Origin of the sequence: Sorangium sp. So ce834, from assembly GCF_051521425.1 — a bacterium.
Lineage (GTDB): Bacteria > Myxococcota_A > Polyangia > Polyangiales > Polyangiaceae > Sorangium > Sorangium cellulosum_D.
Genome location: NZ_CP150351.1, coordinates 6,791,201 through 6,906,543, shown reverse-complemented (window position 1 = coordinate 6,906,543; position 115,343 = coordinate 6,791,201). Strand labels below are relative to the sequence as shown.

61 protein-coding genes, 1 tRNA gene and 2 pseudogenes (2 of these 64 running past the window's edge) are annotated in these 115,343 nt (G+C 71.2%); 38 read left to right on the top strand and 26 right to left on the bottom strand.

All coding sequences use genetic code 11. The features are described from left to right. Window positions 1-581, bottom strand: the 5' portion of a protein-coding gene (locus WMF20_RS24700; protein ID WP_437617054.1) for a right-handed parallel beta-helix repeat-containing protein. The gene continues 2,461 nt to the left of window position 1, outside the view; the window shows 581 of its 3,042 coding nt (coding positions 1-581); its start codon is at window positions 579-581; its stop codon lies beyond the left edge, outside the window. A 293-nt stretch (window positions 582-874) separates the two neighbouring features. On the opposite strand from WMF20_RS24700, the gene WMF20_RS24695 reads away from it, so the two are divergent. Further along, complete coding sequence (locus WMF20_RS24695) at window positions 875-1,039, top strand: hypothetical protein (RefSeq protein ID WP_437617053.1); 165 nt, start codon at window positions 875-877, stop codon at window positions 1,037-1,039. On the opposite strand, the pseudogene WMF20_RS24690 reads toward WMF20_RS24695, so the two are convergent. Beyond that, window positions 997-1,473: pseudogene (locus WMF20_RS24690) on the bottom strand (transposase); the annotation flags it as partial. The gene WMF20_RS24695 and the pseudogene WMF20_RS24690 sit on opposite strands and share 43 nt — an antisense overlap. 786 nt (window positions 1,474-2,259) lie before the next feature. Beyond that, window positions 2,260-2,637 (bottom strand): hypothetical protein, encoded by a 378-nt coding sequence (locus WMF20_RS24685; RefSeq protein ID WP_437617052.1) that lies wholly within the window; start codon window positions 2,635-2,637, stop codon window positions 2,260-2,262. A gap of 161 nt (window positions 2,638-2,798) precedes the next feature. On the opposite strand from WMF20_RS24685, the gene WMF20_RS24680 reads away from it, so the two are divergent. Further along, window positions 2,799-5,858, top strand: coding sequence for a hypothetical protein (locus WMF20_RS24680; protein ID WP_437617051.1), 3,060 nt, complete (start codon window positions 2,799-2,801; stop codon window positions 5,856-5,858). Window positions 5,859-6,054: 196 nt separating this feature from the next. Then, complete coding sequence (locus WMF20_RS24675; RefSeq protein WP_437617050.1) at window positions 6,055-6,264, top strand: hypothetical protein; 210 nt, start codon at window positions 6,055-6,057, stop codon at window positions 6,262-6,264. 9 nt (window positions 6,265-6,273) lie between these two features. On the opposite strand, the gene WMF20_RS24670 is transcribed toward WMF20_RS24675, so the two are convergent. The 7 genes from WMF20_RS24670 to WMF20_RS24640 all read right to left on the bottom strand — a co-directional run bounded on the left by WMF20_RS24670 (window position 6,274) and on the right by WMF20_RS24640 (window position 16,792). After that, a complete protein-coding gene (locus WMF20_RS24670; RefSeq protein WP_437617049.1) occupies window positions 6,274-7,524 on the bottom strand; it encodes a zinc-dependent alcohol dehydrogenase in 1,251 nt (416 codons plus the stop codon). Between the two features lie 543 nt (window positions 7,525-8,067). Further along, window positions 8,068-9,105 carry a hypothetical protein gene (locus WMF20_RS24665; RefSeq protein WP_437617048.1) on the bottom strand — a complete coding sequence of 346 codons (1,038 nt, stop codon included), beginning with the start codon at window positions 9,103-9,105 and terminating at the stop codon, window positions 8,068-8,070. A gap of 203 nt (window positions 9,106-9,308) precedes the next feature. Beyond that, window positions 9,309-10,994: a glycoside hydrolase family 43 protein gene (locus tag WMF20_RS24660; RefSeq protein ID WP_437617047.1), complete on the bottom strand. Its 1,686-nt coding sequence runs from the start codon at window positions 10,992-10,994 to the stop codon at window positions 9,309-9,311. A 578-nt stretch (window positions 10,995-11,572) separates the two neighbouring features. Beyond that, window positions 11,573-13,354 (bottom strand): hypothetical protein, encoded by a 1,782-nt coding sequence (locus WMF20_RS24655; RefSeq protein ID WP_437617046.1) that lies wholly within the window; start codon window positions 13,352-13,354, stop codon window positions 11,573-11,575. A 373-nt stretch (window positions 13,355-13,727) separates the two neighbouring features. Continuing rightward, window positions 13,728-15,425 (bottom strand): AAA family ATPase, encoded by a 1,698-nt coding sequence (locus WMF20_RS24650; RefSeq protein WP_437617045.1) that lies wholly within the window; start codon window positions 15,423-15,425, stop codon window positions 13,728-13,730. Between the two features lie 87 nt (window positions 15,426-15,512). After that, window positions 15,513-15,908 (bottom strand): hypothetical protein, encoded by a 396-nt coding sequence (locus WMF20_RS24645; protein ID WP_129576691.1) that lies wholly within the window; start codon window positions 15,906-15,908, stop codon window positions 15,513-15,515. 158 nt (window positions 15,909-16,066) lie between these two features. Beyond that, the gene (locus tag WMF20_RS24640; protein WP_437617044.1) at window positions 16,067-16,792 is read right to left on the bottom strand and encodes a tetratricopeptide repeat protein; all 726 of its coding nucleotides are present in this window, start codon (window positions 16,790-16,792) and stop codon (window positions 16,067-16,069) included. Between the two features lie 212 nt (window positions 16,793-17,004). Here WMF20_RS24640 and WMF20_RS24635 point away from each other — a divergent pair, with 212 nt between their 5' ends. The 9 genes from WMF20_RS24635 (at window position 17,005) to WMF20_RS24595 (ending at window position 29,199) form a co-directional block, all read left to right on the top strand. Then, complete coding sequence (locus WMF20_RS24635) at window positions 17,005-18,279, top strand: glycoside hydrolase family 1 protein (RefSeq protein ID WP_129576689.1); 1,275 nt, start codon at window positions 17,005-17,007, stop codon at window positions 18,277-18,279. Window positions 18,280-18,304: 25 nt separating this feature from the next. Continuing rightward, window positions 18,305-20,137: a radical SAM protein gene (locus WMF20_RS24630; protein ID WP_437617043.1), complete on the top strand. Its 1,833-nt coding sequence runs from the start codon at window positions 18,305-18,307 to the stop codon at window positions 20,135-20,137. A 923-nt stretch (window positions 20,138-21,060) separates the two neighbouring features. Further along, the gene (locus WMF20_RS24625) at window positions 21,061-21,465 is read left to right on the top strand and encodes a hypothetical protein (RefSeq protein WP_437617042.1); all 405 of its coding nucleotides are present in this window, start codon (window positions 21,061-21,063) and stop codon (window positions 21,463-21,465) included. Between the two features lie 986 nt (window positions 21,466-22,451). Continuing rightward, on the top strand, window positions 22,452-22,865 hold the full coding sequence (locus WMF20_RS24620; RefSeq protein ID WP_129575099.1) for a helix-turn-helix domain-containing protein: 414 nt from the start codon (window positions 22,452-22,454) through the stop codon (window positions 22,863-22,865). After that, window positions 22,862-23,206: an IS66 family insertion sequence element accessory protein TnpB gene (gene tnpB / locus WMF20_RS24615; RefSeq protein ID WP_165374362.1), complete on the top strand. Its 345-nt coding sequence runs from the start codon at window positions 22,862-22,864 to the stop codon at window positions 23,204-23,206. Before WMF20_RS24620 ends, tnpB begins: the two co-directional genes overlap by 4 nt. Before the next feature lie 257 nt (window positions 23,207-23,463). Then, entirely contained in the window at window positions 23,464-25,506 is a 2,043-nt protein-coding gene (tnpC, locus tag WMF20_RS24610; protein WP_437613353.1) for an IS66 family transposase, read from the top strand. 451 nt (window positions 25,507-25,957) lie between these two features. Next, window positions 25,958-26,911, top strand: coding sequence for an IS110 family transposase (locus tag WMF20_RS24605; RefSeq protein WP_437617163.1), 954 nt, complete (start codon window positions 25,958-25,960; stop codon window positions 26,909-26,911). A 176-nt stretch (window positions 26,912-27,087) separates the two neighbouring features. Beyond that, window positions 27,088-27,900 carry a HugZ family protein gene (locus tag WMF20_RS24600; RefSeq protein ID WP_437617041.1) on the top strand — a complete coding sequence of 271 codons (813 nt, stop codon included), beginning with the start codon at window positions 27,088-27,090 and terminating at the stop codon, window positions 27,898-27,900. Window positions 27,901-28,116: 216 nt separating this feature from the next. After that, the gene (locus WMF20_RS24595) at window positions 28,117-29,199 is read left to right on the top strand and encodes a hypothetical protein (RefSeq protein ID WP_437617040.1); all 1,083 of its coding nucleotides are present in this window, start codon (window positions 28,117-28,119) and stop codon (window positions 29,197-29,199) included. A 47-nt stretch (window positions 29,200-29,246) separates the two neighbouring features. On the opposite strand, the gene WMF20_RS24590 is transcribed toward WMF20_RS24595, so the two are convergent. Further along, window positions 29,247-30,533 carry a PAS domain S-box protein gene (locus WMF20_RS24590; protein ID WP_437617039.1) on the bottom strand — a complete coding sequence of 429 codons (1,287 nt, stop codon included), beginning with the start codon at window positions 30,531-30,533 and terminating at the stop codon, window positions 29,247-29,249. 499 nt (window positions 30,534-31,032) lie between these two features. On the opposite strand from WMF20_RS24590, the gene WMF20_RS24585 reads away from it, so the two are divergent. From WMF20_RS24585 to WMF20_RS24575, 3 genes are all read left to right on the top strand, one after another. After that, window positions 31,033-31,308, top strand: coding sequence for a hypothetical protein (locus WMF20_RS24585; protein WP_437617038.1), 276 nt, complete (start codon window positions 31,033-31,035; stop codon window positions 31,306-31,308). Between the two features lie 44 nt (window positions 31,309-31,352). Then, the gene (locus tag WMF20_RS24580) at window positions 31,353-32,252 is read left to right on the top strand and encodes a PAS domain-containing protein (RefSeq protein WP_437617037.1); all 900 of its coding nucleotides are present in this window, start codon (window positions 31,353-31,355) and stop codon (window positions 32,250-32,252) included. A 220-nt stretch (window positions 32,253-32,472) separates the two neighbouring features. Further along, window positions 32,473-33,561 carry a lysylphosphatidylglycerol synthase domain-containing protein gene (locus tag WMF20_RS24575; protein WP_437617035.1) on the top strand — a complete coding sequence of 363 codons (1,089 nt, stop codon included), beginning with the start codon at window positions 32,473-32,475 and terminating at the stop codon, window positions 33,559-33,561. A 262-nt stretch (window positions 33,562-33,823) separates the two neighbouring features. Here WMF20_RS24575 and WMF20_RS24570 read toward each other — a convergent pair whose 3' ends face one another. Beyond that, complete coding sequence (locus WMF20_RS24570; protein ID WP_437617034.1) at window positions 33,824-34,414, bottom strand: DUF1801 domain-containing protein; 591 nt, start codon at window positions 34,412-34,414, stop codon at window positions 33,824-33,826. A 391-nt stretch (window positions 34,415-34,805) separates the two neighbouring features. Here WMF20_RS24570 and WMF20_RS24565 point away from each other — a divergent pair, with 391 nt between their 5' ends. From WMF20_RS24565 to WMF20_RS24555, 3 genes are all read left to right on the top strand, one after another. Next, on the top strand, window positions 34,806-35,141 hold the full coding sequence (locus WMF20_RS24565; protein ID WP_437617033.1) for a hypothetical protein: 336 nt from the start codon (window positions 34,806-34,808) through the stop codon (window positions 35,139-35,141). Between the two features lie 23 nt (window positions 35,142-35,164). Beyond that, window positions 35,165-36,082: a DMT family transporter gene (locus WMF20_RS24560; RefSeq protein ID WP_437617032.1), complete on the top strand. Its 918-nt coding sequence runs from the start codon at window positions 35,165-35,167 to the stop codon at window positions 36,080-36,082. Window positions 36,083-36,528: 446 nt separating this feature from the next. Beyond that, on the top strand, window positions 36,529-39,786 hold the full coding sequence (locus tag WMF20_RS24555) for a protein kinase domain-containing protein (RefSeq protein ID WP_437617031.1): 3,258 nt from the start codon (window positions 36,529-36,531) through the stop codon (window positions 39,784-39,786). 21 nt (window positions 39,787-39,807) lie between these two features. Here WMF20_RS24555 and WMF20_RS24550 read toward each other — a convergent pair whose 3' ends face one another. Then, window positions 39,808-41,457: a hypothetical protein gene (locus WMF20_RS24550; protein WP_437617030.1), complete on the bottom strand. Its 1,650-nt coding sequence runs from the start codon at window positions 41,455-41,457 to the stop codon at window positions 39,808-39,810. Between the two features lie 157 nt (window positions 41,458-41,614). Between WMF20_RS24550 and WMF20_RS24545 the strand changes: the two genes are divergently transcribed. Then, window positions 41,615-43,000, top strand: a complete 1,386-nt coding sequence (locus WMF20_RS24545) for a sigma 54-interacting transcriptional regulator (protein ID WP_437617029.1) — start codon at window positions 41,615-41,617, stop codon at window positions 42,998-43,000. A 30-nt stretch (window positions 43,001-43,030) separates the two neighbouring features. Here WMF20_RS24545 and WMF20_RS24540 read toward each other — a convergent pair whose 3' ends face one another. The 4 genes from WMF20_RS24540 to WMF20_RS24525 form a co-directional block, all read right to left on the bottom strand. Continuing rightward, a complete protein-coding gene (locus WMF20_RS24540; RefSeq protein WP_437617028.1) occupies window positions 43,031-43,798 on the bottom strand; it encodes a hypothetical protein in 768 nt (255 codons plus the stop codon). 468 nt (window positions 43,799-44,266) lie between these two features. Beyond that, a complete protein-coding gene (locus WMF20_RS24535; protein ID WP_437617027.1) occupies window positions 44,267-46,054 on the bottom strand; it encodes a hypothetical protein in 1,788 nt (595 codons plus the stop codon). 183 nt (window positions 46,055-46,237) lie between these two features. Beyond that, complete coding sequence (locus WMF20_RS24530) at window positions 46,238-47,065, bottom strand: alpha/beta hydrolase (protein ID WP_437617026.1); 828 nt, start codon at window positions 47,063-47,065, stop codon at window positions 46,238-46,240. 26 nt (window positions 47,066-47,091) lie between these two features. After that, window positions 47,092-48,264 carry a S1C family serine protease gene (locus tag WMF20_RS24525; RefSeq protein ID WP_437617025.1) on the bottom strand — a complete coding sequence of 391 codons (1,173 nt, stop codon included), beginning with the start codon at window positions 48,262-48,264 and terminating at the stop codon, window positions 47,092-47,094. Between the two features lie 173 nt (window positions 48,265-48,437). Here WMF20_RS24525 and serA point away from each other — a divergent pair, with 173 nt between their 5' ends. Further along, window positions 48,438-49,697: a phosphoglycerate dehydrogenase gene (gene serA / locus WMF20_RS24520; RefSeq protein ID WP_437617023.1), complete on the top strand. Its 1,260-nt coding sequence runs from the start codon at window positions 48,438-48,440 to the stop codon at window positions 49,695-49,697. Window positions 49,698-49,784: 87 nt separating this feature from the next. Here serA and WMF20_RS24515 read toward each other — a convergent pair whose 3' ends face one another. The 5 genes from WMF20_RS24515 to WMF20_RS24495 form a co-directional block, all read right to left on the bottom strand. After that, on the bottom strand, window positions 49,785-51,008 hold the full coding sequence (locus WMF20_RS24515; RefSeq protein WP_437617022.1) for an MFS transporter: 1,224 nt from the start codon (window positions 51,006-51,008) through the stop codon (window positions 49,785-49,787). A gap of 134 nt (window positions 51,009-51,142) precedes the next feature. Next, window positions 51,143-52,039, bottom strand: a complete 897-nt coding sequence (locus tag WMF20_RS24510; protein WP_437617021.1) for an alpha/beta fold hydrolase — start codon at window positions 52,037-52,039, stop codon at window positions 51,143-51,145. 131 nt (window positions 52,040-52,170) lie between these two features. Beyond that, a complete protein-coding gene (locus WMF20_RS24505; RefSeq protein ID WP_437617020.1) occupies window positions 52,171-52,410 on the bottom strand; it encodes a hypothetical protein in 240 nt (79 codons plus the stop codon). Window positions 52,411-53,041: 631 nt separating this feature from the next. Then, window positions 53,042-54,448, bottom strand: a complete 1,407-nt coding sequence (locus tag WMF20_RS24500; protein ID WP_129576670.1) for an FAD-binding oxidoreductase — start codon at window positions 54,446-54,448, stop codon at window positions 53,042-53,044. Between the two features lie 50 nt (window positions 54,449-54,498). Then, window positions 54,499-55,323, bottom strand: coding sequence for an N-acetyltransferase family protein (locus tag WMF20_RS24495; RefSeq protein ID WP_437617019.1), 825 nt, complete (start codon window positions 55,321-55,323; stop codon window positions 54,499-54,501). Window positions 55,324-55,432: 109 nt separating this feature from the next. Here WMF20_RS24495 and WMF20_RS24490 point away from each other — a divergent pair, with 109 nt between their 5' ends. From WMF20_RS24490 to WMF20_RS24465, 6 genes are all read left to right on the top strand, one after another. Further along, complete coding sequence (locus WMF20_RS24490; RefSeq protein ID WP_437617018.1) at window positions 55,433-56,494, top strand: alpha/beta hydrolase; 1,062 nt, start codon at window positions 55,433-55,435, stop codon at window positions 56,492-56,494. Between the two features lie 614 nt (window positions 56,495-57,108). Further along, entirely contained in the window at window positions 57,109-57,519 is a 411-nt protein-coding gene (locus WMF20_RS24485; RefSeq protein WP_437617017.1) for a hypothetical protein, read from the top strand. Between the two features lie 531 nt (window positions 57,520-58,050). Further along, window positions 58,051-58,872 carry a CBS domain-containing protein gene (locus WMF20_RS24480; protein WP_437617016.1) on the top strand — a complete coding sequence of 274 codons (822 nt, stop codon included), beginning with the start codon at window positions 58,051-58,053 and terminating at the stop codon, window positions 58,870-58,872. A 271-nt stretch (window positions 58,873-59,143) separates the two neighbouring features. Next, window positions 59,144-60,361: a glycosyltransferase family 4 protein gene (locus WMF20_RS24475; protein ID WP_437617015.1), complete on the top strand. Its 1,218-nt coding sequence runs from the start codon at window positions 59,144-59,146 to the stop codon at window positions 60,359-60,361. Window positions 60,362-60,488: 127 nt separating this feature from the next. Beyond that, entirely contained in the window at window positions 60,489-61,505 is a 1,017-nt protein-coding gene (locus tag WMF20_RS24470; RefSeq protein WP_437617014.1) for an NAD-dependent epimerase/dehydratase family protein, read from the top strand. A gap of 3 nt (window positions 61,506-61,508) precedes the next feature. Further along, complete coding sequence (locus WMF20_RS24465) at window positions 61,509-62,633, top strand: glycosyltransferase family 4 protein (RefSeq protein WP_437617013.1); 1,125 nt, start codon at window positions 61,509-61,511, stop codon at window positions 62,631-62,633. 126 nt (window positions 62,634-62,759) lie between these two features. Here WMF20_RS24465 and WMF20_RS24460 read toward each other — a convergent pair whose 3' ends face one another. The 3 genes from WMF20_RS24460 to WMF20_RS24450 form a co-directional block, all read right to left on the bottom strand. Further along, window positions 62,760-64,544 (bottom strand): hypothetical protein, encoded by a 1,785-nt coding sequence (locus tag WMF20_RS24460; RefSeq protein ID WP_437617012.1) that lies wholly within the window; start codon window positions 64,542-64,544, stop codon window positions 62,760-62,762. A gap of 126 nt (window positions 64,545-64,670) precedes the next feature. Beyond that, window positions 64,671-65,750, bottom strand: a complete 1,080-nt coding sequence (locus WMF20_RS24455; protein WP_437617011.1) for an HmuY family protein — start codon at window positions 65,748-65,750, stop codon at window positions 64,671-64,673. After that, on the bottom strand, window positions 65,747-67,609 hold the full coding sequence (locus WMF20_RS24450) for a TonB-dependent receptor plug domain-containing protein (RefSeq protein WP_437617010.1): 1,863 nt from the start codon (window positions 67,607-67,609) through the stop codon (window positions 65,747-65,749). The genes WMF20_RS24455 and WMF20_RS24450 overlap by 4 nt, the downstream gene beginning before the upstream one ends. On the opposite strand from WMF20_RS24450, the gene WMF20_RS24445 reads away from it, so the two are divergent. The 3 genes from WMF20_RS24445 (at window position 67,602) to WMF20_RS24435 (ending at window position 68,840) form a co-directional block, all read left to right on the top strand. Next, window positions 67,602-67,811, top strand: coding sequence for a hypothetical protein (locus tag WMF20_RS24445; RefSeq protein WP_437617009.1), 210 nt, complete (start codon window positions 67,602-67,604; stop codon window positions 67,809-67,811). The two genes, WMF20_RS24450 and WMF20_RS24445, sit on opposite strands and share 8 nt — an antisense overlap. A gap of 525 nt (window positions 67,812-68,336) precedes the next feature. After that, a complete protein-coding gene (locus tag WMF20_RS24440) occupies window positions 68,337-68,576 on the top strand; it encodes a hypothetical protein (protein ID WP_437617008.1) in 240 nt (79 codons plus the stop codon). 186 nt (window positions 68,577-68,762) lie between these two features. After that, window positions 68,763-68,840, top strand: a tRNA-Glu gene (locus WMF20_RS24435). 18 nt (window positions 68,841-68,858) lie between these two features. Here WMF20_RS24435 and WMF20_RS24430 read toward each other — a convergent pair. Further along, a complete protein-coding gene (locus WMF20_RS24430) occupies window positions 68,859-69,602 on the bottom strand; it encodes a recombinase family protein (RefSeq protein ID WP_437617007.1) in 744 nt (247 codons plus the stop codon). A gap of 98 nt (window positions 69,603-69,700) precedes the next feature. Between WMF20_RS24430 and WMF20_RS24425 the strand changes: the two genes are divergently transcribed. The 9 genes and pseudogenes from WMF20_RS24425 to WMF20_RS24385 form a co-directional block, all read left to right on the top strand. Next, complete coding sequence (locus WMF20_RS24425; RefSeq protein WP_437617006.1) at window positions 69,701-70,477, top strand: hypothetical protein; 777 nt, start codon at window positions 69,701-69,703, stop codon at window positions 70,475-70,477. A gap of 373 nt (window positions 70,478-70,850) precedes the next feature. Beyond that, window positions 70,851-71,168: pseudogene (locus WMF20_RS24420) on the top strand (transposase); the annotation flags it as partial. A gap of 252 nt (window positions 71,169-71,420) precedes the next feature. Continuing rightward, window positions 71,421-72,761 (top strand): diaminobutyrate--2-oxoglutarate transaminase family protein, encoded by a 1,341-nt coding sequence (locus WMF20_RS24415; protein WP_437617162.1) that lies wholly within the window; start codon window positions 71,421-71,423, stop codon window positions 72,759-72,761. 10 nt (window positions 72,762-72,771) lie between these two features. After that, window positions 72,772-74,226: an MFS transporter gene (locus WMF20_RS24410; RefSeq protein WP_437617005.1), complete on the top strand. Its 1,455-nt coding sequence runs from the start codon at window positions 72,772-72,774 to the stop codon at window positions 74,224-74,226. Further along, window positions 74,159-83,878, top strand: coding sequence for an amino acid adenylation domain-containing protein (locus WMF20_RS24405; protein ID WP_437617004.1), 9,720 nt, complete (start codon window positions 74,159-74,161; stop codon window positions 83,876-83,878). The genes WMF20_RS24410 and WMF20_RS24405 overlap by 68 nt, the downstream gene beginning before the upstream one ends. Then, a complete protein-coding gene (locus WMF20_RS24400; RefSeq protein ID WP_437617003.1) occupies window positions 83,875-96,996 on the top strand; it encodes an amino acid adenylation domain-containing protein in 13,122 nt (4,373 codons plus the stop codon). Before WMF20_RS24405 ends, WMF20_RS24400 begins: the two co-directional genes overlap by 4 nt. Then, window positions 96,993-114,065 carry a non-ribosomal peptide synthase/polyketide synthase gene (locus WMF20_RS24395; RefSeq protein WP_437617002.1) on the top strand — a complete coding sequence of 5,691 codons (17,073 nt, stop codon included), beginning with the start codon at window positions 96,993-96,995 and terminating at the stop codon, window positions 114,063-114,065. Before WMF20_RS24400 ends, WMF20_RS24395 begins: the two co-directional genes overlap by 4 nt. Next, window positions 114,062-115,015 (top strand): fatty acid desaturase family protein, encoded by a 954-nt coding sequence (locus tag WMF20_RS24390; protein ID WP_437617001.1) that lies wholly within the window; start codon window positions 114,062-114,064, stop codon window positions 115,013-115,015. The genes WMF20_RS24395 and WMF20_RS24390 overlap by 4 nt, the downstream gene beginning before the upstream one ends. Then, window positions 115,012-115,343, top strand: partial view of a methyltransferase gene (locus WMF20_RS24385; RefSeq protein WP_437616999.1) — the start only. 823 nt of this gene lie beyond the right edge of the window; only the first 332 of its 1,155 coding nucleotides appear in the window; the start codon lies at window positions 115,012-115,014; its stop codon lies off the right edge, out of view. Before WMF20_RS24390 ends, WMF20_RS24385 begins: the two co-directional genes overlap by 4 nt.

Below are 115,343 nucleotides of genomic sequence, written 5' to 3'. Positions count from 1 at the left end.
ATGTAGAGCCCCCCGTCCGTGTTGTTCCGGACGGTCCAGCCCGTGAGCGTCGCGCTGCCATTGCGCGAGAACACGGCGCCGTACGCGTTCGTGTGCGCGACGACCCGGTCCAGCGTGAGCACGCCGTCGATCACGTGGAAGCCGGCGCTCGCGTTCTGCACCACGAGCTCGTTCGTCGTCAGCACGGCCGTGGGAGCGTCGACGACCACGCCGTACCACTCCCGCGCGCCGCCTCCGGCCTGGGATCTGAAGATCACGGGGCTCGCCGCGGTGCCCGCGACATCGAGGGTGCCCCGGATGGTCATCTCGACCTCGCCCGTATCCAATCCGGTGCCCAGGCCGTCGCTCGACGCGAACCGGACCTCGGTGCCCGCCTGGATCGTGAGCCTGGCGCCCGCCGGGACGATGATGTCGCCCTGCACGATGTACGGGCTCCCGGCCGGATCCCACGTCCTGTTGATGATGTTCCCGCCCGCGACGACGGTCTCGGCGCGCGCGGCGCGCGGCAGGGCGAGGAGGACCGCGAACGCCCACAGAAGGACGAGACATCTCACGGCGAGTGCAATGGGCCGCTTCGGCATGGTTTCTCCTGGTCGAGGAAGGTCGTTGTCGCAGAAGACGCGCGGGACACGACGCGCGGCGGGACGAGCCCGTCTCCCTGAGTAACCGAGCGGCGGGCGGCGAGCAATGGCCTGTACCCCTGCGGGGCCGGTCATCGTCCGTGAAGCTCAGCTCAGCGGATCGCCTTCCTCCGCGGCGCAGGCGCACCCCTCTGCAGCTCGTCGCGAATGTGCTCTGGTGTGCGGCCGCCGAGCCGCTCCGCGATAAGCTGCTCGGCTTCCCCGCCGAAGAGCACGCGTGGGAGCGTGAATTCGTGGCTGCCGAGCCCCAGGAAGCGGGCCATGACGTCCAGCACGCCGAGGGCGCCGGCCCCGGGTTCGACGAGGCCGGCGCCCTCGGCCCGGACGAGATCCCGGTGGATGAGCGGCGCGAGATCGATTCGACCGGCTCGTTGGTCAAGAAGACCTGCACCGTGTAGTCGAGCCCCTCCCAAAGGTCGATCTGCTTGCCATTCTCCCGGTCGCGTGTGCGTACGGCGATGACGCGGACCCCATCGGGCCAATCGCGGCGCCGGAAGGGGACCTCGGTCACCTGGCGTCGAGGACGACCATCGGCATCTCGGTCGACGGTCCGCCATCCGGTGGCGTACGCGACCCTGCCCACCAGATCGGGGCTCATCCGCGCCTTGGTCAGGAAAAAGCATCCCTTCGCAGCAACGGCGTGCATCAAAGCGCTGCAATCCCCAGCGCCATCGATCCGTACGTAGATGGCCGCGCTCGGAGCTGCGGCGCGTGCCCGGTCGACGCACTCCTCGACGAAGGGCACATCGGCTTCGCCGAAGCTCGTGTCGCCCGGTCGCAGCTTGGCCCCGACGATGGCGTCGGCCTCGGCGATACGCGCCAGGATCGGATTTTTAGGCGCGAAATCCACGCTACAAGCGCGCGGCGCGCAAAGTCGCTGAGCTCGGCTTGGGGGATTTCGCCCCTCTGGACGAGGCGATCCCCGAGCTGAACGGCAGGGGCGGCCGTTTAGGTGGAAGTGATCCCATGTCCGCGGGCCCGGAGGCGGGCTCGCCATCGCCGAGCAACGGCGCGTCCGTTGTCCGCGCGCTGCACCACCGAGCGCCGGGCGCGGTCGTTGACCACGCCGGCCAGCCCCCAGCGGGCGCCCCGGTGGCTGCAGGCAGCGCGTTGGGCCACGCCGGCGAGCGACCCGGCCGCAAATCAGACGGAACAGGTCGAAATTATTGACTTTTCGTCCGTCTCCGCCGCGTTGTCTCAGAAGTCCTGGCGGGACTGTTCCGCGGGGGCGAACCGTCGCGATCCGTCGCTTCACCGGGGATTTGGGGAGAGCGTGACGACGGGCCGCCCACCCTCGGAAGCCATGGACCCAACCCGGGCCCAACTGTCAAGCCCAGGGCCTGGGGCGCTTGCCGTAACCGAGCCGTCGCGTCGGGCTGAGGTGGTCGCCTCGCTCGCCAGCACCCTGAGCCGCGCCGTCGCCCTCGGAGATGAGGTGGCGGCCCGGATCGTTCACGAGGCGATCGGTCGGCTGCTCGGGCTGCCGGTGGCACCGGAAGGGTGAGCAAGCCCCTCCCGCAGTTCACGGCCCCTCCCGCAGTTTACGGCACCGGGCGCCCAGCCGTGGTTCTTCAAGGGCGGGTGACCGGCGCGCGACGCTCGTGATGACACGACGCGCTCACCGGTTCGCGCGCGCGAGGGCGATCACCTGCTCGAGCTCCCAGTGATCGGCGGCGTGAGCTCCGTAGTGCAGGTCGAGGAGCGCGCCGTCGGGGCCGACGAGGAAGTCGGCGAGCAGCCCGTCCTTGCCCCCTTCCCCGTGGAACGCGTTGGACCGCGCGCCCACGATCCCGCGGATCGCCGACCACACGACCTTCGGACGCGCCCCCGCCAGCGTCGAGCGCTCGACGCCCAATTGCCGGTACCAGCGGCGCTCCGGATCGGGGACGACGGGGGAACGGCAGATCGGCGTGGTCGGGCCGCATCGTCTCCGCGGAATCCGGAGCGGCCCGTGGCACAGCGAATGCGACTGGACGGCCACGGTCCGATACTCCACGCATCTCCATGAGCAGAATCGTGCTCAGAGGACACATGAGCAGCCGGATCTATCTATGATGCGGCGGCTGCCGGTCCCCCGGCTCTTCCGCCACAGCGTCCGGCTACGGCGGCGGGCCGCGATGAAGCTGTTCAAGCTTGAAATGGAGTTTCTCTGTGAGTATGCGCAAAACACACCTGTTCTCGTCGATTTGCATCGCATGGACTCTCCTCGCAGCCGGCTGCGTCGACATGGGCGAGAGCGTCGACACGACCGAGAGCGCCGACACGACCGAGAGCGCCGACACGACCGAGGGCGCGATAAGCGATGCGCCCTTTCTGTCGGGCGATCTCGTCCTCCAGCAGGTGGTCGCGCAGCTCGGGCAGGACCCCTCATCGACTGTCCGCCTCGCGCTCGATCGCGCGGTCAATCAGGTCGGCGGCTTCGGCGTCGAGCCGTACCCGTCAGACGACTGCCGCGGCGAGCCGGAGCGGTTGTACTGGAACGGTGAAGCCGCACACCTCGCGCGCCTCGGCGTGGTCGCCGTCGCCGACCTGCTCGCGCTCGAGGCGGTGACCGAGGGACCGCTCCAGACCGACCTGCTGCGAAACGCGCCCGTGCGCCCGGGCGATCTCGCGCGCGTCTTCCGCATCCTCGCGAGCACGGAGAGCCCGGCGCTCGTGTTCGAGGCGGCCGCGTCGCTCTCGAACAACCCCGGAACGACGGAGGACGAGCGTCGCGCGCTCGTCGCATTCGTCGCGGATCTCCTCCAGACCAAGCGCTTCCGCTGCGCGGCCGGAGCGCTGCGCACGCCGGACCTCGAGCATCCGCCGAGCGTCGACGAGCTGCTCGTGACGCTGCGGGAGTCGGCCTCGCGCTCGGTCCGCGAGTCGGCCGCTGCGTGGTACGGGAGCGCCGGCACCTTGAGCGCGGCGCAGGCCGACGCCATGCTCACCGATCCGAGCTATCGCGTACGTCGCGCGACGGGGCGGCTGTTCTGGAGAGGCTCGGACGTCGGCCCCGCGCGGCAGCGGGAGCTCACGCAATGGTTCGCCTCCGCCGCTGCGCTGAACGAGATGCGGGCGGACACGCTCCGCGAGGACTACGGCGTCCGCGAGGAGGACAGCGGAAACTGGTCGAGCCTGCCCAACGGGATCGCCGCGCGCCAGGCGGAGGCGCGCGGGCAGCTCCTCGGCGAGGCGCTCGCGTCCGCGCCTCCGGACGTGGACATTTCCGGGTTCCTCGCGGAGGTCGCGGAGACGACCGACGTGACGAACCTGATCGAGGACGCGATCACGGCCATCGGACGCTCCACAGTGCTCTCTGCGGCGGCGCGGCAGAGCGCGCTGCTGTCCTTGTACCAAGCCGCCGACACGGCGAGCTGGCGCGACCTCAATCCCCGTCCGCGCGGCGCGCTGTTCAAGGCGCTCGTGCCGCTCCTCGCCGACGGCGCGGCCTCGGACGCGGACGTCGCGGCGAAGCTCGACCAGGCCCTCGCATGGCAGCGCAGGCAAACCAACGACTGGCCGGCGCTCCGGGCCGTGCTCGTGAGCGGGTCGCGCGCCGAGCGCATCGACGCGTTGGTGACGCTCGCGGACAAGCCGCTCGACGACGTCAACTCGGGGCTCGCGGCGGGGCTCATCGGGCTCACCGACGTCAGCGCAGCGCAGAAGGCGCAGCTCCTGAACGACGTCACGCCGTCGATCGCCGGCTGGCTCGTCCCCTTGGCGGCGCTCGAGGCCGCGATGGATCCCCGCGCCGTGCTCGCGCGCATCGCAGCGCTCGCGCAGGCGCAGCGCATGCGCCTCGCCGCGGACATGCTGCGAGCGTATACGCGCGCCGCCGCGAGCCTCGACCTGAGCGGCGCGGAGGTGGCGCAGGCGGTGACGCGCTACGCCGGAGCGGTCGACGGGTACTGGGCGAGCCAGGTGCCGGCGGAGATCGCCGGGCTCCTCTCGCTGCTCGACGACGCGCGCGTGAGCGACGACGAGCGCGCGCAGGCATGGCAGGAGATCCTCGCGCCCGCGAGCACAGCGCCCCGCTGGTTCCTGCTCATCGACGCGCCGAGCGGCGGGCCGAGCATGGGGGCGATCGCCGCGATCGTGCGCCCACGCGTCGTCGTCAGCGCGAGCACGTGCTGGCAGGGCCACGCCGACCCGGCGACGACGCGCGACGCGCTCAGCTTCACACGTCTGGCCTACATCATCGAGCCGGCCACCCTGGAGATCGATCCGCACGTCGTCATCGCGCAGCGCGCGGCCGCGGTGCGCGCGGCCTCGCAGAACACGGAGGAGCTGCCGGACGGCGCCGACGCGGCGGCCATCTTCGCCCTGCGGCCCGCGTGGAGGAGCGCCTACATCGCCGCGACCGACCCCGATCGCGCGAAGTGGGAGAAGCCCGCTGCGGAGCTAGTGCAGGAGGTCCTCGGCATCACGGACAGCGAGGCGACGCTGTACGACGCCGCGCACCGCCTCGCGTTCGCGCGCGACCTGCGCAGCTTGCCGCGCGAGCAGCTCGACGCCGTTCACGCGCACCTCGTGCAGTACGGGACCACGGCGCGCGCGCGCGCTCAGTACGCCTTCGCGCTCGAGGCGATGTACGGCACGGCCTACGACGCGCTCGCCACCCGCTTCCGCGACGCGGTCGATCTGCGGTGGGATCTCGGCGATGCCGCGCGCGCGCGCGGCGAGGAGGCGGCGCTCGAGGCGATCCTCGGCGCGGCGGGGCACGACTTCGGGATGCTCGACTCGGCGCTCGCGCTGTCGTCGCAGGTCGTCGCCGGCGCTCGGGTGTCGAGCTCGTTCCGCCAAGGGATGCTCGAGTTCGGGCTCGAGGCCGAGCGTTTCTGGGAAACGCTCGGGCTGTGGTCCGCGGGGCCGATCATCGAGGCGCGCACCACCGAGCCCGATCTGTCGTTCATCGCGCGCGCGGATGCGGTCCATGTCTTCGGGCTCGGCAGCGCGAGCGGCAATCGCGCGTTTATCGCGAAGAGCTCGACCTTCGGCTCGATCACGCGCGATCCGCGCATGCCTCCCGCCACGGCGCTGCAGATCGCGTGGAATCGCCTCGCGCTCGGCCGCTTCAACCTGCGCCGCGGCCTCTCGTACATTGGCTCGGGAGGCGTATCGCCCGCGACGATCACGTCCACGGTCGACGCGGTGCTCGGCATCCGGGCGCGCGATGACGTCGATTCGGAGGAGAAGCAGGCGCTGGGGCGCGCGCTGCTGAGCGTCCTCGAGTAGGCTTTGGCGTTCGATCGTCGAGCCGGCCGGCGCCCGGCTCGCCTTCGGGGCGACGCGCCATCGGCCGGCGGCGAGCAGAACACGCCTACTTCGCAATGCGTTCCTCCCGCAGGCTGTGGCGTGAAGGCGGCCCTTTTAATACATGGATAAGTTATTGATAGAACGCTGCTTTTCCAGGAGGTCCGGATCGCATAGAGTGTTCTATGTCAACCAGCGCGTGCAGCGTGGCTGTACGGTGGGACCGGTGATGCCGCTGCCCTTAACCGCGGGCGACGCGGCGGCGGAGGGCGCCCCGTTGGGCCACACCGGAGCCGCCCTCGGCGGCGAAACAGGCGGAAGCTATGAAAATCGCTACTATTTCCGACGACCGCTCGTCATCGATCTTTTTTTCTGGCGGGATTTCTGACGCACGGAGCTACGCGACCGCGCGGTTCAGGTTGGCCGGCGTCCCGGCCGCCGACGGGCGCAGCTCGACCTTCACCCAGCCGGCCTCGCGCCGGTCGAACGCCTTGTACGCGTCGATCGCGGACGTGAGGGGCGCCTGCTTCGTGATGATCGTGGTGGGATCCACCTGGCCCGTCTGCACGAGGTCCACGAGCTTCGGGATGTACTTCCTGTGGTTGCAGTTGCCCATCTGCAGGGTGAGGTTCTTGTTCATCGCCTCGCCGATGGGGAACGTGCGCGAGGTCTGCGGGTAGACCCCGATGACCGAGATGGTCCCTGCCTTGGCCACGCAGCGGACGGCCCACTGCAGCACCTGCGACGGCCCGTCGCCGGCGCGGAAGGTGTCGCCCTTGGTCCGCGCGTCGGGGGAGATCTGTTTGACCTCCAGGTCGAACGCCTTGGCGTCGTGCTTTGCCTGCTTGTGGGTGGGGCCGTCGTGGGGGCGCTCGGCGTCGACGCCCACGGCGTCGATCGCCCGGTCCACGCCGATGCCGCCGGTGAGGCGCAGGATCGCGACGAGCGGATCCTCGGCGGAGAAGTCGACGGTCTCGGCGCCCTGGTCGCGGGCCATCTCGAGGCGGTCGGGCACCTGATCGACGGCGATGATGCGGCCTGCGCCCATGAGCTTGGCGCTGGCGATCGTGAACAGGCCGACGGGGCCGCACCCGAAGACCGCCACGGTGTCGCCGGGCCGGATCTCGGCGAGCTCGGCGCCGAAGTACGCGGTGGGGAAGATGTCCGAGAGGAGGATGGCCTGGTCGTCGCTGACGCCGTTCGGGAGCTTGACGAGGCCGACGTTGGCGAACGGGATGCGCGCGAGCTCGGCCTGGAGGCCGTCGAAGGGGCCGGACATCTTGGGGCCGCCGAAGAAGGCGGTGCCCGCGTGCTTGCCGTTCGGGTTCGCGTTGTCGCACTGCGCGTAGTACGCGGCGCGACAGTACGAGCAATAGCCGCAGGCGATGGTCGACGGCACGACGACGCGGTCGCCCTTCTTCAGGTTCCTGACGTCCTTGCCGAGCTCCTCGACGACGCCGACCGCCTCGTGGCCGAGCACGGTGCCCGGGACCATGCCCGGCATGGTGCCGCGGACGAAATGGAGGTCGGTGCCGCAGATGGCGCTGGCCGTGATGCGGAGGATGGCGTCGGTCGGCTCCTTGATCTTGGGCTCCTTGATGTCGTCCATCCGGATGTCGCCGATGCCGTGAAACACTACCGCCTTCATGAGATCTCGCTTTCTCCCTTCAGGGGTGGATGGCGCGCCGGGCTGCCACGGAAGGCGCGGACCGGTGCGCTGCTGAGATGGCTGAGGGGTCCGACGCGGGCTGTCTGTGCTGATCCCGTGCCAGTGCGAGGGGAGAGGGCGGGGGCGAGGCCGGAAGGAGGCGGGGAGCGACCGAGGAAGCGGGCGGGGCGCGGTGGTGGTGCGGGCGGGAGCGGGGGTGGTGCGCCGGGGGCGTGCTGCCGAGGTCGGTGCGGCGGGGTGCTCCTCCGGAGGGAGGGCCGTGGCGATTTGTCTCGGAGAGGGACAATGGGGCGCGGAACGTGCAGCGGAGCTGCTTCTGGAGGACCGTCGGCGGTGCGGGCGGCAAGCTCAGCTAGCCCGGAGGGAGCGCCGTCGGTGCGGGGAGGGAAGCTCGGCGAACCTGGAGCGACCGTCGGCGGTGCGGGGCGCTCCGGAACGCGCGCTCCCTGGATGAGCGATGAGGCGGGCGCGGGCGCTCGCTCCGCGCAGCAGCGCGAGAGCGAGCGCCGCAGGCGACCTGGTTCACTCGCCCAGGAGATCCAGCCTCGAGCCTGGCACCATCCTGTAGTCGCCGATCATCAACCCCTGCAGATCGCTCGTGAACTCGAACGGACCGAGCACGTGAATCACCTCGCCGCTCGTGCCGCCGGCGCCGCCGTCGCCGCTCGTGCCGCCGGCGCCGCCGGCGCCGCCGGCGCCGCTCGTGCCGCCGGTGCCGCCGTCGCCGCTCGTGCCGCCGGCGCCGCCGGTGCCGCTCGTGCCGCCTGTGCCGCCGTCGCCGCTCGTGCCGCCGGCGCCGCCGTCGCCGCTCGTGCCGCCGGCGCCGCCCGTGCCGCCGGCGCCGCCCGTGCGGCCGGGCGTCGTGACCGTGATGGAGTCGACATAGACCACGGTCGGGTTGGCCCAGGGTCCCGAGATACCTGCGTCGACCCTCAGGCCGATGCGCCTCACCTGGGTCTTGTCGAACGTCTTGGACTCATCCGCGTCGGCGGCGGCATCGACGTCGATGGTGAGCTCTGTCCATTGCTGCAGGCTGCTGAGGTCCGTCCACGCCCAGGGGATGCCTATCCAGGCCTGTGCACCTCCATTCTGTACGAACGTCTGCACGCCACCGCCGGTGCCGGCGTACACCTTCACACGGAACGTGACGGTGGCGCCGGTCAGGTCGATCAGCTCCGGAATGTCGAACTGGAACAGCGTCCCTGTGTCGGCCTCGGTGAGCGGCACGGCCAGCCGGGCGCAGCCCGAGCAGACCTCGGCCGGACCGGGACCGATGTCCACTTCTTCGACGCCGCCCGCGCCACCGTCGCCGCCCGTGCCGCCCGCGCCACCGTCGCCGCCCGCGCCGCCCGCGCCGCCCGCGCCGCCATCGCCGCCAGCGCCGCCGTCGCCGCCGTCGCCGCCCGCGCCGCCGTCGCCGCCCGTACCGCTCGTCGACGAGCTGCTCGAGCTGCTCGTCGTGGTGCCTCCACCGGCTCCGCCTTCGCCACCGGACCCGCCCTTGCCGTCGTCATCGCCGCAACCCATCGTGACGAACGAGCCAGCCAGCAAGCCGCACATTGTCAAAGCAAAAACTGATCTCATCGCATCCTCTCTACGCTCTATGCTTTTGTCCCACGCGACGGCGCGCGGTTCGGGCCGGCGTTCGCCGTGCCTGCTCCCCTTGGTCCCAGCGCTCTGCAAGCCAGCCGCGCCGGACCCCGGCATTCTCTACGCTTGCCGGCAGCGCGCCCGCTGCATCATCGCTCCGGGCACCGGCACCGTCAGTTCGCGGCGGCTCCGCTCCGCCCGGCTTTTCGCGCACGACGCCGCGCGACGATCGCGCCCAACGCGGTCAAGGCGGCGAGCACGCCCGCCGGGGAGCTGGGCCCCGACGTGACCCGGCACCCACACCCGCCCTCGTCCTCGCCAGCGCCGTCAGGTGGGGCGGCGCCAGCGCCGCCCGTGCCGCTGCCGGTCGCTGCTGCGCTGCTGACGCTCCCACCCCCATCCGAGCCGCCGCTGCCCGTCGCTCCCCCTTCACCCATGTCCGGACCGCCCCCGCCGCCTGTCGGATTGGATTCGTCGAGCGGAGTGAACTTCCACCAGTTGAAATTGAACAGGGGACCTTTCCCACCGGTGAACTTCAGATACAGATCGTGTATCCCTGTCGCGCCGTCGACCGCACAGGACTTGGTAACCCAGGTCTGGGCGCCGCCGGTGCCCTGAACCACACAGGTCCCCACCAGCGTGCCGGTCGCGCTGTCGAGGCGCAGCTCGATGCTGCCGCCATCGGTCGCCGAGGCCACCCTCGCATCGAAGGACGCCGCGCCGGGACCGAAATCGACGCCCTTCACCTTGATGTAGTCCCCGTCTTCAATCGACGTGACATTCATTCCCCCCTCGCTGCATGCCTCGGTCTCGACGCCGGAGCCCCAGGCGATGGTCTCAGCCTCCGTCATGACGTACGGATCGAGGGTGCCGATGCCAGGCGGGCCCTCCTCGGTCATCGTGATCGTCGGGATGGTACCATCGGCGTTGTAGGTGAATCGCTCGACGGCCACCGAGCGGTGATAGCCTCCTCCGCCCGGCAAAGCGCCGTTGTGATAGAAGAAGTACGAGTTGTCCTTGAAATCGATGATGCCCGGGTGATTGGTGAAGCTGCCGCCCTCTGTGGGCATGATGACCCCCCGGTACGTCCATGGGCCGGTGGGGCTGCTGCTCGTGGAGTAGGCGATGTACTCGGGGATGCCGCCCGCCGGGTACGCCAGGTAGTACATCCCATTGCGCTTGTAGAGCCACGGGCCTTCTTCGTACAGGGTCGGTCGCTCGGCGCTCCCGGTGCGCTGTCCAAAGCTCTCCGCCGTCATGGGCACGCGTACGACGTCCCCCTCGTAGGAGATCATATCCTCATTCAGCTTCACGTAGCATAGGTTGGGATTTCCCCAGTAGAGATAGGCCTGACCATCGTCGTCGATGAACACCGTCGGATCGATGTCGCCGCAGTTGGCGGTGATCAACGGCCGCTCCAGGGCGTCTTTGAACGGACCGACGGGGCTGTCCGACACGGCGACGCCGATGACCATCCTGCTGAGCGTCCTGCTCGTCGTGGGAACGTAGAAATAGAACTTCCCGTTTCTGTGGGCGACCTGACCTGCCCAGGCATCTGCCTTTGACCAGCTGAAATCCTTGTATTTTAGCGGTGATCCGCGATCCGTCCAGTTCACCATGTCCGTGGACGAATATACCCTCCATTCGTTCATCCCGAAGAACGTCGAGGCGCTGTCTTCGTCATGTCCGGTATAGAGGTATAGGGTCCCGTCGTGGACCATGGGGGCAGGGTCGGCGGTGTAAATGGTCTGTACGATGGGGTTGTCTGCCCTGGATTCGGACGGAAACGCGGTTGTGCTAAAAAGCAACGATGCCGCGATGAGGAGCTTATGCTGGAGGGATGTCGTGATCGTGGCCATTTCTGGTCCTCGCTGCTCTCCTGAAGAATCGTTAGGTGGTGCCGAATGTCGTAGCTCGCTCAGGCGATGACTCTCCGGCGCTCTCGTTGGGGCGCTTCGCCGCATTGACAGCCCAGCCCATCAAGAGCTCATCAGCGATCGCGTCCGAGACGAGCGGGCGAATGGAATCAGCGCCGGGGCCGAGATCGAGATCGATCGGATGACGAAGGTCTCGGTGCGCATGACCCATCCAGGGCTAAGCAAAAAGGTAACCGTTCGCGGGTCGGATCGCGTTCTTTAGCAATTTCAGGCACTTACGAACCCATCCATCCTTGGCATTGGACTCATGAGCTCGCTTGGTCTTGCAAGTGTGCGAAATTGCTTCGTTTGTCGATCCGATTCGTGAACGTTTACAGCAAAGGGGTACCGATCGGGCCTATTGTGAGCGCTCACATTGTTGGTGTCAATTCCAATCGACCACGGCGTGCTCGCGCCTCGCCGAGGAGGTCCGGTCGATCCGAAACCGAAGCCGAGGGCCTCCGAAGCCCGCTCCGGCAGGTCGCGTACGGTACGAGGAACTCAGAGGAGCTCGTCCACCCTCACTGGGGCTCGTCGCGCTTCCGGAACCACGTGGAGAGATAGCGCTCCCCGAGCTCGATGAAGGCTTCGCGCATCATGGCCTCGTAGACGATGGCCTCGAGGGCCCCAGGGGGCGGGGAGGCGGCGTGCTGTTGGATGAGCCCAGCCGGGACCCGCCGCGCGATCGTGTGGCTCGTGAGCAGCGGTTGAGCGTCTCCGGGCAAGATGAGCTCCGTCTTGAAGAAGAGCTTGAGCCCCATGATGATGATCTGCGGCTTCTTGCTGCCATAGGCGAGCCCGGACGACTCGACGCGATAGCTCACCACGAGGGAGGGGGAGGTCACGGAGAGCTGCGCCTCGGTGGAGCCCTCGAAGGGCGGGCCCGGCTCGAAGGTGACGAGCTCCGGCTCGAACCCCCGCGCGAGCCCCTCCGCCAGCGCCGACGCGGTCCGCTTCTCCTGGGGATCGAGGCGGGTCGCATCCACGTAGCGCGTCGGCAGGGACGTGACGCCGCGGAACATCGGGCTCTTCATCACGAGCTCGTCGGCGCGCTTCAGGTCCTGCGACGGAAGCCGCCGGAAGCGGACCTGGACGGCCGGGCTGCGGAGGCCCTGCGGCGTGCTCTCGGGCCCCACGCGCTCCGCGTAGGCGAGGAGCCGCCGCACGAAGTCCGCGTTCCGCTCGCTCCCTTCGGGCATCTCGCCCTTGTACCGGTCGAGCGCGCGCGCATAGAGCGCGTGCCTGGCGTCGTTGAACGCCTTGTCCAGGCCGTGCTTCGGGTAGCGCTCCGCGAACGCCAGCAGCGCCGCGAGCGTGCCCACCTCACGCGCCCGCTCGAGCGCCGCGGCGAGCGCGGCGCGGCGGGCCGCGGCCACCTCGGCCTGGATGCCCGTCTCGGGGTAGGCGCGGATGAAGTCGTCGATGGCCTCCACCGAGCCTTTCGCCACCGCGAGGCGCAGCTCGGCCCGTGGCAGCAGCACCTGCGAGACGACCTCCCCGTGGCCGCGGCCGCGCGCGATGTAGCTCTGGTACGCGGCCACGTCGTCGCGCGCCCGCGCCGCGGCGTACATCCGCGCGTCGCTCATCCGGTTGCGGAGGAAGAAGAGCCCCGAGCCGAGGGCGACGCCGACCGCGGCCGCGAGGAGCCATGCATAGCTCTGCCACCCCGGGACCTCGCGCGAGAGCGGGATCGACGACGCGAACGGGCTCTCGATGGCGGGCGGCTCGAGTGGATCGAGCTGGCGCAGCTCCGCGGAGTCTGGCCTCGCTTTCATGCGGCTCCACGCCGCTTCGATCTCCCGGATCACGTCGCCCGAGCGCGACGGGTCCTCGAGGGGAAATGCGTGCCGCGTGCCGCCGAACGTGAGGACCACGGCGCCCCGAGGGTCCGCCGAGACGCGCGAGAGCTCCGCGAGCGAGAAGACCCGGAGCCTGTGGTCGCGCGCGTCGATCAGGTTCGCGGGGAAGACGAACAGGCCGGGCGCGAACGGCAGCGTGATGACGTCGGCGTTGTAGGCGAGCGCCTGGAGCACGCCGATGGCGGTGGTCGCGGCGAGCAGCACGTACGCGGCGGCCGTCGCCGTCGGGTGGAGCGCGAGGGCGCTGTCGACGTCGCCGAAGCCGGCCGCGCAGAGCGCCGCCAGCAGGAGGCCCGCCGCGGCGCTGACCGCGAGCCACGCCACGACGGTGCGCCGAGTCCCGAGCCGGCTGACGATCGGCGCCGGCGCGAACCGCCCGCGGAACGCCTCGAGCACGCCGTCCTGAATGGCGCGCGGAAGCTTGTAGAAATCGATCTCGTGCATCGCGCTGCTCCCACTCGGCGCCGGGGGTCGGCGCCCTTCCGCACCTCGACCTGCCGATCGACCCTAATGCATTTCGCCCCGAGCTCCGAGACCGGAGATGGCAACTCCTTGCAGCAGGAGCGTGCGACGATGCGTCGACTTCTGCTCCTCTGGCACTTGTGCAGTCTGCTCGACGCCGGCGCTGCGGTGAGCTGCGGCGGCGGCGAGCCCCTGGGGTGACGGCTCGAGCGCGCCGGGGCTGGCGGCTCCGTCGGCGCCGCGTCCGGGAGCGGCGCGTCGGGCGGCAGCGGCGTAGCGCCTTTGCGTCGAACTCTCTCTCTCCGGATCCCTTGCTGGACTCCTGGTGGGTGGAACCAGCCCGGAGTGTACGAACCTATCCCGGCGCTTCCGCGCGCACCCGGACGACCTTCCCATCGAACGCGACGGCCAGCGCGTGGACCGGCACAGCCCCGCTCGCGCGCAGCTCGGCGGCGTAGCCTCGCGTCCGGATCTGCGCCAGCGCCTCGTCGAGCGCCCGATCGAGGCTCGCGCGCGGCGCGCGGGCGACCTTGAGCTCGAGCACGACGCCGGGCCGACCGGGCTGCGCCGGCCGGATCATCACGTCGGGGCGCCCCTGTCCGGACTCGCGGTTCGAGCGCACCTGGTGGCCCGGCTCGAGCGCCGCCAGCAGGCCGGCGACGAAGCCGTGGTAAACCGCTTCCGGGTCGACCCTCGTCGCGTCGTGGTACGAGAGCACGTCGGTGACGAAGGCCTGGAGCTCTGCCTCGAACCCCGCCGCGTCGCCCGAGAGGAGCGCGGCGAGGAGCCGTTGCATGCTGGTGCCCTGCCGCTTCAGCCGCGCCTCCGCCCAGCGGCGGAACGTGCCCGTGTAGAGCAGCCGCACCTCGCGGTTCGGGATCTTCAGCGCGTGCGCGGGCTGCTCCCCCGGCCCGCGCGAGCGCTTCTCGGCGCGAAGGTATCCCGAGAAGACCAGCAGCCCGAACAGCGCGTCTTCGTTCTGCGCGAGGTCGCCGATGGCCACGTTCTCCTCGAGCACGCGCTCGATCTCGCCGCCCTCCATCAGCACCTCCAGCGCGGGCTGCAGCGTGACGGCGTGCTCCTCGATCACCTTCTGGATGAGATCGTTGGAGCTCGTGCCGAGCCAGAAGGGGAGCGGATCCGCGTCTCTCCCCTCCAGGAAGCTGAGGATCGACCAGGGGTTGTAGATGACCGCGCCGCCGAAATCGTACCCGTTGTACCAGGCGCGGATCACCTCCAGCAGGCTGCGCCGGCCGGCCTTGTCCAGCAAGGCCTCCACCTCGGGCTCGGTGAACCCGAAGCAGGTGCTGAAGTCCGAGCGGAGCAGCGAATAGACCACCACGTTGTTGAGCCCCGAGAAGATGCTCTCGCGCGCCACCCGGAGGATGCCGGTGAGGACGGCCCGGTGGAGGTGCGGATTGCCCTTCAGCCCCTCGGTGAGGAACGTGCGCACGAAATCGAGGATCCGTGGCGCGTAGCCGTGGAGATAACCGGCGTGGATGGGCTCGTCATATTCGTCGACGAGCATCACGACGCGCTCGCCGTGGAAGCGGTGGAGATGGCTGGACAGGTCCAAGAGCGCGCGGCCGTACACCGCCTCGGACGCCGCGCCGTCCAGCACTTCCCGGTAGCGGCGCTGCTCCACGTCCCCGAGCTGGCCGCTGTCGAGCACGTAGCGGTGCTGGTCGTAGAGCGCGACGATCTTTTCCCGGAGGGCCGCGAAGCAGCGCTCGAACGTCTCCTGCTTCGCTCCTTTCAGCGTCAGGTAGATGACGGGATACCGCTGGAAGTGCGCGCGATAGCGCTCTCCGGCCTGCCAGATCGAGAGGTCCTCGAAGAGCCGCGAAAGGTCCTCCTGCCGCTTCTCGAAGAACCAGCGCAGCATCGACAGGTTCAACGTCTTGCCGAACCGCCGGGGGCGGGGGAGGAGGACGACCTGGACGCCCTGCTTGTCGATCAGCTCGCGGATGAGGTGGGTCTTGTCGACGTACTCCAGCCCGGACTCGCGGAGCTGGCGGAAGTCGTCGATGCCGAGCGCGACGCGGAGGGACATGGGTCCTAGGCGTATGCTGTCCGGACGGCGCGAGGTCAAGCCAGCGTCCCGGCCCCGGCACCCGCGCTCGCCCTGCTGCGCTTACGCCTACGGCCCGGCCGCCGCCATCGCTTCGGCCGGCGTGCGCTGCCGCGCCTCGCCCGCGCCGGCCGCCACGCCGTCGATCCGCAGGTCCGCCCCGTCGGCCCGCGCGATCGCCTGCCCGAACCACCGTCCGATCCGGGAGCGGAGCCCCCGGGCGAGCTCGGGCCGCGCGCCGGCCCGGGCCAGCACCTCGAGCACCGACGTCTCCGGCGAGGCGGCGACGTCGACGATCGTGCCCTGCGGCGTCTCGCCCGACACCGCCCGCAGGATCGCCGAGAGGAGCGCCTCGACCGGGATCGCGTGGGCCTCGTCCACCCGGCTGTGCGCGATGCCTCGCTGCGACAGCCCACCACAGACCTGCTCCGTGAGGACGGGATCCTCTCCGGTGATCAAGAGCATAACAGGGCTCCTCCTCGGCTGGCGTCGACCGATCGCTAGCCACAGGAGCTCTCACCGTTCAATGGCCGCTCCCCCGTCCGACACGGACGATGCCGCGGTATCGGGGGCGGATCCCCTGTCCGACGCGGACGATGCTGCGGTATCCGGCGCGGACCCGATCACCGCCCCTGGCGCCGCGGATCCGCCGCCCGCCCCCGCGCCGGCGCCGCGGCGTACAGCGCCAGCGCGCGCCGCACCGGGCCGCGGTCGGCGCCGCCCGCCCGCACGGGATCGGCCTCGGCGATGAGCGCCGACAGGGCGCGCGCCTGCGTCCGCGCCGCGGCCTCCCGGGCGGGATCGCCCGCCTGCGCGGCCAGGGCCGACAGCCGCCGCGACACGCCGAGCGCCGCCGGCAGCGCCCCCGCGGTCACGTACGCGGCCGCGAGGTCCTGGAGCAGCCCGGCGTCGTCGCCCCGGAGCGCCACCGCCGCCTCGAGGTCGGCGATCGCCTCGTCGCGTCGCCCCTCGCGCCCCCGGAGCGCCGCCCGGGCGCGGTAGCCCTCGACGAAGCCGCGCACGTGGTCCAGCGCCACCGTATAGGTGCGCTCCGCCTCGCGCGGATCGCCCGCCCGCTCGTACAGCGCGCCCAGCCCGAGGTACGCCGGACCGTAGGTGGCGTCGAAGCGGACCGCCTCCAGGTACCGCGACAGCGCCACGTCGGCCTCGCCGGCCGCCACGCGCGCCTCGGCCTGCCGCGTCAGCTCGGCGGCTTGCGCCGTCGCCCAGCCGACGCCGTCCGCCCGGGCCGGCGCGGCCTCGTGCAGCAGCGCCGTGGCGACGGCGAATGCGAGGGCGCGCGCGCCCCGTCCTGCGCCCGCCGCACCTCCGCCTCGCACCGCGCGCACCGGTCGACAGCGTACCGGCGCCCGGTCGATCGGGCAATCGCCGCCCCGCGCCCGGCGCGCCGCCCGCCTCCACCGGCGCGCCGCCCCGCTGCGTGCCGCCGTACGCGGCACGCCGGTCGCGCCGGTCACGCCGCAGCGCAGCGCGCCTCGGCGGCCGCGCTCCTCGCGCGGAAGGCAGCCGCCCGGCGCGAGTTCGCGTAGGATGCGCGGCCATGGGTGAGGACCTGTGCTTCCCGGACGCCTTCCTGTTCGGCACTGCCGCCTCTGCCACTCAGGTCGAGGGGCACTGCGCGCAGAGCGACTGGGCCGCGTTCGCGCGCGAGCCGGGGCGCGTCCGCGGCGGCGATACGCCGGACGACGCGTGCGACCAGCTGCACCGCTTCCGCGAGGACGTCGCGCTCCAGGCGCGGCTCTGCATGGGGGCCCACCGGCTCTCCATCGAGTGGGCCCGCGTCGAGCGCGAGCCGGGCGAGTTCGATCCGGCCACGTGGGACCACTACCGCGACGTGCTCGGCGCGCACCTCGAGGCCGGGATCACCCCGATGGTCACCGTCCACCACTTCACCCTGCCGCGCTGGGTCGCGCAGCGGGGCGGCCTGCTCTCGCACGATCTGCCGGCGCTCCTCTCGCGCTTCGCCGAGCGCGCCGTCGAGGCGCTCGGCGACCTCTGCCAGCTCTGGGTCACCATCAACGAGCCCAACATGCTCGCCCTGCAGGCCCACCTGCTCGGCGTCTGGCCCCCCGCGCGGAGCTCGCCCGTCGAGGCGGTGCGCGCCCACCAGAACCTCTTCCGCGCCCACACCGCCATGTACCGCGCCATGCACGAGGCCGCCGGCCGCCGCGGCCACCCCATCTCGGTCGGCGTCGCGCACCACCTGCGCGTCATCGAGCCGGAGCGGTTCGGGCGCCTCGCCGACCGCATGTGGGCCGCGCTCTTCGAGCGGCTGTTCAACGACGCGTTCGCGCGCGCCGTCTGCGACAGCGGCCTGCACGACTTCTTCGGCGTGAACTACTACAGCCGCGACCTGGTCCGGTTCTCCGCGGCGCACGCGCGCGCGGGCTTCCTCCGGCGCCTCGTCCCCGAGGGGGCCGAGGTCAGCGACCTCGGCTGGGAGATCTACCCGGAGGGGCTCGGCTACGTGCTCGACGCCTGGTGGCCCCGCGCCCGGGTCCCCATCTACATCACCGAGAACGGCATCGCCGACGCCGACGACGACCAGCGCCCGAGCTTCCTCGTGCGGCACCTCGCCGAGGTCGCGCGGGCGATCGGGCGCGGCGTCGACGTGCGCGGGTACATGCACTGGTCGCTGCTCGACAGCTTCGAGTGGGCCGAGGGCTACGCCCCGCGCTTCGGGCTGGTCGAGGTCGACCGCGCGACCCAGGAGCGCAGCCCCCGGCCGAGCGCCGAGCTGTACGCGCGGATCGCGCGCGCGCGCCGCATCGACGCCGCCGGCGCCTCGCTCGCGCGCGGCGCCGCGCCCGCGTGACCCCAGCACCGGAAAGGCAGGACCGATGCGCATCGCGCTGCTCTACCCACCGCCCTGGAAGATCCCCGCGCCGGGGGAGGCGCCCGACACGAGCGGGGACGGCCCGCCGGCGGACTACCGCGAGGGCGACCTCGACCCGGACTTCCACCAGACCCCGTACGGGCTCTACTCCCTGGGCGCGCAGGCGATCCGCGCGGGCCACCAGGTGAAGGTGCTGAACCTCTCGTCGTACCCGTTCTCGCAGGTCGAGCGGGTCGTGCGCGAGCTCGACGCGGACGTCTTCGGTATGTCGTGCTGGACCGCGAACCGGCGCGGCGTGGCGCTCACCGCCCGGTGCATCCGGCGGCTCCACCCCGCGGCGCACATCATCGTCGGCGGGCCGCACGCGACCCCGCTCGCGGCCGAGATGCTGCGGCACCACCCCGAGATCGACACGGTGGCGCTCGGCGAGAGCGAGCTCGCGTTCCTGGAGCTCCTCGAGCGCCTCGAGGCCGGCCGGCCGGCGCTCGGCATCGCCGGCACGGCCTACCGCGTCGACGGCCGCGTCGAGCTCGGCCCGCCCCGGGCCGCGATCGAGGACCTCGACGCGCTCGAGTCGCCGCACGACCACTACGCCACGCACATCGTGATGACCTCGCGCGGCTGCCCCTGGGCCTGCACGTTCTGCGGGGCCGAGACGACCTGGGGCCGCGGCTTCCGGGGCCAGTCGGTGCCTTACGTGCTCGACGCCCTCGAGGCCGCGGTGAACAAGCTGCCCGTGAAGATGGTCCAGATCAAGGACGACACCTTCACGACGAACCGGAAGCGCGTCATCGACATCTGCCGCGGCATCCGCGAGCGGAAGATCTCGTTTCTGTGGAGCTGCGACACGCGCGTCGACGTCCTCGGCGACGACCTGCTCCGGGAGATGCGCCTCGCCGGCTGTCAGCGCCTGAGCCTCGGGGTCGAGTCGGGCTCGCCGTCCATCCTGAAGAACATCGACAAGAAGATCACGGTCAAGAAGATCATCGAGTCGACCGAGCTCGCGAAGAAGTACGGTATCCAGGTCCGCTATTACATGATGCTGGGCAACCGCGGCGAGACGGCGGAGACGTTCCGGGAGACGCTCGCGTTCCTGGAGGCGGCGAAGCCGCATCAGTACATCTTCTCGTGCCTGTCCATTTACCCGGGGACGAGGGATTTCGATGACGCGGAGGCGGCCGGCTGGCTCGAGCGCGAGGTGTATTTCCGCGGCGACTTCCAGGAGCTCAAGACCCCGTTCGACGCCTCGGAGGAGGACACGGCGCTGATGAGCGCGTGGTTCGAGCAGAACAAGGGCTTGCGCGAGCTCTACCGCGAGGGGGTGGAGGAGCGGCGGGCGATCCTCGCGCGGCTCGGGGATCACCACGCGGCGCACCTGGAGCTCGGCGTCGCTTATCTCGACGCGGGGCGGCTCGATCTGCTCGATCTGGCGGAGCGGCACGCGGCGCGGGCCCTGGAGCTCGGGTATCCGTTGCCGGGGCTCGCCTACAACGCGCTCGCGTGCGTCGCGGCGGCGCGGCGCGACTGGCAGGCGATGCAGGACCACTTCACGGCGGCGGCGAAGCGCGATCCGCAGCACGCGGTGCTCATCCGCAACGTGCAGGCGGCGCGGGCGTGGTACGCGAAGGGCGGTCCGGACCGGGGGCTGCCGCTCGATCTGGTCGCGCGATGCGACTTCCAGCTGCTGGAGCGGACGGCGCAGCCGGCGCTCCCGGGGCCGCTGCCGGAGGATTTCGCGGTGTGGCCGCCGGCGGCGCCGCGGGCCGCGCGGCCGGCCGAGGCGGGCGGGCGCGAGGCGGCGGGGCAGCGCGGGCGGCTGCGGGTGGTGCCGTCGTAGGGAGGGCAGACGGGGTGCCGATCCAGCCGGCGATCCTGGTGGTCGAGCTCGAGCGGGCCGTTCGCCTCCACCGAGCCGCCGTTCGACGGCACCCAGTCCTCGGCGGCACGCACCGCGCCCTCGGCCGATTCGACGAGGATGCTGCCTCGGAACCGGATGACGAAGTCCCAGCCGAACGCTTCCAAGAGCGCGTAGAGCTCCTGGTAGCCGAACGCCCGGTCGGCCAGGAGCGTGATGTTCACGTTCTCGGGCAGCCAGGTGTGCAGCCGCTCGACCATCTCCAGTTCATGTCCGGTGCGCTGCTCCTTCAGCGCCGACGTCTTCACCGTCTTCCAAGCCAGCGGCATCGCCCGACCGTGGGTCGTCGCCATGTAGGCGCAGAGCGCCGTGTGGTCATCCTTGTATAAGTCGGTCCAGTCGAGGGCGATGAGAATCGACGCGTTCTCTCCCACGACGAAGCGGACCCAGCGCGCCAGCACGATGTCGAGCGACAGGGCGTCGTTACCCAACAGGCGGTCGACCTGCTTGACGCCGCTCTTGGCGGTGATCTTCGCCACGTTCGCGTAGGCCTGCCCGATGGCGTGGATCGACAGGACGGCGGCGTTCAGGACCCCGGCGACGCCGTTTTCCAGCGACAGCACGCGCAAGGCGTGCAAGTCGGCGCCGAAAACGCGGTCCATGAACTCCCGGGTGTGCTCCAGACCTAGCTCGTCTCGGTCGGGCTTCTGGGTCGAAAGCGAATCGGCAACGGTCACGGGTGGCATCATGCCGCATCAACCATCCGCCGGGCGATGGATCCCCGGCTCCGTGACGAACGAGGGGATCCCTCTGTTCCAGGCCGGCAACGGTAACATCATCACGAGAAAGGGGGATCTGTTGCTCATTATTACGTGTTATGTACAAATGTATTTGGAGAACAATCGATGAAAGAAATGAGGTTGTCAGGGCGTGATTTGCGTGTGTTGCCGGGGGCCCTTACGGTAATGATGCACGTGCCGGTTCCGTTGGCGGAGAAGAGACGGCTCGGCGCTGAAGAGGAGCGCACGATCGAGAATTTGTTGGACAGGTTTACCGAGGCGACTCGGCACGTATACCATCGACTGAGCGAAGAGGCGCAGCTTTCTCGCGCGGAAATCGTCAAAATGCGGTTGGAGGCGTCGTTGCAATGGACGCTGTCGTCGGAAGAGGCGAAACTGCTGGAAGAAGCGCTAGATCTATGCATTGGCGAGGGTGAGGCTGGTCGAGGCGTGAATATATGCTTCAATGGTGATGAGTATGGTATCACCGTTCAGGATATGCGCAGTCTGCGCGACCGTGTGCGAAGCTGAATCGAGCCTCGGTGTCGTTGGTGTTGGACCTCGCCATCATCGACAGGACGGCGGCGTTCAGGACCCCGGCGACACCGTTTGCCAGCGACAGCACGCGCAAGGCGTGCAAGTCGGCGCCGAAAACGCGGTCCACGAACTCCCGGGTGTGCTCCAGACCTAGCCTAGAACGCCGATCACGTTGAAATCCCGCGAAAAATCGACGCATGAAAAGAGGACCGCAAGGGCGCAAGGGACGCAAGGGGCAGAGAAGAATATAATCCCATCTCTGTTCCCTTGCGCCCCTTGCGCCCTTGCGGTCTCTCTTCTTACTGCATGCCGTGACCTTCCAGCTCGCTCCTCGGCGGATCCGGCGGGTGCCGCAACCTGTTGAGTTTGTCTGGCTTTCAACGTGTTCGTCGTTCTAGAGCACCGATCTGCTTGAAACGCCCGAGAATGAAGAGATTCGAACCACAGAGCCACAGAGGGCACAGAGTGGATAGAAGAAATAGGAATTTTTAATTTTCTTCACTCTGTGCCCTCTGCGCCTTGTATGTACCGCGAGCGTACCAGATCCATGTCGTCGTCGTACGAGGGGGGGCCCGGGGGGGAGACCGGCAACCTGTGGGTTTGTGGACAAGTTCGCGGCGAGCGGCCAGAAAGCTACGCGCGGTAGACCGTTTGTGCCTTGGTCCGGAGACCGTCACAGAGCATGGGTCGCCGCGCCGTAGGTCCTGGATGAGCCCGCACGGCTGCCTGAGGGAAAGCTCGCATATTTCGCAAGGATGGGCGACCGGGGCCAGGGTGTACAGCGAGGAGAGAGGAAGGGGCTGACGTGGGTGGGTTCGTAGGGATCGATGTCTCCAAGGAGCATCTGGACTGGGCCGTGCATGGCGAGAGCACAGACGTAGCCGCTCCGCGGACCGCGTCTTTTCCCTAGCCAGCTTCGGTTGCACGCTACGCGACGTCTGATGAGGGCCGCGCCCTCGCCGAGCGAAGAGGAGCGAGCGATGCCAGGAAGCAGGGAGCTGGTGCAGCTGCGTGCAGAGATGTCGAGGTATCGAGAGCAGAAGAGCCGTGGGAAGTACCCGAGCGAGCTGCGGGAGCGAGCCGAGGCGTACGCCAAGGAGCGTTCCCTCGCGGGGGCGACGCCGACCGAGATCGCCACGGAGCTCGGTGTCCACAAGATGACCGTCGACCGATGGGTAGCTGGCGGTGAGCGCGCAGAGGAGGGTGCGTTGCCAAGAGCCACCCATGCGGCTCAGCATGTTCCGTTTCTCCCCGTCGTGGTGCGCCCGGAGCGCCGAGAAGCGCCGCCTGTGCGGCTCAACGTCGCATTTGCCGATGGGACGCGGATGCAGGTATGTGGGATAGGCGCGCGCGACCTCGTGGATGCGATCGAAGCGCTGCGGAGGGGACGGTGACCCCCGCGACGATAGCCGTCTATCTGGCGGTCGGTCCAGTGGACTTGCGTGGCGCATTCGACCGGCTCGCCGCGATCACCCGGCAGGTGCTGTGCCTGGACCCGGCCAGTGGCGCGCTGTTCTTGTTCCTCAACAGGAGGCGCAACCGGCTAAAAGCACTTTGGTGGGACCGCAACGGATATACGATTCTGTATAAGCGTCTCTCGAAGGGTGCGTTTGCTCTGCCCTCGTTCACCGAGGCCGACGGCAAGTGTATCGAGCTGTCAGCACAGGACTTCGCGCAGCTGCTCGCCGGTCTACCCGTGGAAGAGCTGGCAAGCCGCCGCCGGCTGGTCCACTGAGGCGTCTGCGCCGGCGCTCGTTCACCACGCTGCCGGCGCCAGCGCGGCCCGATGGCGGCCGGCGCAGCCGGATGCGGAGATGGAGCAGGGCGCGAGCTGCATCGCGCCCGAAGACCTCGCGGGAGCGCGGCGCCGATGGCGCACCACGACTGCCCTGCATTCCCGTCTTCGGCGAGAGATTCTCATCGAAAGTAGCGACAAGTCGGCTGCATAAGGTACTTGTCAAGGGCAAGCGGAGGGGGCATCCATGGCGCGCCTTGACCTCGACGACACGATCCGGTGAGACCGCGCTGCCGCAGTCGGCGGAGCCAGAGCGCCTTGACGGTGCGGCGCTCGTGCTCGGCTACCTCCAGGCCAGGGGACAAGCCCAGGGGAGCCCCGCCGACCCCGGGTCGGCGGTCGACGCGCTGCTCCGGCGGGTGCAGGAGCTCGAGGCGAGGCTGGCCGAGCTCTCGACGGCGGAGCAGCAGGCCCAAGAGCTCGCTCGCACTGTCGAGTCGCTCAAGGCGTACAATCAACAGCTGCAGGAGACGATTCGGACCTTGGAGATCGGGTTCCGGCGACACGTCTCCGAGCAGGTCTCGCCTGACCAGCTGCGGCTTTCGCTGGCCGGCGCGCCAGGCGCCTGTCCGGCTCCAGCTTCGTCGCAGACCGAGCACTGCGCCTCGCCCGATGCGGACCCGAGCGACGGCAGCATCCAGCCGCCGGGCCCCGCGAGCGCGCCGGAGCGCGTGGCGGCGGCAGAGTCCTCCTCCGGCTCGGATCCCGGAGGTGGCAAGCGAGCCAAGCGCCACGAGCACGGGCGCCGTCGCATCGGTGTCATCCCGAGGGTGGTCATCGAGTCGCTGCCGCCGGAGGTGCTGCTCAAAGGCATCGAGCGCTTCGAGCGTGTGGGCGCCGAAGACAGCTCGGTCATCGGCTACCGGCGTGGCGGCCCCATCGAGATCGTCACGCGTCGCCCCAAGTACGTGGCCAAGGCGGAGGCACCGGCGGCGAGCAGCGGAGCTGAAGAGGAGCCGGCTCCTTCGCCAGCCGGTGGACCGGCCTTCACGCACGAGCTGGACGAGCCGCTGGTCGTGCGAGAGCACGAGCTTCTGGGGATCCCCGCGGACACGGGCTTCAAGCAAAGCCCCTTCGTCGACGGCGTCCTCGTACGCTACACGCCCGAGTCGGATGCTGCGGAGGACAGCGGCGGACCGGTGAAGATCGCCGCGCTGCCGGAGCGCCCGATCGACAGGTGCCTTGCTGACCCGAGCCTCTTGGCCCACCTGTTCGTCCACAAGCTCGACTACCACATGCCCTACTACCGGCAAGAGGTGGAGTCGGATCGCCACGGCTTCCGCATCGGCCGCGGCAACATGGCACGCTGGCAGTACGATTGCGGTGGCATCGCGATGCGCATCGCCGATGCCATGTGGAGCAACGCGCTCTCGCGGTCGTGGTTCGCCATGGATGCGACGGGCACCGCCATCCGGGCCAAGGACAAGCACCGCTATGGGCATGTCTTCGTCCTGGTCGCGCCGGGCGATGGGGTGCTGTTTCGCTACACACCGACGTACGACGGCCCCACCGTCGCGAAGCTCTTCGGCGGCTACCAGGGGACGCTGGTCGCCGATGCCTCGGCCAACCACAACGTGCTGTTCGGGCCGGGCAAGGCGCGCGAGGCCGGCTGCTGGAGCCATGCACGAAGGCGCTTCTTCAAGGCGTTCAAGGCCGGGGCGGGCAAGGAGGCGGCGTTCGCGCTCCAGACCCTCCAGGCGCTCTTCCGCGTCGAGGAGGAATGCGCCCTGTGCAGCCCGGACGAGCGTCTCGAGCTCCGGCAGCGCGAGTCCGCACCGCTGATTGAGAAGCTCTTCGCCTGGGTCGAGGCGCAGCGGCAGGTCGTCCCGGAGCATTCGCCGTTGCGCGAAGGGCTGGTCTACCTGCACAACCAGAGGGAGGCGCTCTGCGAGTTCCTCTCCAACGGGGAGATCCCCATCCACAACAATGCCAGTGAGAGGGCTCTGCGCCGCGTCGTCAAGGGGCGGCGCAACTGGCTCTTCCACGGCAGCGACGAGCATGCTGTCCGGGCGTGTGCCATCACGTCGCTCATCGCGACCTGCCAGATGCACGGGCTCGACCCCGAGCTGTACTTGCAGGAGATCCTGACCGTGGCTCCCAGCTATCCGCTCAGTCGCATCCTCGACCTGAGTCCCAACAACTGGGTCGCGACGCGACAACGCCTCATCGCCGAGGGGCGGCTCAAGTACCTGGACCTGGCTCGGATCACCGGCTCGCGGCTCGCCTTCCGCGACCGCTGATCGCGCCGCGTCGTCCGCTTCCGTCGCGCCCACAGCGCTCGTCGCGTCCGGAGCGGCCGAGTCAGGCGCGCGTCCTTTCCGCGTCCGCGCCGAGGTGCGTCGGCTCGTCGAGCCGGTGCTGTCGTCGCTTCGTCCCGCCACCGTCGAGCTCGTCTTCGCGGGGCGCCTTCGGGTCGCTTCGCTTCGGCGCTGCTTGTCCGCGCCTCGGGTCGGCCGCCGTTCGCCCACCTCGTCCGCGGACGGCTGGGCGGCGCTCTTGCGGCGCCGCACGCCTGTGGCCTCGGCAGATCCCGCGCGCTCCTCCTGCCCGGCCGCGCCACGCGGGCGCCCCTTCGCGCGGGCGGGGGCGTCCTCGCGGCCTTGCCACGCGACATGCGGCGCGGACAGCTTCAGCACCGCCGTCGTCAGGCTCGGGACTTCGACTCCCTCCTCCCCGCTCCGTCGCTTCGTCATCGCACCGCGACTCTACGCACGTGGCCGCCTTCCACAAGCACGCTTCAGAACGCGCTCTGCGGAGCGGCTACGCACAGACGCACGGCTCGCGCATGACGACGACGGCCTGCAGGAGCTGGTCCGCCGCCTGACCGAGCTGCAGCCGGCGCTGGTGGTGCTGGAGGCGACGGGGGGCCTGGAGATGGCCGTCTTGGCCGCGCTCAGCGTTGCCGGCCTGCCCGTGGCCGTGGTCAACCCGCTCCAGATCCGCAACTTTGCGCGCGCCACCGGCCGGCAGGCCAAGACCGACCGGCTCGACGCCCGGTGCATCGCGCACTTCGCTGCGGCCGTACAGCCGCCGCTGACGCCCATGCCCGAGGCAACGACCATCGAGCTGGAGCTGATGCTTGCGCGCCGGCGCCAGCTGATCGCCATGCTCGTGGCGGAGAAGAACCGCCTCTCGGGTCTCATCGGCCCCCGGAAGGTGACGCGCGTGGTCGGCAGCATCGAGCGCGTGATCAAGACGATCGAGAAGGAGCTGGAGAAGCTCGACGACGAGCTCAAGACCAAGATCGAGCAAAGCCCCCTGTGGCGCGCGAAGGACGAGCTGCTTCGCTCGGTGCCGGGCGTCGGGCCTGGCACCTCGCGCACGCTGCTGCTCGACCTGCCTGAGCTTGGAACGCTCAACCGCAAGCAGGTCGCGGCGCTCGTGGGCGTGGCCCCGTTCAACCGCGACAGCGGCAAGGCGAAGGGGCGACGAGCCATCTGGGGGGGACGCGCTTCGGTGCGCTCGATGCTCTACATGGCCAGCGTCACCGCCGTGCGGTGCAACCCCGTCATTCGCGCCTTCTACGACCGGCTACGAACCGCCGGTAAGCCCTACAAGGTCGCCATGACGGCTTGCATGCACAAGCTGCTCACCATCCTCAACGCGATGGCGAAGGCAACGCGGCCTTGGCAGGCCGCCGCTTGACAAAGAACACGGCTGCTCTGTGGTTCATTTTCTCGGGGTTTCAACCCGTTCGGTGTCCTAGCTCGTCTCGGTCGGGCTTCTGGGTCGAAAGCGAATCGGCAACGGTCACGGGTGGCATCCTGGAGCGCGCCGCTGCCCGGGTTCCGCTGCGCTTCCTGGCGTGCTACCCGCACTCCATGTCGACCAGCGCAGACCACGGCCGTCCTGGCTCCGCCCCCGAAGCAGCGCCCTCTGTCCCGAACGCCCCGTCGCCGAGCCACGCCGAGCGCTGCCGCACCCTGGCGCAGCGGGCCCGCGCCGCCACGCTGTGCACGCTCGCGCGCGACCCGGCCGGCTATCCGTACGGGTCGCTCGTCACCGCCGCCGTGGACGCGCACGGGCGGCCGCTGCTGCTGCTCTCGGCGCTCGCTGAGCACACGGGCAACCTCAAGGTCCGCGCCGAGGCGTCGCTGCTCGTCGCCGAGCCCGCCGAGGGCCGGGCGGACCCGCTCGCGCTCGGGCGGATGACGCTGATCGGCCCGTGCCGCCCGCTCGACGGCGCCGAGGCGGCCGCCGCCCGCTCGGCCTTCCTCGCGGCGCACCCGCGCGCGTCGTACTACGTGGATTTCACGGATTTTTCCTTCTACCGGCTCGACCCCGTGTCGATCCGCTACGTCGGCGGCTTCGGCCGGATGTCGTGGGTCGACGCCGCCGACTACGCGGCCGCCGAGCCCGATCCGCTCGCGCCCGACGCCGCGCGCATCCTCGAGCACATGAACACCGATCACGCCGATGCCGTCCTCGCGTACGCGAAGGCCCTCGCCGGCATCAAGGACGCCACCGGCGCGACGATGACCTCGGTCGACCGTTACGGCTTCGAGCTCGACGTCATCACGCCGGCGGGGCCGAAGGCGACGCGGCTCGCGTTCGGCGCGCCGGTCTCCACGAGCGACGGGGTGCGCAAGGCGATGGTGGCGCTCGTGCGCGAGGCGCGGGGCCGCAGCGCCTGAGCGCCGCGCGCGAGGAGGGGCATCGCGCTGGCACCTCCGCGAGCGCGCCCGGCGGCGCGCCCGCGAGCGCGCCCGGCGGCGCGCCCGCGAGGCGGCGGCGCCGCCGCCATGGCGCCGCCACCGCCCGAGCGTGCCTCTTCGCCGAGAATATCCGCCGTACCGCGCTGATCTCGGCGCGCCGTTCCCCCGGCACGCGACCTGCCAATCGCGCGCCGCATGGGAAACGCCGACGTGACGCTGCGCCACATCGCCAGGAGGCGCCCTGGAGACCTGGCGCGCGCATTTGTCCCTGAGCGCCGGTCGGTCGAGGTCCTCGGCTGGGTCGACTCCCAGGTCACGAAGCTCGAGCGACGCCTCGACAAGGCGCTGCGCCTGCGTGTCGGCGGCGAGCTGCGCGTGCTGCACGTCGAGTTCTGCTTCTCGCTGCGCGACGACGTGCCGGACCAGGTCTTCGAGTACCTCGGCTCCCTCTTCACCGCGCTGCGCGCCGAGGCACGAGGGGAGCCGGTGCCGCCGATCGAGAGCGTGGCCGTGGTCCTCTCGGGCCGCAGGCGGCGCTTGCCCGCGATCGGCGCGCGCCGCACGGCGTGGCCGGGGCGGCGGTTCAGCGGCACGCACTTCCGGATCGACGCGGTCTACCAGCGCACCGTGGCCGAGCTCCGGGCGCGCGGCAGCGTGTTCTGGCTGGTGTTCGCGCCGCTCGCCCGGGACGCCACCGTGGCGGCGATGCGGGAGGTGGTCGAGGAGATCCACGCGCGGGCAGCGACCGGCGAGGAGCGAATCGAGCTATATACCGCGCTGCTGGTGATGGCAGCCATCGACCCCTGGGGACATAATCTGCGGGAGGAGCTCGCCATGCTGTTCGACGACAGGGAGAGGGAGACGGAGAAAAAGCTGCTCCGGAGCATTCCGATGATCGGCGAAATGATCATGGAGGCCGAGCGGCAAGCGGCTCAGAGAGCCGCGCAGAGAGCTGAGAAGAGGGGTGAAAAGCGGGGCGAGAAGAGGGGTGAAAAGCGGGGTGAAAGGCGGGGCGAGAAGCGGGGTGAAAGGAGGGGCGAGCAGAAGGGGGCGCAGAAGGCCATCGCGGAGCTGCTCGGCCGCCTCTTCATCCGGCGGGTCGGGCGCCGGCCGACCGCGGAGGAGGAGCGCTCGATCGTCGAGCGCGCGCTGGCGATCGGGCCGGCCGAAGTCGAGGATGCCTTGCTCGATCTCGACGCCGACGCGCTGGTGCGCTGGCTCGCCGAGCCGATCCGCCGGCGCGAGCCTCCCGAACGCGCAGGACGAGCGCGGTCATGATCGACGCATAGGGCGAAGATCCCGAACACCCGATCCTGCCGCGACCGTCACCCTCCGCGGCGGCGCGCGCCGCCCGGCCTGCTCCCGCGGCGCGAGCGCCCGAGCGCGTGGTGGAGCCCGCTCTGGAGCGAGCTCAGCGTGGCGATCCCCTGGAGATCGATGCCGATACCCACCATCGTCTGCGCGACCTCGGGGCCCACGCCGGTGAGGATGACCTCCGCGCCGAGCAGGTTGACCGCCTGGGTCGCCCGGATCAGCGCGTCCGCGATCTCGGCGTCCACCACCGGCACGCCGGTGACGTCGAGGATGACCGTGGCCGCGCGCTGCGCCACCACCCCATGCAGCAGCCGCTCCAGGAGCTGCTCGATGCGCACCCGATCGAGCCGCCCGACGAGGGGCATCACCAGGATCCCCGCGTCGAGCGGGATGAGCGGCGTCGACAGCTCGCGGATCGTCGCCTCCTGCGCGTGGATCATCTGCTCTTGAAGGGCCGCCCGCTCCACCTCGGCCCGCCGGAGCTCGGTCACGTCGTACCCCTCGGCGATCAGGAGGACGATCTCCCCCGACGCGTCGACGATCGGCTTCATCTTGAGGTCGAGCGCGGCCATGCGCCCGCCCGTCCCGTGGATCTCCAGCTCGCACGAGGCTCGCGCGCCCGACGCCGCCTCCTCCACGCACGCCTTCAGCCGCTCCTCCACGCCCGGCGCGCCGCCCCAGAACGGCGCGCGCCAGAGCGGCTCGCCGCGGCCCTGCTCGGGGCGAGCCCCGGTGAAATCGGCCATGGTCCGGTTGGACTCGAGCAGCTCTCCCCTCGGGGTGAGCAGGCTGATGAACATCGAGGTCTCGTCGAAGATCGCTCGAAACTTCTGCTCGCTCTCGCGCAGCGCCTGCTCGCGCCGCAGCTGCTCGGTCAGCGGGCGCGAGAAGGCCGAGAAGAACTGCTCGTCGCCGCTCCGGACGAGGTGAGAGCTCACCTCGACGTCGATCAGGCGGCCGTCCTTGTGGAGGTGCCTCGTGATGAAGCGGAGCGCCCCCTTCGCCCGGATCTCATCCATGATCGCGGCGGCCTCGTGCGGCGGCTGCGGGTCGATCTGGCCAATGTGCATCGTCAGGAGCTCGCTCCGGTCGTAACCCACGATGCTCGCGAAGGATGGATTGCAGTCGAGGATCTCGCCGTTCATCCCGAGGACGTGGAATCCCTCGACGGCCGCCTGCAGGATCAGCCGCGTCCGCTCCTCCCGGCGCCCGAGCTGCTCGTGCAGCCGGTCGATCTCCTTGCGCAGGCCAGCGTTCTCCACCCGGAGCCGCTCGATGCTGTCGTGATCTGTCGCCACTTCGCTCTTCCTTCCGTCTTCCCCGCCGGTGCCGCCGAGCCCTGCCGAGGCGGCTCTCCCCCCGCGCGCCGCGGCCCTGCAGGGACGATAGCCGATCTTGGTGCCTCACCCGGGCTCCCGCCGGCCCGCGCGCGCCCTTTCCGCCCGCGGCCGGCGCGGCGGACAACCTCAGCAGATCGGATGAGACCTGCGCGGCACGGCCCCCGCCACGGCCCAGCTGCGTGCGCCGCGCGGCGACGAGGCCCACCAGCGGCCGCGGCGCCGAGCGCGCGGCCGGCGCGCGACCCGAGCCGCACACCGCGCGGCACACCCCGGCGAGCCGCGACGCACCACCCACGCGGAGGCGCGCCCGCTCCACAGTGATGTGTGATCCAGATTACGCCTATTGAGTTCGAGTCAACGGGTGGGATGTACGTGCGATCACGCTGATTGTTGACACCTCCCGTGACAGCGAGTCCAATGTTTCCGCGAAGCGCGGCGATCAAGGAAACGCGAAGGCATGGGATCCTCGGACAGCACCCCTCGATGTGAGCGCGCCGGGCTGGTGGAGCTCCTCGGGCGGACGCTCGGCACCGCCGCGGCGGCGGAGATCGTCGACCGGCAGGGCGAGCGGCTCGGGCTGAGGGAGCCCATCTTGCCGCTCGAGGCCGCGTACGAGGTGCTCGACTCGCTGGCGGCGATGCCCGGCGTGATCGGCGCCGCGGCCTGCCTCGCGCGGACCGAGCTGCGCGTCGCTTCGGTCCGGCGCCGGCTGGAGCAGCGGAATCGGCGGTAACCCGGGGGCCCGCGGCGGGGCCGGAGTGAATCGAGAGGATCTTCATGTCTTCGGAACCAGCGAGTCGACCCATCCTCGTCGTGGACGACAATCCGGACATCCATGTGTTGATGGAGCGGATGCTCGTGCCCAGGCCGCTCCACGATCCGGAGATGGTCCGCGGGCTCCTGGCCCTCGAGTCGCGCCTGTTCGGCGCCGAGGCGCCCGAGGAGGCCCCCGACCTCCTCCATGGCCTCAGGTTCACCATCGAGTCGGCCCACTCGGGCATGGATGGAATCGCGCTCGTCAAGGCCAATCCGAGCCGGTATTTCCTCGCCTTCGTCGACATGCGGATGCCGCCGGGCATCGACGGCATCCAGACGATCAAGGGGATCTGGAGCGTCGCGCCGGACATCTACACGGTCATCTGCACCGCCTACTCGGACTACAGCTGGGACGAGATCGCGAGCGAGCTCGGGTGTCCGCCGAACCTGCTCATCCTCCGCAAGCCGTTCGAGGCCATCGAGGTCCGGCAGATCGCCACCACCATCGCCCGCATGTACGACTCGCTCTCCGGCGTGAGGACGTCGGTGAGCCAGCTGGAGGAAGAGCTGGTGATCGCGATGGAGAGCGTGTCGCAGCTCGAGGAGCGGTCGAGGGCGCTCCTCGCCGAGATCGCCGAGCCGTGCCTCCTGCTCGACAGCGCGGGGGAGATCCTCGGCGCGAACCCGAGCGCCCACGACCTCTTCGGCGTGGACGAGAAGCTCCTTTACGGGCGCGACGTCGCGTCGGTGCTCGTCGACGTGCAGGCCCCGCTCCCGACCGCCCGCGCGGTCGCGCGGAGCCGCCTCGTCAGCCCGCACAGCCGCGCGCTCGAGGCGAGCGTGACGCTGACCCCGCTCGGGTCGCAGCCTGGCGCGGGGGGCGAGTTCATCGCGCGGATCCGGGTGACCCAGGACGCGTGAGCGCGCCGCCGCCCCCGCCGGCGCGGCGCCGCCGGCGGCAGCCCCCGCCGGCGCGGAGCCGCCGGCGGCAAACAAACTCGATGTGTCGCGGCGGGGTTGCGCGCGCGTCATGAGGCCGCGACGCGCCCGAGCGCTCGGAGTTGCGCGCGTGTCATGAGGCCGCGACGCGCCTGAGCGATACGAGCACCCGCGCGGCCGACGGCCCGCGCGCGAGCGTGCGATGACCCTCCTTGCCCACGACAAGCCGCCTCCGCAGGCGAGAGCGCGCCCCGGCGCGGGCGCCCTCGCGCTGAAGTGGCTCGGGGTCGCGGTCGCCGCGGCCGCGCTCTGGAGCACGCTGCGCGGCGCGGATCTCCCGAGCGTCGCGGCGCTCCTCGCGTCGACGTCCGCGCCGATGATGGCGCTCGCCCTGATTCCCAACCTCGTCGCGCGGCTGCTCCAGGCCGAGGCGAGCCGGCGCGTCTTCGGCGCGCTCGCGCCGCCCGCGCCGTTCGGGCGGTACCTCTCGCTGACGCTGTCGACCGAGGCGCTCAACATGAGCGTCCCGGCCGGGGCCGCCCTCTCCGAGTCGGTCACGTTCTACCTGCTCCACCGGTGGTGCGGTGTCCCGGGGCCGCAGGGCATCGCCGGCATCGCGGCGCGCAGGTCGCTGATCCTCCTCGCCAACGCCGCCTACGTGGCGATCGCCCTGGCGCTCGGCTTCGGCCACCTGGAGCGCGCCTCGGGCCCGCTGCTCGGCGCGCCCGGGCTCCCGTGGCTCGTCGTCCTCTCCGGGCTCGGCCTGCTCGCCGCCGCGCTCGCGCTCGCGGGCGCGCTCCTCTCGGGCACGGTCGCGTCGCGGCTCTTCGCGCAGCTCAGGCGGCTGCCCGGCCGCCGCGTGCGGGCCTTCGTCGAGGCGAGGGCCGCGGGCTTCTCCGCGATCGATCGGCACGCGGCCGCGCTCGGGAAGCGGCGCGGCGCGCTCGCGGCGGCGGCGCTCCTGCTGCTCGCGATGTGGCTCGCCGAGGGGCTGGAGACGCTGTTCCTGCTCCGGCTGCTCCAGGTCGACGTCTCGCTCGCCGAGGTCCTGTCGTTCGAGGTCGTCCTCGCGCTCCTCCGCGCGGCCGCCTTCATGGTGCCGGCCGGGCTCGGCGTGCAGGACGCCGGCTACGTCGCCTTCCTCGGCGCGCTCGGCGTGCCCGCCGCGGCGACGGTCGGCGCCGCCTTCGTCCTCCTCAAGCGCGCCAAGGAGCTCGTCTGGATCGCCCTCGGCCTGCTCGTCTTCTTCGGCGGCCGCGCGGCCTTCCGCCCCGCGCCCGAGGCGGCCTGAGCCGGGCCGCCCGCGCGCGCCCGTTCCCGGCGAGGTGACAGGTACCTGCGTACCTGCGGCAGGTCTTGTATGCCCTCCGGCGGCCCGAGCGGGCGCGCGAGGCGGCGGCTCCCGCGGGAGTGAGCGCGTCTATCGATCTGCGTTATCTCTCCTTCTCTTCAGGCCGCTCGCGGCCCCCAGCGCCACCGGCAGCCCGAGCAGCCGGCCTATCGCATCATGAGCTCACATCACGCGAATCCCACGCGTCGGGCGCTCCAGAGAATCAGACCCATCGGATCCATTCTCGCAGGATGGCCTCCAGCGCAGACCGCTTGGCCTGGATGTCGTCTCCGTCGCTGAACGTCACGAGGCAGCGGTCCTTCGCGAGCCACTCCAGGAGACCCGCTGGGTCCGCGATCTTCACGCCGCTCGTTGCGGTCTCCTTCACCTTTGCCCCCATGTGGAGAACGAGCCGGACCCCCTCTTTGCCGCGCAAGTTGAACGTCGCGAAGTACTCCGTGGTCCGGAAGCTCGGCGCGTTCCACTTGATCCCCTCGCGGATCTCGGGGCTGGTGCCGAGGATGATCTGCCGAACGGCCTCGACGTCCTCCTTGCGCGGATGATCGAGCTCGCGCAGGAACGCGACCACGGCCTTGTCCTGCTGCGAGCTGCCAGGCTCGCGGGGGGCGGGCGCGTCCTTCCGCGTCTTCGCGCGCGGCTTGCTCGTTTTCTCGAGGGGGCTCGTCTTCGTTTTTCCAGGGGCCAAGGAGGCAGCTTCGCCGAGCGGCGACGCCTCGACAAGGCCCATCGGGTCCTCCTCGAGCGCCATGTTGGCGGCAGCGGGGCCGCTCAGGAAGGGTCGTGCACCTTCCATGCTCGCGGCCAGGACATCCACCCGGTCCGCTTCAGGTCTGCCCGCCGCCCCGGCGCCTTCGCTGGCATCGTTGCTCGCCGCTTGATATCGCGGATCGCAATCAGCTCCGCAGCGACCCTGCGCGCCGACGCCGCGCACATCCCTTTTATCCTCGACATGATGGAGGACTTCAACGCCGGCGAGGAGATCCCGTGGGATCGCGGCGCGATCGAGGCGAGCCTCCGGCGGCTGCTCGCCGGCGCCTCGGGTCATGATGACCAAGGAGCTCGCGGCCCCCGAGGCGCGGTCCGGCGGGTGAGCGCCGGAGGGCACCTTCCGGCGGGTTGCGCGCCGGGCTAGCATCGCTGCCCGAGAGGCCACGCTCCTCGCCGGCGAGACGCTGGCGCGCTGGATGGAGGCGCTCCCCGGAACGGGCGCCGCCGCGCCGGCCGAGGCGGTGCGGCTCGTCGAGGCGGTCGGCGCCGCGGTCGACAGGGCGCACGCGGCCGGCGTCGTGCACCGGGATCTGAAGCCGGAACCGATCCAACCGGTCCAGGAACCGATCCAACCGGTCCAGGAACCGATCCAACCGGTCCAGGAACCGATCCAACCGGTCCAGGAACCGATCCAACCGGTCCAGGAACCGATCCAACCGGTCCAGGAACCGATCCAACCGGTCCAGGAACCGATCCAACCGGTCCAGGAACCGATCCAACCGGTCCAGGGCCGAGCCCTGGTCCCGGCCTGAGCGGCGCCCTAGTCTGCGCGGCGATGGACCCCGCCGCCGCCCGCGATCAGCGCATCGCCCAGATCCTGCTCTTTCTCACGCCCGCCATGTTCGCCGCCAACACGGTGCTGGCGCGCGCCACCGCCGACTTCATCCCGCCGGTGGCGCTGGCCGAGCTGCGCTGGTCCGGCGTCGTGCTGCTGCTCTTGCCCTTCTGCGGCGCCGAGCTCCGCCAGCGCCGCGACGCGCTGGCCCGCGAGTGGCGCGGCCTGCTCGTCCTCGGCCTGCTCGGCATGGGCATCTGCGGCGCCGGCGTGTATCTCGCCGCGGCCACCACCACGGCGACCAACATCGGCCTGCTCTATTCCTTCTCGCCGATCGGCATCATCCTGCTCTCGCGCGCCATGTTCGGCGAGCGCTTGACCCTGCGCCAGTCGCTCGGCGCGGCGCTGGCGCTCGCCGGCATGCTGGTCATCGTGCTGCGCGGCGATCCGGCGACGCTGCTCCGCTTGAGCTTCACCACGGGCGACCTGCTGATCCTGATCGCCGCCATGTCCTGGGCGCTCTACACCGTGCTGCTGAAGCGCTGGCCCAGCGCCCTCGGGGTCAACGCCCGGCTGACCGCCATCGCCGCGGCCGGGGTGATCGTGATGCTGCCCCTCCTCGCCTGGGAGCTGGCCGTGAAAGGCCCGCCGGCCTTCGATGCCCGCACGGTGGCGGCCGTCCTGACCCTGATCGTCGTGCCGGGCGCCGGCGCCTATGCCGCCTACAGCTATGTCACCAAGCACCTGGGCCCGAGCCGCACCGGGCTGATGCTCTATCTCTCGCCCATCTACACCGCCGCCATGGCGTGGCTGTTCCTCGGCGAGGCCTTCGCGGCCCACCACTGGATCGGCGCGGCCCTGGCCGTGCCGGGGCTGTACCTCGCCACCCACAAGCCGGCGCCGCCCGAGACGCGCTGATCATGCCCGTGCCGGCGCGGCCTCCTTGCGCGGCCGCCCGGCGGCGCTGGGTCCCGCGGGCGCAGCGCGCGCCGCTCGCCGCCTCGGCGAGCGTGGTCCTCGACCCGTCAGCGCGAATTACGTCTTAAGCGGCCATGCATTCGCGATCGCCTGTTATGTGGACATCTATGTTCCAGTAGAGTGCCCGCGCCATGATGTCTCCGTGGATCATGCAGATCCCCAGGCAGTCGAGGTTCGGGGAGGTCGACTCGCTTTCCGCCCTGTTGGCTGCAGCCCGGAGGGCCTTGAAGAAGGCTTCGAGCTTCGATTGTTCCGATTCCGACCTCAATCCCGCGCAGGGGCAACCGCAGCAAGGCGCGCGACTGTGGACGTGGGGGGACATCGTGGCGTGAAAACGTGGACCACGGCAGGAGCGCCAAGGTATCCTTCCCCCGAGGTCTTGCGCGATGTCCGTCGAGGTGGTCGAGGGGGCAATCTTCGCCGGCCGTTACCGGCTGATTCGCCGCCTCGCCGCGGGCGCCATGGGCGCGGTGTACGAGGCGCTCCACCTCGGGACGGATCGCCGGTGGGCGCTCAAGGTGATGCTCTCCCACATCATCGAGCGCCCCGAGCTCCGGAGGCGGTTCGAGCTCGAGGCGCGGGTGACCGCGCCCATCGAAAGCCCGTACATCGTGGAGGTCTTCGACGCCGGGGTCGACGACGCGACCGGGGCGCCGTTCCTCGTCATGGAGCTGCTCCGCGGTGAGGAGCTCGGCCGATGTTTGCGGCGCGTGGGGCGGTTCTCGCCCGAGGAGACGCTCGCGTGCCTGCACCAGGCCGCGCTCGCGCTCGACAAGACGCACCGGGCGGGGATCGTCCATCGCGATCTCAAGCCGGCAAACCTCTTTCTGAGCGTGCGCGAGGACGGCGAGCGGCGCATCAAGATCCTCGATTTCGGCGTGGCGAAGCTCATCGCCGAGGGCACCGCCGGCGGGGGCGCGACCCAGACCGTGGGGACGCCGCTCTACATGGCGCCCGAGCAGTTCCGGGCCCGGCGCGTCTCGGCGGCGACGGACATCTACGCGCTCGGGATGATGGCCTATACGTTCCTCGTGGGCGAGGCGTACTGGGCCGATGAAAAAAAGGAGGAAGGCAACCTCGTCGCCTTCGCGCTCGACGCGGCGTATGGCCCGGTGGAGCCGGCGAGCGCGCGCGCAGCCAGGAGAGGCGCCTCCCTGCCCGGCGGCTTCGATGCATGGTTCGCGCAGGCGACCGCTGTCGATCCGGACGCGCGATTCGCCACGGCGACCGCGGCCGTGCGCGCGCTCGGCGACGCGCTCGGGATTGGCGACATGGCTCGCGTCGACCTGCCTCGTCCCGCCGTCGCCAACGTGGAGGAATCCGAAGCGAACACGGTGGCGGCCGCGGAAGGGGACGGCGTCCTCGAGGCGGGCGGGGCGCGCCCTGGATCCGCTCGGGTCACTTCGGGAGAGACCGAGTCCGCATTCCCCGAGGGCTCGGCGGCGACACGCTCGATGTCGGGCGTCGCGCCTGCGGCTCCCGCCGGAGCGGGCGGACTGGCGGCGCCTGGAACATCGGCGCCCCCGCCGCGCGCGCCGCCGCCGCCCGGTCGACGTCGAACGGTGGGGATCGGGCTGCTCGCCCTGACGGGCGGCTTGCTCCTCGTGGTCGCCGGCGCATCGGTCCTCGATCGGCCGACGCACGCACGCGCGGTGCCTCCTTCCGCCTCCGCCGCGGCCTCTCCCGCCTCGCCGGTGCGATCGGCGTCCTCGGTGCTGGCGTGTCCGCCCTTCGTCGCGTCGGGCGTCGATGCGCCCACGGGCTGGCTGGGCGCTGCTGCGGCGTCGCTCTTCTGCGAACGAGCGCGCGTCGTGCTGGGGGGGTCCTCGGGGCGGACGCTCGTCCCCGCCGAGCTCCTGGCGCTCCCGGCGCAGCCCGTGGACGGGTTCCCCGAGGATCCCTACGCCGCCCCCGGAGCGCGCGCGAAGGCGATCGAAGAAGCACACCGGCGAGCGGCCGCCTACGTCGACGGCGATGTCGTCCGGGAGGGCTCTGGCTTCCGGATGACGGTCACGCTCCGCCGCCCCGACGGGGCCGAGATCGATCGCGCCGTGGGCGCCGGGCGTGCGCTCTACGAAGCCGTGAGGGACGCGATGAGCCCTCTCGCCGAGCGGGGCGCGCTCCCGGCGGCGCCCTCCCTCGACGCCGCGATGGCCGATTTCTCGCGCGCCCGCGACGTCGGCGGCGCCCTCGTGCTCTTCGACCTCGCCGCGGCCATGAGCAACAACGCGGGCGGGCTCCCGGACGAGTGCTCCCGCGTCGCGGCGAGGAGCGCCGATCTCGCGGAGCTGGGGCGCGCCGAGGGCCGCCATTGCGCCTACACGCTCGGCCTTCCGCTCCCGGAGGTGGAGCTGCCTCCGCGCAGCGATCCTGCCTCCTCGGGCGAGCTCGCCGCGCGCGCCCGCGTCGAGCACGTGGCCCTGCGCAGGGACGATCCGGCCACGATCGCCGAGCTCGAGGGCCGTTTCGCGCGCGAGGCCGCGCCGCTCGGGCGCTCGACGCTCGCCACGACCCTCTCGTGTCTCCTTCAATCGCCCGACCCGAAGCGGGCCGCGGAGATGGCCCTGCTCGCGGTGCACGCGGATCCGAGGAACCCGATCGGCGAGGGCTGCGCGCCCTGGCTCCAGCTCCTGTCGGTGACGTATGGCACCGCGAGCGCAGGGGCGACGCTGCGCGCGATGCAGGCCTGGGTGCCCTGGAACAGCTATGGCTGGCTGTTTCAGGCGAAGGTCCCGGGCGACAAGGCGGCTGCGCTCGCGGTCGCCCGGCGCGCCTATGTCCTCTCGCCCCTCGACACGACCGTGGCCGGCACCCTCGCGGACGCGCTGCTCGTCTCCGGCGCGCGCGAGGAGGCGCGAGGCGTCGCGGTCGCGCTCGCGATCGGGGGGTATCCCGTGCACCGCGCGGGGAGCGACTTGCTCCTCGTGCGCATCGAGGCGAGCGAGGCGCGGTTCGGCGCCGCGCTCGCGCGCGCGAGGCGCGCCATGGTCGTCTCCGCGGACGACGCCGGCTGGCTGCGCGTGCAGCGCCTCGAGGTCGCCTGGCGCGCGCTGCAGATCGCGCTCGTCCTCGGCCGCGCGCACGAGATCGCCGATCTCGTCGTGGAGCGGTTCCTCGATCCCGAGCCTCCTCCGCTCGACGGCGCGTACCTCGACGTCCCGCTCCGGCTCCCCGCGATCTGCGCGCACGCCTCGCCCGCCGTCTCGCGCCGCTGCTTCACCCGGTTCCGGGAGCTCCGGGGGCGCCTGTCGTACAGCGCCCTCCCGGACGCGGACGCCTTCACCGACGGCGCCGAGCGTTATGCGAAGGGGGACCTCGCGGGCGCTGCGCGAGCATTCCGGCCTCTGCTCCGGACGCCGGGGCCGTTCGTCGAGGTGCTTGCCGAGCCGATGGTGGAGACGTTCGAGCGCACGGGAGAGGCCGAGCTCGTCGCGCGGCTGGAGGCGGCGATCGCCGATCGCTCTTCGGAGCTCAACGGGGCGAGCCTCGCGCTGGTGCGCGCCGCGCGCCGCGCGGCCCGGCGGGGGGAGGACGACCGGGCGCGGGCTCTCGCGACGCAGGTGCTCGACGCGTGGTCGGTGGCGGATGAGACGGTGCCCGCGGTGGCGGAGATGCGGCGGCTGGTCGAGGCGCCGGCGCGGTGAGCGAGGGTCCGGGGGCGCGGGTCAGTCGCAGGTCTTCCCGCACACGGACTCGACCTCGCTGACGCAGGTCTTGTCCCAGCCCGTGCTGCAGCAGTAGGGATCCTCGTTGCAGATGAGCTTCACGCAACCCGAGGAGGTGAGGGGAGGGACGTCGCAGCTCGAGGTGAGCGCATCACCTTCTGTACAGAGCGCGTGGCTGCAGCTCCCGATGCGGCACATCAGGTTGTTCGCCACGCTCTGGACCTCGCTGACGCAGAGGCCGTCCCACTCCGTGTTGCAGCAGTAGGGATCGGCGGCGCAGACGCTCGTCACGACGGAGCTGCACCCATCGGGGAGCGCCGCGCCGGGCGTGCACTCGTCGTGCGGGGTGCACACGATCGCCGAGCTCGCCGGGTCCCTGGAGAGATCGCGGTGATCGTTCAGAAAGACGGTGACCCCGTTCCACGCGCGACCACCACCCTCGCAGTTTCGGTACGTCTCCTCGGGAGGCGCGCTCAGCCCTGCCCCGCAGACGTCGAGACAGGCGGCGCGTCCGCCGATCGCGTCGCAGCTCTCCAGGTCGTTCGGGTTCGCGCAGAGCCGATCCGTGACGTACGTTCCGCCCGTCCGCCAGATGTCGCTGTGACAGACGTATCCGAGGTCGTCGCTCGATCCCGTGAAGATGTCGCCATAAAACGAGCCTTCGGGATAGGTGAACACCTGCTGCTCGTTCGCGGGATAGGTGACGTTCGCGCCGGAACCCACGATGTCGTCGTCCTCAACCGAGCCATAAGGGAATTTACCCACCATGACGCTGAAGTACCGATGGTGGGGCTGCCCCCTCGGGTGAGCTCCCTCGTCGTCGGGGCACGCGAACGTGATCGGGGTGTCTCCCCAGGTGAACTGGTCCACGAAGCCCGCGTACGGCGGAGAACCGGGGAAGCCCAGGTCCGCTTGGCCAAGCTCGCACGCGTGGATGCCGTCGCACACGCGCACGCTGACCCATGCGTTCCGCTGCAGCGTCACCTGGGTGCCCTGCTCGCAGATCCCCACGAAATGCGGTCGCCAGTTGCAGGTGTCAGGGACGCCTGCCATCGGGAGCGGGCAGCGGTCGACGCTCCGGATCCTCGTCTTGTCGCGCAGATCGCTCCGTGTCCTCACCTTCGGCGAGGGCTCGTGGTCGCCGGGGACGTGGATCGAGATGGGGACCTGCCTGCCGAGCGCGTTCATCCGCGCAAGGACGCAGGCCGAGACGAGCTCGAGACAATCGCTCGTGGGCAGGGTGTCCGACCAGCTTGGACAAAGGTGGAAGTTGCCCCTCCATGCGATGCCGTATCCATCGGGCAGCACGCTCTGCGTCGAATCGAGCGCGCATGAGACGATCTCCGCCATGAGGTTCTCGGCTGCCGTGACCGTCCCCGTGTAGAAGAGATCGGCGAAGCTTTGCTGATTCAGTATCGCGCTGATCCCCGCGTCGCTGAGCGTCGTGGTCTTCAGCGCCGACAGGAGCGCCACGTTGACCTTGGCCGCGTCCGGATGCAGCCCGTTCTGAGGCATCTCGAACCTCGGGTCGCGCAAGGGCTGCCGCGTCGAGGCGGTAACGTCGTCTTTCAGCACATCTTCAGACCCGCACGCCAGGGCGATGGCGGCGGACACGAGGGCGAACGAGGTGATGGCGGGTCGAAAGCTCATGCCCCGCTGCATTACAAGACCCATGCCGCCCCCGTCGAACGCCCTTCCGGGCTCTCGGCCTGCGCGGCGCAGGTTGCAGGTTGCACCCCCTGTTGCGCCGAGCGCCCCGTTGCGCGCCGGCGACGCCCGTTCGGAGATGGTGTATGTAAATAATGCGATGATCGACGGTCCGGATACCGGGACGCTCTCCTCCACCGAGGAGCTCAAGGAGAGCGGCGACGCCCACCATCGCCCCCACCTGTTCCTCGTCCTCGAGGCGCACCGCCCGCTCGCCCTCCCCGTGCGTTTCTCGCTCGCGGAGCTCGACGAGCTCGCCATCGGCCGCGGGACCGCCCGCGAGATCGAGGCGGCGGCCGGCGCTCGCCGGCTCACGGTTCGCACCGACGATCGCCGCATGTCCTCGACCCACGCGCGCCTCGGCAAGCTGCTCCAGCGCTGGGTCCTCGACGACCTCGGGTCCAAGAACGGCACGCTGGTCGACGGCGTTCGAACGACCCGGGCCGAGCTCGACGACGGCGACCTGATCGAGCTCGGGCAGACCTTCTTCCTCTACCGGGAAGCCATTCCCTGCGATCCGAGCGATCCTCCCGTGCTCGACCGGGCTGTCTTGCGTCCGGAAGCCCCGGGCCTCGCGACCGTGCTCCCTCAGCTCCATCGCGTGTTCGAGCGGCTCGTCCCCATCGCGCGCTCGACGGTCTCGGTGATCCTCGAAGGCGAGACCGGCACCGGCAAGGAGGTGATGGCGCGCGCCCTCCACGCGCTCTCGCAGCGGACCGGCGAGTTCGTCGCCGTCAACTGCGGCGCGCTCCCGAAGGACCTCGTGGAGGCCGAGCTCTTTGGCCACAGGAAGGGCGCTTTCTCGGGCGCGACGGAGGATCGCCTCGGCCTCGTCCGCAGCGCCGACCGGGGTACGCTGTTCCTCGACGAGATCGGCGATCTGCCGGCGCCGGCGCAGGCGGCCTTGCTCCGGACCCTCCAGGAGCGCGAGGTCCGCCCGATCGGCGGCACGCGCTCGATCGCGGTCGATCTCCGGGTGATCGCGGCGACCCACCGGTCCCTCGAGCGGATGGTCGAAGGCGGCGCGTTCCGCGGCGATCTCTGGAACCGCCTCGCCGGCCACAGGGTCGAGCTTCCCCCGCTCCGCGCGCGCCGGGAGGACCTCGGCCTGCTCACAGGCGCGATCCTCGCCCGCCTCCCGCCGGAGCACGCCGCGCGGGTCCGGATCCACCCGCGCGCCGCGAGGGCGATGCTCCGCCATGACTGGCCGGGGAACGTGCGGGAGCTGGAGAAGTGCCTCGGGACAGCGGTCGTGCTCGCGGGGGAAGAAGGGCAGGTGGAGCTGGAGCACCTCTCCCCCGCGGTGCAGCGCGCGCTGGAAGGGCCGATGGCCGAGGACGCCGCGCGGCGGGAGGAGCTCGTCCGGCTGCTCGGCGCGCACAAAGGGAATATCACCGCCGTGGCGAGCGAGATGGGCAAGGCGCGGATGCAGATCCAGCGCTGGCTCAAGCGGTATGGGATCGACGCGGAGCGATTCCGGAGATGACCGCGCTCCCGACCGGCGGCGGGCGCGACGTCAGTTGCAGCTCTTGCCGCAGACGCTGGCGACCTTGCTGACGCAACGGCTGTCCCAGGCGTCCGTGCAGCAGGACGAGTCGACCGCGCAGATGCTCGCGACGCAGTTGGCCTGGGCCGCGTCGCAGCCCGAGGTCAGCGCGGCGCCGGTGGTGCAGGGCGCGTGCGCGCAGGAACCACCGCCGCAGGCCAGGCTGTTGGCGATCGTGCGCACCTCCGTGACGCAGAGGCTATCCCAGCTTGTGTTGCAGCAGTAGGCATCCGCGTTGCAGACGCTCGCGATCGTCGGGCTGCACTCCTTGGCGAGCGGCGCACCGGTCGTGCACTTGTCGTGCGAACAACGGTTTTCTTTCTGCTCGATCCGATAGAAGCAATCCCCACAATTCAAAGTGGCGGCGTCGAAGATGTTCACCTTGACACGGCAGTCCCGAGCGTCGTTCGACGCCCAGCCCACCGCATGGCAGCTCCCGTTCCCGCCGTTCCACACCTCGTGGGAATCACGCACGTAACCTGGTCCGCAGTCGCCACCTACGACGAGATCGAAGCTCCTCGCTCCCCCGAGGTTGCCGCAGTGATGGACCGAAGAATAGTAGGCGGTGATCTCTTGTTGCGCCTCGGCCACGTCCTCCGCGGGATCGTCGGCCTCATCGGACCCGCCCAGCTCGGGGTCTCCAGCGGCGCTCTCCGCGTCCACGGCGCAACCGACCGCGAGCGAGAACACAAGAGCAAGCGCGCCGCCGAGGGCGCTCCGGCAGGTGATGCTGGTCATCGTATCTCTCCGAAATGAAGGTTGTAGTTCGAGCCGCCCGTGCGGGTTCGCTCGGACGCGTGCACCAGAGAGTCCCCCGTGCAGCGCGACTGCACCGGGACAATCAGCAATGCACGTGCCACTCGGGATGAGCGGGACCATCCGCGCTCGCGGGCGGGGACGGCGCTCGTCCGCCCGGGGAGGTCACGGGTCGAGCGCCTGTCGCTCGCAGCGAACGAGCCGCGAAAGGAGCCGCAGCGCGGCGGCGCAACAGCGCAACAGCGCTCGCGGGGCCCGGCGTCGCCGCGGCAGGCGGCGGGGAGCGGCCCTTTCCCCGGGCAGATGCAGGGGTGCCACAAGGACTGCCACGCCTGCAACCTCGGGGCGCGGCACAGGCGCTCCCGGACACCTCGTCGCTCCGCTCGATCGAGCGCCGGGGCTCGATGTGCCGTGTCGAGGCGGGCGGCGCGATCTACCGCTCGGAAGAGCTCAGAGGAACCCGAGCGGCCCCGGCGACCACGGCAGCTCCACCGCCTCGCCGATCGCGGGCAGCGCGACGCGGCGGAGCCCCCCGTCGCGCCACGCGAGGAGCACGAGCCCTGGATCCTCGAGCGGCGCGCCCAGATCGATCTCGAGCCGCGAGGGCCTCCCGTCCTCGACCTCCGCGACCCGGATCGTGGCGCCGCACTGGCGGACCTCGTAGCCCGGCGGGATCGGCGCCGACGGCGCGCGGTAGAGGGTCTCGAACGCCCCGAGCAGCATGGTGCGGCCGAGGGGCGCGAGGGTGAACGAGGACGGGCCGGTGCGCGTGAGGCGGTGCGGCGCCTTGGCCGTCGAGAGCATCGACCAGCACGAGAAGACCTCGGGCGACTCCAGGGCGAGGACCGCCTGAGGATAGATGGACGCCATCGGATCCGAGGAGGCGGCGAGGAAGACCCGCTTGCGGGGCGGCGCCCCGATCTCGGCGGTGCGGGCGATCTGCTCGAGCTTCCGCGCGGCGTCCGCGTTCGACACGGTGGCGAAGAGGAACATGGGCGGCGCGAGCGCGACGTGCACGACGCCGAAGAAGCCCGCGCCGGCGCGGCGGGCCCGCGACGCGAGCCCGGGCGACGGGCCCGGGCGGAGCCCGCGCAGGATGAGAACGGCGAGGAGCGGCGCGATCCCGAGGTTCGGCAGCATCAGGACGCGCGACCCCGGGAAGCCGCCGACGGTCGTGATGAGCGTGAGGAGCGCCCCGGGGACGAGCCAGCGCAGGGCGGCGCGCTCGCGCTCGGGGATGGCGGGCAGGCAAGCGCGGTAGAGCAGGGCGACGCCGGCGGTCGCCGCGAGGCCGACGGCGATGAAGGCGCCCACGGGGAGCGCGGCAGAGAACTCGGCGGGCACGCTCACGAGGGCGTTGGCGATCAGGGCGGGCAGGCGCACCGCCGCCGTGGCGGCGAACCGGAGCGGGTTGGAGAGCGGGTCGACGTAACCGCCGGTGTGCGCGGCGCCGCCGCCCACCGCCTTGTAGGCGGCGAAGTACACGAGGAGGCCGAGCGCCGGGAGCGCCGCGATCGTCCGGGCGCGAACGCCGGCCGCGCGGCCCGGCGGCACGGGGCCGGCGAGCTGGTAGGCGATCCAGTACGCCGCCCCGCCGAGGGCCGCCTCGCCGCCGAGGAGCCCGATCCCGAGCCCGAGCGGGCCCAGGTACCGCCCGGGCCGCCAGCCCTCGTCGCGGTAGCGGAGATACGCCAGGAGCCCGAGCACCACCGGGAGCGCCGTGATCAGGAAGTGCTGGCAGGAGATCCAGCCGGCCGGCTGCATGTGGCTCGCGCTCACCGCGAAGATCAGCAGCGCGAGCGCCGCGGTCGCGCGCGGGAGCACCCGCAGAAAGAGCCTGCCGGCGGCCGCGACCACCGCGATGTACAGCGCGATGGAGACGAGGTGGTACCCGAGCGGGGCGTGGCCGAAGGCGGCGCGCTCGAGCGTGATCAGCGCGCTCGTCAGGGGGCGGACGAGGTGGAGCCGGAGCTCGGGATCCGTCCACCACGGCATCCCGGTGAGCGCGATGTTCGCCCGCGTCTCCTGCGGGTCGCCGCTGACGAATTGGTAAAGATCGTACCAGGGAGGCGAGCCGGGGATCAGCTCCGCGAGATAGCACAGCAGGAGGTAGTCATCGCTGTAGAAGCCGACGATCACCGTGAACGCCGCCAGGGCGAGCGCGAGGAGCAAGACGGTGTCGAAGAAGCGAGGATGGCAGAGCCACCGCTCGAAGCGATGGGAAGGGGCCGGTTCCATTCGACGCTGCGACATAGGGCACGCGCGGCGCGCCGTATAGATCGACGCCGCGCGTCCCGCGCCGCGGCGCCGCGCCCCTGCTCCCTCGCTCGAGTCTCTCCGATAGACTTCGAGGTCGAGCGGACCGCGGCGTCCGGGCAGCTCCTCGCCGCGGCGGAAGACGAGGGGCGAGTCGGGCGGCCGTCACCGCATCTCCGCGGCGGCGCCGCGGATGAGCTGCAGGAGGTCGCGCCGCATGTCGCCGGTCACCGTGTGGCCGACGCCCGGGTAGCTCTCCAGCCTCGCCCTGACGCCGCGCCCGGCGAGCGCCGCGATCGCGTCGCGCGTCGGGCCGAACGGCACGCGCCGATCGGCGTCGCCGTGCAGCGCGACGAGCGCCGGGGCCGCCGGATCCGCCGCGCTCGCGCCGGACAGCACCGCGGGGGGGACCCAGCCGCTCACGGGGAAGGCGGCGCTGACCACGCGCGGGTGGTGCAGGGCGAGCGCGAACGTGAGCGCGCCGCCCTGGGAAAAGCCGGTCACGATGGCCTTGCCCCGCGTCGGCCGCTCGGCGGAGATCCGCTCGATCGTCGCCGCGAGCGCGGCGGCTGCGCGCAGGATGCCCTGTCCCACGGCGTCGCTCGCGAGCGCCTGCTGGAGCGGAAACCACGAGTAGCCGTCGCCGTACGGCGCGAGCCCGCGCGGCACGACGAGGCGCGCCTTGACGTCGGCGCCCGACAGGAGCCCCGCGAACGACTCGGGCCTGTCGCCGAGCCCGTGAATGGCGACGATCAGGGGGAGCGCCTCGCTCCTGTCCGCGCCGCCGGTGATCTCCTCGAGGAACTCGACCTCCGCGGGCGCCGCGGCGGCCGGCGCGCTCGCGGCCGGCGCCTGCTTTGCGGGGCCCGCCGGGGCGCCCCCCGAGGGCGGCGCCGCCCTCCGCTCGCAGCCAGCGACGGCCGCGAGCGACGCGAGGGCGAGCGCCGACCAGGTGGAGACGGGCCGAGCGCGGTAGGTGCGCATGAGCGGCATACCCGAGTCGTCCCCCTGCCGGCCGCTCAGCTGAGGAGCTCGACCTGGACCTCGACGGTGGTCTTCTGGCCGCCGCGGAGCAGGTCGACCTTCACCTTCTCGCCCGGCTTCTTGTTGTCGAGGGCGTTGTAGAGCGCGTCGTAGTCGTCGACCGGCGCGCCGTCGAGCCCGACGATCACGTCGCCCAGCACGAGCCCGCGGTCGCCCTCGGAGAGGCCGCGCAGGCCCGCCTTGGCGGCGGGGCCGCCGGGGACGACGCCCATCACGATGACGCCGCGGATGCCGTTGCGCCGCTCGAGGCGGTGGGCCGGGTCGAGCTGGATGCCGAGGCCGACCGTCTCGGCCTTGCCGGTCCTGATGATCTGCGGGACCACCCGCGCGATCGTCGTCGAGGGCACGGCGAAGCCGATGCCGGCGGAGGTGCCGCTCTTCGAGAAGATCATCGTGTTCATCCCGATGAGGTGCCCGCTCGAGTCGAGCAGCGGGCCGCCGGAGTTGCCGGGGTTGATGGCGGCGTCGGTCTGGATCATGTCGCGGATGGTCACGCCGCCCGCGCCCTCGACCTGGCGCCCGAGCGCGCTGATGATGCCGGTCGTCAGGGTGTGATCGAGGCCGAACGGGTTGCCGATGGCGATCGCCTTCTGCCCGACCTCGAGCGGCTCGCGCAGGGGCGCCACTTGGATCGGCTTGAGCATCTCCTTGGGCGCGTCGATCTTGAGCACGGCGATGTCCTTGCGCGGCTCGACGCCGACGAGCTTCGCCGGGAACGTCTTCTCCCCCTGGAGCTGGACGACGAGCGACTGCGCGTTGTCCACGACGTGGAAGTTCGTGACGATGTGCCCGTCCGCGTCCCAGACGAAGCCCGAGCCCGAGCCGGCGGGCACCTCGACCGCGGTGCCCCAGAAGCGGTCCACGACGAGGCGGCGCTGCGTCACGAACACCGTCGCCGGCGCGACCTCGCGGAACACGGAGATCGTGTTGCGTTCGTCCTCGATGAGCGCGCTCTTCGACGGCGGCGGGACGGGCGGCGGCATCGTCTGGAGCGTCGCCGAGGTCGCCGGCGCCGCGGGCGCGTCGGGGGCCGTCGTGGCGCTCTGCGACGGGCCGCCGGGGCTGGGCTTCCCCTTGCATCCAGGGGCGGCGGCGAGCGCGGCGACGGCGACGAAGGCGGGGAGTCGAGCGTGTCTGCGGTGGCGCATGCGGCGCAATCTAGCCTGACCCAGGCGAGGCGTCTCCCCCGCGGCGCGCGCCGCCGGGAGGTGCGGCGGTCTGCCGCGCGCAACGGATGCGCGGACGTCCGACCCTCCGCGTCGGCGCCGGATCGGATCCGAGATGCAAACCGGCCAAGTTGCGGTAGAGGTGGCCCTGACGGATGAAGCCCATGACGCCAACTTCAACGAAACTTCAGACCACCCCCCCGGCCGCGAAGGAGCCCGTCAAGGTGCTCCTGCTCGAGAACATCCACCAGAGCGCCCACGAGCTCTTTCGATCGCGGTCGTTCGAGATCGAGACGCGTAGCTCCGCGCTGAAGGAGGACGAGCTGATCGCCGCGCTCGAGGGCGTGGACATGATCGGCATCCGCAGCAAGACGCACGTCACCGCGCGCGTCCTGGAGAACGCCCCCAAGCTGCTCTCCATCGGCTGCTTCTGCATCGGCACGAACCAGGTCGACCTCGAGGCGGCGAACCGCCGCGGGGTGCCGGTGTTCAACGCGCCGTTCAGCAACACGCGCAGCGTCGCCGAGATGATCATCGCCGAGTGCGTCATGCTCGCCCGGCAGCTCGGCGACCGGTCGCGCGAGGTGCACGCCGGCACGTGGAAGAAGGTCTCGAAGGCCTGCTACGAGGTCCGCGGCAAGACGATCGGCCTGATCGGCTACGGCCACATCGGCCAGCAGCTCGGCGTGCTCGCCGAGGCGATGGGGATGCGGGTCGTCTACTACGACATCGCCCAGAAGCTCCCGATGGGCAACAACCGCCCGCTGCCGACGCTGGAGGCGCTGCTCGCGGAGTCGGATTTCGTGTCGCTCCACGTGCCGGCGACGCCGGAGACGCACAAGATGATCGGCGCGGCCGAGCTCGCGCACATGCGCAAGGGCTCGTACCTGCTCAACGCGAGCCGCGGCTCGGTCGTGGTGATCCCGGCGCTGGCCGAGGCGCTGAAGAGCGGGCACCTTTCGGGCGCGGCGATCGACGTCTACCCGGAGGAGCCGGAGTCGAACTCGGACGGCTTCCACACGGAGCTGCAGCGGCTGCCGAACGTGATCCTGACGCCGCACATCGGCGGCTCGACCGAGGAGGCGCAGGAGGCCATCGGCCGCGAGGTGTCGCGCGCGCTGACGCAGTTCGTGACCACGGGGGCGACGACGGGGGCGGTGAACTTCCCGAACGTGGAGCTGCCGCCGCTGAAGGGCACGCACCGCATCCTCAACGTCCACCGCAACGTGCCGGGCGTGCTCCGCGACGTGAACCGGATCGTGTCGGACGTGAACGCCAACATCGACAGCCAGGTGCTGTCGACGGACGCGAACATCGGCTACCTCATCATGGACCTGTCGCAGGACGTGTCGGCGGAGGTGGGCCGTCGGATCGGGGCGCTGGAGACCAGCCTCCGGACGCGCGTTCTTTACTGAGGAGCGGCGCGGGGGGCCGCCCGCGGGCTGCCCGGCCGCCCGCGGCGCGCGGCCACGTCGATGGGGGGATCGCGGAGGCGATCCCCCTCAGGCCGGGGCCTCGACCCGGCCCCGCGCGCGCCGCGACGCCGGATCGTCCCCGGCGAAGATGAAGGCGAAGACGACGAACGCGGCCCACAGCGCCGCGAGGTGGTAGAGCATCGCGACGCCGCCCGAGGCCTCGTAGATGGCGCTCGACGCCGGGGGGCCGAGGAGCATCCCGGCGGCGTAGAAGACGTTGTAGATCGAGTTCGCGCGGCTGTAGTCGCGCGGCGCGGTGACGACGCCCTGGAGCGCGAGGCTGAGCGGCGAGATCGACGCGAGCGTCGCCCCGGCGACGAGCACCGCCGCGCACATCACGTCGTAGCGATCGAGGTACACGAAGCCGAGGATCATCAGCGTGCCGATCGCGCCGAGCGCGCGCATGAGGGACAGGTGGCCGCGGCGGTCGCCGAGCCGGCCGAAGACGTTGGTGAAGGCGAGCATGCCGGCCGCGAAGTAGGCGGGGATCTGGATCGTCTGATCGCGCGTCACCCCCTTCGACGCCATCAGGTAGAGCGGGAGGAACAGCACGACCGAGGCCTGGAAATAGCCGTAGGCGAAGGTCGCGAAGCACGCGGTCTTGATGCGCCACAAGATCGACGCGGAGGACGCCGCGGGCTCCGCCAAGGCCGTCGTCGCGGGCTCCCCGTGCGCCCCGGAGATGCCCGGTAGATCGCGGTCGAGGCGCGCGAGCACGAGGACCGCCGCGATCAGCGAGATGACGCAGGAGAGGAGGAACGCCGCGCGCATCGAGGAGAGCGCGAGGATGGTCGGCGCGCAGAGCGGACCGAGGACGTAGCCGAGCGCCATCGAGATCGCGTAGATGCTCGTGATGAACGCCTTGTTGTCCTTGTCCGAGCGGGCGAGCAGGATCGTCTCGCAGCTCACCCAGATGCCGACCGAGCAAGCCCCGTCGAGGAAGCGCACCGCGGCGATCGCGGCGAAGCCCGGCAGGAGCGGGAAGGCGCCGATCGCGGCCGCGTACCCGGCCAGCGAGAGCACCAGCGTGGTCTTGGCCGAGAACCGGCGGATGAGCGCGTCCATCGGCAGCGAGAGCAGGACGATGCCGAGCGCGAAGCACGACGCGAGCAGCCCGATGTCGGTCTTGGTGAACCCGCGCTCGTTCAGGAAGACCGCCGTGAGGGAGATGGCGATGCCGTAGGCGAGGCCGAGAAGAAAGATGGCGCCGTAGATGAGCCAGATATTCCGATCAGGGATGCGGCGGAGCATGATCGCCGGGCAGGTTCGATCGGCCGCTCCGCCGTGTCAAACGGGTCCATGGCGGCGAAAAGCCGCTCTGACGCCGCTCCTCGGGCTGGCGCGCGCGCGACGACCTCAGCGTCGCGCTGGCGCGCGCGACGACCTCAGCGTCGCGCCGGCGCGCGGGCTTCACCCAGGAACTCGAGCAGGAGCTGATTGACCCGCTCCGGCCGGTCGTACAGCACGCCGTGGCTCGCGTCGGGGATGCGGGCGACTCGCGCGTTCGGGACCAGCTCCGGATCCGGCGCGGCGAGCTCGGCGCCGAGATAGCGATCGTGCTCGCCCCAGATCACCAGCACGGGGACGTCGACGCGGGTCGGCTTGGAGATCCCGCGCAGGCTGCCCGGGCGGAACATGGCGCGGTAGTAGTTGATCGTGGCCGTGAGCGCGCCCGGCTGCGACCACGACGCGACATAGCGGGCGAGATCGTCGTCGCTCATCGCGCCCGGGCGCTGCGGATCGTTCTTCAGCGCCTCGCGGAGCAGCGCGTAATCGCTCCGCTGGGCGACGAGCTCGGGGACCCTCGGGAGCTGGAAGAAGAACATGTACCAGCTCTTGCGGAGCTGCCGCGCCGTGCGGAACCCGGCGAGCAGCTTCTGGGGGTGAGGACAGTTGAGGATGACCAGCCGCTCGAGGAGCGCGGGATACTGCATCGCGAACGTCCAGGCGACGCCGCCGCCCCAGTCGTGGCCGACCACGGCCGCGGCGCGCTCCGCGCCCGACGCCTCGATGAGCGCCGCCACGTCCGCGGTCAGCTCGCCGATCGCGTAGGCGCCGACACCCCGGGGCTTGTCCGAGAGGTTGTAGCCGCGCATGTCCGGCGCGATCACGCGGTAACCCGCCTCGACCAGCGCGGGGATCTGGTGGCGCCACGAGTACCAGAGCTCGGGAAAGCCGTGGAGGAGCACGACCAGCGGCCCCTCGCCCGCCTCGACGTAGTGAAGGCGCACGCCGCTTCGTTCGGTGAACCGGTGCGATAGCTTGGATTCGTCGAGGGTCATCGTCTCCCCTTTCTTCAGGACGGCCGCGGGGGCCGATCGCGCGCTGAACGGCTGGTTGTTGGCACGGTGCTAGAGGCCGCTCGAGGCTCCGCGGGGGCGAGCGCCTCCCGTCGAGCGAGGACGCGGTTCTATCACGAAGGGCCGCCGCTCCGGAGCGCCGCAAGGATCGCGCGCCGGCCGCGGCGACGATCGCAGAGCGCCCGGAGCTCGTCGCGATCGAGCAGCCGATCCACGTAGAGCTCCGCCATCACCGGATACGGCACGTCGTGCATGAGCACGCCATACCGCCCCTCCACCTCGGGCGGCGACGCCTCGCGGCCGTCCGGCGCGAACACGCGCACGAGCGGCGGCCGCTGAAAGGACACCAGCACGCGCTCCGCGCTCCACCCCAGGAGCGGAGCACGGGCGTCAGGTCGGGGGTGTCCGGCGGGCCCGTGAGCCGCGACGCCGGGGCGAGCACGCCCTCGTACGTGGTCCGCGCGGCCGCCTCGTCGCGCAGGGCGCGGGCGAGCGCCTCGACCTGGCCGGGCTCGTCGAGCGGCGTCTGGAGCAGCCGGCAGCCACGACCGCCTCCTCGACGGCGCGGAGGGCGCCGTCGCCTCGGAGCGGGTCGAGCCGTCTGCCGCCGTCCCAGGGCCGTTCGCGTGAGGCGCGGGCGATTCCGGCCGAGGCGCCGGCGATTCCGCGCGAGGCGCGGGCGATTCCGGCCGAGGCGCCGGCGCCCCTCCACACGGCGCCGCTCCGTCGGCGCGCGGCGCCAACGCCTCTGTCGATGCCGGAAGACCACGCCGTCGCCGGAGCCAATCGAGCAGTCCCATGCGTCTCGGCGGGGAGTATGACCGCGCGGGCGCCCGGGCGCGACGCCGAGCTGACGAGAGCGGTTGTTCTGGCAGGCCGGGTGAGGGGAGCTGAAGAGGGCCAGAGACGGCGGCTTGTGTCCGGGTCGGAGCGCGTCTGCCCCTCACGCCGGGGCCCTTCGGCCGAGCGGGCCTCGCGGCGCGCTCAGACGTCGATGATCTTGCCGGGGTTCATGAGGTTCAGCGGATCGAGCACCCGCTTGATCGAGCGCATGATCGCGAGCTCCTCGGCCGAGCGCGAGTAGGGCAGGTACTCCTTCTTCAGCAGGCCGATGCCGTGCTCGGCGGAGATGCTGCCGCGGTACTTCTTCACGAGCGTGAAGATCGCGTGATCCGCCTCGTGGGTGCGCCGGAGGAACTCCTCGCGCGTGAGGCTGTCGGGCTTCATCACGTTGATGTGGAGATTGCCGTCGCCGATGTGGCCGAAGAGCGCGATCTCCCACCCTGGATAGCGGGCCTCGAACAGGCTCTCCAGCTCGGAGCAGAAGCCCTCGAGCTCCTGGATCGGGAGCGACACGTCGTTCTTGTGCGGCAGCCCGGTCGCCGACAGGCTCTCGCTGATCCCCTCGCGGAGCGCCCAGAGCTCGGCGGCCTGCGCCCCGTGCTGCGCGAGCGTGCCGTCGGTGACCAGCCCGCGCTCGAACAGCGAGGTGATCCACGCCTCGAGCGCCTCGGGCTCGCCGCGCTCGACCTCGATGAGCACGTAGTAGTCCGACGGCGCGGAGAGCGGCACGCGCACGTTGCGGTGGCGGCGCAGGCGCGCCTGGCACTTCTCGGTGAAGAACTCGTAGGCCATCACGACGAACGGCCCCATCCGCGCCTCGCGGAACAGCGCGAGCACGCCGGCGAGGTCCGGCACCGCGAACAGGAACACGTTGAGCCCCTCGGGCACCCGCGTGAGCTTGAGGGTCGCCTCCGTGATGATCCCGAGCGTGCCCTCGCTCCCGATGAAGAGCTGGCGCAGGTCGATCCCGGTGTTGTTCTTCTCGAGCGCGCCGTTCATGTCGAGCACGGCGCCGCTCGCGGTCACGACGGTGAGCCCGAGCACCCACTGGCGCGTGAGGCCGTAGCGGATGACCTTCACGCCGCCGGCGTTCGTCGCGATGTTGCCGCCGACCTGGCTCGACCCCTTGGAGGCGAAGTCGACCGGCCAGGTGAGGCCGTACGGCGCGACGTGCTGGTGCACCGCCTCGGTCACGGCGCCGGCCTCGACGCGCACGGTCGCGCCGAGCACGTCGACCGGCCCCATCTTGCGCATCCGCTCGAGCGACACGACGAGCTCGCCCCGCGCCGCCACGGCGCCGGCCGCGAGCCCGGTGCGCCCGCCCGAGGGCACCACCGGGACGCGGTGCTCGGAGCAGAGGCGCAGCAGCCGCGAGACCTCGTCGGTCGAGCGCGGGAGCGCGAGGGCCGAGGGCTTCGGCTCGTGGACCTTGGTCCAGTCGCGGCCGAACGTCGCGAGGTCGGACGCGTCCGTGGAGAGGAAATCCGCGGGAAACTCGCGCTGGACGGCCGCGAGGAAGTCGCCGGGGAGGCCGGGAAGTGGGGTCATGGCCGGCTCGGTACTGCGGCGTGGCGGCGAGGGCAAGCGGCCTTCGCGGCTCAGCCGACGTCCGGGATCTCGCCTCGAAAGTGCGCGCCGACGAGCTGCACGGTCGCGCCCACCGCGCGGAGGGCGGCGGCGAGCGCGTCGTCGTCCTCGACCGTGACGAGGAGCGCCTCGAGGGCGCGCGGGGCGTGGGGGCGGATGGCGTCGAGCAGGGGGGCGGCGAGCTCCGGCGCGGCCACGCGGAAGGGAAACGCGCCGGGGAGGAAGGGGTCGAAGTTGGCGAACCCCAGCGGGGCGGCGCCCGGCGCCGCGGGGTCGACGAGGCAGAGGAGCACGAGGCCGCCCCTGCCGCGCGCCTCGGCGACCTGGCCGGGCAGCAAGCCGAACGCCGCCTCCACCGCGGCGTCGTCGGGCGGCTCCGCCGGGCGGGCGGCGACCGGGCGCGCAGGGCGCGGAAGGCGAGCCGCGGCGTCCCAGGCGAGCTGGAACGTGGTCATGGTGTAGACCTGCTCCATGCCGGCGCTCCGGTAGAGCCGCACGGCGGCGGTGTTGTCCGGCTTGACGTTGAGGCACCAGCGCGCGCAGCCGCGGCCGCGGAGGTGCGCGGCGACGGCGCGCATGACGTCGGCGCCGAGCCCGCGGCCGCGGTGGGACGGCGCGACGACGACGTGCCGCACATAGCCGACCCCGCGCAGCGGCTGGACATAGGCGTAGGCGACCACCTCGCCGCCCTCCTCGAAGAAGAGGGTGTCTTTGGCCAAGGTGCTCTCCCAGCGCTCGCGCGGAAGCACCGGGTTGTCGATGCCGAGCTCCACGAACAGCCGGGCAAAATCGTCATAATCCGATGGGCGCGCCGGGCGCGCGATGAGGCGAAGCATGGGGCGAGCTTACAGTCGGGGGCGCTGCGCGTCCCACGGATCCCGGGCGCGAGCCGCTCGCCGCGCGAGCGTTGCGGCGCCGCGTCCAGCACGGCACCGTGATGGGGCCATGAGCAACGCACTCGGCGTGGACGGTGGCGCGGCCGCCCGCGGCGCGCTCGAGGGCGCCGCGGCTGCGGGCGCGGCTAGCGGGGCGATCCTCGCGGGCCGCGCGGCGCTGCTCGCGGCGCTCGCCCTCGCGCCGGCCGCGTGCGACCGCGCGGCCGCCGGGGCGCCCTCGACCGACGGCGGCGCCGCGGCCGACGGCGCCGCCGCGGCCAACGGCGCCGCCGCGGGTGGCGGCGCGTCGGCCGGCGATGCGGCCAGCAGCGGCGCTTCCGGCGCGGACGGCGCTTCCGGCGCGGACGGCGCTTCCGGCGGGGGCGACGCTGGCGGCGACGGAGGCGAGGGAGGCGGCGGGGAGGGTGGAGCGCTGAGCTGGGAGCCGGTCGAGACGGACTGGTGCTCGGCGGGGTGGATCGGCCTGGACGAGCACACCTGTTTCCACGTGCCGGAGACCGCGCCCCGCGGCGCGCCCATCCTTTATGTGCTGCACGGGGCCATGGCGCCCGACGCGCTGCCGGTGGCCCTCCAGGCGATCGCGGCGGAGGTCGCCGCGGCGCTCGGGGTCGTCGCGGTGTTCCCGCGCGGAAGGCCGGGGCTCTGCACCTGGGATCCGTCCGTCGAGACCTATTTCTGCTGGCCGACGCGCCGCGAGACGGTCGACGCTGCGGCGCCCGCCCTGCTCCAGGAGTGGATGAGCGCCGAGGCGCGGATGGCACGGATCCTCGGGGGAACGTTCGGCCGGCGTTACGTCATGGGCTTCTCCAACGGGGGGTATTTCGCGAGCTACGTTGCGCTGGAAGGCCTCGTCGCCGTCGACGGCGCCGGGCTCGTCGGCGCCGGCCGGATGGTCATCGAGGAGCACCTGTTCTCCCAGGAGAGGCCGCCGATCAACATCGCCGTCGGCGGTGAGGAGCTCGCCTCCACGATCGCGAGCGCCGAGAACCTCGCCGACGTGCTCACGCAGCACGGCTGGGAGCACGAGCTCGTGGTGCACCCCGGGCGCGGCCACGAGATCCGCGCCGACGACTTCGCGCTGGCCTGGAAAACCTGGGTCGCCGTCCCCTGAGCGCGCCGGCCGACGCCGCGCGCGCCGGCCCCGCCGCGCGCCGGCTCGACAGCTGCGCTGGTGCGCGCGCCGCGAGACGCCCGGAGCGCTCTTCCCGAGCACCCTTGCCCACATGGGCGCAGAGGAGATGGGCCGAGCGCGCCGTGCGGATCGCCCGAGATCGGTGAGTGTCAGTGTGCTGCCGTCGCCCGTTGTCCCACCTTGCCGGTGAGGAGGCCTCGAATCGTCGGAGACGCCGCGTGGAGGCGCCCTGCGTCGAGAAGTCCACCGCTCGTGAAAGGCGTGTTTTGCGTGGCTCGTCGCGTCGCGCGAGGGCGCCTTCCGCGGCGAGCGCCTGTGCGCTGCGCGCGCCCCGAAGCGCCTTATCTGCCCAAGCGATCCGGCGCGGGTGAACGGGCCTCCGCCGCCGCGTCGTGCGCTGTTTAGGATTGTCGGTTTGTCGCTGCCTCCCGCCCGCCGCGCGGGCCGCCGGGCGGCAGCCTGTGCACACCGGCTCTCGGGCATGAGCGCTGCTCTCTGCGCAATCCGACTGGCCTGACGGCCCGCGGATGTCGCGGGTCGTGGAAGGGGGAGAAATGGTCGAGCTGATGAAGAGCAGGTGGATGCATGTTGCGATGGCGATGGCCGCTCTGACCGCCGGGTGCGCGGCGGGCGAGGCTGGCGCCGACGAGGCCGACATGGACGAGCCCGAGGCCGTTGAGGTCGAGGAGACCTCGCAGGCGCTGTACGGCTTTCTGAATCCGCGGAGCTGCGGCTTGGGCGGCGGGAACTGGGGCGGCGGGAACTGGGGCGGCGGGAACTGGGGCGGCGGGAACTGGGGCGGCGGGAACTGGGGCCCGGGCTGGGGCGGCGGGAACTGGGGCGGCGGAAGCTGCGGCGGCGGGAACTGGGGCCCGAGCTGGCCGACCTTCCCGCCCAAGCCCTGCTTCGGCAACAGCTGGAGGCCGTTCAACTCGTACAATCCGTTCAACTCTGGCAACTTCAGCCCTGGCTACGGCTTCGGCAACTGCAACAACAGGTGGTAGTCCCCCGGAGCCGGCGCAGCCAGGCGAACGCGAGCTCCGGCCCCGCGCCACGGCGCGGATCGCGCTCGGGGCCTCGTGAGGGCGCCGCTCGGCGCCCGGCGCCTGAGCCGCGGGTGGCCTGAGACGAGCCGCCGGGGCCTGGCCGCCGGGAGCGCGCCGCGAATGCGCTGCTCCCGGCGGCCGGGCGTCCGAGGTCTGCGATTCCGCTATGGCCGTGCTCCGGTGGCTGCGTTGCACGGCTCCCCACGTGATGCATTTTGGGACATCGCCGGCCGGCGTGGATGAGCTCGGCTCGGGCACCGAGAAACTGCCCAGCTCGCAGCACACCCCGGCGCAGATGGCGCGCCCAGGCGCGGCGTCTGCGCCGGCGCGGCCGGCGGTGAGCCGCTCGCGGCGCCGCGCAGCGCCCGGCGCCTGCGGCACCGGGCTCGTCGGTGCACTCCGCATTCCGGATCGCTTCTTGCTCCGGTCCGCTGCGCGCTGACGCGCCGCCTGCCGAGATCCGCGCCGGCGTCTCGAGGAATCCTCCCCATGATGCGCTTTGCGACACCCGTCTCGCGTTACATGACGTGCGCAGTCATCACGGCGCCCGACACGACCCCGCTTCCCGAGGTCCACCGCTTGTTGGGCGAACACGCAATCTCTTGCGTACCGATCCTGGACGCGTCGCGCGCGATCGGCGTGCTGTCTCGCACCGACCTGCTCCGGCTCGGCCGGTTCGAGACGAAGACGAACAGCCGCGGGATGCTGCTGACCTTGCCCGATGTCCCGGCGCGCGACGTCCTGCGCCCGGGGATCATCACGGTCGGGCGCACGACGCTGGTCGTCCAGGCGGCGAGCGTGCTGCTGAAGCACCGCATCCACCGCGTCTTCGTCCGCGATGACGACACCTTGACCGGGGTCTTCAGCACGAAAGATCTCCTCTTGGCCCTCGTCGAGGCGCGGGAGGCGACGCCGATCGCCGAGCTCATGTCGGCCCCCGCGTACACGATCCCGCTCGACGCGCCGCTCGCGCTCGCGGCCGATCGGCTCACGACGGCGCAGGTGAGCGGGCTCGTTGTGGTGGACCCGGGCGGCTGGCCGGTGGGGATGTTCACCCAGACCGAGGCGCTGCTCGCGCACGGCGTGCTCTCGGACTCGCCGGTCGAGGACGTGATGAGCCCTGCCATGGTCTGTCTCGATGTCCGGACGCCGCTCCACCGGGCCGCGGCCGCCGCGCACGCGGCGCAGGCGCGGCGCGTGCTCGTGGTGCAGGGGCGGCGGCTCCGCGGCGTGCTAACGGGCCTGGACTTCGCGCGCGCCGTCGCCGGGACGGGCCTGATCTCCACGGCCGCGAGGTCCAAAGCCGGCTAACGCCGCCCGCCAGGAGGCCAGCGCTACCCGCCAGGAGGCCAGCGCTACCCGCCAGGAGCCCGGCCACGGATGGCCGGCGCCGGAGCCAGCGCGGCCGCAAAGCGAACGCCAGGCGCTGCTGGCGGATGTCTCACCTTGGCACACCTTGTCTTACGTGCGGAGTTCCGATCGCGCGAGAGCGCTCCGGGGCTGCCGACGGGGGATGCGCCAGGAGAGCGCGTCGAGCTCGTCGGTTGAATGTCGGCGGGCATCCGTGCACCGAAGTGGGGCGGTGAGGTTACTCCTTATATCTCAGTGGTATCACCCCGAGCCCATTTCCCGGGCCCACCTGCTCGCCGAGGCGCTGGCGGCGCGCGGGCACGAGGTGACATCGATCACCGCATTCCCCAGCTACCCGCACGGCCGCCTCTACCCGGGATACAGGCAGCGCCTCTGGGATGTGGAGCACGTGAACGGCACCCGGGTGATACGGCTCCCGATCTACCTCGACCACAGCCGATCGCGCCTGCGACGGACGCTCAATTACGCGAGCTTCGGCGCCTCGACCGCGCTGCTCGGCCCGGCGCTCGCAGGGCGGGCGGACGTCGCCTGGGTCCACAATCCGCCGCCGAGCCTCGCTGTCGCGGCCTCCTGGCTCGCCGCGCTCCGCGGGATCCCGTGGGTGTACGAGGTCCAGGACCTGTGGCCCGAGACCGCGGCCGCGTCAGGCATGCTCGGCAACCCGCACGTGTTCGCCGGCATCGATCGGGTGAACCGCGCCCTGTATCGGAGGGCCGCGTCGCTCATCGTGATCAGCCCTGGCCTCGCGCGCGCGCTCACGCGCAAAGGCGTCCCGGCCGACAAGGTGCACCTGATCCCGAACTGGGCGGACGACCGCATCTATCAGCCGGTGGAGCCCGATCCGCAGCTCGCCGCGGAGCACGGGCTGACAGGGCGGTTCGTGGTCCTGTTCGCGGGCAACATGGGCGCCGCCCAGGCGCTCTCCAGCGTGCTCGACGCGGCGGCGCTGCTGCGGGACCTCGACGACGTGCGGTTCGTCATGGTCGGTGACGGGATCGACGCGCCCCGGCTCCGGCGCGAGGCCGAGGTGCGCGCCCTGTCCAACATCGTCTTCATCGGCCAGCAGCCCCACGAGCGCATGCCTCATCTCTTCGCGCTCGCCGACGTGCTGCTCTCGCACCTGAAGCGGGATCCGTGCTTCGAGCTCACGATTCCCTCGAAGATCCCGGCCTACATGGCCGCGGGCCGGCCGGTGCTCGTCGCGGCGAGCGGGGATCCGGCGGATCTGGTCCGGGACAGCGGGGCGGGCCTCGCCTGCGAGCCCGAGGATCCGGCGGCGCTCGCGGCCGCGGTGCGGCGGCTGCGCGAGATGACGCCCGAGGCGCGGCGCGCGATGGGGGAGGCGGGCCGCCGCCATTTCCTTCGCTGGTTCACGCGCGACGCGCTGGTGACTCGCTACGAGGAGGTCTTCGCGCGCGCGGCGAGCTGAGCGCGTGACGAACGCGCCGGCGCGTTCGTGCGCCAGCGCGTGAATGCGCCGGCGCACGAACGCGCCGGCGCGCAGCTGGAGAACGGGAGGACGCAGCGCGCCGGCGCGTTGCGGAGAGGAGGATTCCATGCGCGAAATCACAGAAGAGATGGCGACCATCCGGCAGAATTACAAGGGCAGGCGGGTCGTCGTCACCGGGGGCGCGGGCGCGATCGGCAGCTCCCTCACTGCGGCCCTGGCCGACGCGGGCGCGGAGGTGATCGTCGTGGACGATCTCTCCTCCTCGTACCGCTGGTCCGTTCCGGCGCGGGGCAGCGTGCGCTTCGTGGAGGGGAGCGTCGTCGACGACGACCTGCTCGCGGAGGTCTTCCGGGACGAGACCTCCCACGTCTTCCACCTCGCCGCGCTGTTCGCGAACCAGAACTCGGTGGACAACCCGGAGAGGGATCTCGAGGTCAACGGCCTCGGCACGCTGCGGGTGCTGCGCCACGCGCGGCGGCGCGGGGTCCAGCGCGTCGTCTTCGCTTCGTCCGGCTGCGCCGCCTATGGCAGCGATCCGCCGCGGCCCGTCCCGGAGGACTACACCTCGCTGGACGTGCATACGCCTTACCAGGCCACCAAGCTGCTCGGCGAGCTCTATTGCAATTACTTCACCGGACAGGAAGGGCTCAGCACCGTTCGGGTCCGCCTCTTCAACTCGTACGGTCCGGGCGAGGTCCCTGGCCGCTACCGCAACGTGATCCCCAACTTCGTCTACTGGGCGCTTCGGCGCGAGCCTCTGCCGATCACCGGCACGGGAGAAGAGACCCGCTCGTTCACGTACGTGGGCGACATCGTCGATGGGCTGCTCCGGGCTGGCACCACGGCGGGCGCCTCGGGCGAGGCGCTCAACCTGGCGTCCGGCAACGAGACCGTCATCCTCGACCTCGCGCGCGCCATCAACGAGATGACGGACAACCGCGCCGGCATCCGGTTCGTCGAGCGGCGCGCGTGGGACACGCAGCGCCGTCGCGGAGCGTCCACCGAGAAGGCCCGGCGCGTCCTCGGCTTCGAGGCGCGGATGGACCTGCACGAGGGGCTCGCGATCACCGTGGCGTGGTTCCGCGAGCACTGGGAACAGATCGTCGCCGAGGCGCGCTTCTAGCCCATGCGTGTCGCGCTCTGGGGCCCCCTCCCGCCGCCCGCCGGCGGGCTCACGCGGTGGATGCGAACCTATCTCGACGCGGCGCCGGCGGCGGGGCTCGAGGCGGAGGTCATCGACACTTCGCCCCACAGCGCCGCCATCGACGCGAAGAGCAGGTTTCGCCCGGCGCGCGTGGTCCGCGCCGGCGAAGCGCTGTCCGAGCTCCACCGGCTGCTCGCGCGGCGGCGGCCGGACGTCGTTCACCTGTGCACCACGCTGTTCTGGGCGACCGCCCGCGACGGCCTCGCGGTGGAGCTGTGCCGCCGCGCGGGCGTGCCGGCGGTGCTCCACCTGCACTTCTCGACGCAGATCATCGACTGGCTGCGCGCCCTTCCGTGGCCCACCTTGCAGGCGGTGCGCGCGGTGCTCGGCCGCGCCGCCGCCGTCGTCGCGCTCGCCGAGGAGCTGCAGGAGTACGTGCAGGGCCTGGTTCCGGGCGGCCGCGTCGTCTATGTCCCGAACCCGGTCGACACCGAGGTCTTCCACCCCGCCGCCGCGCCGCGCGCGCCGCGCGCGTCCGGGGCGCCGCTGCGGGTGCTCTTCGCGGGCCTGATCACCCCGCACAAGGGGGTCCTCGATCTCGCGCGGGCGACGCTGGCGGTCGAGGGGGTGACCCTCGCGCTCGCGGGGCCCCGGGCCGCCGGGTGCCCTGCGGAGTACGCCCGTCGCCTGGACGAGGCGCTCGGGGCGCTCGCGCGGCAGGGCCGCCTGGACCTGCTGGGCGAGGTGCCGGCGGCCGCGATGCCCGCGGCCTACCGCAGCGCGGACATCGCCTGTTTCCCGAGCCACGCCGAGGGGCTGCCCAACGTGGTGCTCGAGGCCATGGCGAGCGGCCTGCCCTGCGTCGTCACGCCGGTCGGCGCCGTGCCCGAGGTCATCGAGGGCGAAGACGGACGCGCGGCCCTCGCGGTGCCCCCGAGGGACGAGGCGGCGCTGCGGGATGCGCTTCGCGCCCTGCGCGACGACCCCTCGCTCAGGGCGCAGCTCGGCGCGGCCGCGCGCCGGCGCGCCGAGCGCCGTTACGCGACCCGGACGATCATGGGCGAGTACGCTGCGCTCTATGGGCAGCTCACCTCGGCCACGCGGTGAGCTGCTCCGCGATCTCGCGCTCGTCGGGTGCCCTTCGTTGAGCGCGTGTGACCGGAGCTCACCGCGCCACGCGGGCGGCCATCCCGCGCTCGTCGGAGGCCCCCCGCCGAAGCGCGTGACCGGAGCTCACCGCGCCGCGCGGGCGGCCATCCGCTCGACCACCTCGTCGGGATCGGCGGCCAGCCGCGCCGGAAGCGCGCGGGCCGCGTCGGGCGAGGCCGAGGCGACCCCCTGGATGGCCCCGAGCCGCGCGCGCCTCGGCAGGCGCGGATCTTCGGCGAGGGCCTGCAGCTCCGCGGCCACGCGCGCCGCGGGCGCAGACGCCGCGGCGGCGCGGCCGGCCGCGGCGAGGGCGCGCGCCCTGGCGTGCGCCGGCGCCCCTGGATCGCGGCCGACCGCGAGCAGCCGCTCGGCGTCGGCGCCGCCGGCCGCGCGGAGCCACCCGAAGAAGCCCGTGCCCCGGGCCGCGCTGTGGCCGCAGAAATGCCCCTCGAGCAGGGTCGCGGCGCGCGGCGGGAGCGCGGCCGCCCAGGCGCGGCGGTCGGGCGCGCCGGCCCGGGCAGACCCGCCCGGGGCCGGCGGCGCCACCGGCGCCTCGCTCGCCGACGCACCCGGATCGGCCGGCAGCGGAGACGCCGCACCGCCGCCGTCCTCGACGACGCCCCGGTAAAACGCGCTCGCCTGCACGATCCTCGCCTGCTGCGACGTCATCGTGCTCGAGAAGTCGCCCCCCGTCGGAAACATGACGTTGTTGTAATCGGGGCAGCGCTCGTACGACAGGCTCATGTCCTCGCACTCCGCGGTGTCGTCCAGCGGATCCGCGTAGCCGGCCTCCATCTCGGTGGTGTGGAACAGCCCGGCGAAATGGCCGAGCTCGTGGCGCAGGATGACCGCGTCGGCCTCGAGGTCCCCGAAGAGCGCGACGACGATGCCGCTCAGGTGCGTCCCGTGCTCCACCGCGACGGAGGGCGCGGAGGGCGTCGCGCCGGCCGCGCCCGCGAGCCGCCCGGTGAAGTCTGCCACCGCGATCACGTTGAGCGCCGGCCTGCCGGCGGCGCCCGCCGTCTGCTCGAGCACGCTGGGGAGGAGCTCCTCGTCGATGACCGCCCACTCCGACCCGAGGTGATGGACGGTGACATCGCCCAGGTCGAGCCCCACGAACCCGCGGTACGCAGAGCGCAGCGCGCGCTGCATGTACTCCTCGGAGACCGCGTTTCCGGCGATGAAGGCGTTGACGTCGATCTTCCCGCCGTGAAAGCGCCCGTCGAGCGTCTGGCGGCGCCACACCGAGAGGCGCGCCGGCCCCGCCAGCATGCCGGAGTCGCCGCCGCCGACCGTGATCCAGTACGTGCCTGGCACGAGTGGCACGGAGGCCGCTGTGCCAGTCTGCGGTACGGCGGCCGTGCCAATGCCATGATTGAAGAAGTGGGCCAGGGTGCCGGGAATCGAGTAGTTCGTCACCAACGTTCTTCCGTCGGGGCCGGTGATGGTCTCGATCCCGACCGGATCCCAGCTCGGCGTCGAGGTCACGAGCTGAGCGACGGCCGTGATGCCGAGCGTGCCGGGCGGGACGTGCACCGGGATGCTCTTTCCGGCGGTGACGTCGGGGAAATCATTCTTCACGAGGGGCGGAATCGGCGGCGCGCCGCCTTCGCCGATATTGCCGTCTTGACCGACGCCCGAGGAGCCTGGCGTGGCGGAGCTCGTGGTCGCGCCGGAGCCGCCGGTGCCGTCGGTCGGCTCGAACCCGTCGACCACCACGTTGCCGCCGCAGGCGCCTGCGGCGAGCGCGGCGAGCGCCCCCGCGGCGAGCAGCCCCCCACGGCGCGCCCGCGTCGCCCCGCGCTCGCCGTCCTGCGTCCCGGGGGACGGACCTGTGGCGCTCGATGCGGATGCAGGCGACTCTGTCATAAGCATGCTCCTTGCCACGGCTAAGGGCGTCCCTTAGCGAGCGCGCAGTATGCTCGGGTCCTGGCGCGATGTCACGCGCCGCGCACCCTTGTGACCGTCCCGCAACGCAAATGGCGGGAGTGGCGGTCATTCCACCTGCTTGACGCGCATTATCACTCGACCTGGGGAGGCGTCCGTCGCGCCCTCGAAGCGCTCGATGACGGCCACGTAGCGCGACTGGCCGTCTGCGCTCTGGACGAGCCACGCGGCGTCCTTGGACGGCGCGGGGGGGCTCGCCCCGCGATCGAGCCAGCGCCCCGTGAAGGCCGTGGCGATGTGGTCGCCGCGGTACGCGACGGCGGCATCGGTGAGGGCGGCGTGGTCGGCCGCGTTGAACCGTGCTTCCTCCGAGGCGGCGGTCCGCTCCTTGACCTCGGCGAGCGACTCGGACCTCGCCTCCTGCTCCTGGAGATCGGCGCCGCGCGCGGTCCCTGGGCCGCCGAGCTCGCCGTTGACGCCGATCTGCGACCTGCGGAAGCAGACGTGCCACGCCGTCGACGCGCGCGCTTCTTCCGGCGTGAGCATCCGCTGCTCGCCCCTCGCGAGGTCGAGGCAGGCGCTCGGCGCGGTCTCGGGCATCTCGATGCCGCCCGCGGTCGCGTCGAGATCCTCGATGTCGACCGTCGGGCCGGAGCCGTCGGGGAGCACCTCGGCATAGCGGAGCTGGTAGAGCCCCGTGACCGGCGCTCCGTCGACCTCGCCGTAGAAGGAGAGGATCTGGAGCTTCCAGTACCGCCCTTCGTGCTCGATCGCGTGGATGTGATACCGGCTGAAGGCGACGTGCGTCTCGCCGTCGTAGGCGTACCACCCCGTGAAGGCGCCGCCGGCCTCGTCCTGGAGCAGGAAGGGGGTGCTCGGCAGCTGGCCTGCCGTGTAGTCCTCGAGGGTGAGCGGCAGCGCCCCGCCTTCGCCCGGGCCGCTGAGGCCGCTGTTGGTGAACACGTCGTACCCCGAGAACGCGAGATCCCAGTCGGTGGACGCCGCGGGATCGCCGGAGGGGACGACGACCTCCGGCGTGGCGAGGCGGAGGAAGACGCTGCCCGAGGCCGGCACCTCGACCTCGAGGAGCGCGCCGTCCTCGGTCTGCTCGCCGCCTCCGCCTCCCACGTCGTCGCTGCACGCCGGGGTGAGCAGGAGAAGCGCTGTTGCGACGGACCATCGTGTCATGAGTCCTCCCACGGTAGCTCGGCGACGACGCCGAGGTAGACGGTGCGCCCCTCGAGGGGCCGGTGATCGTTGCGGCGGCCAGGGTCCTTCTGCGCGCCCAGCAGGTTCCTGACGCCGACGTAGGCCTGCGACGAGGGCCAGAGCGGCCGCGCGAGCCGCGCGTCGAGCGTGGTGAAGCCGGGCGCGCGGCGGGTCACGCCGCGGTCGTCCACCTCGATGAACGCGCTGGAGATCGTCCGCAGCCGGGCGACGAGCTCGAGCTGGAGGGGCAGGTCGGCGCGGAGGGCCGCCTGCGCGGTGTGCGGCGGCTTGCCGGAGAGCGGCTGCCGGGGATTGCCCGTGTCGTCGCGCGTCCAGAGGTAGGCGTAGCCGGCCTCGGCGCGGAGCCACGACGCCGCCTGGAACGTCGCCGAGAGCTCGACGCCTGCGGTCCGCGCCTTGGCGACGTTCATGTAGGTATACGTGTCGACGCCGCCGGAGGTGTCGATGGGTTTCGGGTCGAAGTCGATCAGGTCGTCGACCCAGTTCGCGAAGGCGCCGGCGCGCACCGTCAGGCCTTCTCTGGGGCTCCACGTGACATCGCCGTTCGCGCCCCAGGACGTCTCCGGGGCGAGCCCCGGATTGCCCTCGAGCTTGTAGCCGAGGCCCGAGTGATCGAACGAGAAGCCGAGCTCTTTCGCGCTGGGCGCGCGGAACCCGCGGCCGCCGGAGATGCGCAGCGTGAGCGACGGCGCGGGCCGGTAGGCGACGGCGAGGCGCGGGGCGAGGACGGCGCCGTAGCGCGGCCAGTACTCGCCGCGGACGCCGGGCATGAGGGTGAGGCTGTCGGTGAGCTTCCACGCGAGCTGGCCGTAGACGGCGGCGCTGCCGAGCTCGGTGTCGGGCACCTCGTCGACGGTGCTCTCGAAGATGCCCGAGGTGGAGACCGTGGTGCGCTCGAGCTCCTGGGTGAGCGACTCGACCTCGGCGCGGGCGCCGGCGACCCAGGTGAGCCGTCCCTGGGCGATGGTGGCGATGGCCTCGTAGCTCTGCAGGGTGCCTGTGCGCTCGCGCAGCTCCGACTGGGGCGAGCCGCGCAGGTTGCGCTCGCTCGTCCGGTAGGCCCACTGCCGGCCGGCGGCGAGGCGCAGGCTGGAGCCTCCGCCGAGATCGAGCGTCTCGGTGAGGTGCAGGGTGAAGCGGTCGGTCACCTCGGGGACGTCGATGAGGTAGACGCCGAGGCCTGGCAGCGGCGGCGGCTGCTCGATGCCGTCCTGCTCGTCGTGGATCCACCGCGCGCGGAGGCGCACGTCGATGCCGCGGCCGAGCGCGGCGCCGGCGCGCAGGCCCACGAGGTGCTGCGCGCGCTCGGGCAGGGCGGTGGCGGCGCTGTCCTCGAGGAGGGTGAGGCTGTCGTCCCGCTGGAACGAGGCGTCGGCGCTGGCCCAGGCGTGCTCGCCGCGGTAGGCGCCGGAGGCCTGGGCGAGGAGCCCGGCGCGGCTGCGTCCCTCGAGGCGGCCGCGGCCGCTGAAGCCCGGGTGGGCCGGGGGTGCGGAGAGGACGTTGACGACGCCGCCGATGGCGCTCGCGCCGTAGAGCGAGCTCGTCGGTCCGGTGACGAGCTCGATGCGGGAGACGTCGCTGAGCGGGAGGGAGGAGAGGTCGATGGCGCCGCCGCTGTCGCCGATGACGCGCTCGCCGTCCTCGAGGACGAGGACGCGGTCGAGGTCGAAGCCCTGGATCTGGATGGCGCTGGGGTTGCCGAGGGCGCCGTAGGCGCTCGGGTTGACCTGGACGCCGAGCTCGCCGTCGAGCGCCTCGCCGACGTTCGTGGCGCCGCGGCGCTCGGCCTCCTCGCGGGTGACGACGCGCGTGCGCACGGTGGCGCGCTGGCTGCTCTCGGGGGTGCGGGTGCCGGTGACGACGACCTCGAGGGGGGGCGGGGCGGCGGGAGGAGGGGGAGGCGAGGGCGGCGCGGGTTGGGAGGGCGCGGGCTGGGGCTGGGTGGCGGGCGCGGGTTGGGGCTGGGCGGGCGGCTGCGCCTGGGGCTGGGCGGAGGGCGCGGGCTGGGGCTGCGCCTGAGGCTGCGCGGGCGGCTGTGCGGCGGGCGCCGGTCGGGGACGCTGCGCCGGCGGCGCTAGCTGCGCGCGCGCTGGGCGCGAAGGGGCGGCCGAGAGGAGCGCCGGACCGAGGCAGAAGGCGAGCGCGGCGCGCGTCAGGCGCCGGCGGCGGTGCACGGTCCTCCCTGGGACATCGAAACGGCAGGCTCGAGGCGCAGCAGCGAAAGCATGGGGGAGAGCTCTGCCTGTGTGGCGCAAGGTAGGTTGCGCGGTGCGCATGGTCGCCCGATTCATCGTGGCCGTCCAGCGGTTCGGGCGCGGGAGGTCGCGTCGCGAAAGGTGCAGGGACGCGGTGCGCAGGCCGCGCGGCGCATGGCGCAAGGGCAGGGCAGGGCCCGCGCCGGCAAGGCGAGATCGCGCGCCGGGAGCGAGGTCCGTGCCGGACGAGCGGCCGCGCCGGGCGCACCGGCGCCCGGTTGGCCCCTTGCGGTGCGCTTCGACGGCTCCAGGTGGTCTGGAGAAGCCGGAACAGCCCGAGGAGGTGCGCATGAAGCCGAACGAGAAGGGATCGGAGGAACGAGGGGCCGAGGCGTCCAGGAGCGCCGCCGACGCGCCCTCGCACGACCGGAAGGCCGGGAGCGGACAGCACAGGCACGTCCCGGGGGACCCCGTGGAGGGCCACGAGGCGACGGCGGACAAGGAGCCCGAACAGAAGGTGGACGAGACCGTGGAGGACTCGTTCCCCGCGAGCGATGCCCCCGCGTGGACGCCGGCTCAGCCCGGCTGAGCCCACGCCGGCGGGCAGCGAGGCCGCCGGGACCGGCGCCTTCCCCCGCGAAGCCCGCCGCGACGAGCCGCCGAGCGGCCGGTTCGCGCTGCGGGCCTCGCGGGGGCGGGACCGGACGGAACGTGCGACGCGAGTTGGGCTTGCATTGCTCGACGACGGACGGTAGGTTCCCGCGCCGCATCGCCGGTCCCCATCGTCTAGCCCGGCCCAGGACTCAGCCCTTTCAAGGCTGCTACGCGGGTTCGAATCCCGCTGGGGACGCCATCGGTAGTGCACCTGGCACTACCCTCGATGGCGAGCATCGCCTCGAGCCCGACCTTCCCCTCGATCCGGTAGCGTTTGCCCTCTCGCGCGCTCGGCGATGCGGCGACGCATCTCCGGAGGGCCTCGGCGATGGCCTGCCGCGTCGACCAGCCCTGGGGGCTCGACGCCGCGGGCGTTGAGGTCCTTCGCGATCGTTCGAAGCCCTTCGCCGGCGGCGTACCGCCGGAAGATCTCGCGGACGATCTTCGCCTGCTCCTCGTTGATCTTGTACTCGACGCGTACGCGCCGGTCGCCGTCCTCGATCTCGATATTGTCGTAGCCGTAGACCCGGCCGCCGACGTTGAGCCCGCGCCGGGCCTTGGTCGGGAGGTGCTCGTGCGTCCTCTGGCTGATCTTCTCCCGCTCGAGCTCGGAGGCGAAGTTACGCACGGTGAGCACGCCCTTGTCGACAGCGCCGTCGATCCTCACCTCCTCGTCGGTGAAGTAGTAGAAGAGCCAGACGCCGGTATCGAGCAGGTTCTGGATGAACGGCGAGGTCCGGTTCATGTCGCCGCCGAGGCGGGACTCGTCGCGCACGAGGACGGGGGACCCGTCCTGCGGCTGCCGAAGCTGCACGTCGAGATCGAGCCTCGTGCGACCGAGACGCGATGCGGCCGGCTGGCGTTGGTCGAGCAGTTCTATCGGAAGTTCGGGGTGGCCCAGGAGATCAATCAGCGGGTTCGCGTGCTCAAGCAGCACCTTCCGTATCGCGAGGCGGGCCATGTGCTCGCCCAGGCGATGAACGTCTACGTCGGCGGGCGGTGCCTGGAGGACACGGCAACGCTGCAGAACGACGAGGCGGTGTGCAGGATGTTCGGTGCGTGCCGGCAGCCCGACCGACGACCGCGGGGGACTTCCTGAGGCGCTTCAACGCCGACGCGCTGACTGGTCTTCGGCATGCGATCGACGCGGTCCAGCACAAGGTGTGGAGCAAGCTCGCGCGGCACAATGGCCGGCGCTGCACCGAGCGCTCGCTCGCGGTCGTCTACCTCGACGGCCATCTCAAGGCGCTGTACGGGAATCAGTTCGAGGGCGCAGACTTCTCCTACAAGGGCAAGCTGTCGTTCAACGCGCTGGTGGTCACGCTGGCCGGCACCGGCGAGTGCCTCCGCATGGTCAAGCAGTACGTCGGTGAGGTGGGCTGGACCCCGCGGGGCAGCCATCAACCCCTGCGGCTCGTTGTTCGCCGGCAGATCCTCGACCGCTTCGAGGGAGAGCAGGGCCGGCTGACCGACTTCATTCGCGATCGATACGTGGTGACCGACCTCCCCCAGAGCTGGTCGGTCGAGGACCACAGGCATTCATCGGGCGCGTCAGAGTTGGCTCCGCTTCGCTGGCTCGCACCGCTTCGTGCATACGCTCTTCGCCGCTCTCCTCGGCTTGTCGCCATAGCGTTGACACCGCCCCGCAACGCACGCGTCGCATGCGTATCGCTGTCAAACGCCGCTTGCAGCGGATACGTGTGTCCTCAGCCAGGGGAAAGAGCCTCCTCGAGCGGCGTTGGGCCCGCTCAGCTCGTCCACGTTCCCCTCATTGCCGCTCGAGCTCGCCGCAGCAGCACTGAAAATGTTGGGGCTGCCTATATATGTGACTCGTGAGTAAAGAAATGTTGGGGCTGCCGACACATGGTTGACTCGTGAGCAAAGGCGGGTCAATTCTTCTGAGCGGAGAAGAACCGGATCGAGGGCAAGTCGGCGGCGGAGGTCTCGCGCATGGCGGGGATCTCTCCAAACACGGTGGCCGCGCGTTTGCATGCGGGCACTGCGCGCTCCGTGAGGCGCGCACTTCGTGAGGACTTGACGGCGCGAGAGCGCGCGCTAGAGCATCGACCAGGTTGATTTTTGGAAATTCTGAGCGGTCCGATGGATGGATCGACAGGTTCGCATGGCCATTATCTCATCCGCACCAGGAGGTGCATGAATGGAACGATAGTCGCCGCCGGTGGAGCTGTCGCGGCAGGAGCAGTCGCTGATGAAGCCGTTGGCACGCGTAAGGACACTGCTCGGCTTTCTCAGGCTGCACCGGCACGAGCTGTTCGACGAGGCATTCCAAGAGCAGCTCGAGAGCATGTACCGGACAACGGGAGCAGGGGAGCCGCCCCATCCACCGGCGCTCATGTGCATGTTCACGCTGCTTCAAGGTTACGTCGGCGCATCGGATGCCGAGGCGGTGGAGCTGTCCGTCGTGGACCTGCGCTGGCAGATGGTGCTCGGCTGCCTGGGTGCGGTCACGCCCCCATTCTCGCAGGGCGCGCTGCAGGGGTTCCGAGAGCGCATGGTGGCGCACGAGACGGCGGCTGCGCATCGCCGAGCTCCACATCGATCGCGCCTACGTGAACAGTCCCATCGTGGATGGCCTGGTCACGACGATATGACGGTCGGCGGACAGAGGGCCGTCTAGATGCGCGTCGATTGTGTGTCGACCAGCCGCCACACGCGGAGTTCGTGAAAGGTCCCCGTTCAGGAAATAGGCTCGGTGTACGGCTGGTCGCGCGCCGACGGCGCCAAGGAGGAGTGATCGATGTTGTCAGCAGACATGCCCATGGTCGCCGGCCTCGCCAAGACAGCAGAGGATTTGTATGAGTCCGTCAAGCGACGTGAGTCCAGCGCACGGACCTATGCGTCGTCGTTCGAAACGGTGTTCGAGCGCGGGACGGGCATCCGCATGCGCGACAGGTCCGGGCGCGAGTTCATCGATTGTCTGGCCTGCGCCGGCGCTCTGCCGCTCGGGCACAATCACCCGGAGATCCGAGACGCACTCTTACACTTCATCGGCTCGGGTCACGTGCAGCAGGTTCTGGATCTGACCACGCCGGCCAAGTGCGAGTTCCTCGACGAGCTGTTCGGCCTCTTACCAGACAAGTGGGCATCCCGGGCGAAGGTCCAGTTCTGCAGTCCGAGTGGGTCCGATGCGGTCGAGGCGGCGATGAAGCTGACGCGCATCGCTACGGGTCGCCAGCCAATCATTGCCTTTCACGGCGCGTACCACGGCATGACCGGCGGCGCGCTACCCGCGATGGGAAATCTCACCGTCAAGGCGGTGCTGCCCGGTGCGGCTGGCGGTATCCACTTCGCGCCGTATCCGTACCAGTACCGCTGCCCGTTCGGCACCGACGGGCGCGATACCGACCAGCTCTCGATCCACTACTTGCGAAATCTGTTGTGTGATCCGGAGAGCGGGATTCCCCGCCCAGCGGCCGTCATCGTCGAGGTCGTCCAAGGGGAGGGAGGGTGCATCCCGGTCTCGGACGACTGGCTACGCCAAGTGCGGCAGCTCACCCGCGAGCTCGAGATCCCGCTCGTCATCGACGAAGTGCAGACCGGATTCGCACGGACCGGGACCATGTTCGCGTTCCAACGCGCGCGCATCGTGCCCGACGTGCTCATTCTGTCCAAAGCTGTCGGCGGTGGTTTCCCGCTGTCGGTCGTCGTGTACGACGAGGCTCTCGATCTGTGGTCCCGCGGCATGCACGCCGGAACGTTCCGCGGTAACCAGATCGCGATGGTGGCCGGAAAGGTCACGATGCAGATCTTGCGACGCGATCGGCTCGCCGAGCACGCAGCGGAGATGGGTGAGCTGCTCATGACGGGTCTGCGCCGGATCGCGAGCGACCACCCGGAGCTGGGAGACGTGCGCGGGCGCGGGTTGATGATCGGCGTCGAGGTCGTGGAGCCGTCGCCCGGCGCGCGCCGCGGACGGCACGACGGAGTGCTGAGCGCGGCGATCAAGCGAGCGGCGTTCGAGAACGGCTTGCTCGTGGAAACCGGGGGCCGGCGTGGCTCCGTGCTCCGGCTGCTCCCGCCGCTGATCGTGACGAGGTCCGATGTCGGCGAGATCCTCGACCGCCTCGAGGCGGCGGTCGCTCGCGCCAAGCGGCAGTGACGAGGCCGTGGTGACGCAAACACGCGTCCGGCAGACGTTCGCCTTGTTGTGGGCGAGCGAGACCGCCTTCGACCTCGGCTCCGCGCTGATGACGTTCGCGCTCGGAGTCTGGTTGTTCCAGCGGACGGGATCTGCGCAGCAGTTCTCGATGGCGATCGTGGCGACCGCGTTCCCAAGCCTACTCATGACCCCGGTGGCGGGCGCGCTGGCCGATCGGTTCGACCGGCGCTGGGTCATCGTGGGGTGCGACGCCTGCTCGGCGGTGTTGGTCGCCGTGCTCGCCGTCCTGGTGTTTCAGGATCGGATGCAGCCGGGCTACCTCTATGCGTTCAACGCCGCCAGTGCGGTCGTTGGATCGATCCGCATCCCGGCGTACCGGGCGGCGATGGGCTCGATCGTGCCGCGGGAGCGGCTCACCCAGGCTGGTGCTCTGATCGGACTCACGCAGAGCGTGTTCCAGGTCGCGGTGCCCCTGGTCGCGGGTTACCTCATGGCCGCGCTCGGGCTCACCGGCATCGTCACCGTGCACATTCTCCTCGTGGCTGCTGGAGCGATCGCCGCGTTCGGCGGGCTCTCGCGGAGCCGGCAGGCCGTCCGCGGGGTCGAGCGCGCGGGGCGGTCGTCGCTCTTCCGCGAGACCGCTCTCAGCGTGCGCTCCGCGTTGGCCTATCTCCGCGAGGTGCCGATGATGGCCGGGCTTTCGATCTATGGCGCGATCCAGGAGGCCCTCGTCGTGCTCGCCGCGAGCATGATGATCCCGCTCGTCCTGTCGACGCACGCCAGCGATGCGGTCGGCTTGATCCTGAGCAGCGGTGCGCTGGGAGCGGTGGCGGGGTCGGCGCTGCTGGTGGTCGCGCCGGTGCGTCGTCGCCAGATGCGCTGGATGCTCGTGGCTCAACTGTCGGTATCGCTGATGCTGGTGCTGGTCGGGCTCGCGAGCTCGACGGTCCTGTGGGCCCTGTGCGCGTTCGGCGCGTACTTCGGCGGTGCGACGTCGACTGCATGCGCCCTCGCGCTGCTCCTGCGCAAGACGCGGGTCGAAAGCCGAGGAAGTCTGTTCGCGCTGAATGCCGCGCTCAACGGGATCATGGTGTGCGTGGCGATGCTGGTGGGTGGCTATTTCGCTCACCATGTCTTCGAGCCGGCGCTTCTGGACGGAGGCGCCTGGGCGAGCACGGTGGGCGCCTGGGTCGGCACAGGCAAGGGCCGCGGTCTGGCCTTCGTCTTCATCGTGTGCGGCGCCGCTGGCGGCCTCCTGTCGCTCGTCGCGCTGCTCTCGCCGCGATTCCGGGACTTCGACGAGGGGACGCCCGATCCAGCGGATGAACCGACGACAGCCACGCCGCCGGCCGCGGCGCACCCCGAGCCGTGGGCCCGAGGCCACGCGCCAGGTGTGGATGAACTTCTCGCTTGCGAACCGACGTCACCCGAGCGCCCAGGAGTCGCCGTTGACCACTCGACATGACCTCACGTCCGTCCAGCAGGCGGTCTGGTTGGATCAGATGCTGGCGCCAGGGGTGCCTTCCTACAACATCGGGATGGTCTTTCGGATCGATGGCGACCTCGACGAGGCGCGGTTCGAGGCGGCGTTCGGTTACGTCGTCCAGAGCCACGACGCGCTTCGGCTGGTGATCGGGGAGGAGGCCGGTGTCCCTTTCCAGCGCGTCCTGCCGCGTGGCGGTGGCATCGTGCCGGTGCTCGACCTGACCGGCCACGACGATGCCGAGGCGCGCGCCTGGGCCCACATCCATCGGGCAGCAAGCACGCCGTTCGAGCTTTACGGCCGCCCGCTGTGGGAGGCGCAGCTCGTGCGGATCAGGCCGGACTGCCGGTACTTCCGGCTCCACTTCCACCACCTCGTGTCCGACGGCACCCACTTCGCCATCGTGGTGCGCGCCATCGCGGAGGCTTACGAGCGGTGCTCGCGCGGCGCACCGGTGGGCGCGCCGGCGCCGTCCTACCTCGAGTTTGCCGAGAAAGACCGGCTGTATCTGGCGTCGCCCCGCTACGAGGCCGATCGACAGTTCTGGACAGAGCGATTCGTCACCTTGCCACCGCCGCTCCTCTCCCCGGGCGCGTTCGAGGCCATGGCCAGCGGTCGCGACGCCTGGGTCAGCGACCGTGCCATGCGGCGGATCGAGGGCCACGAGCTCGCCCGCCTGCGCGCGTATCTCGCGGCGTCCGGAAGCACGTTGCAGCACTTCCTGCTCGCCGTCATGGCCACCTACTTCGCGCGCACGCACGGCGCGGAGGAGGTGGTGATCGGGGTTTCGGTGCACAACCGCGGCACGGCGCGCGACCGGTGCACGGCGGGCATGTTTTCCTCGATGATCCCGCTCGGGATCCAGGTCGATCGCGACAGAAGCATCGCCGAGCTGATGCAGGACATCGCCGCCGAGCTGCGGCGTTGCTATCGCCATCAGCGATTCCCGATCCAGGATCTCAACAGGTCGCTGCGCCTCGACCAGCTCGGCCGGCGGCAGCTGTTCGACGTGACGCTGAGCCTGGACATCTATCCGGAAGCAGCGCCGATCGGCACGGCGCGCTGGGCGGTGGTCGACAAGATGTACAGCGGCTTCGCTCAGGTCCCCCTGGCCGTGTGCATCAACGAGTATCCGGGGACCGACCACGCAGTCATCGAGCTCGACTACAGCCGCGTGGTCTTCGAGCGCGGCGAGATCGAGCGTATTCAGCGCCGCCTTTCGTGCGTGATGAATGCTGTGCTCGAAGGCGGCGCTGGCCAGCCGATCGGCGCGCTGCCGCTGATCGACGAGGACGAGCGACGCCAAGTGGTGGTGGGCTGGAACGAGACCGGCACGGCGTACCCGACGGGGCTGCGCGTGCACGAGCTGTTCGAGGCGCAGGTGGCGCGGACCCCGGCCGCGGTGGCGGTGGACGACGGCGTGCGGCGGCTGTCCTACGCGGAGCTCAATGCGCGCGCCAACCAGCTTGCGCACGCGCTGCGGCGGCAGGGCGTGGGCCCAGACGTGCCGGTGGGGCTGTGCCTGGAGCGCAGCGTGGAGATGGTGATCGGGCTTCTGGCGGTGCTGAAGGCGGGCGGCTGCTACGTGCCGCTCGATCCAGACCAGCCGAAGGTGCGGCTGCGCGAGATGATCGCGGACAGTGCGCCGCGTGTGGTGCTGGTGGACGCGGTGGGTGACCGGACGCTGGCCGAGATCGAAGGCATCGGCGCACGGTGCGTGGCGCTCTCGATGCAGGCCTGGGGCTTCTCGCACGAGCCGTGCGACGAGCCGCCGGCGGAGGGACACGAGCGCGACCTGGCGTACGTGATCTACACGTCGGGCTCGACGGGGACGCCCAAGGGGGGGATGAACGAGCACCGCGGCGTGGTGAACCGGCTGCTGTGGATGCAGCAGGCGTACGGGCTGGGCGAGCGGGACGTGGTGCTGCAGAAGACGCCGTTCGGGTTCGACGTGTCGGTGTGGGAGCTGTTCTGGCCGCTGATGGCGGGGGCGCAGCTGGTGATGGCGCGGCCGCACGGGCACAAGGACCCGGACTACCTGGCGACGCTGATCGAGCGCGCGAGGGTGACGACGCTGCACTTCGTGCCGTCGATGCTGCAGGCGTTCCTGGCCGAGGACGTGGCGGAGCGGTGCACGAGCCTGGTGCGGGTGTTCTGCAGCGGCGAGGCGTTGCCAGCGCCGCTGGTGCGGCGCTTCCACGACCGGCTGCCCGGGATCGAGCTCCACAACCTGTACGGGCCGACCGAGGCGGCGGTGGATGTCACTGCGTGGCAGTGCAGGCCGGGCGAGACGAGCGATTCGATCCCCATCGGCCGGCCGATTGCGAACACACAGATTTACATTCTGGACGAGCGGCGGCAGCCGGTGCCGGTGGGCGCGGCGGGCGAGCTCTACATCGGCGGCGTGCAGGTGGCGCGGGGCTACCGGAACCAGCCGGCGCTGACCTCAGCGCGGTTCGTCGACGATCCCTTCACGGCGGGTGGTCGGCTGTATCGCACGGGAGATCTGGGGCGCTGGCGGTCTGACGGGGCGATCGAGTACCTGGGGCGCAACGACCTGCAGGTGAAGATCCGCGGCGTACGGGTCGAGCTGGGCGAGATCGAGGTGCGGCTCGCCGAGGTGAAGGGGCTGCGCGAGGTGGCGGTGACGGCGCGCGAGGACGAGCCGGGCGACCTTCGGCTGGTGGCGTACTACACGGCAGAAGGCGAGCAGGCGCCGGACGCCGAGGCGCTGCGAGCGCACGCGGCGCAGCGGCTGCCAGCGGCGGCCGTACCGGCGGCGTACGTGCGGCTCGCGGCGATGCCGGTGACGGCGAATGGCAAGCTCGATCGCAAGGCCTTGCCCGCGCCGGATGCTGCGGCGTTCGCGCACCGGGTGTACGAGCCTCCCCAGGGCGCGACCGAGCAGACGCTCGCCGGGATCTGGGCCGAGCTGCTCGGGATCGAGCGGGTCGGCCGCCACGACAACTTCTTCGCGCTGGGCGGCCACTCGCTGACCGCTATCCGGCTGATCGAGCGCATGCGCAGCGCGCACATGCACGCCGACGTGCGGGTCGTGTTCAGCGCTCCGACCCTGGCGGCGCTCGCGAGCCAGGTCGGCGCGGACAGCGACGAGGTGGCGGTGCCGCCGAATCTCATCCCGCCGGACGCCGACCGCATCACGCCCGAGATGTTGCCGCTGGTGAGCCTCAGCCAGGCATCGATCGACGCGATCGTCGCGGCGGTCGATGGCGGCGCGGCCGGTGTGCAGGACATCTATGCGCTGGCGCCGCTCCAGGAGGGGATCCTGTTCCATCATCTGGTGCGGAGTCCCGACGACGCGGATCCGTACGTCATGTCCGGCGTGTTCGGCTTCGCAAGCCGCGCGCGGCTCGACCGCTTCCTCCAGGCGCTGCAGCAGGTGATCCACCGCCACGACATCCTGCGCACCGCCATTGCCTGGCAGGGCCTGGTGGAGCAGCCGGTCCAGGTGGTACACCGGCGTGCGACGCTCGAGGTCGAGGTCGTCGCGCTCGATCCGGACGCCGGCGATATCGTCGCGCAGCTCGAGGCAGGTCACGACGCGCGGATCGACGTGACCCGGCCGCCGCTGTTTCGCGGTCGCGTCGCTGCCGACCCGACGCGCGGGCGCTGGCTTCTGCACCTCCTGTTTCATCACCTGGTGCTGGACCACACGACGCTGGAGACCGTGCTCGCAGAGGCGCGCGCGATCGAGGACGGCCAGCGCGATCTGCCGGCGCCGGCGCCGTTCCGCGACTTCGTGGCGCAGGCGAGATTGCGGGTCTCTGCCAGCGAGCATGAGGCGTTCTTCCGCGAGATGCTCGGCGACGTCGACGCGCCGACCGCGCCGTTCGGGCTGCTCGACGTGCACGGCGACGGCAGCGGCATCGCCGAGGCGAGCCGGATCTTGTCGGCCGAGCTCGCGCGCGCGGTCCGTGATCGCGCGCGGGCGCTGGGCGTGAGCACGGCGAGCCTCTTTCACCTGGCGTGGGCGCTCGTGCTGGCGCGGACGACGGACCGGCGCGACGTCGTGTTCGGCACCGTGCTCGTCGGTCGCACGCAGGGCGGCGCGCGAGCGGACCGGGCGCTCGGCGTGTTCATCAATACGCTGCCGATCCGCATCGACGTGGACGCACGCGGTGTCGCGGACACGGCGCGAGGCACGCACGCGCGCATCGTCGAGCTACTCCGCCACGAGCACGCGCCCCTCGCGCTGGCGCAGCGAGCCAGCGCGATCCCGAGCCAGGCGCCGCTGTTCACCTCGCTCCTCAACTACCGGTTCAGCGCGGACGACAGCGATGCGCCATCGCTTTCGCACGTGCTGGGATCGGAGATCGAGCTCCTCGCCAGCCGCGAGCGCACGAACTACCCGCTCGGTCTCACCATCGACGATCTCGGGCAGGCGCTCGTCCTCACGGCCAAGGCGCCGCGGGAGGTGGGGCCAGAGCGGATCTGCGACTTCGTACAGACCGCGCTCCACGTGCTGGTCGACGCGCTCGCAACGGAGCCCGCGCGGCCCGTGTGCGAGCTCGACGTGCTGCCGGCGTCCGAGCGCGAGCGCGTGTTCGCGTCCTGGAACGACACCGCGATCGAGGTCCCCAAAGGCGCGTCTGTCCACGGCCTGTTCGAGGCGCAGGTCGCGCGGACGCCCGGGGCGATCGCCGTCGTGCACGGGGACATGGAGGTGACGTTCGCCGAGCTCGATGCGCGGGCGAGCTGCTTGGCGCAGGCCCTGCGCGCCCACGGCGTCGGGCCAGATCGCCGGGTCGCGATCGTGCTCGAGCGCGGGGTTGACATGATCGTCGCCGTGCTCGGCATCCTCAAGGCCGGAGGCGCCTATGTGCCGCTCGACCCGTCGTGGCCGTCGGAGCGCCTCGCGCAGGTGTTGGTCGCCGCCGGACCGGTCTGCGTGATCTCGCAGGCGGCGCTCCGCGCGAGCTTACCTTCCGCACCGCCGCTGATCCTGCTGGCCGCGGGCGGAGCGGACATCGCGCCTGCCCGGGGAATGGCCGACGCGCGGCTTGAGGAGACGGTAAGCGATGTGCCCGGCGCGTCGAGCGATCCGGCTCGCCAGCTGGCCTACGTCATCTACACGTCGGGATCGACCGGGCGACCCAAGGGGGTCATGATCGAGCACGGCAGTGTGGTCAACCTCTGGGCGGCGCTGGAGCGCGCCATCCACGCGCATCACCCGCACTGCCGGAGGGTCAGCCTCAACGCGCCGCTCGCGTTCGACTCGTCCGTCAAGCAGTGGGTCCAGCTGCTGTCTGGGCGCACGCTCGTCGTCGTGCCGGCCGACGTGCGGGCCGACGGCGCGGCGTTGCGCGACTTCGTCGCCGCGCACGAGATAGACGTCCTGGACTGCACGCCGTCTCAGCTGGCGCTGACGCTGGACGAGCACGGGGCGCCTCGCTGCGCCGTCACGCTGGTCGGCGGCGAGGCGATCGGCCCGGCGCAGTGGCATGCGCTGGTCGAGCAAGGCCCGACGACCTTCTACAACGTCTACGGCCCGACCGAGTGCACCGTCGACGCCACGGTGGCTCGCATCTCGGGCGGTGCGCCGCACATCGGCCGACCGATCGCGAATGTGCGTGTGTACATCGTGGACGCGTCGTTTCGGCCATCGCCCATTGGTGTGGTCGGTGAGATCGTGATTGGCGGGGCGGGGGTGGGGCGGGGCTACCTGGGGGAGCCTGGTTTGACGGCGGAGCGGTTCGTGGACGATCCGTTCGTGTCCGGAGGACGAGTGTACCGGACAGGGGACCTCGGTCGCTGGCGTGCGGACGGGACGATCGAGTACGTGGGCCGCAACGACTTTCAGGTGAAGCTTCGAGGCTACCGTATCGAGCTTGGGGAGATCGAGGCGCGGCTCGGGGAGGTGAGGGGAGTCGAAGAGGTGGTGGTGGTGGCGCGTCGCGAGGGCGGGGACGCGAGCGATGCGCGGTTGGTGGCGTACTACACGGGCGAGGGGAATCTAGGGGATGCGCTGCGCGCCCACGCGTCGCGGAGCCTTCCGTCGTACATGGTGCCGACGGCATACGTGGCGCTCGAGGCGCTGCCGCTGACGGCGCACGGCAAGCTCGACCGCGGTGCGCTGCCTGCGCCCGAGGCGTCGGAGGCAAAGCCAGGGGAAGCGCCGCGGAATCAGATTGAAGAGATCCTTGCCGGGCTGTGGAGCGAGCTTTTGGGGCGCGGGCAGGTGAGCCGGAGCGACCACTTCTTCGAGCTTGGTGGGCACTCGTTGCTGGCGATGCAGCTTGTGTCGCGGGTGCGTCGGTTGCTGGGGGTGGAGCTTCCGCTGTCTGAGCTGTTCGCGCACCCCGAGCTGCACCGGCTGGCGGCGCGTGTGAGGGTGGCAGAGCGCACGGAGCTGCCGGAGATTGCGGTGGGTGAGCGGCGTGGACCGGAGCCGGTGTCGCTGACGCAGCAGCGGCTATGGTTTTTGACGCGGCTGGAGGGCGCGAGCGCGGCGTATCACATCCGGGGTGCGTTTTTGCTGCGCGGCGTGCTGGACCGGGGCGCGCTGGTGGGCGCGCTGAGGCGAATCGTGGAGCGTCACGAGTCGCTGCGCACGCGCTTCGGGGTGCAGGACGGCGTGCCGGTGCAGGAGGTGCAGGCGACGGCAGCGCTTCAGCTGCGCGAGGAGGATGTGCGGGGCTCGGCCGATGCGGCGGCTGCGGCGCGCGCGCTGGGCGATGCGCATGCGGCCAGGGCGTTCGAGCTGAGCGAGGACCTGCCGCTGCGCGTGCTGGTCGTGCGCACGGGCGAAGACGAGCACGTGCTCGAGGTGGTGATGCACCACATCGCGTCGGACGGCTGGTCTGTCGGCGTGTTTTTGCGCGAGCTGAGCGCGCTGTACGCCGCGTATGCGTCGGGTCGAGCCGATCCGCTGCCCGCACCGGCGGTGCAATACGCGGACTGGGCAGCGTGGCAGCGGAGCACGCTGGCGAGCGGGCAGCTTGCGCGGCAGAGCGAGTTCTGGCGGAGCAACCTTCGCGGTGCGCCGAGCCTGTTGAGCTTGCCGTGGGACCGACCGCGCCCTGCGCAGCAGGACCCTGCAGGCGCGAGCATCGATGTCCAGGTGGGTGCGGAGCTGACGCGCGGGCTGCGTGCGCTGAGCCGTCGTCACGGGGTGACGATGTACATGACGCTGCTTGCGAGCTGGGGTGCGGTGCTCTCTCGGCTGAGCGGGCAGGAAGAGGTGGTGATCGGAAGTCCCGTGGCGGGGCGGGGGCGGGCGGAGATCGAGTCGTTGATCGGGTTCTTCGTGAACACGCTGGCGCTGCGCATCGACCTGCAGGGAGAGCCGACGGTGGGCGAGGTGCTGGCGCGTACGCGAGCGCAGGTGCTGGCGGCGCAGGAGCACCAGGACCTGCCGTTCGACCAGGTGGTGGAGGTGGTGGCGCCGCCGCGCAGCCTGTCGCACACGCCGCTGTACCAGGTGATGCTCGACTGGCACAGCACGCGGGATGCGCCGCTGACGCTGCCCGGCTTGCACGTGACGACGCTCCCGACGGAGCTCGACACGGCGCAGTGCGACCTGACGCTCGCGCTGCAGGAGCGTGAGGAGGGGCTGGTCGGGAGCCTGAACTACGCGACGGCGCTGTTCGAGCGCGAGACGGTGGAGCGCTACCGTGGCTACTGGCTGCGTGTGCTGGAGGGCATGGTGGCCGACGATCGGCAGCCGATCGGCGCGATCGCTGTGCTGTCGCCGGCGGAGTGGCAGCGCGTGGTGGTCGAGTGGAACGACACGGGGCGTGCGCTGCCGCTCGAGCGGTGCGTGCACGAGCTGTTCGAGGCGCAGGTGGCGCGGGCCCCTGAGGCGGTGGCGGTCGACGACGGGACGGAGCGTGTGAGCTACGGCGAGCTGAACCGGCGAGCCAACCGGCTGGCGCGACACCTGCGCTATTTGGGCGTCACGGCGGACGCGCGGGTGGGGGTGTGCGCCGAGCGGGGCGCGCCGGTGCTTGTCGCGCTGCTAGCCACGCTGAAGGCGGGCGGAGCCTACGTGCCGCTCGATCCTGCCTACCCCGGCGAGAGATTGGCCCACATCATCGAGGACAGCGCGCCCGTCGCGGTGCTGACGGCGGGGAGTGCAGGGCGCGACGTGGCGCGCCGTCACGTGCCCGGGACGATCGCGGTATTCGATGTGGAGCTGGACGCGGGCCAGTGGTCCTCGCGCAGCGATGACGACCTCGACGCGCGGGCGCTGGGTGTTGGCGCGGAGCACCTGGCGTACGTGATCTACACGTCGGGCTCGAGCGGTCAGCCCAAGGGCGTGATGATCGAGCACCGCAACCTCGTGAACTACACGCTTGCGGCGATCGAGTGGTTCGGGCTGGGACCTGCGGATACGGTGCTGCAGCAGAACTCGCTCAACTTCGACCTGTCGGTGGAGGAGATCATGCCAGCGCTGCTGGCGGGAGCGCGGCTGTTGCCGAGGTCGCGCCCGTTCGGGGCCGGGGACGAAGGCGAGCGCGCGAGCGTGGTGCACCTGACCGCGGCGCACTGGCACAGCCTGGTCGGCGAGTGGAGCCGTGCGGAGGCGGGCACGCCGCCGCTGGACGGCGTGCGCCTGGTGAACGTGACGGGCGATGCGCTGTCGCCGCACGCGCTGGCGCGCTGGGAGGCGCTGGGCGCGGAGACGCGGCTGATCAACACGTACGGGCCGACGGAGGTCACGGTGTCGTGCAGCGCGGCCTACGTTCGCCACGAGGCAGGCGCGGCGCGCGTGAGCATCGGCAAGCCGTTCGCGAACACGCGGATGTACGTCCTGGACCGCCGCGGCGAGCCGGTGCCGGTGGGCGTGGTGGGGGAGCTGTTCATCGCGGGCGCGCAGGTGGGGCGGGGCTATCTGCACCAGCCGCAGCGCAGCGCCGAACGGTTCGTGGCGGACCGCTTCCATCCCGGCCAGCGCATGTACCGCAGCGGCGACCTGGCGCGCTGGCGGCCTGACGGGGAGCTCGAGTTCATCGGGCGCGATGACGGGCAGGTGAAGGTGCGCGGCTTCCGCGTGGAGCTCGGCGAGGTCGAGAGCGCGCTCGCGCAGCTGCCCGGGCTCGACGAGGTGGCGGTGCTCGTGCGCGAGGACGTCTCCGGCGACAAGCGCCTGGTTGCGTACTACACCGGTGCGGCCGCGCTCGACGACGAAGCGCTGCGACGTCACGCCGCCGAGAAGCTGCCGGCGTACATGCTGCCGGCGGCGTACGTGCGGCTCGCTGCGCTGCCCCTCACGCCCAACGGCAAGCTCGATCGCAAGGCTCTGCCCGCGCCGGAGGCTGCAACACTCGGGCATCAGGCATACGAGGCTCCCCAGGGCGCGATCGAGCAGACGCTCGCCGAGATCTGGGCCGAGCTGCTCGGCGTCGAGCAAGTCGGACGCCACGACAACTTCTTCGCGCTGGGCGGCCACTCGCTGATCGCCATCCGGCTGATCGAGCGCATGCGCCGCGCGCGCATGCACGCCGACGTCACCGCGATCTTTCTGACGGCCACGCTGAGCGAGCTGGCGGCGCAGGTGCGCGCCAGCGCTGACGAGCCGAACGTTCCCCCGCGCCTGATTGCGCGCCACCCGGGCGGCGTCCGCGAGCCGGACGCGGCTTTCGGGCTCGACGTCGAGGAGATCCGACTGTGAACACTCGCGCCCTGCTGCAGCTCCTGGAAGAGAAGCAGATCCAGATCCACGCCGATGGCGGTGAGCTGGTCATTCGCGCACCGCGCGGCGCGCTCGACCCGGCGCTGGTCCAGTCGCTGCGGAGCGGGAAGGCCGCCCTGCTCGCCGAGCTCAAGCACCGGAACGAGCGGACCACCCCCGTCGCCCGGATCACGCCGGACATGCTCCCTCTCGTCAAGCTGCCCCAGGACGCGATCGACGCGATCGTCGCGAAGGTCGAGGGCGGAGCGGCCAACGTTCAGGACATCTATCCCTTGGGTCCGCTGCAGGAGGGGCTGTTCTTCCATTACCTGCTCCAGGACGGCGGCGACCCGTACCTGTTGTCCACCGTGCTCCGCTTCGACACCCGAGGGCGGCTCGACGGCTTCGTCGCCGCGCTGCAGGAGGTGATCGATCGTCACGACATCTTGCGCACCGGCTTTGTCTGGGAAGGGCTCGACCAGCCGGTCCAAGTCGTGTGGCGGCGGGCGACGCTCTCGGTCCAGCAGGTGGAGCTGGACGCGCAGGGTGACGACGCGGCCGAACGCCTCGAAGCGCTGCACCACCCATCTCGCTATCGCCTGGACGTGGGCCGCGCGCCGCTCCTCACCTGCTACGTGACCCCCGACGACACGCCGGCCGAGATCGCCGACGAGGCGGCAGGCACGTCGCGTGACTCCGCGGGCGGGCCCTGGCTGCTGCACCTGCTCGCCCACCACCTGATCAGCGATCACACGACGCTGGACCTGCTCGTCGAGGAGGCGCGCATGATCGTCCGCGGCGAGCGAGACCGCTTGCCGCGGACGGTGCCGTTTCGCAACTTCGTGGCCCAGGCCTGCACGAGCGTGGGCCAGGACGACCACGACGCGTTTTTCCGCAGCCTGCTGGGCGACATCGAGGAGCCGACCGCGCCGTTCGGTGTCGTCGAGGTCCGGGGCGATGGCCGCGGCCACGACGAGGTCCGACAGATGCTCGACCCCGCGCTGTCGACCGCGCTCCGCCGCGTCGCGCGCGTCATGCGGGTCGGCGCGGCGAGCCTCGTCCACCTGGCGTGGGCCCTGGTCCTGGCCCGGACGACCGGGCGGCGCAATGTCGTGTTCGGCACGCTGTTGTTCGGTCGGATGCAGAGTGGCGCGGACGCCGATCGCGCGCTGGGGATGTTCCTCAACACACTGCCGATGCGCATCGACGTCGGCGATGACAGCGTCCGGCGCGCGATCGAGCGCACGCACGCGACGCTCGTCCAGCTGCTCCGCCACGAGCACGCATCGCTGGCGCTCGCCCAGCGCGCGAGTGGCGTCCCCGCGAAGACCCCTCTGTTCACCTCGCTGTTGAACTATCGCCACAGCGATCGGGCCGCGGTGGATCGCAGCGGTCAGGCGCGATACCTCGGCGATGGCATCGCGCTGCTCCGCGCCCGCGAGCGCACCAACTACCCCCTGAGCCTCGATGTCGACGACCTGGGCGACGGTTTCCACCTGACCGCGCAGGCCGATGCCTCGATCGGCGCAGCACGGCTGTGCGACTACATGGTCTGCGCGCTGACCGGCCTGGTCCAGGCGCTCGAGCGCACTCCGGACCGGCCGGTTCGCGAGCTCGAGGTCCTGCCCGAACCCGAACGTGTGCAGCTCATCGAGACCTGGAGCGCGGGTGGCGAGGCCGCGGCCGACGTGGATGCGTGCATCCACGAGCGCTTCGAGCAGCAGGCGGCGCTGCGCCCCGACGCGATCGCGCTCGCGTGGGGCGATCGCCGGCTTCGTTATGGCGAGCTCAACGCGCAGGCCAACCGGCTCGCGCATCACCTCCGCGCCATGGGCGTGAGACCCGACGGCCGCGTCGCCGTGTACGGTCCGCGCAGCACCGAGATCGTCGTGGCCGTGCTGGCCGTGCTCAAGGCGGGCGGCGCCTACGTCCCGCTGGATCCGAGCTATCCGCTGGAGCGCCTGGGCCAGATGGTCGAGGACTGCGACCCGCAGGTCGTGCTCCACGTCGGGCCTTTCCCGGACGCGATCGCGCGCCACCTGCCTCGTGTCGACCTGCAGGCCGACGCCGCATGGCAGCACGAGAGCGAGCGCAATCCCGATCGCCAGACCATCGGTCTCGGTCCGCAGCACCTCGCCTATGTGCTCTACACCTCGGGCTCCACGGGGCGCCCCAAGGGCGTGATGATCGAGCACCGTGGTGTGGTGAACCAGAACGCCGCGCTGGCCGAGCGGATCGGCCTCGGTCCGGGCGATCGCATGCTGCAGTTCGCCTCGCTGTCGTTCGACACGTCCGTCGAGGAGCTGTTCGCGACCTGGATGCGCGGCGCCACGCTCGTGGTGCGCACCGACGAGTGGCTGGCCGGTCCGCGTACATTCTGGGCGCTGTGCGAGGCGCACGGCGTGACGGTCGTGGATCTGCCGACCCAGTTCTGGGCGCAGCTCGCGCTCGATCCCGAGCGAGCGTCGATCCCGGTCTCGGTGCGGCAGGTCATCATCGGCGGCGAAGCCGTGACCGAACGCGCGCTCGCGGCGTGGTTTGCGCGCGACGGGCACCGGCCGCGGCTGCTCAACACCTACGGGCCGACCGAGACGACGATCAGCGCGACGATGCACGAAGTCGAGGGCGGCGCGGGCCAGTGGCGGATCATCGGTCGCCCGAGCGCCGGCGTCCGGGTCTACCTCGTGGATCGCGAGTTGCGGCCGGTGCCCGCTGGCGTGGCGGGCGAGATCGTGATCGGGGGCGTGCAGGTCGGACGCGGCTACCTGAACCAGCCCGCGCTGACGGCAGAGCGGTTCTTCGACACGCCCAGCACGCTGGGCGCGTCGGGCGCGCGGCTGTACCGCACCGGCGACGTCGGTTGCTGGCGACCGGACGGCACCATCGAGTACCTCGGGCGCGACGACCACCAGGTGAAGATCCGCGGCTTCCGCATCGAGCTCGGCGAGATCGAGGCAGCGCTCGCGAAAGTCACGGGCGTCACGGACGTCGTGGTGGTGGCCCGCGCAACCGAGCTCGACGGGCACGGCGACCAGAAGCTGGTGGCGTACTTCGTCGGCGACGCGGCCCCGGACGCCGAGACGCTGAGGCAGCACGTGGCGCAACACCTGCCCGCTTACATGGTCCCCTCCGCGTACGTTCGCCTCGCCGCGCTGCCGCTGTCTCCGACAGGCAAGCTCGATCGCCGAGCGCTGCCCGCGCCGGATGCCGACGCGCACGTCCGGCGGTCGTACGACGCTCCTCGCAGCGGGACCGAGCAACTGATCGCCACGATCTGGGAGGACCTGCTGCAAATCGAGCAGGTCGGGCGCCACGACGACTTCTTCGCGCTCGGCGGGCATTCGCTCCTGGCGGTGCGGCTGCTCGCGCGGCTACGCCGGACGCTCGACGTCGAGATCTCGCTCGCCGATCTGTTCGCGCACACGGAGCTGTGGCGGCTGGCTGAGCACCTGGCAGGCGCGCGTGCCTCGTCGCTGCCGCCGATCCGGCCGGCAGAGCGCACGGGGCCGTTGCCGCTGTCGCTCGCGCAGCAGCGCCTGTGGTTCCTCACGCGGGTGGAAGGCGCGAGCGCGGCGTACCACCTCACCGCGCTGGGGCGGCTGACCGGCCCGCTCGATCGCCCGGTCTTGATCCGCGCGCTGCGTCGCGTCGTGGAGCGACACGACGCGCTGCGCACCCGTTTCCAGCTCGTCGACGATCAACCAGTGCAGATCGTCGAGCCCGGCGCCGAGCTACCGGTCGCCGAGGACGATCTGCGCGGCGCGTCGGATGCCGCGGCCCGGGCCCGCGAGCTCGTGAAGGCCCACGCCTGCGCGCCGTTCGACCTCGCGCGCGAGATCCCGGTGCGCGCGCTGGTCGTGCGCGTATCCGAGGACGAGCACCTGCTGCAGATCGTCATGCACCACATCGCTTCCGACGGCTGGTCGGTGGGTGTGCTGCTCGACGAGCTCGGTCGGCTGTACCCCCTCTACCTCGCGGGCGAATCCGACCCGCTCCCGCCGCTCGCCATCCAGTATGCCGACTACGCCGCCTGGCAGCGCGCCTGGTTCGTCGAGGGCGAGCTCGAGCGCCAGCGTGCGTACTGGCGCCGCACCCTCGGCGGTGCGCCGATCTTGCTCGAGTTGCCCACCACCTGGCCGCGGCCCTCAGAACAGGCGCACGCCGGGGACGAGGTCGGCGTGAGCCTCGATGCCGCGCTCGTGCGGCGGCTGCGGACGCTGTGCCGGCGACACGGCGTGACGCCGTACATGGCGGTGCTGGCGAGCTGGGCGGCGACGCTCGGGCGCCTCGCTGCGCAGCACGACGTGGTGATCGGAACCCCGGTGGCAGGGCGCGACCGCGCCGAGATCGAGCCGCTCGTCGGCTTCTTCGTCAACACGCTGCCGATCCGCATCGACCTGCAGGGAGCGCCCACGGTGGCGGAGCTCCTCGCGCGCACCCGCGCGCAGGTGCTCTCGGCGCACGAGCACCAGGATCTGCCGTTCGATCAGATCGTCGAAGCGGTCGCGCCTCCGCGCAGCCTGGCCCACACGCCGTTATTTCAGGTGATGCTCGCCTGGCAGACCGGGTCAGAGCGCGAGCTTTGCCTGCCCGGCGTCACGGTGACGCCGCTGCGGATCGGACAGGCGACCGCCCAGTTCGACCTGACGCTCTCGCTCGAGGACGGAGCGCACGGGATCACCGGAACGCTCAACTACGCCACCGCGCTGTTCGACCGCGTGACCGCGCAGCGCCTCGTCGCGTACTGGGAGACGCTGCTCGAGGCGTTCGTCGCCGACGGCGGCGAGGCGGTGGTCGCCCGACTGCCGATCTTGCCGGAGGCGGAGCGCCTGGACGTGGTGGAGAGGTGGAACCAGACGCGAGCGTCGGCGAGCCGAGGGTGCGTGCACGAGCAGTTCGAGGCGCATGCGCGGCGAAACCCCGAGGCGATCGCGCTGGTGCACGGAGCGGAGCGCGTGAGCTACGGCGCGCTGAACGCGGCGGCGAACCGTCTGGCGCATCACCTGCGCGGGATGGGGGTTGGGCCGGAGCAGCGGGTGGCGATCTGCCTTGAGCGCGGTGTGGCGCTGGTGACGGCGATCCTTGCGGTCCTCAAGGCGGGCGGAGCCTACGTGCCGCTCGATCCGGCATACGCCTCGGAGCGGCTGGTGGCGACGCTGACGGACAGCGACCCTTCGGTGGTGCTGGTGGACGCGACGGGGCGCGGTGCGCTGGGTGAGCCAGTGTCGCGGTCGGCGCGGTGGGTCGATGTCGAGCAAGACGCGGCGCAGTGGGCGGAGGCGGACGAGCGCGATCCTGGGGTGGAAGTCTTGCCGAGCCACCTTGCGTACGTGATCTACACGTCGGGTTCGACGGGCCGGCCCAAGGGCGTGATGGTCGAGCACGCGCAGGTGTCGCGGTTGTTCGCGAGCACCGAGGCGTGGTTCGGGTTCGACGAGCGAGATGTGTGGAGCCTGTTCCACTCGATCGGGTTCGACTTTTCGGTGTGGGAGCTGTGGGGCGCGCTTTCGTACGGCGGGCGGCTGGTGGTGGTGCCGCTGACGACCGCGCGCTCGCCGGTCGAGTTTTATGAATTGTTGTGCGCCGAAGGGGTGACGGTCCTGAACCAGACGCCGAGCGCGTTCCAGCAGCTGATGGCGGCGCAGGCGCAGACGACGATGGGGCACCAGCTGCGCTGGGTGATCTTCGGTGGAGAGGCGCTGGAGCTGCGGACGCTCAAGCCGTGGTACGAGCGCAACGACGAGCAAGCGACGAGGCTTGTGAACATGTACGGCATCACCGAGACGACGGTGCACGTGACCTACCGTGCGCTCGCGGCTCGGGACGCGGAACGGCCTGGTCCGAGCCCGATCGGCGTGAAGCTGCCCGACTTGCGGCTGTACGTGCTGGACGAGCAGAGGCAGCCGGTGGCGGTGGGGGTGACGGGCGAGCTGTACGTCGGAGGCGCGGGGGTGGCGCGCGGCTACCTCGGGCAGCCGGAGCTCACGGCGGAGCGCTTCGTCGACGACCCGTTCACGGGAACGGGGCGTCTGTACCGGACAGGCGATCTGGGTCGGTGGCTGCCCGACGGGAGCATCGAATACCTGGGACGCAACGACTTCCAGGTGAAGATTCGCGGCTTCCGGATCGAGCTTGGGGAGATCGAGGCGCGGCTAGCGGGTGCGCCGGGCGTCGCGGAGGTGGTGGTCGCCGCGCAGCCGGTGGGCGAGAGCGCGCCGGGAGAGCGGCGGCTGGTGGCGTACTACACGGGCGAGCACGCGCCGGATGCGCGCACGCTGCGTGAGCACGCCGCACGGGGCCTACCCGAATACATGCTGCCAGCCGCCTACGTGCGGCTCCCGGCGCTGCCGCTCACCCCCAACGGCAAGCTCGACCGCAAGGCGCTGCCGGCGCCTCAGGGCGAGGCTTTCGCGCGTCGCTCCTACGAGCCTCCGCAGGGCCCCATCGAAGAGCGCCTCGCGATGCTGTGGGCGAGGCTCCTCAAGCAGGAGCGCGTCGGGCGACACGACAACTTCTTCGCGCTCGGCGGTCACTCGCTGCTGGCGGTCAGCTTGCTCGAGCGCATGCGGCGCGAGGGGCTGCACGGCGACGTGCGCGCGGTGTTCAAGGCGCAGACCTTGGCGGAGCTCGCGGCGCAGATTCGCAACGAAGATCCGGAGCTGCCTGTGCCTCCGAACCTGATTCCGGCGCAAGCCGATCGGATCACGCCGGAGATGCTCACGCTCGTCAGCCTCGACCAGGACGCGATCGACGCGATCGTCGCGTCGGTCGACGGCGGCGCGGCCAACGTGCAGGACATCTACCCGCTCGCGCCGATGCAGGAAGGAATGCTGTTCCACCACCGGCTCGATGCGCCGTCCGAGACCGATCCCTACATGGAGTCGTACACCCTGGCCTTCAGGTCGCGGGGCCGGCTCGAACGCTTCCTGGCGGCGCTCCAGCACATCGTCGACCGCCACGACATCCTGCGCACCGGGTTCTGGTGGGACGGCCTCGAGCAGCCGGTCCAGGTGGTGCGCCGGCGCGCGGTCGTCCCCGTCTCGTGGCTCGACCCCGAGGATCTGGGCGCCGTCGACGGCGACGTCGTGCGGGCGCTCGAGGGGCGGTTCGATCCGCGGCGGCTCCGCATCGATATCCAGCGGCCGCCGCTGCTCGCCTGCCACGTGGTCGAGGACCGCGCGCAGCAGCGCTGGGTGCTGTGCGTCCTCATGCACCACCTCGTCATCGACAACACGACGCTGAAGCTGCTGGCCGCCGAGGAGCGGGCCATCGAGCTCGGCCGTCTCGACGAGCTGCCGCGGCCCGCACCGTACCGCGAGTTCGTGGCGCGCGCCCGGCAGGCGATCCGCCTCGGCAAGCACGCCGCGTTCTTCCGCGAGTTGCTCGGAGACATCGACGAGCCGACCGCGCCCTTTGGCCTCGTCGACGTCCGCGGCGACGGGCGTGGCATCGCGGAGGCGGAGAGCAGGCTGCCCGCCGAGCTGTCGCGCGCCATCCGGCGCTGCACCGCGCGGCTCGGGGTGAGCCCGGCGAGCTTCATGCACCAAGCCTTTGGCCTCGTGCTCGCCCGGGTGACCGACCGGCGCGACGTGGTGTTCGGGACCGTGGTGTTCGGTCGCATGCATGCCGGCGCCCAAGCCGACCGGGTGATGGGGATGTTCATCAACACGCTGCCGATGCGGATCCGCGTCGACGAGCGCGGCGTCGAAGACAGCCTCCGACGCACCCACGACCTCGTGGTCGAGCTGCTGCGCTACGAGCACACGCCGCTCGGGCTCGCGCAGCGCGAGAGCCGCGTGCCGGCGCAGACTCCGCTCTTCTCCGCCCTGCTCAACTACCGGCAAGGCGCCCTCGTCGTGCAGGAAGAGCTCGACGACGCGAGCGCGCCTCCGGATCCCGGTCGCGACGACGCGATCGATTTTCTCGGTGGCAACGAGCGCACCAACTACCCGCTGGTGCTGTCGATCGACGACCTGGGTGACGACTTCTCGGTCACCGCACAGGTGAGCAGCGACATCGGACCTGCGCGCGTGTGGGACTTCATGCACGAGGCCCTCGCGGGCCTGGTCCGCGCGCTGGACGAGGATCCACGGGCGCCCACGTGCGGCATCGACGTGCTGCCCGCGGCGGAGCGCAAGCGCGTGGTCGCGGAGTGGAACGACACGGCGCGGGCCTACGCGCTCGAGTCCTGCGTGCTCGCGCTGTTCGAGGCGCAGGTCGCGCGCTCTCCGGCGGCGATCGCCGTGGCGCAGGGCGACGAGGCGGTCTCGTATGCAGCGCTCGACGCGCGGGCCGACCGGCTGGCCTGGCACCTGCGGCGACTGGGCGTGCATTCCGGGGCCCGAGTCGCGCTGTGCTTCGAACGCAGCCCCGCGCTGATCACGGCGATGCTGGCCACGGCCAAGGCCGGCGGCGCCTACGTGCCGCTCGATCCTGCGTATCCCGCCGAGCGGCTCGAAACCTTGCTGCGGAGCTCGGCTCCGGCCGCCGTGCTGACCGACGCCCATGCCCGGCTCGCGATTGGCGCGACCGCACAGCGCGCAGGCGTGCGGGTGCTCGATCTCGACCGCGATGTCGAGCTCGACGCAAGCGCGCGGCGGGGACACGACAGGGACGACACCGCTGCCGCGCCGCCGACGTCGAGCGACCTCGCCTATGTCATCTACACCTCGGGATCGACCGGCGAACCCAAGGGGGTGATGGTCGAGCACCGCAGCCTGACCAACCTGGTCGCCTGGCATATCGAGGCGTTCGGGCTTGCGCCGGGCCATCGCAGCTCGAGCACGGCAGGCGTTGGCTTCGACGCGATGACCTGGGAGATCTGGCCACCGCTGTGCAGTGGCGGCACCTTGCTGCTGCCGCCACGGGACGTGGAGGGCGATCCGGAACGGCTACTCGATTGGTGGCGCGCCCAGGCTCTGGACGTGAGCTTCCTGGTCACGCCGCTCGCGGAGCTGGCCCACGCCGGCGGAGCGGGCAACCCGCGCCTGCAAACGTTGCTGATCGGCGGCGATCGGCTGCGCCGCTGGCCGCAGGGTCTGCCGTCCGGTCAGTCCCTGATCAACAACTACGGGCCGACGGAGAGCTGCGTGGTCGCGACCTCCGGTCGGCTGCACGAAGGCGACTCCGTCCTGCACATCGGCCGACCGATCGCGAACGTGCGTGTGTACGTCGTGGATGCGTCGTTTCGGCCATCGCCGGTTGGGGTGATCGGTGAGATCGTGATTGGCGGGGCGGGGGTGGGGCGGGGCTACCTGGGGGAGCCTGGTCTGACGGCGGAGCGGTTCGTGGAGGATCCGTTCGTGTCCGGAGGACGAGTGTACCGGACAGGGGACCTCGGTCGCTGGCGTGCGGACGGGACGATCGAGTACGTGGGCCGCAACGACTTTCAGGTGAAGCTTCGAGGCTACCGTATCGAGCTTGGGGAGATCGAGGCGCGGCTCGGGGAGGTGAGGGGAGTCGAAGAGGTGGTGGTGGTGGCGCGTCGCGAGGGCGGGGACGCGAGCGATGCGCGGTTGGTGGCGTATTACACGGGCGAGGGGAACCTGGGGGAAGCGCTGCGCGCCCACGCGTCGCGGACCCTTCCGTCGTACATGGTGCCGACGGCGTACGTGGCGCTCGAGGCGCTGCCGCTGACGGCGCACGGCAAGCTCGACCGCGGTGCGCTGCCTGCGCCCGAGGCGTCGGAGGCAAGGGCAGGCGAAGCGCCGCGGAATCAGATTGAAGAGATCCTTGCCGGGCTGTGGAGCGAGCTTTTGGGGCGCGGGCAGGTGAGCCGGAGCGACCACTTCTTCGAGCTTGGTGGGCACTCGTTGCTGGCGATGCAGCTTGTGTCGCGGGTGCGTCGGTTGCTGGGGGTCGAGCTTGCGTTGTCTGAGCTGTTCGCGCACCCCGAGCTGCACCGGTTGGCGGCGCGTGTGAGGGTGGCGGAGCGCACGGAGCTGCCGGAGATTGCGGTGGGTGAGCGGCGCGGACCGGAGCCGGTGTCGCTGACGCAGCAGCGGCTATGGTTTTTGACGCGGCTGGAGGGCGCGAGCGCGGCGTATCACATCCGGGGTGCGTTTTTGCTGCGCGGCGTGCTGGACCGGGGCGCGCTGGTGGGCGCGCTGAGGCGAATCGTGGAGCGTCACGAGTCGCTGCGCACGCGCTTCGGGGTGCAGGACGGCGTGCCGGTGCAGGAGGTGCAGGCGACGGCAGCGCTTCAGCTGCGCGAGGAGGATGTGCGGGGCTCGGCCGATGCGGCGGCTGCGGCGCGCGCGCTGGGTGATGCGCATGCGGCCAGGGCGTTCGAGCTGAGCGAGGACCTGCCGCTGCGCGTGCTGGTCGTGCGCACGGGCGAAGACGAGCACGTGCTCGAGGTGGTGATGCACCACATCGCGTCGGACGGCTGGTCGGTGGGCGTGTTTTTGCGCGAGCTGAGCGCGCTGTACGCGGCGTATGCGTCGGGTCGAGCGGATCCGCTGCCGGCGCCGACGGTGCAGTACGCGGACTGGGCAGCGTGGCAGCGGAGCACGCTGGCGAGCGGGCAGCTTGCGCGGCAGAGCGAGTTCTGGCGGAGCAACCTTCGCGGTGCGCCGAGCCTGTTGAGCTTGCCGTGGGACCGACCGCGCCCTGCGCAGCAGGACCCTGCAGGCGCGAGCATCGATGTCGAGGTGGGTGCGGAGCTGACGCGCGGGCTGCGTGCGCTGAGCCGTCGTCACGGGGTGACGATGTACATGACGCTGCTTGCGAGCTGGGGGGCGGTGCTCTCTCGGTTGAGCGGGCAGGAAGAGGTGGTGATCGGAAGTCCCGTGGCGGGGCGGGGGCGGGCGGAGATCGAGTCGTTGATCGGGTTCTTCGTGAACACGCTGGCGCTGCGCATCGACCTGCAGGGAGAGCCGACGGTGGGCGAGGTGCTGGCGCGTACGCGAGCGCAGGTGCTGGCGGCGCAGGAGCACCAGGACCTGCCGTTCGATCAGGTGGTGGAGGTGGTGGCGCCGCCGCGCAGCCTGTCGCACACGCCGCTGTACCAGGTGATGCTCGACTGGCACAGCACGCGGGATGCGCCGCTGACGCTGCCAGGCTTGCGCGTGACGACGCTCCCGACGGAGCTGGACACGGCGCAATGCGACCTGACGCTGGCGCTGCAGGAGCGTGAGGAGGGGCTCGTCGGGAGCCTGAACTACGCGACGGCGCTGTTCGAGCGCGAGACGGTGGAGCGCTACCGTGGCTACTGGCTGCGTGTGCTGGAGGGCATGGTGGCCGACGATCGGCAGCCGATCGGCGCGATCGCTGTGCTGTCGCCGGCGGAGTGGCAGCGCGTGGTGGTCGAGTGGAACGACACGGGGCGTGCGCTGCCGCTCGAGCGGTGCGTGCACGAGCTGTTCGAGGCGCAGGTGGCGCGGGCCCCTGAGGCGGTGGCGGTCGACGACGGGACGGAGCGTGTGAGCTACGGCGAGCTGAACCGGCGAGCCAACCGGCTGGCGCGACACCTGCGCTATTTGGGCGTCACGGCGGACGCGCGGGTGGGCGTGTGCGCCGAGCGCGGCGCGCCGGTGCTTGTCGCGCTGCTCGCGACGCTGAAGGCGGGCGGAGCGTACGTGCCGCTCGATCCTGCCTACCCCGGCGAGAGGTTGGCCCACATCATCGAGGACAGCGCGCCCGTCGCGGTGCTGACGGCGGGGGGCGCAGGGCGCGACGTGGCGCGCCGTCACGTGCCCGGGACGATCGCGGTATTCGATGTGGAGCTGGACGCGGGCCAGTGGTCCTCGCGCAGCGATGACGACCTCGACGCGCGGGCGCTGGGTGTTGGCGCGGAGCACCTGGCGTACGTGATCTACACGTCGGGCTCGAGCGGTCAGCCCAAGGGCGTGATGATCGAGCACCGCAACCTCGTGAACTACACGCTTGCGGCGATCGAGTGGTTCGGGCTGGGACCTGCGGACACGGTGCTGCAGCAGAATTCGCTGAACTTCGACCTTTCGCTGGAGGAGATCATGCCAGCGCTGCTGGCGGGAGCGCGGCTGTTGCCGAGGTCGCGCCCGTTCGGGGCCGGGGACGAAGGCGAGCGCGCGAGCGTGGTGCACCTGACCGCGGCGCACTGGCACAGCCTGGTCGGCGAGTGGAGCCGTCCGGGGGCGGGCGCGCCGCCGCTGGACGGTGTGCGCCTGGTGAACGTGACGGGCGATGCGCTGTCGCCGCACGCGCTGGCGCGCTGGGAGGCGCTGGGCGCGGAGACGCGGCTGATCAACACGTACGGGCCGACGGAGGTCACGGTGTCGTGCAGCGCGGCCTACGTTCGCCACGAGGCAGGCGCGGCGCGCGTGAGCATCGGCAAGCCGTTCGCGAACACGCGGATGTACGTCCTGGACCGCCGCGGCGAGCCGGTGCCGGTGGGCGTGGTGGGGGAGCTGTTCATCGCGGGCGCGCAGGTGGGGCGGGGCTATCTGCACCAGCCGCAGCGCAGCGCCGAACGGTTCGTGGAGGACCGCTTCCATCCCGGCCAGCGCATGTACCGCAGCGGCGACCTGGCGCGCTGGCGGCCTGACGGGGAGCTCGAGTTCATCGGGCGCGATGACGGGCAGGTGAAGGTGCGCGGCTTCCGCGTGGAGCTCGGCGAGGTCGAGAGCGCGCTCGCGCAGCTGCCCGGGCTCGACGAGGTGGCGGTGCTCGTGCGCGAGGACGTCTCCGGCGACAAGCGCCTGGTTGCGTACTACACCGGTGCGGCCGCGCTCGACGACGAAGCGCTGCGACGTCACGCCGCCGAGAAGCTGCCGGCGTACATGCTGCCGGTGGCGTACGTGCGGCTCGCTGCGCTGCCCCTCACGCCCAATGGCAAGCTCGATCGCAAGGCTCTGCCCGCGCTGGACGACTCGGCCGCGTCGAGCCAGCCGTTCGAAGCGCCGTGCGGCGAGGTCGAGGAGCGGCTGGCCCGGATATGGTCCGAGCTCCTCGATCTGCCGCGCGTCGGGCGCCATGACGACTTCTTCGCGCTCGGCGGCCACTCGCTCCTAGCCGTCCGCCTCATCGAGCGGATGCGCCACGAGGACCTCCACGCCGATGTCGCCTCCATCTTTACCGCCGTCAGCCTTGCCGAGCTGGCGAGAGCCACCACGCGCCTGAAGGAGATTCTGCTGTGACGACTCTGAACCAGCTCTTGACCATGCTCGAGACCAAGGGCCTCTCGCTGACGCTCGTCGGCGACGGGCTATCGTTGCGAGGCAACGAGTCGGCGCTCGCCGATCGCGAGCTCGTCGCATCGGTGCGCCAGCACAAGCAGGCCCTGGTCGAGCTCCTCCGAGCCGGTCACACGATTGGCGCCGGCGCGCGCGCCGCCGTGCCACCCAACCTGATTCCCGACGCCGCCGCGCGGATCACCCCCGAGATGCTCACGCTGGTGAGCCTGGACCAGGCTGCGATTGACGTGATCGTCTCGCGCGTGCCCGGTGGCGCACCCAACGTGCAGGACATCTACCCGCTCACGCCCCTCCAGGAGGGCATGCTGTTCCACCACCTGTGGAGCGCCGATGGCGACGCCTACACCGAGGGCTACGTCATGGCCTTCCCGTCGCGGGCGCGCATGGATCGCTTCACCGACGCGCTCGAGCAGGTGGTCGCGCGCCACGACGTCCTCCGCACCAGCATCGCGTGGGATGGGCTCGAGTCGCCAGTCCAGGTGGTGCAGCGGCGCGCTGCGCTCCCCGTCGAGATCCTCGATGTCGACCCGGCCTGCAGCGACGTCGCCCGGGAGCTCGAGCTGCGCTGCGGCGCCCAGCATCTCCGGCTGGACCTCGGACGCGCGCCGCTGCTGCGCTGCTACGCCGCGCACGATGTGTCCACGGGCCGCTGGCTGCTGAGCGTCGTCTTCCATCACATTGCGATCGACCACCTCGCGCTGGAGCTGCTCGTCGCGGAGACCTGGGCCATCGAGCAGGGCCGCGGCGCCGAGCTGCCGGCGCCGGCGCCGTTCCGTGCGTTCGTCGCGGAAGCTCGGCTCGGCGTGAGCGAGCAGGAGCATGCGGCGTTCTTCACGAAGCTGCTCGGCGACATCGACGAGACCACCGCACCGTTCGGCCTGCTCGACGAGAAAGGCGACGGCAGCGCCGTGGCGGAGGCGACCGTCCAGCTGCCGCGCGCGCTGGCCAGCGCGATTCGCGCGTCGGCGCGCCGTCTCGGCGTGAGCCCGGCGAGCCTCGTCCACCTGGCCTGGGCCCTGGTCGCGGCGCGGACGACCGGCCGCAAGGACGTGGTGTTCGGCACCGTGCTGTTCGGTCGCATGCAGGCGGGCGTCGACGCAGGCCGCATGCTCGGCCTGCTCATGAACACGCTGCCGGTGCGGGTCAGCGTCGGCGACGAGGATGTCGTGCAGGCGGCGAAGACCGTCCATGCCCTGCTGGTGGACCTCATGCGCCACGAGCACGCGCCGCTGTCGCTCGCGATGCGCGCGAGCGGGGTCGCGGCGCCGGCGCCCCTGTTCACGTCGCTGCTCAACTATCGCTACAACGTCGAGGCCAAGAACAGCGGCGGCCGCAGCGACGGCGTCGAGGTCCTCGCCAGCCACGAGCGCACCAACTACCCGTTGACGCTGTCGGTCGACGACCTGGGCCACGACTTCGCGCTGACCGCGCTGGTCAGCAAGCGCGTTCTGCCCGAACGGGTGTGCGCGTTCATGCAGACCGCGCTGGAGCGCCTGGTGGACGCCCTCGAACACCGTACGCCGCTCCGCCTCGTCGACGTGCTGCCGGAGGCGGAGCGCCGGGACGTGGTGGAGAGGTGGAACCAGACGCGAGCGTCGGCGAGCCGAGGGTGCGTGCACGAGCAGTTCGAGGCGCATGCGCGGCGAAACCCCGAGGCGATCGCGCTGGTGCACGGAGCGGAGCGCGTGAGCTACGGCGCGCTGAACGCGGCGGCGAACCGTCTGGCGCATCACCTGCGCGGGATGGGGGTGGGGCCGGAGCAGCGGGTGGCGATCTGCCTCGAGCGCGGGGTGGCGCTGGTGACCGCGATCCTTGCGGTCCTCAAGGCGGGCGGCGCCTACGTGCCGCTCGATCCGGCATACGCCTCGGAGCGGCTGGTGGCGACGCTGACCAACAGCGACCCTTCGGTGGTGCTGGTGGACGCGACGGGGCGCGTGGCGCTGGGTGAGCCAGTGTCGCGGTCGGCGCGGTGGGTCGATGTCGAGCGAGACGCGGCGCAGTGGGCGGAGGCGGACGAGCGCGATCCTGGGGTGGAAGTCTTGCCGAGCCACCTGGCGTACGTGATCTACACGTCGGGTTCGACGGGGCGGCCCAAGGGGGTGATGGTCGAGCACGCGCAGGTGTCGCGGTTGTTCGCGAGCACCGAGGCGTGGTTCGGGTTCGACGAGCGAGACGTGTGGAGCCTGTTCCACTCGATCGGGTTCGACTTTTCGGTGTGGGAGCTGTGGGGCGCGCTTTCGTACGGCGGGCGGCTGGTGATCGTGCCGCTGACGACCGCGCGCTCGCCGGTCGAGTTTTATGAATTGTTGTGCGCCGAAGGGGTGACGGTGCTGAACCAGACGCCGAGCGCGTTCCAGCAGCTGATGGCGGCGCAGGCGCAGACGACGATGGGGCACCAGCTGCGCTGGGTGATCTTCGGAGGGGAGGCGCTGGAGCTGCGGACGCTCAAGCCCTGGTACGAGCGCAACGACGAGCAAGCGACGAGGCTCGTGAACATGTACGGCATCACCGAGACGACGGTGCACGTGACCTACCGTGCGCTGGCGGCTCGGGACGCGGAGCGGCCAGGGCCGAGCCCGATCGGGGTGAAGCTGCCCGACCTGCGGCTGTACGTGCTGGACGAGCAGAGGCAGCCGGTGGCGGTGGGGGTGACGGGCGAGCTGTACGTCGGAGGCGCGGGGGTGGCGCGCGGCTACCTCGGGCAGCCGGAGCTCACGGCGGAGCGCTTCGTCGACGACCCGTTCACGGGAACGGGGCGTCTGTACCGGACGGGCGATCTGGGTCGGTGGCTGCCCGACGGGAGCATCGAATACCTGGGACGCAACGACTTCCAGGTGAAGATTCGCGGCTTCCGGATCGAGCTTGGGGAGATCGAGGCGCGGCTAGCGGGTGCGCCGGGCGTCGCGGAGGTGGTGGTCGCCGCGCAGCCGGTGGGCGAGAGCGCGCCGGGAGAGCGGCGGCTGGTGGCGTACTACACGGGCGAGCGCGCGCCGGATGCGCGCACGCTGCGTGAGCACGCCGCACGGGGCCTACCCGAATACATGCTGCCAGCCGCCTACGTGCGGCTCCCAGCGCTGCCGCTCACCCCCAACGGCAAGCTCGACCGCAAGGCGCTGCCGGCGCCAGACGTCGAGGACTTCGGGCGTCAGGGCTACGAGCAGCCGACGGGGCGCATCGAGCAGGCGCTCGCCGGGATCTGGGCCGAGCTGCTGCAGGTCGAGCGCGTGGGCCGGCGCGACAGCTTCTTCGCGCTCGGCGGTCACTCGCTCGCGGCAGTGCGGCTGGTCTCTCGCGTCCGCAAGGTCTTGGGTGTCGAGCTCGCGCTGAGCGACGTGTTCTTGCGCCCGGAGCTCGCCGCGCTCGCCGAGGCCGTCAGCCGCGCCGCGCGCGCGGCCCAGCACGCGATCCCCGTCGCGCAGCGCAGCGGGCCGCAGCCGCTGTCGCTGGCCCAGCGGCGACTCTGGTTCTTGAGCCAGATGCGCGGCGCGAGCGAGGCCTATCACATCAGCGGCGTGGTCGGGCTCCGCGGTGTGCTCGCCCGCGACGTCCTCCGCCGCGCGCTCCAGCGCATCGTCGAGCGCCACGAGGCCCTGCGCACCTGCTTCCAGGAGCTCGACGGCGAGCCGGTGCAAATCGTCCAGGACGCCGGGCTGGTCCTCGACGAGCAAGACCTCCGCGGCGAAAGGGACCCCGAGGCCGCCACACGCCGGTTGATCGAGTCGAACACGGCCCGCGCGTTCGATCTCACCCGCGAAATCCCGCTGCGTGTGCTGCTCGTGCAGCGAGCCGAGCACGAGCACGTGTTGCACGTGGTCATGCATCACATCGCCTCCGACGGCTGGTCGATCGGCGTGTTCGTGGACGAGCTGACCCGGCTCTATCGCGCGTTCCTCGCCGGGCAACCCGACCCGCTGCCTCCGCTCGCGATCCAGTACGCCGACTACGCGGCCTGGCAGCGACGCTGGCTCGGCCACGGCGAGCTCGAGGCGCATGCAGCGTACTGGCGCGAGAGTCTGCAGGGCGCGCCGGCCCTCCTGGAGCTGCCCATCGACCGGCAGCGCCCCGCGCGGCAGGATCACGCAGGCGCCGCGGTCGACCTCGCGCTCGACGCCGCGCTGACGGCGCGGATCCAGGCGGCGGCGCAGCACCACGGCGTGACGCCCTACGTGCTGCTGCTCTCCAGCTGGGCGGCGCTGATGGGCCGGCTGTCCGGCCAGACCGACGTCGTGATCGGCAGCCCGGTCGCGGGCCGCAATCGGACCGAGGTCGAGCCTCTGATCGGCTTCTTCGTCAACACCCTTCCCCTGCACATCGACCTGAACGGCGAACCCACGGTACGGGAGCTCGTGGCGCGCACCCGCGATCGGGTGCTGGCTGGGCAGGCTCACCAGGACCTGCCTTTCGACCAGATCGTCGAGGCCGTGAACCCGCCGCGCAGCCTCGCGCACCCGCCGCTCTTTCAGGTGATGTTCGCCTGGCAGAACACCGCCGACGCGACGCTCGAGATGCCGGACCTCGAGCTCTCGGAGCTGCGCGTGGCGCAGCCGACCGCTCAGCTGGACTTGACGCTGACGCTGCACGAAGGCCCCGCGGGCATCACCGGTGATCTGAGCTATGCGACGGCGCTCTTCGATCACGAGACCGCAGAGCGCATCCGCGGCCAGTGGCTCACGCTGCTCGAGGCCATGCTCGCCGATGAAGAGCAGCCGGTCAGCACACTGCCGCTCCTGTCCGAGCGCGAGCGCCACGCGCTGCTCGTCGACTGGAACACGATGGCCGAGGTGCCGGCGCTGGACTGTCTCCACGAGCGATTCGAGGCGCAGGTCCGGCAGAGGCCCGACGCCATCGCCCTGGCGCACGGCCCGGCGCGGCTCACCTATCGCGCGCTGAACGAACGCGCGAACCGGCTCGCCCATCACCTGCGGGCGCTGGGGATCGGGGCGGACCGCCTGGTCGCGATCTGCGTCGATCGCGGCCTCGACATGGTCACCGCCCTCCTCGCCACGCTCAAGGCCGGCGGCGCCTACGTGCCGCTCGATCCGGCGTACGCGTCCGAGCGGCTCGGCGCCACGCTGGCCGACTGCGCGCCAGCCGTGCTGCTGGTCGACGCGGTGGGGCGCGAGGCGCTGGGGGCGTTCACGCCGGGCCCCACGCACGTGATCGACCTCGACCGTGACGCCGCGGCCTGGGCTGATGCGCCCGACAGTGACCTCGAGCCTGGCTCCACCGGCGTGGCGCCGAACCACCTCGCGTACGTCATCTACACGTCGGGATCGACCGGAAGGCCCAAGGGCGTCATGGTCGAGCACGCCCATGTCGTGCGTCTGTTCGACGCCACCGAGGCGTGGTTTCACTTCGATGATCACGACGTGTGGACGCTGTTCCACTCGTTCTCGTTCGACTTCTCGGTGTGGGAGATCTGGGGTGCGCTCCTGTACGGCGGCCGGCTGGTCATCGTGCCGGCGGCGGTTGCCCGCTCGCCCCGCGACATGGTCGAGCTGATCTGCGACGAGGGCGTGACCGTGCTCAACCAGACGCCGAGCGCCTTCCAGCAGCTCATGGCGGCCGAGGCGGAGTGCGGGCGCGCGAACCGGCTACGTACCATCATCTTCGGCGGCGAGGCGCTCGAGCTGCACACGCTGCGGCCGTGGTACGCGCGCCACGAGCACGGCCCGCGGCTCGTCAACATGTACGGGATCACGGAGACCACCGTACACGTGACGTACCGCCCGCTCGAGGCCGAGGACGCGGCTCGGCCGGGACCGAGCCCGATCGGCGTGCGCATTCCCGATCTGCAGCTGCACATCCTCGACGGACATCGCCAGCCGGTGCCGGTCGGCGTGACCGGCGAGCTCTACGTCGGCGGCGCCGGCGTGGCGCGCGGCTACCTGGGCCAGCCCGAGCTCACCGCCGAGCGTTTCCTCGAAAACCCGTTCCCCGGCGGCGGCCGGCTGTACCGCACCGGCGACCTGGCGCGCCGGCTGCCCGACGGCAGCGTCGAGTACCTGGGCCGCAACGACTTCCAGGTCAAGATCCGCGGCTTCCGCGTCGAGCTCGGCGAAATCGAGGCGTGCCTGTCGCGCGTCGAGGGCGTGCGCGACGTGGTCGTCGTCGCGCGCGAGGACGAGCCGGGCGACAAGCGCCTCGTCGCGTATTTCACGGCAAGCGGCGGATCCGCGCCGGACGCCGAGCTGCTCCGGCGACGCGCCGCGCGGTCGCTGCCGCCGTACATGGTCCCGGCCGCCTATCTTCACCTGGAGGCGCTGCCGCTCACGGGCAACGGCAAGCTCGATCGCAAGGCGCTGCCGGCTCCGGAAGCGGGTTCGTACGTGCGGCGTGCGTACGAGGAGCCGCGCGGACAGATCGAGGTGTTGCTCGCGGACCTGTGGTCGGAGCTGCTCAAGGTCGAGCGCGTGGGACGCCGTGACGACTTCTTCGCGCTGGGCGGTCACTCGCTGCTCGCCGTACAGCTGGTGTCCAGGGTGCGCCGTGCGCTCGACATCGAGATCTCGCTCGCCGTCGTGTTCGAGTACCCCGAGCTCGCCCGGCTCGCGGAGCACCTGAACGAAGCGGCGACGTCGCGGTTACCCGCGTTCCTGCCGCTGACCGACGACGAGCGCCGAGAGCCCCAGCCGCTCTCGCTGGCGCAGCAGCGGCTGTGGTTCTTGACCCGGCTCGACGGCGCGAGCGACGCCTATCACATCGGCGGCGCAGTACGCCTGCGTGGCGCGCTCGATCGCGAGGTGCTGCGCCGGTCGCTGCAGCGGATCATCGAGCGCCACGAGGCGCTGCGTACCACCTTCGAGCGGATCGACGGGCAGCCGAGGCAGGTGGTGCGACGCGATGCGGTGCTCCCCTGGCAGGAGCGCGAGCTCGCCGCCGAGGCCTACCCCGACCGCGAGGCCGCGGCCCTGGCGATGTGCAGCGGGCACGAGTCCGCGGTGTTCGATCTCGAGCGCGATCTGCCGGTGCGCGCGCTGCTCGTGCGGCTGTCCGCCGACGACCACGTCCTGCATTTGGTGATGCATCACATCGCCGCCGACGGCTGGTCCATGGGGATCCTGCTCGGCGAGCTGAGCGCGCTCTATCACGCCCTGGCTCGCGGCGAGGCCGATCCGCTTCCGCCGCTGGCGATCCAGTACGTCGACCACGCAGTCTGGCAGCGTCGCTGGCTCGCCGCGGGCGAGCTCGAGGCCCAGGCCGAGTTCTGGCGCCGCAACCTGGCCGGCGCGCCGGCGCTGCTCGGGCTACCGACCGACCAGCCGCGGGTCGAGCGCAGTCACGCGGGAGCCAACGTCGATGTTCAGCTCGGCGCCGCGCTGAGCCATCAGCTGTATGCGCTGTGCCGGCGCCACGGCGTGACGCCGTACATGGCGCTGCTCGCCAGCTGGGCCGCGACGCTCGGCCGGCTCGCGAACCAAGAAGACGTGGTGATCGGCAGCCCGGTCGCCGGCCGCAGCCGGACGGAGATCGAGCCGCTGATCGGCTTCTTCGTCAACACGCTCGCCCTGCGCATCGACCTGCGCGGCGAACCGACGGTGGCCCAACTGCTCGCGCGCACCCGCGCGCAGGTCCTGGCCGCGCAGGACCACCAGGACCTGCCGTTCGACCAGGTGGTCGAGGCGGTCAAGCCGCCGCGCAGCCTCGCGCATTCGCCCCTGTTCCAGGTCATGTTCGACTACCATTCCGCGCAGCCCGGCGGGCTCGATCTACCCGGCCTGCAGCTGTCGAGCGTCGCGCGGCCAGCGGCGACGGCCCGGTTCGACCTGTCGCTGACCCTCGAGGAGGGCGACGCCGGGATCACCGGCTCTTTGGTCTACGCGACGGCGCTGTTCGAGCGCGCCACGGTGGAGCGCATCGTGGCGCACTGGACGACCTTGCTCGAGGCCATGGCGGCTGGCGACGACCGTCGTGTCGCGGAGCTTCCGGTGCTGAGCGAGGCGCAGCGCCGGCAGATCCTGGTCGAATGGAACGACACCGCCGGGGACTATCCGCGCGCGCAGTGCCTGCACGAGTTGTTCGAGGATCAAGCGCGGCGCACGCCGGACGCGACGGCGCTCGTCGCGGGCGATCAGTCGCTGAGCTTCGCCGAGCTCGACGCGCGGGCCAGCCGGCTCGCGCGATCGCTGCGCGCGCGGGGCGTCGGTCCCGACGTGCTCGTCGCGGTCTGCGCCGAGCGCGGCATCGCGATGGTGGTCGGCTTCCTCGGGGTGCTCAAGGCCGGCGGCGCGTACATCCCGGTGGATCCGCACCACCCCGCCGCGTGGCTCGCGGAGATGCTCGAGGAGGCCGCGCCGCGCGTGGTGCTGACCGAGGCGGCGTGGCAGGCGCGCTTGCCCGCCGCGCAGGCGGACGTCGTCCTGCTCGCTCCGGGCGGCGAGCCCGTCGAGGATGTCGACCGCTCGGCCGACGCTGACGAGCTCGACCCGCGCGCCCTCGGGCTGACCCCCCGGCACCTGGCGTACGTCATGTTCACGTCCGGATCGACCGGGCGGCCCAAGGGGGTCATGGTCGAGCACCGCGGGATCGTGAACTACACGGCCCACATGATCCGGCAGCAGGATCTGGCCAGCGGCGATGGCTCCCTCATCCTCACCTCGCTCAGCTTCGACCTCGCGCTCACCGGGCTCTACCCGCCGCTCTTGTGCGGCAAGACCGTGCGCCTCGGCACACCGGGCAACGACGTGGAGGCGTGGCGTCGCCAGCTCCTTTCGTGCTCCAACCTCGCGCCGCTCAAGCTGACACCGTCGCACCTGGCGCTGCTGCAGCAGGTGATCCCGGCGGAGGCGCTGGCTGGCCGGATCCGCACGCTCGTGCTGGGCGGCGAGCCGCTGCGCGGCGCAGCGCTGCGCTGGTGGCGCGAGCACGCGCCCGACATGCGAATCTTCAACAACTACGGACCGACGGAGATCTCGGTCGCCTGCACCGCCCAGGAGGTCACCGACCCGCTGCCCGCGTCGGTGCCGCTCGGACGGCCCATCACCAACGCGCGCGTCTACATCCTCGATGCCCGCGGCGAGCCCGTACCGGTCGGCGTAGCCGGCGAGCTCCACGTCGGCGGCGTGGGCGTGGCGCGCGGCTACGTCAACCGCCCGGAGCTGACCCGCGAGCGGTTCCTGCCAGATCCCTTCGCCGCCGAGCCCGACGCGCGGATGTACCGCACCGGCGACGTCGGGCGCTGGCGTCCCGACGGCACCATCGAATACCTCGGGCGCAACGATCACCAGGTCAAGATCCGCGGCTACCGCGTCGAGCTCGGCGAGATCGAGACCACGCTGCGCGCACAGGACGGCGTCGACGAGGTGGTGGTGGTTGCGCGCGAGGACGCGCCGGGCGACCTTCGCCTCGTCGCCTACCTCACGGGCGCGCCGGTGTCACCGGAGGCGCTGCGGCAGCACGCGAGCGATCGTCTGCCGTCCTACATGGTGCCGTCGGCGTTCGTGCACCTTGAGGCGCTGCCGCTCACGGCCAACGGCAAGATCGATCGCGCGGCGCTGCCGGCGCCGGACGGGCAGGCCTCGACCCGCGCCTACGAGGCGCCGCGCGGCGAGAAGGAGGAGCGGCTGGCCCGGATCTGGGCCGAGCTGCTCAAGCTCGAGCAGGTCGGGCGCAACGACAACTTCTTCGAGCTCGGCGGACACTCGCTCTTGGCCGTGAGCCTCATCGAGCGCATGCGCGCCGAGCGGCTGCACGCCGACGTGCGCGCGGTGTTCCGGGCGTCGAGCCTGGCCGAGCTCGCCCAGCGGGCCGGCACCGAGAGCCAGGAGGTCACGCTGCCGCACAACCTCGTCACCCCCGGGGCGACGCGCATCACCCCGGAGATGCTGACCCTGGTCCGCCTCGATCAGGAGGCGATCGACAGCATCGTCGCGGGCGTCGACGGCGGCGCGGCCAACGTGGCCGATATCTACCCGCTCGCGCCGCTCCAGGAGGGCATGCTGTTCCACCACCTGCTCGACGACAGCAGCGATGCGTACGTCGAATCGCACCTGCTCGCGTTCCCGACCCGAGCCGGGCTCGATCGCTTCGTCGCCGCGCTCGATCACGTGATCGCTCGCCACGACATCCTGCGCACCGGCATCGCTTGGCGCGGGCTCGATCAGCCCGTCCAGGTCGTGCGCCGGCAGGCGAAGCTGCCGGTCGAGCTCGTCGTGCTCGATCCGCGCGAGGGCGACATCGCGACCCAGCTCGCCGCGCGCTGCGATCCGCGGCGCGTGCGGCTCGACATCAGCCGGGCGCCGCTCTTGCGCTGCCACATTGCGAGCGACGAGGCGAACGGCCGCTGGGTGATGAGCGTGCTGTCGCATCACCTCGTGGTCGATCACACGACCCTCGATCTGCTCGTCCACGAGGCGAAGGCCTTCTTGCGCGGCGAGGCCGATCGCCTGCCGCCGCCGGTGCCGTTCCGCACGTTCGTGGCCCAGGCGCGCCTGGGCGTCAGCCAGGACGAGCACCGTGCGTTCTTTGCGCAGATGCTGGGCGACATCGACGAACCGACCGCGCCCTTCGGGCTCGTCGATGTGCGCGGTGATGGCCGGGGCATCGGCGAGGCGCACGAGCTCCTGCCGGCCGAGCTCGCCCTGGCCATCCGACGCGAGGCGCGGCGGCTCCGGGTCAGTCCCGCGAGCCTCATGCACCTGGCGTGGGCCATGGTGCTGGCCCGGACGACCGGCCGCGAGCAGGTGGTGTTCGGCACCGTGCTGTTCGGCCGAATGCAGGGCGGCGCCCACGCCGATCGAGGCCTGGGCCTGTTCATGAACACGCTGCCGGTGCGGCTCGGCGTCGGCGAGCGCGGCGTAGCCGAGAGCGTGACCGCGACCCACGCGCTGCTCGTCGACCTGCTCCGCCATGAGCACGCCCCACTCGTGCTGGCGCAGCGGGCGAGCGCCGTGCCGGCGGAGGCGCCGCTATTCACGTCGCTCCTCAACTATCGCTACACGATCGAGGATGCCGCGCCAGAGGCGCCGACGGCGGGCGATGCGAGCGAAGAACGCTTCGAGCTGCTGTCCGCCGAGGAGCGAACCAACTACCCGCTCGTCATGTCGGTGGATGATCTCGGCGAGGGCTTCGCGCTCACCGCTCACGTGCGCGAGCCGATCGAGCCCGCGCGCGTCTGCGCCTTCATGCGCACGGCCGTGGAGGCGGTCGTGCACGCGCTCGAGCACGGAGGCGGCGCGGCCGTGCGCGAGCTCGACGTGCTGCCGGCGGCGGAGCGCGCGCAGGTCGTCGCTGCCTGGAATGCGACGGCGCGGGACTACCGACATGATCTGTGCGTGCACGAGCTGTTCGAGGCCCAGGCGCGGCGAACGCCGGACGCGATCGCGGTGATCGCGGGCGAGTCCCGCGCGACCTACCGCGAGCTCGACGAGCGCGCGAACCGGCTCGCCCACCTGCTCCGCGTCCGCGGCGTGGGCCCGGACGGCCTGGTCGGCGTGGCTGTCGACCGCGGCATCGATCTGGTCGTGGCGGTGCTCGGAACGCTGAAGGCGGGCGGGGCCTACGTCCCGCTCGATCCGAGCTATCCGCGCGAGCGGCTCGCGACCATGCTCGCCGACGCCCGGCCGAGCCAGCTCGTCAGCCAAACCGCGATCGCGGCGAGCCTGCCGGCCACCTCCGCGGCGCTCGTGCTGCTCGACGCGCCGGGCGCGCTCGACGGGTATCCCAGCAGTCGCCCGGAGCGCGCCGAGCTGACATCGCGCCACCTCGCGTACGTCATCTACACGTCCGGATCGACCGGCCAGCCCAAGGGCGTGATGGTCGAGCACCGCAGCATCGTCAACTTCCTGACCACCATGCGGGACGCTCCCGGCATCACCGCCGAGGACGTGCTGCTCGGCGTGACCTCGCTGTCGTTCGACATCGCCGGGCTCGAGCTGTACCTGCCTCTGTCGTGCGGCGCGACCGTGGTGATCGCCACCCGCGAGCAGGCTGGTGACCCGGTGGCGCTGCACGCGCTGATCGAGGCCCACGGCGTATCGATCCTGCAAGCGACGCCCTCGACCTGGCGCATGCTCGCGCAGCACAGCTGGCCTGCGCGGTGCCGCTCGCTCAAGGTGTTGTGCGGCGGTGAGGCGTTGCCGCCGAGCCTGGCCGCGGAGCTCCTCGGTGGCGTGCCAGAGCTGTGGAACCTGTACGGCCCGACCGAGACGACCATCTGGTCGACCCTGAGCCGCCTCACCGAGCCGGTTCCGCACATTGGCCGACCGATCGCCAACACACAGGTCTACGTGCTCGACGCGCAGCGCCGCCCCGTGCCCATCGGCGTACCCGGTGAGCTGTATATCGGCGGCGATGGCGTGGCGCGCGGCTACCTCCATCGCGAGGGGCTGACCGCAGAGCGCTTCGTGTCCGATCCGTTCACGCCGGATGGACGCCTGTACCGCACTGGCGATCTCGTCCGCTGGCTCCCCGACGGCAACCTCGAGTACCTCGGGCGCAACGATTTCCAGGTCAAGCTGCGCGGCTTCCGCATCGAGCTCGGCGAGATCGAGGCGCGGCTGGCCGAGGTCGACGATGTCCGTGAGGTCGTCGTGGTGGCGCGCGAGGACGTACCGGGCGACGCGCGCCTGGTCGCCTATTACACGGCGCAGGCCTCCCGCACCGACGCGCTCCGGCAGCATGCCGCCGCGAGCCTCCCTACCTACATGATGCCGGCGGCCTTCGTGCACCTTTCGGCGATGCCGCTCACCGCGAACGGCAAAGTCGATCGCAAGGCGCTGCCCGCCCCGGAGACCAGCTCGCCGGTGCGGCGTCACGACGAGGCGCCGCGCGGCCAGATCGAGCAGATGCTCGCGGGGCTCTGGGCCGATCTGCTCCAGGTGCCGGACGTGACCCGCCACGACAACTTCTTCGAGCTCGGCGGCCACTCCCTGCTCGCCGTGCAGATGGTGTCACGGCTTCGCCGGATGCTCGACATCGAGGTCCCGCTCGCCCACGTCTTCGAGCACCCGCGACTGAGCGCGCTGGCCGAGCGGCTGAGCGACGCTGCCCGCTCGCAGGTCGACGCGATCACGCCGATCGAGCGTGGCAGACCGCTGCCGCTCTCGCTGGCGCAGAAGCGCCTGTGGATCCTCGACCGGCTGTCCGAAGGCCGCCAGGCGCACCACCTCCAGGGCGGCATCCGGCTGCGCGGTCCGCTCGATCGCGAGGCGCTCGCCTGGGCGCTTGCGCGGATCGTCAAGCGTCACGAGGCGCTGCGCACCTGCTTCCGCGTCGTCGACGGGGAGCCCATGCAGATAGTGCGGCCCGAGGCCGAGGCCGAGCTGGTCGTGGTTGCGCGCGATCTACGCGGGCGGCGTGACCTCGACGCCACGACGCTGCAGCTCGCGAGCGCGCACACCGCGGCGCGGTTCGACCTCGAGCGCGATCTGCCGGTGCGGGCGATGCTCATGCGCGTTGCTGACGACGAGCACGTGCTGCACATCGTGACGCACCACATCGTGTCGGATGGTTGGTCGATGGGCGTGCTGCTCGACGAGCTCAGCGCCCTGTACAACGCGCACCGCAAGGGTGCGCCCGACCCCATGCCCGCCCTTTCGGTCCAGTACGCCGACTACGCCGCCTGGCAGCGCCGTTGGCTGGAGCGCGGCGAGCTGGAAAACCAGGTCGAGTTCTGGCGCCGCAACCTCGCCGGCGCGCCGACGCTGCTCGCGCTGCCGACCGATCGACCTCGCCCGGCCCAGCAGGACCACGGTGGCGACACCGTTGCCGTGCGGCTGCCCGTCGAGCTCGCCGATCAGCTTCGGGCGCTCGGCCGGCGCCACGGCGTGACCCTGTACATGACCATCCTGGCGAGCTGGGCCGTGACGCTGGGGCGGCTCGCCGGTCAAGACGACGTGGTGATCGGCACCCCGGTCGCGGGCCGGACCCGGGCCGAGATCGAGCCGCTGATCGGCTTCTTCGTCAACACCCTGGCGATGCGCATCGACCTCGCCGGCGATCCGACGCTCGCCCAGCTGCTCGCGCGGACGCGGGCCCAGGTGCTTGCGACCCAGCGTCACCAGGATCTGTCGTTCGATCAAGTCGTCGAGGTGGTGAAGCCACCGCGCAGCCTCTCGCACTCGCCGATCTTCCAGGTCCTGTTCGCATGGCAGAACGCGCCCGCTGGCGCGCTTGCGCTCGACGGCCTCGATCTGGCGAGCTTCGAGGTGCCACAGTCGTCGTCGCAGTTCGACCTGCGCCTTTCGCTCTACGAGACCGAGTCCGGGATCGAGGGAACGCTGAGCTATGCGACCGCCTTGTTCGAGCGCGCCACGGCGGAGCGCTTCGCCGCGATGCTCGAGCGGTCGCTGCGCGCGGCGGTGGCCAGCGGCGCCGACACACGGCCCATCGCGCGACTGTCGCTGCTCGACGCGGCGGAGCGCGCGCAGGTGGTCACGACCTGGAACGCGACCCGCGCTCCGTACCCGCATGACCGCTGCTTCCACGAGCTGTTCGAGGACCAGGTGGCCCGCACGCCGAACGCGGCGGCGCTGGTCTGGGATTCCGGGCAGCTCTCGTACAAAGAGCTCGACGAGCGCGCCAATCGACTCGCCCGCTACCTGCGCCGCCGCGGCGTGCGAGCCGAGTCGCGCGTGGCGGTCTGCATCGACCGCAGCCCCGACGTGATCGTCGCGCTGCTGGCGACGCTCAAGGCCGGCGGTGCCTACGTGCCGCTCGATCCGTCGTACCCGCCCGACCGGCTGGCATACATGCTGGCCGACAGCGCACCCAGGATCGTGCTGGTCGACGCCATCGGCAAAGCCGCCGTCGGACCACGGGCGGTGATCGACCTGTCGCGCGGCGACGCCGCATGGGCCAGCGAGCCGGCCGGCCCGCTCGACCGGGCCGAGGTCGGGATCGGATCGAGGAGCCTCGCCTACCTCATCTACACCTCCGGTTCCACCGGCCAGCCCAAGGGCGTGCTGAACGAGCACCGCGGGCTTTGCAATCTGGTGACCGCCCAGAGCGCGATCTTCGGCGTCGACGAGATGAGCCGCGTGCTGCAATTCGCGGCATTCAGCTTCGACGCCAGCGTGTCGGAGGTCGGCATGGCGCTGGTCCGCGGCGCGAGCCTGCACGTGGTATCGCGCGACGAGCTCATGCCCGGCCCGGCGCTGTCGAGGACGCTCGCGCGCCACGGGATCACCCACGTCACGCTGCCGCCGTCCGCGCTCGCGCAGTGCGACCCCAAGCAGTTCACGGCGACCACGCTGATCGTCGCGGGCGAGGCGATCGCGTTGCGCGAGGCGCAGCGCTGGTCGGCGCAGGTCAGGCTCTTCAACGCGTACGGCCCGACCGAGGCGGCGGTATGCGCGACGATCCACCGCTGCTCGCGCGTCGATGGCGCGACCGTGCCGATTGGACGGCCCATCCCCAACGCGCGGATCTACCTCCTCGACCGCTATCGCGAGCCAGTGCCGGTTGGCGTGATCGGCGAGATCTACATCGGTGGTGACGGCGTCGGGCGCGGCTACCTGAATCGCCCGGAGCTCACCCAGGAGCGCTTCCTCGACGATCCGTTCAGCGACTGCGCCGACGACCGCATGTACCGTACCGGCGACCTCGGGCGCTGGCTGCCCGACGGCAGCGTCGAGTTCCTCGGGCGCAACGATCACCAGGTGAAGATCCGCGGCTTCCGTATCGAACCTGGTGAGGTCGAGGCCGTGCTGGCCGAGGTGGAGGGCGTCGGGGAGGTGCTCGTGCTGGCACGCGAGGATCAGCCCGGCGACCTCCGGCTGGTCGCCTACTACACAGCGGAGCAGCCGGTGCCTGTCGGCACGCTGCGCAGGCGCCTCGCCGACTTTTTGCCGGAGTACATGATCCCCTCGGCCTACGTGCACCTCGCCGCGTTTCCGCTGAGCGCGAACGGCAAGGTGGATCGCAAGGCGCTGCCGGTCCCGGAAGTCGAGGCCTACGTCAGCCGCGCCTACCTACCGCCCCAAGGCGAGATCGAGCAGAGCGTGGCGGCGCTGTGGGCCGAGCTGCTGAACGTCGACCGGATCGGACGTCACGACAGCTTCTTCGACCTCGGGGGCCACTCGCTGCTCGCGGTGCAGATGCTGGCCCGGCTGCGCGAGCTCGTCGATGCGGAGGTCGCGCTGCGCGAGCTGTTCGCCGCGCCCACGCTGCTCGAGCTCTGCGCCGTGGCCGCGCGCCGGACGCCGCTGCATCTACGCTCGAACCTCACGCCATTCCGCCGCGCCGGCACCAAACGACCGGTGTTCTTCATCCACCCCGGCCCGGGCGAGATCGGCTACGTCACCGCGCTCCTTCCGGGCATCGACCCAGAGGTGCCAGTCTATGGCCTGTCGGCCATCGGCTACCTCTCCGGCGAGACGCCGCTCGAGACGATCGAGGCCATGGCGGCCGCGTACGTCAGCGCCATCCGCGAGGTTCAGGCCCACGGGCCCTATCGCATCGTCGGCTGGTGCTTGGGCGGTAACGTCGGCTACGAGATGGCGCACCAGCTGCTCTCGGCTGGCGAGCGCGTCGAGTTCCTCGCCTTCCTCGATGCTCCCAGCAGCGGGCCGATCGACCCGTCGTGGCTGGCCACCGTGCTCAATCGGCTCCCCGACGACATCCCGGACGACCTGCGCGCCAAGCTCGGCGAGCTCGACCGCGCGGGCGATGTGCGCGGCATGCTGCTGACCGCCCAGGCAACCGGTTTCTTGCCCGTCAACCTGCCGATCGACGTCATCGAGCGCTACGTGACCGTCGCGCATGCCGTCAAGCACGCCAAGCTGCGCTACGTCCCGCCGCCGCTCCCGATCACGATCACGCACTATCTCGCCGCGGAGCGTGATCCGGTGTGGACGATGGATGGGTGGGAGAAGGTGGCCCAGCGCGTGGTCTACGAGGAGGTCGGCGGCGACCACATGACGATGGTGCAGCCACCGCACGCCCGCGCCCTGGCCCGACGCATCTCCGAGGACATGGCGCGTGCCAGCGCGGAGCACCTCGCCGTCGAAGCTCGGCCCTTGCGCGCCGAAAAACAATCACGAGCCCATGCGGGCCCAAACATCTCTGAATGATGGAAGCAAGCCTTGACCGCAACCGCATGATCTCGCGGCAACGCCTGGCCGAGCTGTCTCGGCTCGACACCGCCCGGGTCCTCCGCGCGGTCGCGCTCGACTACGCGGTGATCGTGGCGGCGGTCGTGATCAGCGAACGGTTCTGGTCGCCGCCGCTCTACTTGGCGGCGGTGATCACCATCGCCGCGCGTCAGGTCGGGATGTTCTCGGTTGCGCTCCACGACGGCGCGCATGGCCTGCTCACGCGCGATCGGGCTCGCAATGACCGCCTCGCGCGGCGCTTGCTCGTGCCGAGCATCGTCTTCGACTTGTTCGAGTACCGTCCGATGCACTTCGACCATCACCGTCACGTCAACGCCCCGGCCGACCCCGATCTAGACGAGTTCTTGAGCTGGTACGCCGTGCCACCGTGGCGTCGGGCGCTCCAGCTCGCGAGTGCGCTGGTCGGCCTACGCCTGCTCGTGCCGCTGTGCCGGCTGGTGATCCGTGGCAACTGGCGGCAGCGCGTGCTCGCGATCGCGATCCCGGGCGCGCTGGTCGCCGGGGTGGTCCTGCCGGTGTGGCCGCTGCGAATCGTGGCGCTCTACTGGATGGTGCCGCTCGCGACCTGGGGAATGTTCATCAACCTGCTGCGCGCGGTCGCCGAGCACTACCCGCCGGGCACGGCGAACCGGCCGTCGGACACGCCGCTGGTGCTGCTCACCCGCGATGTCGTGCCCTCGCTGTTCGACAGCGCCTTCGTGGTCACGCGCAACGCCGGCTACCACCTATCACACCATCTATTTCCCAGTGTTCCCTTCTTCCGACTCCCCGAGCTGCACCGCGAGCTCGCCCGGAGCGAGCCGTTCCAGCGCCACGCGCATGTCACTCGCGGCTACCATCGAGCCCTGCTGGAAGTGGTGTTCGACCGCGCCCCGGCTGCGGTGTTCCAGAGAGGTGCAGCGCCATGATCCCGCTCGCGATCGGCTCGTTCGTCACCCTGCTCGCGCTCGGGTTGTTCCGGCTGACCCGACAGTGGCTCGCCGAGCGCCGGCGGAGGCAGCGCATCAAGCGCGAGTTCTGGGCGCGGCAGAGCCGTGACGCCGTCACGCGGTTGGTGTCGGACGCCGCGCCGGCGATCCCCGCACCGCTCGAGGTGCTGCAACAGCACGCCGCAGTGAGCAGCACGGTGCAGGCGATCGTCGTCGCCCGCGAGCTCGGCATGCTGCGCTTTATCGACGACCGTCCGGGAACGACCGCTGACGAGCTGGCGGCCCACTTCGGCTTTGTGGAGCGCCC

Excerpts from the sequence above, each read along its gene's own strand:
- WMF20_RS24680 (WP_437617051.1), top strand. The coding sequence starts at position 2,799 with ATGCGCAAAACACACCTGTTCTCGTCGATTTGCATCGCATGGACTCTC.
- WMF20_RS24670 (WP_437617049.1), bottom strand. The coding sequence starts at position 7,524 with ATGAAGGCGGTAGTGTTTCACGGCATCGGCGACATCCGGATGGACGAC.
- WMF20_RS24665 (WP_437617048.1), bottom strand. The coding sequence starts at position 9,105 with ATGTGCGGCTTGCTGGCTGGCTCGTTCGTCACGATGGGTTGCGGCGAT.
- WMF20_RS24660 (WP_437617047.1), bottom strand. The coding sequence starts at position 10,994 with ATGGCCACGATCACGACATCCCTCCAGCATAAGCTCCTCATCGCGGCA.
- WMF20_RS24655 (WP_437617046.1), bottom strand. The coding sequence starts at position 13,354 with ATGCACGAGATCGATTTCTACAAGCTTCCGCGCGCCATTCAGGACGGC.
- WMF20_RS24650 (WP_437617045.1), bottom strand. The coding sequence starts at position 15,425 with ATGTCCCTCCGCGTCGCGCTCGGCATCGACGACTTCCGCCAGCTCCGC.
- WMF20_RS24645 (WP_129576691.1), bottom strand. The coding sequence starts at position 15,908 with ATGCTCTTGATCACCGGAGAGGATCCCGTCCTCACGGAGCAGGTCTGT.
- WMF20_RS24635 (WP_129576689.1), top strand. The coding sequence starts at position 17,005 with ATGGGTGAGGACCTGTGCTTCCCGGACGCCTTCCTGTTCGGCACTGCC.
- WMF20_RS24630 (WP_437617043.1), top strand. The coding sequence starts at position 18,305 with ATGCGCATCGCGCTGCTCTACCCACCGCCCTGGAAGATCCCCGCGCCG.
- WMF20_RS24625 (WP_437617042.1), top strand. The coding sequence starts at position 21,061 with ATGAAAGAAATGAGGTTGTCAGGGCGTGATTTGCGTGTGTTGCCGGGG.
- WMF20_RS24620 (WP_129575099.1), top strand. The coding sequence starts at position 22,452 with ATGCCAGGAAGCAGGGAGCTGGTGCAGCTGCGTGCAGAGATGTCGAGG.
- WMF20_RS24600 (WP_437617041.1), top strand. The coding sequence starts at position 27,088 with ATGTCGACCAGCGCAGACCACGGCCGTCCTGGCTCCGCCCCCGAAGCA.
- WMF20_RS24595 (WP_437617040.1), top strand. The coding sequence starts at position 28,117 with ATGGGAAACGCCGACGTGACGCTGCGCCACATCGCCAGGAGGCGCCCT.
- WMF20_RS24585 (WP_437617038.1), top strand. The coding sequence starts at position 31,033 with ATGGGATCCTCGGACAGCACCCCTCGATGTGAGCGCGCCGGGCTGGTG.
- WMF20_RS24580 (WP_437617037.1), top strand. The coding sequence starts at position 31,353 with ATGTCTTCGGAACCAGCGAGTCGACCCATCCTCGTCGTGGACGACAAT.
- WMF20_RS24575 (WP_437617035.1), top strand. The coding sequence starts at position 32,473 with ATGACCCTCCTTGCCCACGACAAGCCGCCTCCGCAGGCGAGAGCGCGC.
- WMF20_RS24570 (WP_437617034.1), bottom strand. The coding sequence starts at position 34,414 with ATGGAAGGTGCACGACCCTTCCTGAGCGGCCCCGCTGCCGCCAACATG.
- WMF20_RS24565 (WP_437617033.1), top strand. The coding sequence starts at position 34,806 with ATGGAGGCGCTCCCCGGAACGGGCGCCGCCGCGCCGGCCGAGGCGGTG.
- WMF20_RS24560 (WP_437617032.1), top strand. The coding sequence starts at position 35,165 with ATGGACCCCGCCGCCGCCCGCGATCAGCGCATCGCCCAGATCCTGCTC.
- WMF20_RS24555 (WP_437617031.1), top strand. The coding sequence starts at position 36,529 with ATGTCCGTCGAGGTGGTCGAGGGGGCAATCTTCGCCGGCCGTTACCGG.
- WMF20_RS24550 (WP_437617030.1), bottom strand. The coding sequence starts at position 41,457 with ATGAGCTTTCGACCCGCCATCACCTCGTTCGCCCTCGTGTCCGCCGCC.
- WMF20_RS24545 (WP_437617029.1), top strand. The coding sequence starts at position 41,615 with ATGATCGACGGTCCGGATACCGGGACGCTCTCCTCCACCGAGGAGCTC.
- WMF20_RS24540 (WP_437617028.1), bottom strand. The coding sequence starts at position 43,798 with ATGACCAGCATCACCTGCCGGAGCGCCCTCGGCGGCGCGCTTGCTCTT.
- WMF20_RS24535 (WP_437617027.1), bottom strand. The coding sequence starts at position 46,054 with ATGGAACCGGCCCCTTCCCATCGCTTCGAGCGGTGGCTCTGCCATCCT.
- WMF20_RS24530 (WP_437617026.1), bottom strand. The coding sequence starts at position 47,065 with ATGCCGCTCATGCGCACCTACCGCGCTCGGCCCGTCTCCACCTGGTCG.
- WMF20_RS24525 (WP_437617025.1), bottom strand. The coding sequence starts at position 48,264 with ATGCGCCACCGCAGACACGCTCGACTCCCCGCCTTCGTCGCCGTCGCC.
- serA (WP_437617023.1), top strand. The coding sequence starts at position 48,438 with ATGAAGCCCATGACGCCAACTTCAACGAAACTTCAGACCACCCCCCCG.
- WMF20_RS24515 (WP_437617022.1), bottom strand. The coding sequence starts at position 51,008 with ATGCTCCGCCGCATCCCTGATCGGAATATCTGGCTCATCTACGGCGCC.
- WMF20_RS24510 (WP_437617021.1), bottom strand. The coding sequence starts at position 52,039 with ATGACCCTCGACGAATCCAAGCTATCGCACCGGTTCACCGAACGAAGC.
- WMF20_RS24500 (WP_129576670.1), bottom strand. The coding sequence starts at position 54,448 with ATGACCCCACTTCCCGGCCTCCCCGGCGACTTCCTCGCGGCCGTCCAG.
- WMF20_RS24495 (WP_437617019.1), bottom strand. The coding sequence starts at position 55,323 with ATGCTTCGCCTCATCGCGCGCCCGGCGCGCCCATCGGATTATGACGAT.
- WMF20_RS24490 (WP_437617018.1), top strand. The coding sequence starts at position 55,433 with ATGAGCAACGCACTCGGCGTGGACGGTGGCGCGGCCGCCCGCGGCGCG.
- WMF20_RS24485 (WP_437617017.1), top strand. The coding sequence starts at position 57,109 with ATGGCGATGGCCGCTCTGACCGCCGGGTGCGCGGCGGGCGAGGCTGGC.
- WMF20_RS24480 (WP_437617016.1), top strand. The coding sequence starts at position 58,051 with ATGATGCGCTTTGCGACACCCGTCTCGCGTTACATGACGTGCGCAGTC.
- WMF20_RS24470 (WP_437617014.1), top strand. The coding sequence starts at position 60,489 with ATGCGCGAAATCACAGAAGAGATGGCGACCATCCGGCAGAATTACAAG.
- WMF20_RS24465 (WP_437617013.1), top strand. The coding sequence starts at position 61,509 with ATGCGTGTCGCGCTCTGGGGCCCCCTCCCGCCGCCCGCCGGCGGGCTC.
- WMF20_RS24460 (WP_437617012.1), bottom strand. The coding sequence starts at position 64,544 with ATGACAGAGTCGCCTGCATCCGCATCGAGCGCCACAGGTCCGTCCCCC.
- WMF20_RS24455 (WP_437617011.1), bottom strand. The coding sequence starts at position 65,750 with ATGACACGATGGTCCGTCGCAACAGCGCTTCTCCTGCTCACCCCGGCG.
- WMF20_RS24440 (WP_437617008.1), top strand. The coding sequence starts at position 68,337 with ATGAAGCCGAACGAGAAGGGATCGGAGGAACGAGGGGCCGAGGCGTCC.
- WMF20_RS24430 (WP_437617007.1), bottom strand. The coding sequence starts at position 69,602 with ATGGCCCGCCTCGCGATACGGAAGGTGCTGCTTGAGCACGCGAACCCG.
- WMF20_RS24415 (WP_437617162.1), top strand. The coding sequence starts at position 71,421 with ATGGTCGCCGGCCTCGCCAAGACAGCAGAGGATTTGTATGAGTCCGTC.
- WMF20_RS24405 (WP_437617004.1), top strand. The coding sequence starts at position 74,159 with ATGAACTTCTCGCTTGCGAACCGACGTCACCCGAGCGCCCAGGAGTCG.
- WMF20_RS24390 (WP_437617001.1), top strand. The coding sequence starts at position 114,062 with ATGATGGAAGCAAGCCTTGACCGCAACCGCATGATCTCGCGGCAACGC.